This window comes from Spirochaeta dissipatitropha, assembly GCF_054657935.1.
The window spans coordinates 1-103,613 of sequence record NZ_BAAHXT010000013.1 but is presented as its reverse complement, the minus strand read 5'-3'; the positions used below and the strand labels follow the sequence as shown (position 1 = coordinate 103,613).

The window sequence follows — 103,613 nt, the reverse complement described above, 5'->3', positions numbered from 1 at the left end:
CGGAACAGGTGTCCGGTTTCCAGCGGAATCACTGTCCGGTTTCCAGCGGAATCACTGTCCGCTTTCCTCCGGAATGGGTGTCCGTTTTGGACCGGTGTACACAGATTGCGGTTTTTTGCGAAATACAGTGGTTATAGTCTTCTGTTTTTAGAAAATATATCTTTGCCAAGTATCATGGCATTGACTTTTGGCCCTGGTCTACTTTTACTCTGTCGAATTATAGTTGAAGACTATAAATCCTGGTATAAGTCCATAAAGATTCATGTTTTGCCGTTTGCAACTGTATTGAGTATATATACCATTCAAAACCTTCTGCAGATAGATTTCTTGAATCTTCGCATCAGAATTATAATGCCGTTCTTACATGTTCACCTTTTTATCTACATGGTAATGAGCATTATCTGCCTCCGTAAAGTACATTCTGGACTATCGTCGTACGCATCGTTATTTTCGCATGAAGTCTATTCTCACATACTTCTTGTATTAGGCAGTCTGGTTGTTTCTCTTGGTCTGTGGTATCTGACCCTCTATTTATTTGATTACACAGAGTTTTATGTTCGTCTTGAACATGTACGCTTCTTACTGGTAGTTACTTGAACATACCGGCGGAACTTCCAGCGTTCAAGTTGGAGAAAGGGTGACAGGCAAGGGGAGGGGGTGGTGATTGGATGATTACTGAGAAATTCGGATCAGAACGATCTATCCGTTTGAGCGCATGTGTAGAGAAACAGGACAAATCCGATCGCTTCTGGTTTTCTAATTGCCTTCTATTGACTAGGCTACAAAAACTTTTTCCAGTTCAGGACTTGTCTGTCTTAATTATCTATAGTATATAATATATTATTAATGAATAACTTATTGGAGGAATGGAATTGAAAAAATGTGAAAACCTAACTGTTTTGGGGCTTTTAATGATGGTCGGAGCGATGGCGTTCATCACCAGTTGTAGCTGGGAACCCCCACCAGGACCTACTGGTAATCCTGACCCGACTTTCACCGTGACAAACATGGCAGGCACTTGGAGTGTAGGCAGTGTCGAAACAATCAATAGTCACTACATGATCCTTAGGAGCGATGGGACCTTAACACAATACTATGTACTTGCAGGTGGCTCAGGTCATGATCCGGAGGAAGGAGCATGGACATTGTCTGGTACCACTTTAACTATTGAGGGTGATAATTTTGATGATCCAACAGAGACCTTTGATATTTCTTGGACAGGTTCAGAGGCGAGAATTAGAAGCCGAATTTACTACAGTGACGGTCACTGGTATTCACCTGACGCATCAGTCAACAATCTCTAAATACATCTCAGTCAATCATGATAGTCGGGAGTTCTACTCCTGACTATCTGCTTTTTTTACTGGGCATCCCCAAACCTCAATCCGAATCATGAAAACTTCCGTGAAATTGCCAAACTATATATCAGAATAACCGGGAACCAAAGCCCATCTCCCTGAATGCATGCATTTATATGCCATAGCAGAGTAAGGCGCAAATCTTGACACAAGGTTTTTTTTTTACATAATTGGCAATGTCAGGAGAAATTTAATGAAAATCGCAAGAGTACTGGTTTTATTAGTATCAATAGTATCATTGGCATTTACCAGTTGTGCAACCAGCACGCAGGTCCGGTTTGAAACCGATGTCCCGGGTGCACAGCTCTTTATTGATGGGCAGAATATCGGAACTACTCCTACATCAGTTAAAATGAGCAATGGTGTATGGGAAGAGCCAGCTGTTTTACTGCAGAAAGACGGCTATAAAGACCTTAGAACAGGGGTCATTAAGGAGATTAAGGTCCTTAATCTTGTCTCTGGAGTAGTATTATGGTGGCCAGCATACTTATGGGTATATGGCCCGAAAAGTGAACAATATTACATCATGATTCCTGAATCAAATAATTAACAATCCAGCGCAGTATTTCGTCAGGTTCCCGCTTCATGTTCCAGCAGATACGTCTCTGTCAGCCCCTTTCCTTTAATGTCGATTGATCCGCGTGGTGTATAGCAGAAATTGTTTTTGGTGTATTCATAAAATTCAGCAGAAACCTGTATGTGGTTGGGTATGCTGTGGGACTCCATACGGCTGGCAATGTTTACCGTATCGCCCCAGAGATCGTAGGCAAATTTCTGCTCGCAAATGACGCCTGCCACCAGGGGACCGCAGTGGATTCCCATTCGTAGGCCTAGATCCGGAGCCTCTGCAATAGGTCTGTTTTTCATATATGTCATCATTTCAAGGGCGCAGCTGGCAATGGAATCGTGATGTCCGGCGCTTGGTTCCGGTATGCCACCGGCTACCATGTAGGCATCGCCTATCATCTTGATTTTTTCGAGGCCATGCCGGTTTACTATGCGATCGAACTCAGAAAATATTATATCCAGAATTTCTACCAGGCGCTTATGGTGAATTCTCCCGGAGAGGACGGTGAATCCAACAAGGTCGATGAATAGTACGCTGGCATTATCTATTTGATCAGCAATAGTTTTTTCCTTGTTTTTAAGTCGCCGGGCTATCGATTCCGGCAGAATATTAAGCAGTAGATTTTCAGAACGCTGATATTCTGTATTCAGCAATGTTTCAGTTGATGTAACTACATTGTAGTGATAAGCCGTAATGCCGATCACAATCATGACGAATGCAGAAATAGAAGACCATCTGGCAATCATAATGAATTCAAGTGGCAGGTTGAGTAATCCATTGTTGGAATTAAAGAACCATTCCAGAGCGATCAGGGCTGCACCAGCCAGTACGACCATAATCATCAGTAGATGCTTTTGAGTTGGCGGAAAGATAATAAAAAAGCCGATAATGGCTGCTATCATGAATAAGTGGTTGGTTGTCTCCGGACCAAGCTGAATAGCAATGAAAGCAATCATGATTATAGTGGACAAGCTGTACACTAACCTTGCTGCTGTATACGCCCTGCGGTGATTACAGTACGGAACAAGCTGATTCAGAGCTGGCCATATAAAAAATGCAGCTAAAATCAGGCGTGTATCAGGAAGCAGATTGATAATAATCGGGAGTTGAAGCCATAACAGGCCGGTTACAATCAGAACCATTCCGTTTACAGCACGGATATGACGAACTTCACCGGATGTTAATCCATCGTGAACACCTTTATTTTGATACCATTTCCAGTAGGTAGGGAATTTTTTCATTATATAATCATAGAAAATGTTTTCCCCGGGCGCAAGTAAAAGCTTGCAGGGTATTCAGTAAAACGTGAAGTCAGTCAAGCAAAACACCGATCAGGAAATAGGTGAAACCTCTGATACCGAAACAATCCGTTTGACCCCTATTGGATGCACTTGGAGCATGATACGCTTTTTTATACGAAAAAGGAGGTGCTTATATGAAGCGCATTTTTATGTATCTGCTGGCAGCGAGTATTGTACTCGGCCTGACAGTTGGTATGGTTGCGTGTGCACAGGATGATGAGTCTGATGATGGTGTGGTTATCAGATTCTGGCATATGCATACAGAGCAGGCTGATCAGGATAACAGACAGGCTCTGGCCGATCAGTTCATGGCTGCCAACCCGGGTGTGTCCATCGAAATTACTGTACTGGAAAATGAAGCCTTTAAAAGTCGCTTGGCTACCTTGATGCAGGCTGGTGATCCGCCGGATCTATTCAGCAGTTGGGGCGGTGGTGTTATGGCTGAACATGCCCAGGCTGGTTTGATCCGTCCAATTACTGATGCTGTACATGGAACAGAGTGGGGTGACTGGTATCCGGAAGGTGTACTTGGTGTATATGCATACGATGGTGAACAGTATGGAATTCCATTCGATATGGGTGCTGTTACTTTCTGGTATAATACCGAAATTCTTGCTGAAGCCGGTTGGAATGAGTTCCCTGCAACCTGGAGCGAAATGCTGCAGATGGTCGCTGATGTACGTGCCGCTGGGTATGTGCCGATGGCACTGGCTGGTGGTGACAAATGGCCAGCTCACTTCTACTGGACTTATCTGGCTATGCGTATGGGTGGACAGGAAGCTATTGAAGCAGTACAGATGGGGACCGGCAGTTTTACTGATACACCGTTTGTTCGAGCTGGTGAATTACTGCTTGAGCTTCGGGATGCCGGTGCGTTCCAGAGTGGTTTTCTTGGTGCAACCCAGAGCGATCAGGCTGCGTTGGTCGGTAACGGCGAGGCTGCTATGGAGCTGATGGGGCAGTGGGCACCGTATGTCCAGGCTGATTCCTCACTTGACGGAGGTATTGGCAGTGCGCTTGCAGTTGCTCCTTTTCCATTGATTGAAGGTGCACCCGGACTTGGTACTGATGTACTGGGTGGTGGTAATGGCTATGAACTCGGTATCAATGCTCCGGATGAAACGATCGACTTCCTTAGATTTATGATCAATCTGGAGAATAATACCGCCAAGGCACGGATGGGAACAATAATCCCAACTGTTATCGGTGCTGAAGTAGGTATTGAAGACGCAATGATGCAGCAGGTTGCCCAGGTCGTCAGTGAAGCTGAGTACTATCAGTTGTATCTGGATCAGTTCTTTCCTCCTGCAGTCGGTGGTGTGATCAATGATGTTGTTCAGGAAATCCTGGCTGATCGATCTACCCCGCGGCAGGCAGCCGCACGAATCCAGGCTGCTTACCAGGAACATTCCAATTAGGTTTTTCGTTTTAAAAACGCGTCCGGGATAGCTTTCCCGGGCGCTTTTCATTTACAGGAGGTCCATAGTGACTGCGAAAATACTCACCCTGCGTAAGCAGACAGTAGGTACAGTGGTACTGTTACTCACACCGGCGCTTATACTGTATACGCTATTTGTTGTGTATCCGGTTTTCCAGGCAATTGTATTTAGCATGTACCGCTGGAACGGTCTTGGACCAATGGTTGACTTCCGTGGACTTGAGAATTTTTCTCGTCTATTAAGTGATAATATTTTCCAGACTGCTTTGAAGAACAGCTTTATAATCATGATTTTTTCACTGCTTGTTCAGCTTCCGTTTGCGATGCTGTTGGCACTGATTGTTCAAAAGAGTGATTTCCCTCTGGCAGTACTGTTTCGCACAATTTTCTTTCTTCCCTTTGTCATGTCGGAGATCGTCACTGGTGTATTGTGGCAATTCATTTACCATCCTCAGTATGGACTTGTAAATTACATTGTTCGTCTGGTAAGTCCTGGAGCCGAACGGGTTGCGCTTTTGGCAAACCCGGATACCGTGCTATGGGCAGTACTGATTGTTATTTTCTGGAAGTATTTCGGTCTCCATATGACGATTTATATAGCCGGTCTGCAGGGCATACCGAATGAATTATATGATGCTGCAAAAATAGATGGAGCCGGTGATCTGCAGGTTATTCGACATATAGTCCTGCCCCTTCTGAAGCCTACAATAATGGTGTCGGTATTCTTTTCGATTATTGGTTCATTACAGGTATTCGATATTATCTGGGCAATGGGTCGTGGAGGCCCGGTGAATGCGGCCGAAACAATGGTGACCTATATGTACAAGTTCGGGCTTGAGCGCTATGCAATCGGCTATGGTAGTGCGGTAGCTGTAACAATATTCGTGATTTGTCTTGCATTCAGTGTTGTGTATCAACGTGTTCTGTTACGTAATGCTAAATAGTGAGCAGTCGATAGAGGAGATCTATAATGGTTATTGAAAAACGACGAAAGTTAACCTTGTATGGGTATAAATACGGAGTTTGTATCACGGTCAGTTTATTGGTGCTCATTCCCTTGTATATTTCTGTGATGGGTGGATTCAAGGCAATGGGCGACCTCATGAATAACCCATTTGGAATTACGCTACCGTTGCTGATTCAGCAGTACACAGCATTGTTGACTGGAGAGGTTGGCTTCTTCTGGCGGGCATTAGGTAACTCACTGATAGTATCTTTTATAAGCGTTGGTGTTGGTATGATTATCTGCATAATGGCAGCATTCGCACTTGCCAGGATTAATTTCTACCTGAACGGAGTATTATTGAATTATTTCCTGCTTGGTTTGTTGTTTCCTATTGCCGTTGCAATGCTGCCATTGTTTCTGCAGGTGCGAAGTCTTGGCCTTATGGACAGTTATTTTGGTGTAGCCCTGCCGCAAGCTGCATTCCAGATGCCGATGCAGATGCTGTTGATGTACGGTTTTTTCAAAGCGATTCCACAGGATCTGGAGGATGCCTGTTCGATTGACGGTTATGGGCCAATCGGATTTATGATTCATATGGTTATGCCGTTGTCGACTCCGATCCTGGCAACCACTGGTGTTATTACCCTTGTAGCCAGTTGGAACAACTTTTTTCTGCCATTGTTGATCTTTAACGATCAACGCAAATATACACTCCCCTTGGGGGTAATGGATTTCATGGGCCAGCATATGTCCCGCTGGAATCTTGTGCTGGGCTACGTAACGCTGGCTCTTATACCGGCTGTTTTCTTTTTTTTACTGGCACAGAGGTACATTGTTGCTGGACTGACAGGTGGGGCGGTCAAGGGCTGAATTGCGGAATTAATCAAAAATATAAACCAGCGCTTTGTAACCAGGATCTCAAGGCACCTTGGCCATGAAATCCTGGAGGGCTTCGCTTGCAGGTGACTCCAAAATGGTTGGGGGGCCATGCTCTGCTATTTCCCCTTTATGCATAAATATAACATAGTCGGCAAAGTCATGCACGAAACTCATGACATGGGAGACCAGAACAAACTCCATTCCGAGTTCGCGCAGTTCCTTGATAGCGGCCAGAACCTCGTAGGTAAGCACAGGATCGAGTGATGATGTGGGTTCATCCAGAAAAATTACCTCGGGATCAATTGATAATGCCCGTGCAATAGATGCACGCTGAGCCTGTCCTCCCGAGATGTTACGGGGCAGTTTATGTGCCTGATCTTCCAGGTGCAGCAGCCTGAGATACTTGAGTGCACGATCGTGAGCGTCCTGCCTGGAATAACCACGGGTTTTTTCCAGCACTATCGTTATGTTACGCAAAACCGACAAATGGGGAAACAGGTTGTGATTCTGAAATACAAAACCAACTGAATTCCGGTATTCGGCTGCCGAAACATCATGCTCGTTGACTTTCACCGAACCGCTGGTGGCCTGTTCGAGACCCGATAAAATCCGTAGCAGGGTGGACTTGCCGCTGCCGGATACCCCGATAATCGCAATCGATTTATACTTCTGCAGTGTAAAGTTTAGATCGTGTAGTACCTGAATGTCATATTCATGGTTCAATCCGCTTAATTCGATTTTCATATGCCCCACCGCCGATCGATCCACTTGGTCATTTGCGAAAGTGGAATGGTGAGTGTCAGATACAGCAGCCACATCAGAATGAATCCTTCCACAAAACGAAAGTTGTTGTTGGTCATAAGTTGTATTTCGTAAAAAAGTTCACGGTATGAGAGTACGCTCAGCAGTGCGCTTCCTTTTATAATGAGTGAAAAATTGTTCATGAGGGGAGGCATGAGAATTCGTACTATCTGCGGAATAATAATATAGCGGTAGCGCTGGTACACCGTAAAGCCGAATAAATCCATTGCCATGTACTGTTCCCGATCGATGCTGGATATGGCAGACTTGTAGATGTTGGTCATGTAGGGCGATATGTATAGGGTCAAACCGATCAAACCTGCGATAGCCCGGTTTGTAGAGCCAAAGGCAGGTCCAATTACAAATGCCATGATCATGATCATAACCAGCAGGGGTGTGCCGTAGATAATTTCAGTAAACACATCGGTAAACGCTCTGAAGTAGCGGATAGGTGCGCGTGAGAGCAGGTACAGCAGAAATCCCAGGGACATACTGCCAAAGAGAACAACCAGCGAAACCCAGATGGTTCGCTGGAAGCCATTTAGTATGTCCTCTCGATATGGAAGCAGCGCGCTGACATTAAAGGCCTGTCGCTGCCGCATAACCACAAAAATACCGAATAGTACAAATGTAGCAATAGCAAGGGTATACGATCCTATATTGTCGCGGAAAAATCTCCTGACTGACATGACGACTTGCTCAGTTCTCTGAAATGAAGAACTCGAGACCGTAACGTCCTAGCCGCTCCCTTATTTCAGACTCCCATTTCTGTGATAGTTCATCATACAGTCCCCCCGGTTCCGACATGCCGGCGATGAACTTGTTAGCCTGCGCAAGCAGTTCAGGACTGTCCTTACGGAATCCCATTGCTATCGGGCTTGATAAAAAGGAGTCCCAGACCACAATAGTGTCATCGGGATTTGCCATATGTCCTCGGGTCACTGGAAAGGCACTCATCATCAGCACATCTGATGATCCCTGTACTACGTTCAATATCGCTGATTCAAGGGTGGTGGCAATTTCCACATCGAATCCCAGGGACTGCGGTATATTAGCGGAGACCTGTCCGGTAATTCCAGTAAAGCGTGTAGCTTCATTATCAGTCAGATCGGCAGTCGTAGAATCCTCGGTAATACCATTGGCCTCCGCAAAATCCCGGTTTACCAGACTGATTATCTTGAAATAAAGGTAGGTATCGGAAAAATTGACCGCCTCGGCGCGCTCTGGTGTGCGGCTCATGGAAGCTATAATGACATCAATATCTCCAGAGTTCAGGGCAGGTATGAGAGACGCAAAGTTGGTATCTACAATTTCCACTGGCTGACCCAGAAATTCACTGAAAGCGGTCGCAATGTCCACACTGATTCCTTCTGGATTTCCGTCCGAATCTCTGGTCTCGAAAGGCGGGTAGCGCAGATCCATTCCGACTCGTAAAGTATTTGATTCCTGTCTTCCTGCTGCCATCGCAAGCATTGGTACCAATAAAAGCAGAACTAAGCCTGTTACTATTCTTTTCACCCTGAACTCCTTGAAAATGGTGTTTTTATCTTATTTCTCAAGATCGTAAATAATGCAGATATGTTCAAGTAAAATCGAATAGTGATTGAGTTTCAGGCCAGAATCTCTTCATGAGGACTAATTATCATATTCTTTCCGAAGCGCTTAGCCCGGTACAGCCGCCGATCAGCCGCTGAAAGCAGATCTTTAATGCTTTCACCGTCATCCGGATACGCAGCTGCTCCTCCTGAAAGTGAAAGCTTCAAACCATGTGATGATAATAATTCCGGGTCTGCATAATCTTTGAAGATATTCTGCAGACGTTTTACAAGAGGAGGTATTTCTTTCGGACCTGTATGCGGTAGCAAACATACAAACTCGTCTCCGCCGTAGCGGGCAAAAAGATCTTCGGTCCTCAGCCGTTCCCGCAAGGTGTCCGCACCGAATTTCAGAACATCGTCACCTACAAGATGTCCGCAGCAATCATTCAACTGCTTGAAATTATCGAAATCAAGAATAAGGAGCGTCATGTGTTCCCCGTGACGAATTGTTTTTCTCAGTTCTGTCTCGGCCAGTTCGCAGAAGAATGGGTAGTTGTAACAGCCGATTTTAGGATCCAGTTTAGTTTTTCTTAGTAGTTGTTCGAAATATGTTGCCTCGACCACCTTGGGATTAACGATTGTATGCTCAATATTTACAAGATAATCAAGGCAGGCAACGCGGAATCCGATATCGCGCCCCACTTGTTGTGACAGTATGTATTTGTGCTGTATGATCTTTTCATACATTATCCGCGCATCATCTTCGTCAAGATCGAGATTGGTGACCAGGGAAAGTATAACCTTATAGTACCACCTGAATTCCCATGGTACGTTGCCATCAAGTTGTTCCAGCAAACCGGCATCCTGAATCAGAAGCCGATGTAACCCCTCCGGATCAGACACTTCGCGGACAAGCAAATGCTTTCCATTGTGCATGACTCCTCCATTGGAATAGTATAGTAATTTACTAATCTTTTTTATGCAAGAGGGTCCATGTAGGAGATTAGTTTGTGACATTTTAGTGGATTTTCTTATGAATAGCTGACCGCATGCCAGGCATACGGTCAGTGTTACTAATTGGAAATCAGGTTTTTGATACGCCGCTTGGCATGAGTTCTTCATAACTGGAAGCTGGAGCTCCCTGTTTCACGAGTTCGATAATCTGCCGGCCCAGTGGGTGAAGATCCGGAGTGTCAAACTTGGCAAGCTCCTGGAGAAAGAAATCATTCAGGATTTTTGCTCCCTTGTCGTATCCTTCAATTCCAACGTCCGGCTGCTCTTCAACCTGCAACAGCCCGTGTGGCATTTCCTGTCCATTCACCTTGAGTGATGGCAGGCTGTAACCCAGTAGCGGACATCGGCTGGTAATCAACTGCTCGGGTCTGAACTTTACACTTCCCCGGCGAGCTATGTATTCACGTCCTATCCATTCAGGCTTGAAACCCACATGGAAGGCACCGATGTACTGATTCGGTATGAGTACGTAGCGGGTCATGGGAGTGTTCAGCGCGAGATCAAGCAGAAGGTTAGCCTGGGTAATCATTTTCCCGGTAGCAAAAGGCCAGTAGGAACCAACCCCCTCTGAGGTCAAACCTTTGGTCGCAATAATACTTGGGTTTGCATGGCCACGGGGAGCAACCAGTCTCCAGAGCCAGGCCAGTGCCGGCGGGAGAATATGAAGCATTCCGATTATTCCATAATTAGGAGAGTCCTTGGTGGTAGGAGGAGTCCGAACACCGAATGAGCGTACATCTACCTCTACCTTTCCGGTGACTACATTCGGGATATGCTTTCTGGGCATAATTACCCGCGGGTTAGGGCAAGGTTTTCCCGGTTCATCCAATGTGTGTTCCCATAATAGTGCGGTAGCTCCTGGTTTTCCGTCTATGTTTATAAAAATCAACGGCTCGGGAGGATGCGTACACAGTCGTTCCAGACTCGGCTCAGTTCCGTATTCGGTATGATGATCGACTCTGAGAAACCATCCTTCTTCTGCATCCTGGACTACCAGTTTTCCGCTGGGAGAACTGGCCATATCAGCCAGGGCCATGTCGTCTGTTACCGGATGCAGTTCACAGGTATCCAGCATTTCAAGGTAAATATTTTCCTTGTGTATTGTATCTCTGGCCACCAGAATCCGCCCGTCGTCTTCCCGGTGAATAGCTTGAGTCAGCTCGCTTTTTCCTCCACCGCTGGCACCTTCGTGCAGGATTACAAACTCATTGTCGTAGGGTGTAATCAGTCGAACTGCAGAAGAATGCAGGGTAACCCAGTTTTCCTTTTCACCTTCATGAATCAGAATACTGTACACACCTTTTTTTGCTGATGGACCCGGATAGAGGTTAAAGCAGAACAGTTCATGTACCTTGGGTGTTCGGTTGTGAACTACTACCTGTTTACCCTCAAAGTGGGTATGACGGAACGGGGGTACGAGGAAAAGTGCTCCTACCGGTTCAAAATTATCCGGGAGCTCCGAGCGTGGGATGAATCCCTGAAGATCCGCCAGTCCGGTAACAAAAAAACCTGCGTTTGCCGGTGCTACCAAAACTGAAGGATAGTTGCCCTCAGCGTCTCCAGACATAAAGGGAAGAACAATCAACTCATCCTGACCGGCAAGCCATTCCAGCGCCTGGGTTCTGGTGTTATCAAATGTTTCACCGAAGCGATCGGTATATTTCGCCTTATCTGTCGGCTGCGAATCTGCAATTACCATTGCAGCGGGGTCACGCCGTCTCATGTATGCATCGGTGTAATTTACTGAAGCACCGTTTTTACATCTGTCCACGGTGGCTTCAACATAGAAACCTTTGCCGGGGACATCGTAGCCGACCTCAAAGGTATCTTTCTCACCTTTAAAGGTCAGATCCAGCATCTGCTCTCTGTCCTGCGGGATAATGATTGATTTCACTGACTCCAGTGTTTTCCGCACATCCTCGGCAAGAACGAATTTTGATAATAGCTTTTTGTCCAAAATAAACTCCTTTGCTAATGGCATTCCGGCAGCACTCAGACATATCGAGTAACTGAAATATAATGTACGCTGCATATTTATATAATCCGGAGATGCATAAGCCCGTCATTGTGTATATTTATACAGTTTTTGTCAATAAATATTTCTTTTTGATTTTGATTTTACGAGAGCATTGATATACTGTATCGTATTCATAGAAGTTCAAGGAGTCCGTTTATGGCACTGGCAACAATCGATTATTACTCAGATGCATTAAGACGTAAAGTCGACTTTCGGGTTATTGTGCCCGATCCAGGTGATCGCGGAGAGAATCCACATTATAATCGGGGTATGAAAACCTTGATCCTGCTGCACGGCTACACCGGAGCGGGTAGTGATTGGTTGCTTAACAGCACTATTGTAGACATTGCCGACCGCTGTAATCTATGTGTGCTTATACCTTCTGGTGAGAACAGCTTCTATCTGGATGGTAAAGCTACTGGTCGCAAGTACAGTACCTACATCGGTCAGGAGCTGCCGGAATTTGCAGCCGGAATGTTTCATCTATCACGGAAAAGAGAAGACATGTTCATCGCAGGATTCTCGATGGGTGGCTTTGGTGCCATACATGCCAGCCTGAGGTTCAATCAGACCTTTGGCAAGATTGCTGCTCTTTCTTCTGCTCTCATTGTCCACGAGGTTGCACAGATGAAACCGGGATCCGGTAACGATATTGCCAACTACGAGTACTACGAGCTTATGTTCGGTAAGCCGGCTGAACTGATCAGCAGTGAAAACAATCCCGAAGAGCTGATTCGTCGATTACAGACCGCTGGCGAAATGCTGCCTGAAATGTACCTTGCCTGCGGTACAGAGGATTTTCTGCTGCAGCAGAACCGTGCATTCGTTAATTTTCTCCAGGAGAAAAAGGTACCGCATGTTTACGAAGAGACTTCAGGAGATCATAATTTTGAGTTCTGGAATCCACAGCTGAGTATGGCAATTGAGTGGATGCTGGAACTGGAATAGCTATCTGTGCGGACAGCCTGGCCAGCAGCATGGCCGGCGCTTGCCTTCCTTGAGCTCTTCTGTCATACGCTCGATATGGCGGAGTCTGGTGTCTGCTTTTTTTACCGAAATGGTCCAGCAGATCCATTCGTTGCGTGCAAGCGGGGTTAGCTGGTTCCATTTTTCATGGAGCTCGGGGTCTGCAAGCAGAACGGCTATCAAATCATCCGGAACATCATGGACTACTCCCTGCGCAATATTATCTGTCTGCATGTCTGCAATCTCCTGTAGAAATCCTATCAGGATATTTAGTTCGAGCAAAGATATCAGGCTTGCATGAAGACTGTTATGGCCTTAAAATATTATCAAAATGCTAAGCAATAAGCACCTGACTGAGCCTTCTCAGGAAACAACAGAAATACTCTCACGGTTATACCGTCGGTCAGCCCGGAAGATTCTGGCTTCCCTGATACGCCTCCTGGGTGATTTTGATTTAGCAGAGGATGCTCTTCAGGAGGCATTTTTTACCGCGGCGCAGGTATGGCCTGAACGCGGTGTACCGGAAAATCCAGAAGCCTGGTTGGTTTCTACAGGCAGGTTCCGGGCAATTGATGTTATAAGACGTCGAAAACTATTCCGTGACAAGTTGCCGCTTCTGGCTGAGAATGTATCCGGATCCATGGATTTTCAGGACAAGGTCATAGAGATTGTCCCGGATGATCAATTGCGCCTGGTATTCACCTGCTGCCATCCTTTGCTGTCACGCAATGCCCGGGTTGCACTGACGCTGCGTGAAGTATGTGGCCTCAGCACAGATGAAATTGCAAGAGCATATCTAACCGAAACTTCAACAATAGCGCAGCGGATTGTACGGGCCAAAGCAAAGATACGTTCGGATTCAATTCCGTATGAAATTCCTTCCGCGCAGGAACTGCCCTTGCGCCTGGATGCAGTGCTTGAAGTCATTTATCTGATGTACAGTGAAGGCTATGCGGCCACTTCCGGTCCCAGCATGCTGCGCAGTGATCTATCCCGTGAGGCAATCAGACTTGCCGGGGAATTGTCTGAACTGCTGCCGGAACCTGAAGTGTTGGGGCTCTGCGGATTGATGCAGCTGCAGGAATCCCGCCGGAAGGCACGGATTGATGCTGACGGGAATATTGTGCTGTTGAATGATCAGGATCGTTCTCTCTGGGACCGCAGGGCAATTACTGCCGGGATTGATTGTATGAATCAGGCCTTCCGGTTCGGGCAGATTGGTCCATACACCATCCAGGCTGCAATTGCTGCAGTTCATGCCACGGCTGCCCGTGCCCAGGACACAAACTGGAAGCGGATACTTGATTTATATGATTTACTGCTTGATATGCAGCCATCGCCGATAGTGGAACTGAATAAAGCTGTTGCAGCAGCGATGTGCCACGGACCTGAAACTGGATTGTCATTAGTAGACAATCTGTTATCCCGCGGAGAGTTAACGAAATACCATCTGACCTATGCGGCCCGTGCTGATTTCTGTGCTCAGTCAGGTCGGTATACAGATGCGCTGGCAGACTACCAGCGGGCATTCGAACTGGCGCAGCAGGAACCCGAGCAGCGTTTTCTGCAGAATCGCATCCGGAAAATTATGAAATTACTTTGACCTCTGTCTAATTCCGGTAAGCCCGATCGACTACTTAATGACATGCAATTAGAGCAGGAGGATATTATGCAATGTATGATGTTTATGATTCCGTCGGTGTACCAGAACTCACCTGTAAATAAAGAGCCCTCTGCCGGCGCTGACTTTGCCCCAACAGCAGAGACCGTTGATGCAATGATGCGTTATAACGAGGAACTTGCTAAAGCAGGTGTACTGATCAGTCTGGATGGACTCACACCGCCGGTTAAAGGTGCCAGGGTGTCGTTTTCAGACGGCAGACCGCACATTACCCGTGGCCCATTTACAGAATCTACAGAGATTGTCGGTGGTTACTGGATACTGGAAGTCGAATCTATGGATGAAGCGCTGAGATGGGCAGGAAAATGTCCGGCAGGTGAAGGTGATGTCCTTGAGATCCGTCCGGTTTTCGAAACCGAGGATTTCCCGGAGGATGTCAGAGAGGCCGCAAAGAGTGACATCCTGAAATAAAAGTTTCAGGTTTGTCCGGAAAACGGGCCCGCGATTCCGGGCCCGTTTTCTGAAGCCGAATAGCTGAAATACTGCTTCTGATTCAGGACTTCTCGACCATCTGCAGTCCGGCAATATCTATTTTCTTCATCCTGAACATGGCTTCCAGTACACGTTTCTTTGCCTCCTCATTATCCGAGGCCAGTACGCGGTTCATTTCTGAATTCGGAAGAATCTGCCAGGAAACTCCGAAACGATCCTTGAGCCATCCACACTGTTCAGCCTCCGGCACCGCTGACAGTGCATTCCAGTAACGGTCGATCTCAGGCTGTGTTTCCGCATCCACAATCAGTGAGATTCCCTCGTTGAATGAAAAATCGTGGTTTAGTGCACTATCCATTGCGATACAGGCTTGCCCTTCCAGTTGAAATTCGCCATGCATTACCGTGCCCTCTGCATCCGGTTCCTGGCCGGCACCGTAGCGGGTTATTTCTCCGGCTGCGGAATTGGTAAACACAGAAGTGTAGAAGTCAATCGCTTCTTCAGCCTTGCCGCAGACTTCTCCTGTAAACAACAGGCATGGTGAGATTCGCTGCCCGGCTGCCGAGGGAGCTGTAATCAGCTGATACGACACCCCAAATCGATCCTGTATCCAGCCATAACGCTCGTTGAAGGGGTAGCTGTCCAGCGGCATCAACACAGAGCCGCCTGGTGACAGTTTCTTCCAGAGCCGGTTTACTTCGTCCGCATTCTCACAGCGGACAAAGAAAGATATAGAAGGGTTGGGAGTAAAATGTGATCCTCCGTTCAGGGCTGAGAAACTGAACCCGTCTATCGTATATTCTACCGTCATTATTGAGCCGGGATCCTGGCCGTGAAACTCCTGGCCAACCTCGGTAAAACGAGTAGTAGCCGAAATATGCGAATTCGGGAAAATCTCTGTGTAGAACTTAGCGGCATCTGCGGTGGTATCACCATCCATCCAGATGCATGCTCCTATTTTTGACATGCAAACCTCCTTTTGCTTGCGTTGAACTCCTGCTTGAACAGCATTGCTACCAGGTAGACGAATAAGGAAGCATGAAATCGACATCTCTTAATGAATTGCCTTGAAATTCTGGTTTTTCATTATTATTATTTTAGTCATCTTTTGCATTATGAGGAGTAAACATGAGAAGGATGAGTATTTTGCTGGTTATCGGGATACTTCTGGGATCAGGGTCTGTGGTCTTTGCCCAGACTGAAACTTCGGATGGTAATCCGATACCCGCGAATATGTGGTTTGGTGCATCTGGCGCTTTTTTTTCCGGTTTTGACACGGAACCGATTGGAATAACACAGCTACGGGATGATTATAATCATACATCCGGAGACAGCATTATTTTAGGATCCGGGGTCAGTGCTTCAGTAAACCCCGAAGATTCTATTAGCGCAGTAGCTTTTGAAGCTGGCTTGGGTTTGGGATGGTTTCCGGGCTTCACTGCGTTCCAGCTCGAAAATGGGGACTATGCCTCTGTTGGAACAATGTTTAATCTTTCGGGATTTTTTGGTGATGGCTTTGGCTTTTTGATGAGTGCTGCGCCGGAAGTAAATTATCAGAAAGGCAGATTGGCTATTCATGCAGGTGTTAACTGGGGAGTAACCCTCATGTTCAAGACTCTGGGAGACTTCAATCTTGAAGGCGCTGATTCTATTATTGTACGAGCCGATTCTCTGGATGGCTGTTCGGAAGCTGATTTTGAAGGTGATAACATTCGCTGCCGCAGGCATACCGATGACTCTACTGTACGTGTGACAGGAATGGCAACTGTAACATCTCCTTATCTGAATTTTATGTATATTACCAATGAGGAAGACAATAGCGGTTTCGGTCTGACAGTCGGTTACAACATTGCCAATAATTCCCCTGTTACCTACAGTCTGCGGGGATCAAAAGATACAGAAAATGAACTCAATGGGCCTGAGTTTGAAGATTTGAGTAATTCATTTGATTTCTCCGGCGTGTATGTTCGGCTCAGTTTTATCAGCCGCCCACTCAGGATTAACTGAGAGTGGTAAACCAGTCAGCTGCATCGATTTTCTCCAGTTGTGCAATAGTATGTCGGTAGCCGCGTTCTTCAATTTCAGGAGCTCGTGAAAAATCGAGTAGACCTATATCTGCAACAGGAGGAGTAAGGGCAATATCAGCCTCATTGAGTACCGTTGCCGCTGCCTGGTAGCTTCCGGAATTCAGGGCTGCAGTAAGTATTGCTCCGATTTTTGGGACCTGCGTAGTTTTTCGAAATCGCGCAGGAAGTAACGCTGACCAGGGCGATGGAAATTGAGAGGGAAGCGAGCTGAAGTTATGTGCCGGGTTTACATCGCAGGCAATGAGTTTGCTGCATACAGGCGGTAGAATGTCACCCGGGAGATTATTGCAGACGCTTCCATCTACGTGAATGTCACCGTCTATAACTATTGGTGTTACAATACCCGGAATGGCTGTTGTCGCCAGAATTGCCTTTGAAAGCCGGCCGCAGGAGTGAATAGCCGGTTTCTGCTTGCTTATATTTGTAGACACGCAGCTGAAAGGTATCCAGAGATCTTCAATATGCAAACCCCTGAATGTGCGGTGAGCGGTTAGTTCGGCCTTACGGCCACGCAGAAGACTGAATACCGGGAGCGTATACTCATTGAAAGGATTGATCTTCACAAACATCTCATGAATTTGGTTGATCATATCCTGGCAGCTTGCCCCTGCGCCGAACATAGCTCCTACAACGGCCCCCATGCTGGTTCCGGAAATACAGTCGACAGGTATAGCTGCTTCCTGTAATGCACGCAGTACACCTACATGGGCAACCCCACGCGCCCCACCTCCGCCAAGAGTTACACCTACCGCATGTCCGGTAAGCAGGCGGGCAACCCGAGCAATATCACCGGCATTATTGCTGCGGCAGTGAAAATGACGCTGAGCATTTCTCTGCTGTAGGGTGCTACGGGTATGACGCGGTGTGTCTGAATCTGTATTATGTATGAGTAAAAGGCTGCGCACCGGTGGTGCATCCATGCTGTTGTCGCTCAGAATATGCTGTTCCACTGGATTAAGGCCTTCCGCTCCTGCCTTCATGCACAGCAGTAATTCATCAGCTTGTGACAGACATCGATGCTCCCAGGGGCTTGGAAGGCGTGTGGAAGTTACAGGATCGCCTGCCAGAAGCACCAGATCGTATTGATCTTCCAATTCCTTCAGGTAGCCGTCTATAGCAGCAGAGTATGAATCTCCTGGGTGTGCATCTGCTGGAGCGCTGTTTCTGAACAAGCGGTTTATAGAATCCCGGCTGATTACACGAACCGAAACTGTTTTAGGCATGTTATCGGCAAGGCTTTTAGCTATAGCTTCCGGATGAATGATTTCACTCCCTGCAGCAATTAATGCAATCGTTGTGCCGTTCCTCTGGTTTGTTTTTTTCTGTTGGGTCTGTCGTGGCTGCAAACGGCTGACAACAAGTCTGGAAATTTCCATAAGTATTCCAGGATTACTTCTGCTGATTGCTTCAAATGCAGGTCGGGACAGAGAGGCTACTATGCTCGTACGTGCGGCACGGATTGATGCAGTACGTATATTATCATTGAGTAATGCCATTTCGCCAATGGTTTCTCCAGGCCGAATAAAAGCCACGGATATCTCTGTTCCTGATTGAGATTCGCGATACACCTCAAGAATACCGCTGATGCTGATGAATAAGCTGTGGGCTTCGTCTCCTTCCTGAAACAGAACTTCATCGCGCTGCAGGGTATGCAGTTCCAGTTGCTTATGGAGAATCTGAATTTGATCATTGGAAAGACCGGGAAAACAGCTGTGTATTGATGAACGCAAGCGATTGTGCAGGAGTCTTTTCTGCATGACCGCTTCCAGTTCCGCCTTCAGTAAGGGCTCTTTTTCCATCGCCTCTATGAGCTGTTTACGGGAGACAGATCCCAGAAGGGAAGGCTCAAGTGCACGCACCTCGGCGTTCCGGGTGCCGCCTAATAATACTGCAATCTCTCCGGCCGGATCACCAGGCTCAAGAATACCCAGGCGCATCCCTTCGCTGGTACAGGCTTCAAGCCTGCCGCTCATTACAATGTACAGTTCACTCGCTTCTGAACCTGCTGGAAACAAAACGTCGGAGGTATTCAACGACACATTCTGTGCTTCGGACAGCAGCTGAAGCTTATCCAGCAGGTTTTTAATAATCATTAGCTAAATGGTAATCTTTGCCATTGGCACCGTCAAGTATTACCAGTACGAAGTCGTTTCTGAAATGAATAAAAGCAACCTTCATCAGTACTTTATTAATACATAGACTTGATAGGAGTTGTTTGTATGAGAAAGGTAGTATTTGTCCTGGTAATTACGGCCGCTGTGTTTTCGTCATGCGGCAGTATGCAAAATTCACCTGTAGAATCCCAAACAGCAAACGAGGAGGCTTTTTTTATGGAAAGCACAAAAGAATCATATTCAGGATATCTGGAGGAAGACCTGAGTCTGGATATAGGTACTGGCGTTCTGAAAGGTACGCTGTTATTACCCGAAGGTACTGAACCTTTTCCTGCGGTTCTCATAATTGCCGGATCCGGACCTACTGACCGGGATGGAAATAGTCCTATGCTTCCCGGAAAAAACAACAGCCTGCGGATGCTTGCTGAATCTCTTGCCGATGCGGGCATCGCTTCGCTGCGCACCGATAAGCGGGGAATAGGTGAGAGCGCAGCTGCACTCAGGTCTGAAAGTGAGCTGGTTTTTTCTGATTATATAGATGACTACGTACAGTGGATCAACAAATTGCTGCAGGATTCCCGGATCGCCTCCGTAGGTATTATTGGCCACTCCGAGGGCTCGCTCATCGGTATGGCGGCCGCCTTGCACACTGAGACTGCTTTTATGATCAACCTGGCTGGTATCGGAGAACCTGCATATTATACCCTTGAGAGACAGTTGAAAGCTCAATCCCCCGAGGTAGCAGAAATAGCTATAAGTATAATGGATTCACTTCGTGCCGGAGAAATGGTCGAGGAAATACCAGCTGGCTTTGAGTCCTTGTTCAGGCCCTCCATTCAGCCTTATCTGATTTCCTGGTTTTCCTACGATCCGGTTCAACTGATTGGTGAATTGACCATTCCTCTTATGATAGTGCAGGGGAGTACCGATCTGCAGGTATCCATAGAAGATGCTGAAAAACTTCGTGAAGGAAATGCAGCAGCTGAGTTTACAGTTATAGAGGGCATGAATCATGTACTGAAAACTGCTCCCGCTGATCAGGGGGCTAATCTGGCAGCTTATTCCGATCCTGACCTGCCGCTGGCTGAGGGCTTGGTGTCAGCGATTACTGCATTTATACAGGGAGCGCAGTGACCCTAAAGAAGAAGTAGGATAGTTTTCCTGAGCAGTTCGATATTGAGCGGTTTAGCCAGGAAGTCGTCGATACCGGCTTTTCGGCAGATATCCTGGGTCTCCTCAGATATATCAGCAGTAAGTGCAATAATATGTGTCCGGGTTGAGGTATGTTGCTCGAGCTGCCGTATTTGCCTGCTTGCTTCTATCCCGTCCAGCACCGGCATGTGTATATCTATCAGAATCAGATCTGGAAGACTGGAACGGTACTGTTCGATAGCCTCATTTCCATCTGCTGCTGTAATTACTCTGGCTTTGGGGCTGACACCACCCAGAACGTTGATCAGGAGTTTCATATTGATTCTATCGTCCTCAGCAATGAGTATAGTCATATCCGGGTGTCCTTCTGCATTGGTCTTACCTGGCTTTGAATCGGTGTCTTTGCCAATGTCTGCAGAGTCGTGCTCAGCTGCCGCAGCCGGAGATTTTTCGGCCACAGATACAGGAATGTTGAATGAAAAGGTTGAGCCTTTCCCGATCTCGCTGGATACAGTAATGTGCCCTCCCATTTTTTCTACAATCGATTGAGCAATGGATAATCCAAGTCCTGATCCTCCGAATCTGCGCGTCGAGCTGTTCTCGGACTGTACGAAGGGATCAAATATATTGAGCCTGCTTTCTGGAGAAATTCCAATTCCTGTATCAGTAACCGAGAAGAATAGACGTGCTGTATTTCCTCTTTTGCTGTGCTTTTCTGAATATACCCGCAATGTTACTGCTCCTTGCTCGGTAAACTTCACTGCATTTATAACAAGGTTAATGAGCACTTGTTTCAGCTTTATATCATCAACATAAACATAAGGTGTTATATCCTCATTAATGTCCAGGGATAATATGATATTTTTCTTTTTTGCATTGTACATGGCGGTGTCAACGCAGGATTCCAGTAAGGATCGGAGATCTGTTATAACATTGCTGATCGCGATTTTGCCTGATTCAATAAGAGAAAAATCAAGTATATTACTGATCACGCCCGTCAAGGTTTCGGATGATACCTGTATATACTGGACAAACTCTTTCTGGTCCTGCATGAGAGGAGTATCAGACAGGAGATCAGCAAAACCAATAATTCCATTCAATGGGGTACGGATTTCATGGCTCATGGTAGCCAGAAATCTGTTTTTAGCCTGATTGGCCGAGTTGGCTTCTTCCTTGGCAATATACAGACGGTCAATAAGGTTTTTCATGAACCTGAAAACCGTAAAATACAATAGTATGACTATAGTGAGCGATGACAGACTGATATACAGGAATATTTTCGAGAGCATTGCCATACGGGCATCAGTGAGCACTTGCTGATCCATTTCCCCGCTGATGTAGTAGGGAATTGCTGACAGCTTTGAGTGGTACATGTACGAATCCGCAGAAAGCTGATCCGGATACGATAAAGAAAGTGCATTAAAACCTTCTGGTGGATCATCTATAATAACGTCAGCATTGAATGACGCTAAGTCATATCCAATAGTTGCACCTGATTCAACAATAGGACGTTGTATAACGATAATCAGACTGGAATCAATATAAAAGATGTGCTCGGATTTTCCGGGGTCTATGCCCTCAAGAAAATCCTGGGATCCATAGCTGGTAATGCTTGTCCCGTCGCTTAGTGTTCTCCGGGCTCCGATCAGATTGTTCGTGACTCGCGCTCCATCTGCATATCGCGGTTCGGTAAAATCAATGACACTTTGAAGGTTTCTTCTGCCTGTTGCATATTCGTTCAGATACCCTCTGATCGCTGATCTACTTGCCAGAGAATCAACTGCAAAAATGAACCGATCTATTACGAAGTCTGCCGCCACGGCCCGCAGTGCCAGATCAGAAGAACACTGCTGGTCAATTCTGTTGGTTTCTGCTCTGCTGAAGGGAATATAAAAAAGAAGTGTAATTATTGCGATTGTAGGAACAAGGACAAGCAGGATGCTGATGTGCAGGCGTTTTGACAGATCATCTGTGTAGTCAGGCATTACTTCATTGTATCGTATCAGCAGAGAGGCTGCCAGTGCCGGGTAGTGAATATAACCAATACCCGGCAAGACCGCCGTTATAGGTATGAAGGAATTGTCCCTATCATGCCGCCTTTCAGTTTGTCTTGATTGGTGAATTGCGGATCATCAGAAAGAGCGCGCCCAGCTGTGCTGTCAGAATTGCAAGACTGAATAATATCGCTGCAGTGAGTGACAGCCCTCTGTGAAGAGATAACTGCACCCCCGATATACTGATCACAGCGTTTTGATCCCAGATCAGATTCCCTGCACCCAGAACCAGAATGGTGGAACAAATACTTATGAATCCGCCTATGCCCTTATAGCGATAGAATGAAAATCCGATTATCCAGCCCATGAGAAACTGCAGGCTCAGCATCAAGGTTGAAATGCCCATTGTGACTGGATAACTGTGGCTTGTTCCAGCATACACACTTAATTCGCTGCCGGGCTGATAAGGGCTGACCATGCCAATCAGTGCAGCGATACCGTTCAGACCTGCTCCGATCAGCTGAATGGAAGCTGCTACAGCAATGCCGGCGGCCGCCATGCCAATGAAGAAACTTCGACGGGTTACACCCTGCCTGATGTAGTACTGGATTATGTACATTCCGCTGACGATTCCACAGATAAATATGAATATCCGGGCAGGATGTGTGATCATTGCCATTGCGCTTTGTTCAAGTTCACGCAGGGGTTCAATGAAGACGATAGCTACCAGAAATCCCACAAGTAATATGCCAAGTGCCCACATGGCCCAGGTCATGAGCTGCAGATAGATATCCTCGAATACTTTCCAGCTGTGATTAATGTTGATTGATTGCATGGTTATTTTCCTCCTTGCTAAGATGAATGAACAATTCCTGCAGTGAGACAGGTGAAAGTTCCAGTCCTTGTGTGACTGCTGCTTCCTGCTCCTTCTCTGTCAGCAATCCATAGAGCATTGCAGCGGCTGTACCTCCCAGCGTTTTTCTGGAGATCACCTGATGATTCTCACAGAAGCGGTCAACAGCTGCTATCTCACCAGTTACGGTGATACCTCTGGCTACCACATCATCGTATGGCTCATCGATCAGTAATGACCCCTTGTCCATAATCAGTACGTGGTCAAACAGGTAGTCCATTTCGGACACAAGATGTGTCGAAAGGACAAAGCAGCGGTCACCGGCAGCCCGGGACTCAATAACAGCCTCGTAGAATAACTCGCGGGAAGGTGCGTCCATTCCATGATGAACTTCATCAAAAAGAGTGAGCGGTGCGCGGGAAGCCAGGCCCTCAATGACATTTACCGCAGCCTGCATTCCAACAGAGAGTTGGTTCACCGCTTTGTCCGGGTCCAATCGGAACCTATTCATGAGCTCAAGAGCATATTCCATATCGAAGTCCGGGCGGTATCTGGCACTGTGCTGCAGATTTCGCAATACACTGTCATCCTCCTCGCTCATATCGCGGGAATAGACAAAATGTACGTCACCCATGCGGTCCGTGTTTTCAAAGAGACTCTCTCCTCGTATCTGAATGCTGCCGCTATCCGGTTTCCGATATGAAGCCAGCAATGAAAGCAGGCTCGTTTTTCCTGCGCCATTACGTCCGATCAGCCCGTAGGTGACCCCCGTGGAAAGAGTACAGCTTAATCCTTTGATGGCCTCCGTCTTTCCGTATCGCAGGCTTATATCCTGCACCACAGTATTATTCATGTTGATCCTCCTGAGCGCTCTGCGCAATTATTGTTGTGAGTTCATCCAGCTTTATACCTAGATGTCGGGCTTCCCGAAGAAGCGGCTGTACAAAGTCCCTGACAAGGAGACTGCGCCGCCGTTGGTGCAGTTTGTCACTGGCATCTTCAGCTACGAACATTCCTACACCGCGTTTCTTGAAGAGTATCTGTTCATCAACCAGCATGTTTATGCCCTTTAGAACTGTCAGATGATTCACCTGGTAGAATTTGACCATTTGGGTTGAAGAGGGAACCTGGTCTCCAGCTTTCAGACTCCCGCTTACGATCATGTCTTCAATTTTCTGTTTTATCTGCAGAAACAAGGGAATTTCATTATCAAGCGATTGCGCCATACGCACCTCCCTCTATGGTTATATGTTTAACTATATAACCATACATCAGATGAGTCAAGTTATTTCTGAAAAATTATAGAGTATTAATGCAGTAAAAAATTGAGCTTGGGAGAATCCCCTTTAAATGCTGGTTTATTCTCGATACTCTGATACGCAGGTGGAGGAAGTAAATGGAGTATTATCCGGTAGAAGGGGGCATAGATAAGCATCTGAAGGCAGCTATGGCATTCTGGGGTGAACTGCATCAACACCCTGAGCTGACCTGGCAGGAGCACGAAACTGCTGAGAGAATCCGGAACGCATTAACATTGCTGGAAATTCCCTGGGAGAAATGTACTAAAACCGGCACTATTGCCCGCCTTGAACCTCAGACTGCTTCATTATCTGAATCAAAGCATATTGCCTTCCGGGGTGACATAGATGCCCTGCCTATACAGGAGGAGTGCGAGACCCCCTGGTCTTCAGTAAACCCTGGCTGTATGCATGCCTGCGGACATGATGGGCACACTGCAGCCCTTATGCTGACAGCTTCGTGGTTGAAACAGCATGAGACACAATTATCAGCGCCGATCAGTCTGTTGTTCCAGCCAGCTGAGGAGGGGGGGCATGGAGCCCTGAGGATGATCGAAAATGGTGCTCTTGAGGGAGTAGACGAGATATACGGATGGCACAATTGGCCGGCTATCCCATTCGGGAGGGCAGTATGCCCGGACGGGTCCGTAATGTCGGCAAATGCAACCTTTATTATAGACATTAAGGGTATCGGGGGCCATTCCAGTCAACCTGAGGTATGTCGGGATCCCGTTCTGGCTGGATCTGCGATTGTAACTGCAGTTCAACAAATCGTTAGCCGACGCTTGCCGCCTCAGATACCTGCTGTTGTCAGCATTACTTCTTTTGATGCTCCCAGTGCTCCAACGGTTATCCGCGATAGTGTCCGGCTTGAGGGGAGTATAAGGATCGGTGACAGTGCTTTTCTGGGCCTGGTCACTGAGCTTATCAGTGAAATTTCCGGGCATACGGCTGCTGCCTACGGCACAACAGCAACGGTCCAGCATGTGCCCAGGTATGGAGCAACAGTAAATCATAAAGAGCAGGCTGCAAAGGCCAGAACAGCTTTGCAATGTATACTTGGAGACGAGTATCATCATTCCGGAATACTACTCCCACTCATGGCCAGTGAGGATTTCAGCTATTATCTGAATGAAATTCCGGGTGCATTCATGATTATTGGTAATGCAGATGCCGAGAAATACACTGCTCCATGCCATAGTCCCAGGTATGAATTCAACACTGGATTGATCGAAACAGCCGCACGGATTTTTGCCTCGATCGCCGGAGTGCCAATGCCGGATTCTTCATCCATATAGAGGAATGTCTCAAAAAATCATACAAATCTCGTTTTATTTCTTCACAGTCTTGAATTGAACACATTTTGGTACTAACTTGTCTATATGAAGACCTAAATGTATCCTTATTTCCAAAGAATACATTTATGTAGTTTCGGCAGAAAGGAAGTGTCATGAAGGTTTTCGAGGAATACGAATCACAAATCCGCGGTTATTGCAGGTCATACCCTACGGTATTCTCTACGGCGAGCAACGCACGGCAAACAGATGAACAGGGCAAGACCTATATCGATTTCTTCGCCGGTGCTGGAGTCCTGAACTTTGGTCACAACAATCCCCACATGAAGAAAGCAGTTATTGAGTATCTACAGAACGATGGCGTGCTTCATAGTCTGGATATGTACACCACTGCAAAACGAAGCTTTATCAAAAAATTTGCTGAAATCATTCTGAAGCCGCGCAACATGGATCACAAAATGCAGTTTATGGGACCGACCGGAACCAATGCTGTTGAGGCAGCCTTGAAACTGGCGCGGCGTGTTACCGGTCGAGGGACCATTGTCGCATTTACCGAAGGATTTCATGGTATGACCCTTGGCGCCCTGGCCTGTACTGCTAACAGCTATTTCAGGGATGCTGCCGGTGTACCTCTGGAACACGTTTTTCGAGCTCCGTTTAACCGCGGTATGGAATCATTAAAACAGCTCCGTGCTCAGTTTGAAGATCCATCCAGCGAACGGCCTAAGCCGGCGGCATTTATACTTGAAGCGATACAGGCTGAAGGTGGAGTACATATCGCAGAAGCTGAATGGCTGCAGGAGGTTCAGTCTCTGGCCCGTGATCTCGGTTCCTTGCTCATTATCGATGATATTCAAGCCGGCTGTGGACGTACAGGTAGCTATTTCAGCTTTGATGGTATAGGTCTGGATCCCGATATCATTACCCTTGCCAAAGGTCTTGGCGGTATTGGAACACCTATTGCCATGAATCTGGTAAAGCCTGAGTACGATGCTCACTGGAAGCCCGCCGAGCATACCGGAACCTTTCGCGGGCAGAACATATCGTTCATAGCCGGTGCTGAAGCACTTCGGTATTTCGAGAATGACGAGCTTATGGATTCGACCAGACGAAAAGGCGCAATCATGCGGCAGGCACTTGAAAAGATTGCCACCAGGTTTCCTGAGCGTAACCTTGAGGTCCGGGGAAAGGGAATGATGCAGGCTCTGGATCTTGGTGATGGTTCAACAGCCAAAGCAATTGCTTCTGCATGTTTCTCCGCAGGATTGCTGGTAGGACCATGCGGTAGCGGAGGAAAGGTAATCAAACTGATTCCTCCGCTCACAATTCCTGATGATGATTTGAAGGCAGGGCTGGATATTTTTACTCAGGCAGTTGTTGCCGGATTGGAGGCAGCATGAGACAGCGTGACGATATGACCTTTCCTTTTGAGGAATATGTACGAAGAATTACTGAATTGCGTCAGCAAATGCAGATTCGGCGTCTGGATGCCGTTATTATTTCCGATCCGGAAAATCTCATGTATTTAACTGATTATCAGACGACCGGTTATTCTTTTTTCCAGGCCTTGGTAGTTCCTCTGGAGAATGAGCCCTTTATGGTTACCCGTTATCTTGAAGAGTCCAATGTACATGCCCGTACCTGGGTCGAACTTACCCGTCCTTACCCCGACACAGGTGATGCCATACAGATGCTGGTAGAATCCTTACGTGAGTTTGGTCTCTCAAAAAAAGATATCGGCTATGAACGTAACAGCTATTTTTTTCCAGCGTATCATCAGGATGCTATACATACGACTTTCAGTGATGGACGTTTGCTGGATTGTTTCGGGATTGTTGAACATGGACGGGTATGTAAATCAGCTGCAGAAATCGAGATAATGAGGCGTGCGGCGGCTGCAACCGAGGCAGGAATGCTCGCCGGATATGATGCCGCTGAGGTCGGAGCCACCGAGAATGAAATTGGAGCAGCCATCTGTGCGGCTATGTTCAAGGCAGGTGGGGAACCCCCTTCGGTTCTGCCGTACGTTACATCCGGCCCACGTTCTATGATTGGCCACGCTACATGGGAAGGGCGCAGCATACTTGAAAACGAGCATGTGTTTCTCGAGGTAGGGGGCTGCTATCGGCGCTATCACACTGCGATGATGAGAACCGTTGTTTTCGGTGACCTCAGCGATAAGTTATATCACGCTCAGGAGCGAATGAAACTGGCCTTGCGGGAAGTCAAGAAAGCTATCCGTCCGGGAATCACCGTTTCTGATGTCGACAACCTGATTCGAGGAATTCTTAAAACGACAGATGAAAATGGAAAACTGGTAACCCGTTCCGGGTATTCGATCGGAATTGCATTTCCCCCCAGCTGGGACGAAGGCTATATTCTCAGTCTAATGCAGGGAGATTCCCGCATTCTGCTTCCTGGAATGACCTTTCATATTATACCATGGTTGTGGGCTGTCGGCGGTACGCAGACCGTTGGTATTTCTGACACGCTTATGGTAACCGAAGATGGCTGTGAATCATTTTTTACTCTGGATGAGGATTTTATAGTTAAAGCAAATAACGGTCCGGGAAAAAAGAAAAACAACAGTAAAAAAAACATGCAGGAAGATAGTTCCCCGGCAAAGCCAGGCAGAGTCAAAACAGTGGAAGTTGCCGAGCCTGCAACAGAACTGCAGAGTCAGGCAGGGAAGGGATAAACCATGCTGATTGCAATCAATCCTCATAACGGCGAAACCGTCAGGGAATTTGCCACACTCTCTACTGACGAAATAAATTCTCGAATCCAGTTGGCGCAGGCCGCATTTTCGCTCTGGAGCCGTACTGATTTTAGTACCAGAGCGGATGTACTCAAGCAGATCGCACAGAAGATGCGCGATGAGCGTGAAAGCCTCTCGCGCAATATGACAGAGGAAATGGGAAAACCAATCAAGGAAGCTCGTGCCGAGGTGGAAAAAGCTGCGTGGTGTGCGGAACACTATGGCAAACATGCAGCTGCCTACCTTGAACCGGATATTATTGAAAGTGACGCCCATATAAGTCGTGTGGAGTACCGCCCGCTGGGGCCCTTGTTGGGCATACTGCCGTGGAACGCTCCATTCTGGCTGGCATTCCGATTTCTGGCGCCAGCACTCATGGCAGGAAATACATGCATTCTTAAACATGACCCGCATGTTCCAGGTTGTGCTCATGCGATTTCTGAACTATTTGCAGAGGTCTCCTCCCTGGCTGGGATAGTGGTTAACCTGCCGATCGAAACAGAACAGACAGCAGCAGTTATACGTCACCCTGCAGTTCAGGCTGTTTCCTTTACTGGCTCCTCAGCAGCCGGCTCAAAGGTGGCAGCTGCCGCTGCAGCAGCAATTAAACCTGCGGTGCTTGAGCTTGGCGGCTCGGATCCAGCTATTGTTCTTGTCGATGCCGACCTGGAGACAGCAGTGGAAAAGATTGCACTCTCGCGGATCATCAATGCCGGACAATCCTGCATTGCAGCCAAGAGGATTATTGTCGAAGCACCTGTGTATGATGTCTTTCTTGAGCTCCTTGCAGCCAGGCTGGGCGCTCTGGTAGTGGGTGATCCGGGTGAAGAAACTACAGATGTTGGTCCTCTCGCACGAGCGGATCTCCGTGAAAATCTGCATCGTCAGGTCACCGAAACTGTTGAACAGGGCGCTGAGTGCACTCTTGGTGGATATATCCCGGAAGGACCAGGTTTTTACTATCCTGTGACCCTGCTTGCGCATGCAGATAACAGCATGACTGCCTGCAGAGAAGAGACCTTCGGTCCTGTAGCTGTTGTTATAAAAGCAGATAACCCTGAACACGCAATCAAAACAGCCAATGATACGGAGTACGGACTTGCTGCGAGTTTGTGGACTGAACGTGAGCGAGGAATTTCTCTGCTTCCAAGGCTGAATGCAGGACAGCTTGTTCTTAATGGAATTGTGAAGACCGATCCTCGTCTGCCAAGCGGTGGCATACGCGCTTCCGGATATGGAAGGGAGCTCGGCCCGCATGGAATCAAGGAATTTGTGAACGCCTGTCAGGTCTGGATTGGATAGCATTTTCCTGAGCCATTCGCTTTAGTGCTGGAATTTCAGTATGTTCTCAAGAGGAGAGTGTATGACAACTCAAAAAATCCTTGGGATCGTATTGCTTGTGATCGGAACTATTCTTTTGTATTTCGGTTATCAAGCATCACAGTCAGTCGGAGATCAGTTGCTGGAAGCCTTCACCGGGCGCTTTAGTGAAGCTACAATATGGTATCTGGTTGGCGGCGCAGCCTCACTAGTTGCCGGAGCATTTCTGACTTTTTTCAGAAAGTAGACCTATCATAAACACAGTACGGGAGCAGCTTACCTGTTTGGTGCTTGCTCTCGCAACTGCCGGCGGTTCGCCTGTGTCTGCAGGTCTTGCCGATACTCATCCGCAACATATACAAATTGAGTGCTCTTGAAATCGTGCTCAGGGATTCGAGGGCCGATCATATTCACACGGTACCCTATTGAGATACCGGTGCGAAATGGATCACTCAAGCCGATACCAGTAAAGTCCAGATGTTCGGTCAGGCGCAGATATACCGAGTGAACCCGGTAGTTATACGGCCTTGGATCAAGTCTGAAGTCACGGTCTTCCGGTCTGCTGTCGAAAAACACCTTTTCAATTTCCACGAAGGCACCCGGAAGAAAATCCACACCGCCTCCGAGAGCGCTGCTGCGGATTCGAAGAGTAATGTCGCCTCCAAGCGTAATCAGGTTTGGACCGATCAGATCCTGTAATGCTCCCGAAAAACGTAGTCCGGCACCCGCTGCGAACGAAGCTATCGGAGGACGCGTGAGTCGGCCGTCAACAAATGCCCACGCAGACGAGATCGTTACACTTGTATTGATTGTGTACCGTTCACGGAAGACCGCACGTAGACTTGGTCCAAATCCGTCGCTCCCGGTAACAATACCACCGTAAAGATCAAAGAGAGGAAACAGGAGATAAGTTTTTCGATTATCGCTGAAGTATGGGACAGCGATACTCTCTATGATGGATACATCCAGAGACGTCATTTTCACTGCACCGAATCCAAAGGGAACTGTAAAATTTGTGCCGTCAGGCAGGGGATCGGTGAAATCACTGTCGCGTGCAAGAATAACCGCATCGCGCTGTTTATTTGTATACTGAGCGTACAGGAGGTAGGGTGTGGTGTCATCACGAAGCCGGATTACCGGGCCATAGGGTTCAATATCTATGACAAGTTGACCGGATGCGGTTTCTGGAAATCCAGCATCATCGTAGCGTAAGAACTCAGCGGATGTATCTACTAGTGCTGTAGAGGAGAGATCGTCTTCACTTTCGAGTATCAGGCGGCTTAACTCGACCGCTGAAAGCGGTTCCGGGTATAGTTTTAATGGTGCTAAAAGTGCTGCTGCAAGTAAAAAAACTGATATATGCTGGTACTTCACGCTAATGGAACACCGCTGAAAGGGTTTGTTTACATAATTGATAAAATTTTTTTAATTATTCATCAAATATGTTATGCATGCCAGTCATTCTGGACTAGCTTGCAAGTTGCTGGATTATCCATGACAATCTATCCGGATGGGGATGAATATGAAAAAACGCTGTGAGTGGTGCGGGCTTGATCCACTTTATGTTGAATATCATGATACGGAGTGGGCTGTTCCGGTACATGATGACCGGCTTCTTTATGAATTTCTGATTCTTGAAGGAGCACAGGCTGGATTGAGCTGGCTGACAATTCTGAAAAAACGGGAAAATTACAGAAAGGCGTTTCATTATTTCGACTTTGAACGCATTGCAAGGTATACAGAAACTGATACGCAACGCCTGCTTGCAGACGCCGGTATTGTTCGTAATCGCCTGAAAATTGCCTCAGCAGTAAAGAATGCTGCTGCTGTTCTGGGTATTCTCGAGGAATATGATTCGCTTGATACATTCCTCTGGCGTTATGTTGATGGAGTTCCTGTACAGAACGCCTGGAATTCGATTGCAGAAGTACCAGTGAAAACTGAACTGTCTGATATGATGAGCAAGGATCTCAAGCAGCGAGGGTTTAACTTCATTGGATCAACGATCTGTTATGCATTCATGCAGGCTGTCGGTATGGTAAACGATCATACCACAGACTGCTTCCGCCGCAATGAGATAGCGGTACTGGCTTGAAATTGAAGAGAACCTCAGGAGGTTGAGTAATGGTATTAAGTCCAGAAGTTATCCAGATACATCATGATGCAGTGCGTTCAGCACTGGAGAACGCTGACTATATACAGGCTGCTGAACATGCACAGTATCTTTCAAGCGTACGTATTGCCGAAATTGCCAGGGAGGCTCCTCGTGAGGCAGTGTATCCATTATTAAGCAGCATAGATAAAAAACGAGCGGGCCGGGTACTTGGTAAACTACCCGGTAATTACAGTGCGGAACTGCTGGCTGAACTTTCACCTGAAATTGCAGCCGAACTTTTGTCTCAGGTACCACCTGATCATGCCGCTGATATTATCGGAATTATGTCCGGGGAATTACGCAACTCGATTGAGGTATTGCTGCCTGTAAAATTCCTGGAGATGGTACAGGCGCTTGGACAGCACAAGAGCGGAACGGCTGGGTCAGTAATGACTTCCCAGTTTCTGTCGATCCATCAAGGTCATACCGTCGGAAGCACTCTGGACGCACTTGGCGCAGCACCACCAGAGGTGGAACGGACGACATATATATATGTAACAAATACTTTCGGACAACCTGTTGGTGTTGTCTCGGTCCGGGATCTGCTTCGAAGTGACGTGCATGGTAGTCTGGATAAGATCCTGAACCCATCCGTAGTAGCTGTCAAGGTAGATGACTCGGCGTCTGATGCTGCCCGGCTTATCCGGAACCGGCGTTTCACAATGCTCCCGGTGCTGGATACAGAAGGCCGAATCACCGGAGTTATAACCTTTGATAAAGCCATGGATATTCTTAGTCAGGATGTGGCGGATCAATTCAGCGGGGTATCTGCCGGGAACACAGATGAATCCTTTTTTACTCCGGCCCGGAAGGCGATTCGGATGCGTCTTCCCTGGATGATCGGGAATGTTTTTCTGAATCTTGGTGCGGTTGCGGTAATCAGTGGATTTGAAGAAACCATTGCTTCTATAGCTATTCTGGCTGCTTTTTTACCAATGATCACTGACATGGGAGGCAATGTTGGTATACAGGCACTATCGGTCGCGGTTCGTTCTATTGCCCTTGGCGAAGTACGATTAAGGGACTTCACCAGAGCTCTCCGCAAGGAAGCGGCTATCGGACTGGTAAATGGACTGGCGCTCGGAGCATTATTTGCTGTTGTTGCATATGCACTGCAGCGAAGTCCTGCTATTGGTATAATTGCCGGTGCTGCGCTCTCTATAAATGTGCTGGTTGCCGGAGTGGTTGGTGGCACTATTCCTTTTTTCATCAAGCGGCTTGGTAAAGACCCCGCTATGATGACCGGACCAATACTCACCACTATAACGGATATTACAGGTGTTTCAATTTATCTTGGGCTGAGTACAATTTTCCTGTTGTGATTATAAGATTGGCAAAGTTAAAAGAAGGGGCATTATGAAAAAAAATTCAATACCGCTTATCGGCATGATGTTCTGTTCTGTTTGTGACTCGTTTCTATCCATGAAAAAGACGCGTCAGGAGAAGCAGATCGGGACGAAAAAAATCTACACTTCATCTAACAGGCTTCCAGTCGAACGCCAACGTTATGAATTAGTGTATACATGCAGAAATTGCGGTCATACAAAATCTGAAATCGTGTACCTGTGAATCGGCCCTGTCAAGTATGAAAAAGGTAACTGATTCAGCAGATGCAACAGACCTTTCCTACGCGGAAGCCCGCGCCATGATAATAGATAATGCTCCATTGGCTTATTTTGGTGCTGCGGCGAATGCAAAGGGATGGATTCCCCTGGTTCAAGGAAAATCGAAAACTAATGAGGAAATTGCAAAATTATGTGCAATTTCCTCCTCGCATAAGTAGCAACTTCTCAAGTTGTTTTATTTAAACAACTTGAGAAGTTATATTCTTGCGAATGCTCATGCAAAATGTAATTTTGCAAAAAGCTCTAATCAAAAATGTTTTAAGTCGGATTGACTCAGAAGGCCCCATGAAGTCCTCCGATTTTACAGACAAACCGCGGAGCGGGGAAGCAGGCTGGTGGAACTGGAAGCCGGCAAAAATAGCGCTGGAGCATCTGTTCCACCAGGGCCGTATCACTGTCGTGCACCGCCGTGGTTTCCAGAAGGTATATGATCTCTCGGAGCGTGTACTTCCGGGCATTGAAGACCTTCCGGATCTCTCCTCAGTAGACCTTGGCGGCTATCTTATCGATTCCACCCTGGATAATCTGATTATTGCCAGAGAGTCCGATATGCTCAGACAGCGTCCAGATGGGAAACCCGGCATCGGCACTGCACTTGAGGAGAAGGTATTCCGGGGTGAGATACAGAAAATCAGTATTGAGGGGAATACAGGTTGGTATGTACGCTCAAACATTCTCGATACACACAGTATTCCGGATTCGTTAAATTCCAGGGTGCTGATATTCAATCCATTTGATAACCTTGTTATCAATCGGAGTTGGCTGTCGGTCCTTTTGGGATTTGATTACACAATAGAATGCTATGTTCCTGCCGCCAGGCGCCAACGAGGATATTATGCCCTGCCGATTCTGTGGATTCCGGAAGCAGACAAGGGAATGCAGAATATTCGTTTCATGGGAACGGTAGACTGCAAGGCGCTCCGGAAGGAGAAAATTCTGGAGATCAGGAATATTAGCCGGTGCGAATCCTGGCCGTCTGCATTTCAGGAAACATTCAGCCGGCAGCTTGAGGTACTTGCCCATAATAACAAGTGTCTTCAGACACAGATTCAGGGAGAAGTATTCTGATCACTCAAGATGCTGTTCCGTTCCAATACCGAATCGTATTAGGGCCCGTTCAAACGGACTCAGTTGCAGGATCGTATCCCGAATCTGTACGGCCCTGTCTGGATCATCAGTGATCAATCCATCCACTCCAAGTACGATCAGAGAAGCCATGGCTGCTGGATCGTTAACTGTCCAGGCATATACCTCAATCCCGCGTGCCTGAGCACGACGCAGCAGCGACGCAGTTACCGCCTGCTGATGCACTGCGAGGAATTTGACCGGCAGACGTTGTAGATCCCCGACAGCCAGAGATGATACAAAACCCAAAGGGATATCCGGGGCTATTTGCCGCAGCTGATCGATGGCCCGGCGGCTCAGACTCATGAGCACAACCTGATCTTCCATGCCTCGCTCTCTGATTTTCTTGACTACAGCTTCAGCCAATTGTTCTTCATAGCCATAGTACTTCAGTTCAATCATGAAGCGGATACGGTCAGCTCCTCGGTCGAGAAACTCTCCTAATGATGCAAGGCGTCGTTCGGCAGGTGGGGAACCATCATCAGGAAACTTGATTATATTCTGCATTTCTTCCTTGCGGATATTGCGTACCTGCCGTGGGTCACGGGCAACACGCATAAGATCCGCGTCATGAACAATTGGCAGACTGCCATCGACAGTAATCTGTACATCAATTTCTGTGTAGTCAGCGCCTGCAGATATAGCCGACTCCAGGGCAGCAAGGGTATTCTCCGGTGAAGGAGGTGGGCCGGTCCGGTGAGCAGAGATAACACTTTCCCGAGCCTCAGGAACAATTTGAATTGCAAGGCTGCCTATGCTCAATGAAATTATCAACAGGATTGTTCCCAGTGGAAACAGTCGTCGTGGTGACAGCCAATAGTACAGCTTGCGCCGCTGCTTCGATGAAATAGAAGGCGAGGTGGGTCCGTGCACCGGTTTTTCTCTTTGTGACTTGCTGAAATTATTGCCATGTTGTCCACTGATGTAGGAATGGTAGAGTACAGCTGAAGTGCAGGAGTAGGCAGTAATAGAAATCAGGGTATCCAGAAAGAATATTCCAAGCGCAGCAAGACCGACGACTGCAATAACGGGACGCAACCAGGGCGAAAGTTGCAGTGTCAGAAGAACAGCCTGTCGTGCAGTAATGGCCGCAACTGTATCTACAATGATTCTAAGCAGAATAAAACCTGCCATGCTGAGGGCTATTTGAACTGCCGCAGAGTGTGTAGCTTTTACCTTGTGGTTCCAGCATGAACGCAGTGCGGGCCAGGCCCCTTGACTGCTGAAAAGAACTGCAGGAAATGCAAGCAGACTTTTTCCGAGCGGCAGCACTATCATGGAGACCCATACCAGGAACCAGATTCCGGCAGCTGTCAGTGCATGGATCCATTCGGACGGCTGCACACTCAGGTAGTAATTTATATCATAATCCCCTAGAAATACTGCGTATATGAATCCCAGACCCGCACACAGAACTGCAGTCATCAACATCAAGGCGAGCGCTGTCAGAAGTGATAAACGTCCCAGTGCCGGTGCACGTACAGCAGCGCGGACCACGGTCCGGAACAGAGACGGCCGGTGACCCTTGGCCTGGTCGTCAATAATTATTGCGATTCCTGAAAACCGCAGCGCTGCCAGGGCGGCCGCGATCGTCGTAGAAAGTATTGCCCAGGCAGCACCGAGCGGAGTAAGAATGAAAGAAAGGAGGTCTGTATTTGCTACAACCTGGTCACTTTGCCCTGCCAGTCCGACAGACAACAACAGTGAGCTCAGTGGGGTGAGCAGGAAAACCGATACTACGATAAACAGCAGATTCCAGGCTGTAATGATTTTTCGGGCAGTCCAGACATCGTACCATGAATTTCGTAAGTGGATCATGACGTCATTGTAGATTACAAAAACCTGGTCATCAAGGAGCTGCTGTTTTGAGCTCCATAATCATATAGGATTTTCCATCTTTCTCAAAAATCTGATTGGTCTCGGTAAATCCGAAGCGTTTGTAGAAGCTGGATTTCTCGGGTCGTGCATTGCACCACAGTTTTTTTACGCCGGTTTCCTGACACTCAGATATAATGTGTTGAAGCAGGCGGCTTCCATATCCTCGTTTCTGGAATTCAGCTATTGTAGCGAATTTCCTGAACTGTGCCGTGTCGCTATATACAAACAGGGAGACAATACAGACAAGCATTGATTCTTCAAACAAGCCATAATGTACTCCCGACTCATCCTCTGGCAGTCGAAGCTCATCAATTTGCTTGTGTGGCCACATGACATTCCTTCGGATTTCCAGGGTATCTTCGCTTGAAATATTTCTGATCGTTATTTCGCGTGTGGTGCTGCATGTTGTGTTAGGCATTTCGTATGAATTATAATCAGTTTCATTGATATTTAAAAGCAGGATGATGATTTTGGCTTTATATTCAGGAGCGATTTTTGTACCTTGGTAGGTAGAAGGTTAATAACCAGGAGGATATATGCTTATAGGAATGGCAGTGGGACCGGAGTTTGAGGATCTGGAATTCTGGGCAGTATACATGCGCATGAAGGAACTGGGCGCTGATATAAAAATCATCGGAATGAAATCCGGGGAAGTATACCGCTCAAAAAGCGGGGGATTGAGTGCAACTGCAGATATGACAGCTGACAGACTTACTGCAGGTGAGCTGAGTGCCTTGCTGATTCCCGGCGGCTGGGCCCCCGACAAGCTGCGGAGAGACCAGCCTCTGCTTGATCTGATTCGGGAAATGGATGAAGCTGGCAAAATCATCGGCTTTATCTGTCATGCTGGCTGGGTTGCTGCAAGCGCGGGTATAATGAAGGGCAGGAAGGCAACCGGGAGCCTGGGTATTAAGGATGATATGCTGAATGCTGGAGCAGAATGGCTGGACAAGCCTGCGTTTCGGGACGGCAATCTGATATGGGGGCGTGTAGTCGCAGATATTCCGGACTATAACAGGGAGTTGGCAGCAGCACTGAAGGTCTGAGCAGGACCTACAAAGAATCCAACTCTTCTATAGCTGTAGTAATGAGCTCGGCTGTCTGCTTCCACGTTTGTTCGAGACTCGAGATTATAGTTCTGAGTGCGGTTTCCTCAGTTTGCTGTACTTGACTGCAACTCTTGATTTCCAGGGCCAGCTCCTGTAGACGGTGATAGTTGAGGTTGTTTGCAACACCTTTTAGTTGTTCAGCGATACTGAAAATGTGCTGATTGTCATCGGCTCTGGCTGCCTCATTAAGTTCCTCAATCAGTTGTGGTATTTTTTGCAGTGAGAGGAGCAGAAGATTCCGGGCTATTTCTGTATCGTTATCGAACTGCTGCAGGAGTTCCTTTCTGTCGAAAAGCACAGTAGAATAAATTGCCTCAGAATCCTGAGCAGTAGCTGTCCGGGGTGATTCTGCACAAAATGAAAAATAGAACACACTGCCATTTCCGGGGCTGCTGTCAAGTTGAATTTTACCGCCCATTTTACAGACAATGACATCAGATATTATCAGTCCAAGCCCTGTTCCACCGAATTTTCGGGTTGTAGAGCTGTCAGCCTGTGAGAAAGCCTTGAATAGCCTTTTCTGATCAGTCTGGCTTATGCCGATTCCGGTATCCTTTACAGCAACGGAATACATTTCCGTCCCTGCATTATAGCTGATCTTGAGTTCCACTGTCCCTGAGTAGGTAAATTTGACTGCATTTCCAAGCAGATTAATTAGTACCTGCTGAAAGCGTACTGGATCTATGTATGCAGAGTGCGGCATTTCCGGATCGATATTGAACACAAGCTCTATACCTTTTTTTTGAGCTGAGTGGGATACGAGATCCATACTGTTCTGACAGATCGTGACTATGTCGCATTCTATTGGTGAGAGCTCCATCATACCCGCTTCAATCCTGGAAAAATCAAGAATATCGTTGATAACAGCCAGCAGGGCCTGGGATGAAATGTTGATATTGCGAACATACTGCTGCTGTGAGTCTGACAATTCCGTGTCTCCTAGTAGTTCGGAAAATCCAATAACACCGTTGAGAGGAGTTCTAATCTCGTGACTCATGTTAGCCAGGAATTCGCTTTTAGCTTTGTTAGCTTCGTTCGCCTGCTGCATTGCAGTATGCAATTGTTCCTCAGCCTGTTTCCGTTTGGTAATATCATTCCACATTGCCAGGATAACCTGCTCATTGTTGAGCATGACTGCGGCTATGGAAACATCAACCCAGAACGTATCTCCTGACTTACGGGTATGAAGCCACTCAAAGCGCTGAGGGCCTACTGTGAAGACTGCCTCAAGGGTATCCTCCTCTGCATCTGCAGAATGTCGGCCATCTGGCTGGTATTCCGGAGAAAAATCTACTGGACTGGATCCAATTATTTCTTCCCGACTGCAGCCAAGTATTCTCTCCGCCGCCAGATTGCACTCTACGAAGCAGTCATCTTTCAGAATAAAATATGGGGTGGGGGAGTTGGTGAAAAGCGAAAAATACCTGGTTTCGCTTTCTTTCAATTCCCGATCCTTCATGCTGAGACTGCCCTTCAATCCGGTAACGAGCTGTTCCAGTCTGTGAGCCATGCCGTTGAAAGTCTCTGTGAGCTGATTGAATTCTGTCACGACACTTCTTTGCGGTATGCGATGTGAGAAATCTCCTTCAGAAAAGTGAATTGTATGCTTACTGATCTCCTCTACAGGTTTTATGATTGATTGGGCGAATAGGATAAAGGATATGGCGATGATAACAATACTGCCCAGCAGAACCCAAAGCACCATCGATAATTCAGCTTGGGTTACACCGGCGAGATCCTTTTCGGCAAGTATTATCCCGATTTCCAGCTCCAGGTCATACGGTCCTCTGAAGCTGCTTGTGTGATAGAAGTACTGTTCGCCACCGCTCCTGAAGAAGCCTGTCCCTCCAGCGATTGCATCCTGTAATAGAGGATCCGGGAAATTCCACTTCTGGTGCCGATAATGTCGTGTGCCTTCTACATATCCCAGCGGGATATCGCTTGAGGTGGCAAGCAGAGAACCGTCTTTCTCGCTGATGTAGAAAAGACCATGATATTCAGTCTGACGTTCCTTCAAAAATTCCGAGAAATGGTGCAGAGAAAAATCAACAGTATATACACCGACCAGGTCTTCTTCTGCATTATATACTGGTGCGCTTACACCAATTCCCCAGGAATCGAAACTTGCATAGCGGTATACTGGATACCATGCAATGTCATTATTGTTGATTGCCCGCGTGTACCATGGGCGTGTTGTTGAGTCATAAACTGGACCATCTGGACCGTACTGCTGCACACGATTACCCAGTTCATTGATTGTATATGTGTTGAAGGTTGAATCTTCTTCCTGAAGAGCGCTGGCTACCTGGATATCATTGCTTTCGAGGCTGCGCAGAGCTCCAATATACTCGCCGTTTGCCCGTCCAAATGACACGAATGTCAGGAGTTCGACATGTTTTAGCTGAGTGGAGAAGTGACGTTCAAGGCGTTCTGTGTCGTCCGGATCAATGTTACCCGAGCGAAACAGATCCCTGTTGATCTCTGCGATGCTGCGTACTGTTAAAAAATAGCGCTGAACAGATTCTTCTACTCCCGCTGCAATCTCTTCTGAAATTCTTTCCTGGGCTATAGTAATGGTGCGCAGTGATGTGCGGTAACCAAGCACAATATACAGACTCGCTGATAGAAGCAGAACAGACAGAACCGGAACCAGCAGATACCATCGTAATGACACATGAGGTATAGGAGTTCGCAGCTTCGTGTGTTTGTTTTTCAGGAGATTACGGCCTCCATATTCCGGGCCTCGCGGGCATGTTTGGCAATCATGATTTTTTCCAGTCCGTTCATAAAGTCATCAATACAGTTGCATGCCAGAGAATAGTATACCGTAGTTCCCTCTTTGTGTGTCTGCAGAATGCCAGCCTGTTTGAGAAGGGCCAGGTGTCTGGAAATGGTGGATGTATCAGCTCCGATTTTTTCAGTCAGCTCGCAGACACAATGCCGACCTTCAAGCCGTATCAGATCAACAATGTATATTCGGCTCGGATGTGCCATTGCCTTCAGAACCACTGCTCTGGTTTCGGCTTTGATTCTGTCTGATTCATTCATTCTCATATTTTCATATATAGACAATTCTGTAGTGAAAGTCAATTGACAGTTTATGCGTATTTGGTTAAATTAGCAAATAATAAAGCGAAGGAGAATAAAATGAAAATTCAGATACTTGGATCGGGTTGTGCAAACTGTCAGAACCTTGAAAAGAATGCACGTGAGGCAGCCTCCAGACTTGGGATCGATGCTGCTTTCGAAAAAATCACCAGCATGGATGATATTGTTGAAATGGGTGTCCTGCGAACTCCCGGTCTGGCTGTAGACGGTGTGGTTCAGAGCACCGGAAAGGTCCGCACCGTAGATGAGATATGCACGATTCTCTCAGGTTTACAGGGCAAATGAGTACGTTTCTGAAGTTGATTTTGCAGGAGCGGAAAAACAGGCTGCTTCTGATTATGACAGGAATATTTCTGCTGGCTTTCTTCATGCCATGGGAATCTCCCCGGGTTGCAGCGGCCGTACAGGAATCCTTCAGTATGCTCGGGGAATATGCCCGGGAGCATGTACTGCTTTGCCTCGTTCCAGCATTCTTTATAGCCGGGGCAATCTCGATTTTCCTGAATCAGCAATCGGTAATCAAGTACCTCGGTCCTGATGCTCCCAAGCCTATAGCCTATGGCGTTGCCTCGGTTTCCGGTACTATTCTGGCTGTGTGCTCCTGCACCGTTTTACCCTTGTTCAAGGGAATCTACAAGAAAGGCGCTGGACTTGGTCCTGCAGTTAGCTTTCTGTATTCGGGGCCTGCGATCAATGTGCTGGCAATCATTCTGACTGCCAAGGTACTAGGTGTACAGCTTGGAATTGCCCGGGCGGTAGGGGCAATAGTGTTTGCCTTCGTAATTGGTATTCTTATGCAGCTGATTTTCCTCAGGGAGGACAGGGAAAGAACAACCAATGCAGCCATGTTTCAGTCAATGGATGAAGATGAAAGCCGGGGCCTGGGAAAAACCGTGTTCTACATGGGTTCTATGGTTGGAATACTCGTTTTCCTGAACTGGACTTCAGCCGGAGGCGAACTGGCATGGTGGGATGCACTGTACCGCTGGCGGTTTTTTATAAGCGGAATTTTTGCTGCCGGCTTGGCATACAGTCTGATCCGCTGGTTCAAGCGCAGTGAACTCAAAGACTGGGTCGGCGCAAGCCGTGATTTTGCCGTACAGATTCTGCCCTTGTTATTTGCCGGAGTTATGGTTGCTGGTTTTCTGCTCGGGAGACCGGGCCAAATGGCGCTTATTCCAGAGGAATGGATCGCTGGATTGCTCGGAACCAATTCTCTGCTCAGTAACCTGATTGCATCGGTCGCTGGTGCGCTCATGTATTTTGCTACACTTACAGAGGTCCCGATCATGCAGGGGCTGCTTGGCGCAGGTATGAATCAGGGACCTGCACTGGCCCTGCTGCTTGCAGGACCATCACTTTCCTTACCGTCACTCCTGGTGATTGGAGGTGAACTTGGAGTTAAAAAGACACTGGTCTATGTTGCACTGGTGGTTGTAATGTCTACAGCCGCCGGCATGCTGTACGGGAATTTTATAGTTTAACACATAATGTCATGTGGTCGACATATGTGCAGCAAAGGGATTTGGAAAGGCCGTTTCCCAGCGGTCTTTTCCGAGTTCGACCTCATTGTCTGTCAGAAGGCACTCGTTCAGGGAACGGATAATATTCTCTTCATCCATATCCACCCCGATAAAAACAATCTCCTGCCGTCGGTCTCCCCAGGGATCCTCGGAATACTCAAGAATCTGCCGAAGCTGCATTTCATCCTGTGGCCACTGTTTTCTCTCTACCGCGGCCCACCAGTATCCTGCCATATCGATTTTTTTACTTGATCCCGCCTGGGACATAAACAGAGCAAGATCGGCATAGGATGCAATCCAGAAAAAACCCTTGGCCCTGATAACACCGTTCTGCGTCTCTGCCAGCCAGCTATGGAATCGCTTGGGGTGGAACGGTCGGCGGTGACGGAAAATAAAACTGCGGATTCCGTATTCTTCAGTTTCAGGAACATGGACTGTATTCAGCTCTTCCTTCCAGGCATCTGACTCTTCCGAAGCTTCCAGGTTAAACAAGCCTGTATTCAGGACTGCAGTGTTGGGAACATCGGCGAAACTGCATTCCAGAACTCTTGCACCGGGATTCATTTTAGCGACCAGATCGGTGATCTTTCCGCGTTCAGTCCGGCTGACCAAATCAATTTTATTAACGATTATTACATCCGCGAATTCTATCTGATCCGCCAGTAGATGGGATATTTTCCGCTCGTCGTGTTCAGAAACAGCCTGCTGTCGGTCTTCAAGGAAATCTCTGGACCTGAAATCCGCCAGCAGGCGTGATGCATCAATTACGGTTACCATGGTATCGATATAAGCAAGCGTCCTCAGGCTCTGACCGTTCGAATCATCAAAGACAAAGGTCTGTGCAACTGGTAGAGGCTCTGATATGCCGGAAGATTCAATCAACAGGTAGTCATATTTGTTCTCCCGTGAAAGCCTGCTGACCTCTTCCAGAAGATCACCTCGCAAAGTACAGCAGATACAGCCGTTAGTCATCTGGACCAGACGTTCATCCGTGCGGCTGAGATTAGCCTCGCTTTTTTCGATCAAGGCAGCATCTATATTGATCTCGGACATATCGTTGACAATTACAGCAACACGCAGTCCTTCTCTGTTATTCAGGATCCGGTTAAGGAGGGTCGTTTTTCCTGACCCCAGATAGCCGGATAACACGGTTACGGGAAGTCTGTTCGATTTGTTGATAGTTTTCATAAGGTAATACTAAGTAATACCGTGATCAGGGTCAAGACTCTTGGGCCAACATTTCCTTTTGCAGCCAGCGTGCAGTCTCAAGCAGTGAAGGGCCGTCATGGATTATATTCTTCCCCTTGTCCACAGTGCTGTGAATAATTGCAGGGTTGAATTGTTCTTTCCATCCGCGACGGAGGGATTCTGCCTGGAAATCAACTTTGTGCTCCGGTTCATGAAATCCAAGGAAAATATCCGGACGCTTTTCGGTAGCTGCATCAAGATCAAGATGAGCGTAGCCCCACAATTTATCTGCAAATACAGGTTCTCCTCCGGCATACCAGAGGATGTCGTGTATATAACTGAGTCCCCCGATGCGTCTGCCATGCACACCAAACCAGGTTTCAGCATAAATCGAGGGATTTTTTCCTTTCCATGAAGCACGTAGTTTCAGGAGCTCCGTCTGCAACTCTACTGCAAGTTTTCTTCCGCTGATCAGACTACCGACAGCAGCGCTTATATGTAATATGTTTTCAAGGACGCCGTGAATACTGGAAGGAAGAGGAAGTACATAAACCGGAAGTCCCTGTCTGGCAAGCAGTTTTGCAAACCGAAGCTGAATCCCACTCGTCATCAGCACGAGATCAGGTTTGAGCTCATGAAGCAGTGCGAAATCAGCATTCAGATACCAGCCCGCCCTGGGAAGATGTTCACATGGACAGTATCTGGGGCAATACTCCGAGACTGCAATCAGTGTATCTTCTCTGCCGATCGCATAGAGAGCCTCTGTAAAGCCTGAACTCAAGCTGATTATTCTTTTTGCCGGTCCCTCTGTTTCTATAGTGATATCCAGCAGTTCGCAGGGAATTTTCATATAAGCATCCTCTGGACCGTGTCGACTGCTTCCTGGTAACTGAGGCACTGTTTGTCAGCGCTCAGCTCACGGAATTTTTTTTCTGATTCATGAGTGAAAAAAGCCCGGCTGCCGGCTGGTTCAGCGAGAATCAGCAAGTGCTGTGCGGAAGCAGCCAGTTCCAGATTGCGCTCGTTTCCCTTGCCGAAGGGGAATGCACAGAGAATGCAGATGTCGGCTTCCTTGACCAGCTGAACCGCCCGGTCGAGATTTTCCTTGTCGATTTCAGAAAAAGCCGGCACCTCGATATATGGAACGTCCAGGGCTTTCCAGAGCTTTGCATCACTGTCAAGTTCATGAGCAATACCACCGCTGATGGGTATGCCGAGTAGATGCAGGTGTCGAGTCAGATTGACAGCACTTGCGGCTCCGCCGATAATATGCACCCGTCCGTGGCTCTTGCGTTCTATTCTGCTTGCTGGTGTAACACTAATACTGCCGCTGCTTTCATTCCTGCCTATTTGTACTGGAGTATGATAATGCTGCTGCAGTATGTCTCCCTGGAGAACCTCATCTGGACTGCCTGCGACTATAATCCGTCCATCGGCCATAAGAATCAGCCTGTCACAATATTCCGCCGCGCAGTTCAGATTGTGCAATGCAGCCAGGACTGTTTTTCCCTCGGTGCAGAGTTCTCTCGCCATGCTCAGTAGCTGGGCTTCATGACCGAGGTCCAGATTAGCAGTCGGTTCATCCAGCAGCAGAATCGAACTATCCTGAAGGAGGCAGCGGGCAAAAAGTGCCAGCTGCTGTTCACCGCCTGAAAGCGTCATGAAATTCTGGTCAGCAAGTCTTGAAATTCCAATGTAGCTCATTGCCTCCAGTGCTGCACTCCGTTCTTTTTTTCCAGGAACCCTACCGAGTCCCAGAACCGGAAATGCTCCCATTTCGACAATTTCGACGGTACTGAATGGGAAAGAGAGGGGAGACTGCTGCCCCATATAGCTGAGTTCAGCCGCACGCTGCCTGTCCTTAAGACTGTGGAGATCCTGTCCATTGATTAGGATACTGCCACTAACAGGTTTCAGATATCCGAGTAGTAGCCGCATAAGGGTACTTTTACCTGCGCCATTTGGACCGATCAGCCCTACCAGTTCCCCCCCCTGGATTTTTAGATCTATGTTACTTACTATGTCAGTTGATCGGCCGTGATTTCTGACCGAATATGTAAGCCCTCGGGCTTCGAGAAGCGCGGGATGGCTCATAAAAGACCCTCCCGACGATGTCTCAACACAAGAAAAATAAAATATGGCCCACCGATCAGTGAGGTAATGATTCCTGTCTTGATTTCCGCAGGTGCGATTACTGTTCGAGCGAGGATGTCGCAGACCAACAGGAACACCGCCCCGGCCAGGGCAGAAAGCGGCAGCAGGCTTCGGTGGTTCGGGCCGGAAAGCAGGCGAACCGCATGCGGAACCATCAGTCCAACAAAGGCGATGGGGCCGGCGATAGCGACGGCCAGCGCTGTAAGGGTTGCTGCCAGAATCAGTAAAATCAGTTTCAGTTTTTCTACGGGCAAGCCAAGACTGTGGGCATGTTCCTCGCCCAGGCTGAGTAGATTCAGGGCCTGTGCCGAGAGTATCAAGGCAATCGTCAGAATCAGAATAAAGGGAAGTGGAGGAAGTACGCGCTGCCAGGATGAGCCTTCAAGCCCACCCATTGTCCAGAATATAAACTGGCTCAGTGCATATTCTTCAGCCATGACCAGCACAGCCGAAACCATCCCGCTCAGGAGACTGGATACCGCAAGCCCGGCCAGGACCAGATACAGTAAATGGGTTCCTCCCGGTCTGACAGAAATCAGATAAACAATCAGACTGGCCGATACAGCTCCGGCAAAGGCGGCTCCTGAAACGGCCAGGGGATGAAGTATAGATACTCCGCTGACAATAGCCAGAACAGCTCCAAGGCTGCTCCCGGCTGAAATGCCAAGGACATCAGGACTTGCCAGGGGGTTCCTGAACAAGCCCTGGACAGCTGCTCCGCTGACTGCCAACGCCATACCCGCCGCCATAGCTGATACAGCCCGAGGGAAACGGATATACCAGATTATACTATACACCTTTCTCATTTCCGGCAGCAGCTCAGCGTGAACAGCACCGGGCCGGAAGAGTGTCTGCAGACTGGTGCTCAGGGGGAGGGACACAGCCCCCAGAACAAGTGCTGCAAAAAAACTGATCGGCAGGGCTGCGGCAAGACAGACAGTCAGCAAGCGGCGGTTCATATCAGTAACCTAAAACAATTGAGGGTATGCAATTCTGGTAGCTTCTTCTGCAGCGTCAACTAGATACTGGCTGTAGGTTCCTTTCAGGCGCTCGGGAAAGATATACAGCCGGTTCTGCTGAACCGCCTGCATCCCTGCCAGAGCCGGATCATTTTTGACCTGGGCAGCAAAGGCATCAGCTCCGTTTTCCTCACCCCAGATATAGCCCGGCAGGAACAGTATATCGGGATCCAGGCTTATCAGAATTTCTTTTGATAGCGGCACCTGGCCAAAATCTCCGGCTTCCAGATCTGCAACTGCATTTCTGATTCCCGCGAGATTAAGAACGAGATCCCAGGTGGTATCTGCGCCGTTTGCAGTTCCCCAGTTATTGTAGTCAAGGGCCTGCACACGCGCATCTTCATCAATCTGTGCAATACGTTCTTCAAGCAGCTGTATCCTGTTCTTCATGTCGTCGACAATTGATGCTGCAGCGTCCGGTTCACCGGTTAGTTCACCGAGTGTCAGAATGGAGGATTTCAGTTCCTCAAGGCTCTGTGGTGTAGCAATCTGGAATACCGGGATTCCGGCCTGTCTCAGCTGCGCGATTTTATCTGTTTCGCTCCAGTCAGCCGCTATAACCAGATCAGGATAGATACTGATTATCTGCTCCACGTTGAACTCGATAACGGGAGATATGCCGGCAGCGATGTCTGCAACATTGGAATAAATCGGATTGACAGCCAGGCTGCTGACTGCCGGGAAGCGATCCAGCGGCAACATTTCCAGCAGAACTTCATCACTGAACAGGCTCAGCGAGATGATACTGCCTGGAGCATTTTGCAGTTCTACTGAATTGCCCAGACTGTCCTGAAATATGATTGGGTACGCATCACTGGTGGTGGATGCACTAACGACTTCGCTGCTTCCTCCGGCAAAAATAAAACCGGTGGCAAACAGAAAAACAATAATGGTGAGCAAGCCTTTCTTGAGGCTGCCAGGATATGAGATCTTCATGAGGTGCTCCTGTAATGTACTCGCGTACAGGGTTATTTTGTGCCTGATTCCCGTCTCCTGGCTTTCGGTTCAAGCCGGCAGGTAGCCTTCCCAGTGTCCCCAGTGGCAAATTTTACCTGGCCGTAGCCGAATACAGTGGCGCGTCCGCAGCGGAATTTCACCGCTTTCCGTAGAAGCAGGCAATCTAATTCTGACAGATTGTCTCATACAATGCAAGCAGGGAATTCCCCCGAAGACAGCGCTCCGGGGAGTGCTCCCGAATCAGTTTTTACTCAGATCCTCATGGATTGCAGCCGCTGCCTTGCGTCCCTGACCCATGGCCAGAATAACCGTTGCTGCACCCAGCACAATATCACCCCCTGCATAGACCCCTGGAACAGAGCTGCGGCAGTCGTTGTCCACGATTATATTCCCGTACTTGTTCGTTTCAAGTCCGGGCGTGCTTGAGACCAGCAAAGGATTAGAGTCATTTCCGATTGAGACAATGACTGTATCTACATCAAGTAGATGTTCGCTGTCAGGAATCGGTACTGGTCGCCGTCTTCCTGAATCATCCTCTTCGCCCAATTCATATCTGAGTAGTTCGATCCCATTCACATGGCTATGTTCATCCCCGAGGATACGCTTTGGATTGTTCAGAAAATGGAAAATTACACCCTCTTCCTCTGCATGATCTACTTCTTCAGCTCGTGCCGGCATTTCTGTTCGGGTGCGCCGATATATGACATGAACCTCTTCTGCTCCGAGTCTGACGGCAGTGCGGGCAGCATCCATCGCGACGTTTCCTCCACCAAGGACGGCTACTTTTTTTGCATCGCGGATTGGGGTGTCGGCATTTTCGCGGTCATAGGCTTTCATGAGGTTGCTTCGGGTGAGAAACTCGTTGGCAGCAAAGACCCCGACAAGATTTTCACCTTCGATATTCATGAAGCGGGGCAAGCCGGCGCCGCTCCCTATAAACAGGGCATCGTATCCATCCTCATTCAGAAGATCCATAAGCTTTCGGGTTCGGCCTACCAGGAAATTGCAGCGAATCTCAACGCCCATTTTTCTGAGAGTATCAATTTCTGTTTCTACAATATCCTTGGGCAGTCTGAACTCCGGAATGCCGTACATCATGACTCCGCCCGGTTTGTGGAAGGCCTCGAATACGGTTACCTCGTGCCCGGCTCGCCGGAGATCTGCAGCAGCAGTTATAGATGCTGGTCCGCTGCCGATTACACCTACGCGTTTACCGCTCGACTCTGCTATTTCAAAAGTCGAATCCTCGTTTTGAGATTTCTGTTTATCTGCATGCCAGTCAGCCACGAAACGTTCAAGGCGACCGATAGAAACGGACTGGAACTGATCCTTCAATGATTTACCGACAGTACATGGCTCCTGACACTGGTTTTCCTGGGGACAGACACGGCCGCATACGGCTGGCAGCAGACTGTTTCGGCTTATAATGCGGTATGCTGCTTCATAATCACGCTCGGTAATTTTCTGGATGAATCCTGGTATATCGATAGCAACCGGACATCCAGCAATACAAGGCGCGTTTTTGCACTGGAGGCATCGTTCTGCCTCAACCAATGCCTGTTCTTCGAAATAACCAAGTGCTACCTCACTCATGGTCTGTCGGCGTGTGACCGGATCCTGGGCCGGCATATCCTGCTGTGGAATGGCCAGCCGGTCCCTGGTTCTGAAGCGATCCTGTTTTTTTTCTTCTATCTTCCCAAGCTCGATCCGGGCGGCTTCATGGAGCTCGTTCAGGCCTGGGTGTCCTGTATTTTCTGTATGTGTTTCTGTATTCATTACTGATTCCTTATTACAGTCCGATGCGGCAGTTATGTGCTGCATCCTCTTCCTGTTTCCGGTACGAACCGAGACGGGCAAGCATGTTCTGAAAGTCAACCTGATGACCATCGAACTCCGGGCCGTCCACACAGGTGAATTTGGTTTCTCCACCAACTGTTACCCGACAACCGCCGCACATGCCCGTGCCGTCAACCATAATAGTATTCAGTGAAACCATAGTTGGAACCTTGAATGGCTCGGTGCATGCTGCACAGAACTTCATCATGATCGGCGGGCCGATTGCGAAGACCTTATCTGGCGGAGTTTCTGATTGACAGAGTTCCTTGAGTGGTTCAGTGACCAGGGCTTTCCTGCCATAGCTACCGTCATCGGTACAGATGATCAGTTCATCAGCAATTGCCTGCATCTCTTTTTCCATTATTACCAGATCTTGTGATCTGGCTCCAATAATAATTGTGAGCCTGTTACCTGCTTTCTTCAGAGCCTGGGCGATCGGGTGCATTGGCGCAACACCAATACCTCCACCCACACAGACTACATGGCCTTCATTTGCAATATGAGTCGGGTTGCCCAAAGGTCCGAGAATGTTGGTAATGCGGTGCCCTTTCTGCATCTTCGACATCTGGATCGTGGTCTTTCCGACTGCCTGGAAGATAAGGGTAATAGACCCTTTCTCTGCGTCTGCATCCGCGATTGTCAGTGGAATTCTTTCCCCGAAATCGGTGTCCGGCTGCACGATGACAAATTGACCTGCTGACCGTTCTTTTGCAATCAGCGGTGCTTCAATCTCCATTCGAAACACACGTTCGGCCAGCTGCTCTTTGTGTAGTATTTGATACATTTCCTAACCTCTGGCCTTAGCATATAAGGAACTGAGGGTTTCTGTACACCGTTATAGAAGATTTTGTCGGTTGATGACCGATTTTTATGGGTGTGTGTTTGCTGAGATTGGTAGTTCTGTCCGGTTAGTGGTAACAGTCTGTCTTATGCCTGAAGAATTTCCAGCAGTTCCTTGTCGCTTTTCGCTTTGAGAATCCTCTTCCGAAGCTTGGCATCCTTCAACAGTTGGCTCATCTCAGCCAGAAAACGAACATGCGGTCCGGTTGAGCCTTTTGGAGATAGTGTCATAATAAATATCTGGGCAGGTTTGCGGTCCAGACATTCGAAATCAATTTTTTTCCTGCTGACTCCAACACAGGCAACAAGTTCTTCCACACTATCAGATTTTGCATGTGGAATAGCGATGCCATGCTCCATGCCGGTGGACATCGCACTCTCGTGTTCGAGAAGATCATTTAGAGCCAATTGCCTGTCGGATACCTTACCGGTCTTACAGAGGAGATCAAGCAGCGAGGAGATAATTTCATGCTTATTACTGCCAGAAAGGGAAGTGGTAACAGTATCAAGCGTCAGGGTTTCTTTGTACATATAAGTAAAATAGGCTATAGTTCGACAGGGGTCAATACTGCTGTAAATACTTGACAGTATTAGTCTTTTATTTAGATTATGGACGGGGAGTAGCTCATGGGAAAGCAGAAAAAGCATGCAAACAGAATACGGCAGCTACTTCATGTTGTCATAGTCGCGGCTGTTTTTACAGTTATATGGTGTATATGGAGTGAATCATTTGCCTTGTCTGTGATCGCCCAGGGATTATTCTGTTCTCTGGCAGCCTTGTTTATTGTAAATCGCTTCCTGCTTCGCGGACAGTATCAATTCAGGTACTCCGTTAAACCGGCGGTGTTAATTAAATATGTACTTGTATTGATTGTCCAGATTTTCAAATCCGGTTTTGATGCAGTCTATATTACTCTTACAGATCGCATTAATGTCGGTGTAGTGGACCTTCCGACCATGATTGATGATCCCCTGGTCGGCACGCTGATTGCGAATGCTATTACCCTTACTCCTGGTACGGCGACAATAGATTATGATACCAAACGCTTCAAGGTGATCTGGATCAACTGTACTACAACAGATCCAATCATCGCAGGAGAAATTATCAAGGCTGATTTTGAGCGTGTATTTCTGGGAAACATTTAAGGATGAATTATGAACCTGTATGAACTCGGCAATTTTCAGGCCATTGCATTAGGAGTGCTTGGTATTGCAATCATTGGAAGTTTGATTCGTGTGGTTATCGGGCCTACTGTCTGGGACCGGATCCTGGCAATAGGACTAACAGCAAGCAAGATCACTCTCGCAGTGGTTCTGCTTGCAGTAAGTATTCCTGAAAGCTATCTCCTTGACCTCGCCCTGCTTTTTTCTGTGCTCGGTTTTCTGGTAACAATTCTGCTATCACGTTTTGTCGAGCGGAAAGGAATAATTTAGGATATGCATATTGCTGCTCAAATTATAACCATCATCGGCCAGGCAATTGTATTTATGGGAATACTGGTTATCTGTTTCGGAGTATACACCATTCTACGTCTGGATGGTTTCTATACCCGCGCTGTTATTACCTCAAAGGTTGAGGTAATGGGTTTTGTAATGGTCATGATTGGTGCGCTTCTCATCAGCGGGTTTTCTATTATGTCATTGAAACTGCTGGTAATACTGCTTTTTGAAATGATTACTACCGCAACAGCATCGCATGCAATTACCCGGTCAGCCTGGGTTAGCGGGTATCGCATACGGACAGTAACCAGCCCGAATACAGGATCAGGGGACCAGGGAGGGGATGATGCTTGAAACCGGCACCTTACTACTTATGTGCCTTTTTGCAATACTCGCTGTTCATACCCGATTGTTGCGGATTGCTGTAATTCACCTCGCAGTATTTTCATTGCTTTCAGCATTTCTGTACCTGCAATATGCAGCACCTGAGCTGGCAATCGCCGAAGCTGCAATCGGCAGCGGTCTGGTAACGCTGTTGTACCTGGCCGCCTTGAAGAGAAACCGTGTCTGCACCATAGCAGTGCTATCCCTCGGGTATCATTACCGATTGACCGATGCGTATGTCCGGTATATCAAACGCAGCCGTGCCATGAGGAAAATCCGACATTTTTTTCTGCTTCGTGAGTTCGAACCGCATGTAGTTTTCTCGGATCAAAGTCTTGAAGCAGCTGTGCGTAATCCCTTGTTTGATCTCATATTCATAGAGGAAAAGGAAGGATTTGCTGCGTATGGATCAGCTGACAGCTATGTCCTTGAAGAGCTTGAATTGATGTTCCGCATGCATGGTACAGAACAGGAAATACGATTCGTGCGACATTCCTCGGAGGGAGATCTATGAGCAAAGTATGGTCAGCCTTGCTGGTGGCCGCAGTATGTATCAGCGTCATTGCAATCAGCAAGGAATATAACGAAACACATGAACCTCTGATTTTTCAGTATGTAATCCATAACTACGAAGAGGATACCGCAGCACGTAATGCCGTATCTTCTATTCTGCTAAATTATCGTATGTATGACACCATGTTTGAAACGCTTATACTGCTCACGGCAATTATTGGTATGCAGCGCTTCCTGCCTGCAAAACATGAACTCAAGGATGATACCGGAGGCAAGTTGTGACAGATACCTTGCATGATGCTAAAGATCTGGGAGATCAGTCACTGATTATTCAGGTAATCATTGAATTCCTGTATCCCTTTATGGTAATGCTCGGCTTCTTTATTGTTCTCAATGGCCGTTACACCCCGGGCGGTGGATTTCAGGGCGGAACCATTCTTGCATCCCTGTTTATTGCCCGCTACCTGGTTTTTCCGGTTGATGATATCGATACCGAGCGAATGCATATTTCGCAGAGGATCTTCCTGGCATGCATTCTTACAGTGCCGACAGTAGTGTTATTCACTGGTCTTGTGCATCGTTATCCGCAGTTCAGGGGGGAATATCTGGTGCTTATGGATATTCTCATCGGCTTTCAGGTCGGTTTTGACCTGGGTATGGCCTTGATGCATTTTGCATTTTTTGAGGGAGTTGGAAAAACATGGCGTTTATAAGTTCTTTAGGACCTGAGGATCTGGCAATAGGTTTGTTTTTTATAGGGCTGTTCAGTGCAATGACGCAGCGGAATATAATCAAGACCATTATTGCAGTCGGGATCATGGATGCTGCTGCCATTGTATTTATTATGATGGCAAATCATCAGCCGGGGGCCCGTCCTCCGATTTCCGGTACACCAGTCGAACAAATGGCAGATCCCGTACCTCAGGCTTTAATGATTACTGCAATTGTTATCGGGGTATCTGTTGTGGCGATGTGCCTTGCTATGTATATGAGAGTAGCCTATCGTTATGGAACCGCTGACTGGAATATACTTACAAGGCGGCTCGAGCAATGACAAATCTCCCGCTGCCACCTCTCCACATAGTTGTGCTTCTTCCTGCGCTGACCGGTGCAATAACGTATTTTCTCCCGAAGCGTTTGTATCAGATAGTCATGTTTATTGCCGCCTGTGCGGTAAGCTTTTTTGCTCTGCAGATATTTATCCATGTTCGCTGGACAGGTGAGATCATCCAGTATGTTGCCGGCTGGCCAGAAGGCATTGCCATTAAGCTGAGGGCAGACATGCTTTCTGCACCACTGGTTCTGCTTTCGGCTATTTTCTTTGCTGCTGTGTACCTATTCAGTACCCGGGCAACGTATATGGAACGGACCTTTGTATTCCTTTTTTTACTGCTTGAGTCAGCAATACTCGGTGTGTTTTTAGGCGGAGATCTCTTTAATGTATATGTACTGATTGAACTGGGAATGATCATTATTGCTATTCTGATCATGTACAAGCAGGCAAATCAATCAGTGTATGATGCAATGCTGTATCTGATGATGAACTTCATCGCTATGGCTTTCATGCTTCTGGGGATTGCCTTCCTGTACCGGATAACCGGAGTACTGGATCTTGCCTTGATACAGGAGCGTCTGGCAGCTCTTGAACATCCACGTTCTGCGCTTACTGCCTATGCAATGATCATGACAGCAGTCGCTATGAAGGCAGCTCTCCTTCCGCTGTTCGGCTGGCTCCCACGGGCCCATGGTGCCCCAAGTGCACCAGCAGTGGTATCTGCGGTTCTTTCGGGAATTCAGGTCAAGGTTGGAGTGTATCTGCTGATACGATTCGAAATCATGTTCAGTCCCCTGATTGATGCGCAGCCATTTTTCCTTATTGTTGGTTTTCTGACTTCGATCGCCGGGTTTCTGCTGGCTATTGCCCAGAAAGATATCAAATTGATTCTTGCCTATCATACAATCAGCCAGGTAGGGCTTATTGTCGTCGGTTTGAATCTGGGGAACAGTACCGCCTTCTGGGGGGGGATGTATCACATTATAAATCATGCTCTGTTCAAAGGACTGCTCTTCCTTTCAGCTGGGGTAATTATTGAACGGTACGGGACGCGGTACTATAACGAAATACGAGGTGTGCTCAGGCGAATGCCGGTCATTGGAATTGCCACTCTGGCGGGTGTGTTTGGAATTGCGGGTGCGCCTTTATTCAACGGCAGTGTTTCGAAGTATTTCATTCAGCAAGCCCTGCAGGGAAATCCCGCAGAATTGGGTTTGTATCTCATAAACTTTGGTACGACGCTTTCATTTGTCAAGTATTCGACCATACTCTTCGGGCGTCCCACTGGAGATGTGCCTATTGCCGGTGAACAGACATCAGCTAAGCGCAGGCTGGAACGCGATCCTTACATAACCGCAATTTCGCTTTTGTTCGGCTTGGCTATACTTGCAGGAGGAGTTTTCGGCGGACCTGCTGTACTATTATTTTTCGGTCAGGAAATATCTGCCAGCGGAGCTCTATCATTTCAGAAAAACACGGCCTTTACTCTTACCCTGCTGCTTTCAATCCTGACATATCGTTACATAGTCTGCCGGATTGACCCCGTACTGGCCGCAGTTCGGCGCTTCAAGTTCACATTTAACCAGGTGACTGTTTTTCTGACATTGTTCTTTGCTGCCCTCCTTGTCTATGGCTATATTGCTATGGTAGCATAGTGGAATGAAGAAAATAATAACCGTTTTTATTGCTCTGACTGTGGTACTGTCTATGACAGCCTGCAGTCAGGCCACTGCAGAGTCTGAATATCAGGCTGTAATCGAAGATATGGCCGGGAGCTATTCTGCTCTTGCGGCCGACCTGACTGATCTCGATAACGCCGATGAGGTCATTTCTGTACTGGATTCCTATTCAGGCGACTTTCCTGCCTTCAACAGCCGTTTTATGGCACTCGATGAAAAGTATCCGGATACCGATCTGGAACTGTTGTTCGAGAATGAAGGATTCGCAGCAGCCGTCAGCAGCTTTGAAACTGCAAACACCGAAATTGGCCATGCTATTATGGGACTCGAACAACGCTTCGGTGAGAATGAAGCAGTGCAGATGGCTGTATTCAACTACATTATGTCCATGTCCATGACAGAAGAGGATCTTGCAGCAGAAGAAGCTGGTGCAGCTGACGCTGAATAATCGAACTCATTTCTTTGCAAATTAAAAGGCCGCCGGGAAAACCGGACGGCCTTTTTTATTTGCTGACATTTTGTGTTCTTAAGATCTCAGGAAAATGCCCCGGATAAATATTCCTGGGTTTTTTCCTCAGCAGGACTGTTGAATAATTCCTTGGTTGTTGTGAACTCTACCAATTCTCCTACAAAAAAGAAGGCGGTGTAATCTGCTACCCGCTGAGCCTGCTGCATGTTGTGGGTCACGATAACAATGCTCACCTGATCCTTCAGACTCTGAATCAGTTCTTCGATCTTCAATGTTGAAGCCGGGTCGAGCGAGCTGGTAGGCTCATCCATCAGGATGACCTCAGGTTGTACTGCGAGTGCGCGGGCTATTGAAAGTCGCTGCTGCTGACCACCGGAGAGACTGCCTCCCGGACTCTTGAGCCTGTCTTTCACTTCATTCCAGAGAGCCGCATCTTTCAGTGCTTTCTCTACTATTTCATCGAGCTTAGGCCCCTTTTTCATACCAACCAGACTGAGGCCAGCAGCCACATTGTCATAGATTGATTTAGTCGGGAATGGAGTCGGTTTCTGAAAAACCATGCCGATTTTTCTGCGGACAACTACCGGATCTACACTGGGGGCATAGATCTCGTTTTCATCGAGAAATGCCTGGCCGGTTACTTCAGCTTCGGCTGAGAGATCATGCATACGATTGAGCGCACGTAGGTAGGTTGTTTTTCCACACCCCGAAGGCCCGATCAGCGCGGTTACCTGATTGTTGTACATATTCATGGATACTTCACGTACCCCGAAGGTTGTTTTATTGTAGATTACCGATAGTTTTTCGGTATACATCCGGATTTCCTTGTTCTCGCTCATGTCCGGTCTCCTTTCAGTTTATCTTCCATACGCTGCACCACAATCCGTCCGATAATGAAGGTGCTCATAACAAATACAAGTAGAATTATTGCTCCGCCCCATCCCATGGAATGCCATTCCTTGTAGGGACTTATCGCCAGGCTGTAGAGCCGTTGGGGGAGGGTATCCATCGGTCTGGTTACATCGAAGCTGAGGTAATTATTACCGAAGGACGTCAGCATCAGTGGTGCGGCCTCACCGGCTGCCCGTGCAAAGGCGATCAGGACACCGGTTACAATACCCGGCCGTGCTGCCGGGAGTACCAGGGACATGGTGACTTTCCAGCGCGGCAGTCCCAGGCTCAGGCCGACCTCACGGAGACTCCAGGGGGTGATCCGTAAAACACTCTCTGTAGATCGGGCGATGATAGGCACCATGACGAATGCCAGGGCAACAGAGCCGGCAAGTGCTGAGAATCCTCCGGTATTCTTGACAACCAATGCAAAGGCAAGCAGTCCCATGAGTACAGCAGGCATGCCGTTCAGGGTGCTTGTCATGAGACGGGTTATCGGAGACAGGGGGTGTTCCGGGTACTCGCTCATCATAATGCCGGTGGCAATTCCGAATGGTATTGCCATTACCAGAGCAATCAAGTCGATTACTATTGTTCCTACAATCGAATGCACCAGACCTGTGGGCCGTCCCATCATGGCCCTGCTTGGGCTGCCGAGCTCCTGTGTGAAAAAGTCGACATTCAGTGCGGATATTCCGTTTACAATGACATAGGTAATAATAATAATCAGTGGAATAACAACCAGCAGTGTAAGCAGGATAATCATACCCTCAACTGCTTTGTCCCTCATATAGCGTGCTTTCAGGGTCATATCGCCTTCCTTTCAATACTGAGCTTGTTCTGGATTATTGATGCCAGAAGGTTTATTCCAATGGTAAGAATGAACAGGTAGAAGCCGACTGCCATAATGCTTGTGTAGTGAAGGGTTTCAACCGCTTCACGGAACTCGTTTATTATAAGCGATGGCATAGTGGCTGCTGGACCAAATAATGTAAACGGTACCCGGTTGGAGTTACCGATCAACATAGCAACAGCCATGGTTTCTCCCAGCCCTCGAGCAAGACTCAGCAGAATACCTGCCAGAATACCTGAGCGAGCGTATGGCAGAACCGACATGCGGATCACTTCCCATCGCGTTGCCCCGAGTGCCCAGGCTGCTTCCCGCTGTTCTCTGGGTACAAGCCGGATCGCATCGCGTGACAGTGCAACCGTATAGGGTACAATCATAAGGGCCAGAATTACACTGGCAGTAACCAGATTATAGTTGGATGGTGCACCCAGATACGGCAGCATCCACTCTGCATTGTCAGCAGCCCACATATAAATTGGCAAGTAGACCCGCGCCCGCATCATAGGTGCGAAATTAAATATTGCCCAGAGACCGATTACTACAGATGGAATTGCAGCAAGCAGATCAACCGTATAGTTAATGAAGCGTGCAAGCCAGCGTGGTGCATATTCAGCGGTGAAAATAGCCACAGCGATTGCAGGCAGAAGCGCCATTGCAAGGGCAGTGAAACTGGTAATCAGTGTGCCTAGAATAAAGACTGCAGCACCATGTACAGCATGTACTGGATCCCAGGTTGTTTCGGTAAGAAAACTCAGATATCCGAACGCCCGGAAGCTTGGGGCTGCCTCAAGCCATAGAGTAATGCCCATAGCTGCTGCAAGCAGGATAATTCCTGAACTCAAGCTGACAATAATCCACTTGAAAACCCTGTCGCCTGGTTGGCGATATCTGGCAGGGGTAAGATCTGACATAATTAACTCCTCTTACGTAGGCGTAACTTAAAAAGTATTTGTTAGGATTCGGTTAGAGAACGGTTAGATTCATGCGAAAAAAAGAGACCCGCGTAATACGGGTCTCCGGTTTTGTGGCCGCCCGGTATGGGCTTTTAATAAATCAGATCAGAAGCCGTTTGTTCTTACCTGATCAATTACCTGCTGTCCAACAGGCTGTCCTTCATATTTCAAAGAACTTACCATTCGGACTGCAATTTCCTGAGCATCCTGTGGCAGGCGTGCAAAGCTCAGGCTTTCGTTAATGTTCTGCCCTTCGGTAACAATCCAGTAGAGGAACTTGGTTACCTGCCGTGCATCTTCGATATTAGTAATCGCGGCATTCTGGTCGAGGTTCTCATGTACAAGTGCCCATGCAAATCCAGCGATTGGATATCCCTGAGGTGCGTCAGTGTCAGTAAGTGACACACGTCCATCCAATGGAATGTCTACTGCAGCTGAAAGACTTGTTGCTTCAAGGGATGGTACAATTGTGTTGCCTGACTTATTTATTACACTGCCGTAGGCGATGTCGTTCAACACTGCGTATACAAGACTGTTGTATCCGAGAGCACCGGGAGTGTTCTGTACAATTCCTGCAACACCTTCGTTCCCGTTTCCTCCGCTACCAACAGGCCAGTTGACGGAGCTGCCGAATCCAACCTGATTCGCCCAGGTGCTGTTGACCTTGGTGAGATAGTCAGTGAAAACAGCGGTGGTACCAGATCCATCTGAGCGGTGTGCAATCTGTATCGGCAGATTCGGAAGATTAACCCCCGGGTTCAGAGCTGCGATCTTCGGATCATTCCAACGCGTAATCTCGCCAAGGAAAGCTCCTGCAATCGTTTCTGCGCTGAATACTAGTCCCTTCTCAATACCAGGAAGATTATATGTTGGAACAACATCACCCAGGGTAATAGGCATATTGAATGCCAGGCCGCCAGTGAGGTTCTTGATGTCTTCCATTTGCTCATCTGTAAGTGAGCGCTCTGAAGCACCAAACATAATAGTCTGTTCAAGAAACTGACGGATTCCACCACCGGATCCGATAGACTGATAGTTCACAGTCACCTGTCCGTTGGTTACATCACGGTAGTCATCCGCCCAGGCTGTAATAAGTGGTGCAGGAAAAGTCGCTCCTGCTCCAAGCAGTTCAAAGCGCTGTGCCCGTGCAGTTGTTTGTGTTCCAGGTGTTCCTGAATCCTGCTGTCCGCCGGCAAATACGGGAAGTGTCATGGCCGCAGCCAGTACCAGAATGGTGATCACTCGAAATAGTTTCATAGTGTTCTCCTTGTTTGTTTTGATGTATGCAAATTACGTGTTAATTGTTAGCGGAATGATTAGGTTCTGTTAGATTTGTGTTTAATGCAGATTCTGTATTGCATCCTGTTCTTGATATCGATAGGCTCCGTGCCATGTTTCGTAGAACACTTCACAAGGTCGTCAGAGGCAGAACTCATCATCCTGTTCTTCAGTTTCTCCGGTCAATTGCCGCCAGCGCTGCTGCGAGTGCAACTGATTTTATTGTTCTCGTTATACTCGTTGAGGCGGTAGGTATGCCGGAGCTATGTGCCGGGTCACTGAGCATGATCTGTGGACTGGCCTGTGTCTATGTAATCGGCAGATACTGGGTTTTTCCTGCAGTGCCACGTGGCTATCGTAGAATAGAATTTGTGGTTTTTCTGTTGATTTCAGTCATTGGTCTATGGCTGCACCTGGCTGTAATGGCGGTGCTGCTGGAAATGAATACTGTTAATTATATAGCTGCGAAAGCCGCAGCCATGATTTCTGTTTTTTCATGGAACTTCATCGCTCGAAGGAACCTGAGCAGCTTGATACTCCGACGGCATCATAGAAACATCGTCAAAACTAAAGTACAGCAGAACCGCGTGGAGCAGCAGGAAATAATCTGATCAACCTGCCATCCCAAGGTTCTGCAGAGTATGCTGAAAACCATGCTGAATGTTCAGGACAAAGCGTTGTATGCTGTTTTTTCCGGCATATTCCCGGATAAAAGAATCAATCATATCTACTGCTTTGTCCCGGTCATTACAGAATCTGAATCTTGTACCGGAATTGCCATTGAACTCCTCTTCGGCACTGTACAGAGGAAACTTATCAACATTCCGGATGAAAGCTCCTAAGGATGAAGCAAGATTAGAGAATCGTCCTTTCATTCCCCAACCGGATTCTACCAGCATTCGGGCATTCAGGCGTTGTTCAAATTGACCTCTTTGAGGAATTGCAAATACAGGTTTACCAAGAGTAACTGCTTCACTCAAGGTCTGGTGACCAGCGCTGGTAATAACTGCTTTACAGCGTGCGAGAGAAGCCGCAAAGTCCTTGTCGGGATCGGGGAAGAGTTCATAGTTCCGGACACCCAGAGCTGCGAGCTCTGAAACTACCTTTCTCCTGTAGCTCGGCTTCAGGTATACAACATAGAAATCTTCGCGAGCTCTTTGCTGCTCAAAAAACTGATCACGCAGAATCGGCCCGACGTCACCATTATAGAAGGAAACGAACATGTAGCGGTCAGCCCTGCCCATCATTAATCTGGCAATTATCCGGGCTGTGACAGCGTCCGGCGAGAGGCTGGGGTACTGAATTACTACCCCTGGATGATTTACCTGTAGTACCGGCAGATCCAGTGCCCTGGCTGCAGCTGGAAGGTATGGCTCGTAATCACTTACTACGGCCTGAACCTGCAGCGCCTGCAGTTTCCTTCGGATCCAGCGTACATCACTGCGGAAGTTCAGTCCTTTTGACAGGTTTTCTCTCGCTGTACGGACATAGCTGATTCTATCCTCGTTTTTCGCAAGATGAAAGTGAGGGATTGTAATAATCTCGACATCAGGAAGGTTTCTTCGTATGTATGCCTGAACACTAAGGGGGGCGAAGAAAAGCATATCATGCTTGTTTTTCAGACCCTGAGCGAAACTTACCATTCGTGAAACATGACCGAAACCTTCTCCGGCACAAGAAAATGCTGTTTTCATGAGCTGATAGTATTCCTGTTCCTGTCTGCAGAAAAGTACTTTTACAGACTTCTCATCAAACTCACTGCATTCTAACGCTTTCCTAACACAAGCCTGGTATTGTAGGACAATCCAGGAGTTGCCATGAAGCTTTCTGTCAAAATAATTATATCAAGTGTCTCGATAATTCTATTAATATGGGCCGTTATATTTGCTGTAACCGGTAACAGAGGTCCAGGGAAAATCGAAATTGCTGGCTCGACTTCTGCAGCACCTATGCTGGAAATCCTTGCGGCCCGGTATATGCAACCCTATCCTGGCATAGAAATCCGGGTTAATGGAACAGGATCTTCCGATGGTATACAGGCCGCAAGTACCGGTAGTTCGGATATAGGAATGAGCAGCCGTGGTCTTGAAGAAACTGAAAGGGATCCGGATGTTCTGGAAGTGCTTGCGGCACTGGACGCTATTGCAATAGTGGTTCATCCTGATAATCCAGTGCGTGATCTTGGTATAGATCAGATCAAGGCCGTGTTCACCGGTCAGGTTAATGACTGGGCAGAGATTGGCGGGGCACCAGGTAAAATAGTTGTCGTCAGCCGGGAACCCGGCAGTGGTACGAGGGGAGCGTTCGAAAACATTATTTCCTATAGCGGAGCACTCAAAGCCGGCTCGTATGAACTTGATGGAAGTGCTGCTGTTCAGGCTGCAGTGGCCAGGAATCTGGCTGCAATCAGTTATGTCTCAACGGCCTTCCTGAACAGGAATGTGCGTGCTGTTTCAGTGGATTCTGTCTATCCTTCATCGATCAATGTAGCGGAGGGCTCCTATCCGGTTGTCAGACCATTCTACCTGCTGTACCTGCGGGAACTCAAGGAACGGAATCCAGGTGCAGCTTTGTTTCTTGATTGGGTGCTTTCTGCTGAGGGACAAAGTCTTATTGCCAGGCGCTGGACGGCGGTTCGCTGATGATCAACCTATATGATTCAATCCGGGAGAAAAATAATAATCTGTTCTTCAGGACATCTGGTCTGCTTGCTATGCTTAGTGGAGCATTTCTTGCAGCCGTCATAGCTTTACTGATTATACAGGCGGCTTCGGCATTTATACCCTGGCCCGGAGATACCCCCGCCGCTTTGATCAGGGGATTTCTGTTCGGAAGAATCTGGCAACCTGCACCGCACGGGCTTTACGGAGTACTTCCACTGCTGGCAGTCACTGTGCTGACTGCATTCACTGCAGGAGCAGCAGCTCTTCTTTTGGTACTGCCAGCATCATTGTTTGTCAGTGAATATCTTTCTCCCCGCAGCAGGCGAAGGTTACAGACCCTTGTGGAACGCGCTGAATATATACCCGCGGTAATCTATGGGGTATTCGGGTTGCGGCTTGTTGTCCCGTTTCTTGAACGATATGCCGGCTTCGCGGAGGGTAGGTCTCTGGCAGCAGGAATAATCGTTATGCTGTGCATGACCCTCCCAGCCAGTATGGCTGGAAGTATCAGGGCTTTTCAGAATGTCCCGGCTGGGTACCGCAGTGCTGCTGCTGTTTTAGGAGCTGGACCATTTCAGACTGCTTATCAGGTAGTGCTGCCTGCAGCAAGAAGAAGAATATGTGCGGTATTTTTGCGGACCGCTGTTCGGGCAGCAGGTGAGGCGGCTGCATTTACGATGGTAGCGGGAAATTCCCCGCAGATACCTCAATCCATTTCAGCTTCAGTACGTAGTCTTACCGGTACAATTCTTCTTGAGATGGGGCATGCCCGCGGTACACACAGTCAGTTGCTGTTTGCTGCAGGAATACTGTTGTTCCTGCTTGTACTGTTTATGCAGGCGATCTCTATCCATCTTGAAAAAAATTCACTCATGAACAGCCCGCATTATCACTTGAACTCCCCGGCAGGGGATCAAATCCGAACATTTATGCGTGAAGGGCATTGGCGTGGAAACTGGCTGTTTTTTGCTTCCATGGCAGTGTCTGCTCTGGTCTCACTGGTCCTGATCTGCGGAATACCCTTATATATTTTTATAAGCTCCATCCTCAGGCTTCACCTTTTGCCAGCCGATCTGCTATCTGTGATTATTCCGGTGCTGTCCACCAGTGCACTGGTTCTGCTGTATACGCTCATATTTTCATTGCTGCCAGCGCTATCAGCAGCTGTATATCTGACAGAATACAGGAAGGAGTCGCGGATTCAGCAGGCAATTTTTCTGCTGTTGGACACCATGAAAGCAGTGCCACCGATTGTATATGGATTGCTCGGATTCCTCCTGTTTACCCGTTTTTTTTCCTGGGGACAATCCATACTTTCTGCTTCTGCCACTTTATCACTCATGCTGTTCCCTCAGCTGCTGTCATCCTTTCTCATTGATTTTCAGAATCTACCCGCTGGCCGGAAATCCTCAGCGCTTGCACTCTCTGCTTCCGGCACCCAGGTTTTTTTCAGGCTTACCTTGCCCGGGGCGTTTTCTTCACTTGGGGTATCGGTTTCCCGTGCGCTGGCCAGGGCAATAGGAGAGGCTGCACCGCTGATGCTGACATTGGGTGTTGCTGGAAATATGCCCCTCTCAATTATGGATTCAGGAAGAAGTATGAGTGTACATATTTATTATGCCGCCCAGGAGGCATCATCGGATCCAGAAATTGCAGCAATGTACTTCTCTGCTACATTGCTTCTCGCTCTGGTTTCAGCACTGGTCCTTTTTTCTCCAGACAGGAATTCGCGCAATAATTTCGGAGGTATGATGAAATGACACAACAACAAACCAGTAAACATCTTGATATCCAGAAACTGAACGTATATTTTGGAGATCTTCATGCCCTGCGGGACATAGATATGCAGCTTTCCGGCAACGGCATTACTGCCTGCATTGGTCCCACCCGCTGTGGTAAATCTGTACTTCTGCGGGTTCTGAACCGCATGACTGAGGAGCCGGCGCATATTAAAGGCAGCGTTACTTTGTGTGATCGGGGCACCCAAAGGGATATTCACAGTGATATTCATGTGTTCGAGCTGCGGAGGAGAATCGCCTTGATCTATTCAAGACCGAGTATATTCCCGGCAACAATATGGCAGAATACTGCCTTTGGACCACGGGTGAATGGACTGACTGCCCGGGCTGATCTGGATGCCATTGTTGAAACCTCACTGAAAACTGCCGGCCTCTGGGAGGAGCTGAAGGACAGACTACATAAACCTGCTCTCAGATTGTCAGAAAGTCAGCAACAACGACTGTGTATAGCCAGGGCACTGGCTTTGAAACCGGATTTCCTGCTGCTTGATGAACCCACCAGTTCGCTGGATCCTATAGCAACGGGAAGAATTGAGGAGCTCTTGGAATCACTCAAGGAATCGATCGGAATTGTACTGGTCACCCACGCTGTTCAGCAGGCCTCACGGGTCAGTGATCGCACGGCCTTTTTTATGGCTGGGGAACTAATTGAATATGCTGCTACTGAAAAGTTGTACCTGAATCCATCAGATCGGAGAACAGCAGATTACATAAGCGGGAGGTTTTCATGACATCCTTGTTTCACATCTCACATATTGAAGAAGATCTAAAAGGATTTCAGAGTGATTTCACCCGGATCAATAGCAGTCTTGCAATGCGGAGGGAGAATATTACCGATGCAATGGTGTCACAGATTGTAGAAGCCTACCGGTTTCTTAATAATCTGCTGCGTCAGAACATGGATCTCTTTACGCCAGCCGGGTTACATGCTCTGCTGGAAATGAATCACATTGTACTCTGTGGAGTGGACCCGATAGCAAGGACGCAGTACTATCAGCATTTACAGGAAACCAGAAACAGCTTTCTGCAGCGCATCAAGCCGATCAAGGAATGGGTTCTGAAAAAACGTGACAATGGAAATCCTCATAAGATAGCCTCTGGATTTTACACCAGAATGCTCAGTCAACCTCAGCTGTTTCTTGAAGGTAATCATCGAACCGGCAATATACTTCTTAACTACCTGCTGGTTAGTAGCAACGCACTTCCATTTGTTGTGTCTGTTGATACTGCCAGACTATATCTTGACCTGTCAGGTGACATCAAATTTACCAATAAGGAGAATTCACTCGACTCAACAGTTAAAATGCCGGGACACAACAAACGATTCAGGCTTTTTTTGCAGGAACACGGGAGTTCACGCTATATTACTGACAGGGATCAAGTATGATGTTTTTTCTGTATATTCTTGGAACCGCATCACTAAGCGCTACAGGTCTGAATCTGCTTTCCGGCAGTCTTCTGCGGCGTTATAGTGACAATATCTGCAGATGGTTCTCCGGCAATCCTCACGAATCACTTGCTGCAGGCATAGTAAGTGGCACCAGTAGTGCAGCTCTGCGTTTGTTGATGGCTGAGACTGCAAGCGGGAAACTTAAGCCTCTGAAAGGCCTCCAGGCTGTGGCGGCAGTTCATGTTGCTGGAGCCATGCTCTACATCATTGCAGCTGCCCTGTTTTACCTGCCTGCTTTGTCCGGACTGCTGTTGTTTGCATTTATTCCCTTTCTGGCTGCACCTGGCACATCGGTCAAGAAGGCCGATCTGCTTACAGGACTTGCCCTGCTTATTCTCTCGGTGCAGCTTTATCCGTTTGTGTTTACTATTCCTCTGATTAATGAAGGAGTGCTACAGACAATCAGAATGATTTCCGGCCATCATGCAGGACTGGTACTTGCATTTCTTTTCGGTCTGTTCATTACCGTGATGTTAAGATCCTCTCTTGGTCTTATAATTATGCTCATGGCGCTTGCACGATACGAAATACTGCCCCTGGCAATTACTGCAGCAGCTGCTGCAGGAAGCGGTGTGGGCCTTTCCTTGAGTCTGTTGATACTTTCTGTTCGATTAAGCACTGATTCCACCAGACTTTCCGTTTTCTATCTTCTTCTGCAGCTCTGTTCTTCTCTGCTTCTTCTGATTTTTTACCCGGTACTGCGGGTAAACTTCGAGATTTTTCTGACACTCAGAAGCTTTGTTCCGGTTTCCGCTCCTGTACTACTTGCTCTTATGCTCACCGTGGTATACATCCTTCCGGTATTGATTCTGCTTCCATTCTACAGCTGGATTCTTTCAGTAATTTCGCTGATCGTCAGAAATAATACTCTCTCTGACAGTGATCTTAATTTACCGCGCATACTTCCCGAAGCGATTGATGCCAATCTTGCTCAGACACGCAGCGGTCTGGCCGAGATGGCAGCTGGAGTGCACTCCATGTTGATGAAGGTAATGAATAATGCATCCCAGCTTAATTCCGGAGATGATGAGTTTCATTTAAGTATCGAAGAGCAGCGTACTCATATGACCGAGTTAAGAAACCGGCTGTCTCAAGCCCTTGCCACCTGTGTTCAACAGGCCTGTAGTCCTGATCAAGCCTGGAGGATACAGCAGCAGCAGCGAATTGCACATGAACTCAAAGGGATTGCCGATGACTGTTACCGTATAGTCCTGGTATTGGCGAAAAGCAGGAAGAAAAACTACCGCTTTCATTCTGATAGTGAAAGTGAATTATTCGGCTTTGCGGCACAAGTGCTGGACTTTTTGCAGTACAATAGTGATTATCTGCATGGCAGAATTTCTGTATTTGATACAGCAATCGCTGCCGAAATGGAAGCTGGAATCGACAAAGGGCGTGATTCTCTGAAAAAGAGAGCCAGAAAATATCTGGAGAAGGATAGTGATGCTCAGGTAAAAGGTGAGCTTGCATTCATTGAAGTCGTTGCTCATCTTGAACATATAGGAGACAGCTGTATGCATATTTCCAGGCGGGTCAGTACACTTAATAAAGCTGGGGTAGTCCGCTCATGATTAGTTTCCCTCGCGGCTGTCATAGGCATCGGCATCGGCATCGCCACCGCCAACGTAGTGCAGCACTGCTAATCCTGTTTTGTCTGCAGACTCTCATTATGTTGATTTCCTGTAGACCAGGTGCTCAATTCCACTCGATCACACCGGATCCACGTATACCGGGTTTTGATGTCGGTTCCTACCCTGAACTGAGAGGTGAACTTCACATTGTCGGTTCTGATACCTTTCACAGCAGTGTAGTGATATTGCTGGACTTATTCCGCTCGTATTTCCCTGATATCAGTTTTCATGTTGATAGCAGAGGGTCCGATAGTGCAGTTCCGGCTCTGGTGGAAGGAGTTTCAATTATCTCCAGCATCAGCCGAAGTCTGCTTCCTTCAGAGGAGCAACTTCTCATTTCCCGTTTTGGTAATTCTCCTCTGATTCTGGATGCAGCGGGCGATGCTATCGCCGTATATGTTCATCCCGATAATCCAATAGAATCTCTGTCTCTGTTCGAACTGAAGAGGATTTTCAGCGCTGACAGTGATGTTTCAACCTGGGGGGATCTTGGCGTCAGAGGCAGGCTTTCATCTGAATCGATTACCCGGTACGGTAGACGCTCAAACTCCGGTACCTATGGCGTTTTTCGGGAACGTATTCTAAATGGAGCTGATTTTATCGGAAATTATCAGGCATTGGCCGGTTCTTCATTGTTGGTCCGTAGAATTTCAGATGAGCCCTGGGCAATCGGCTACAGCGGTATTGGTTATGCATCGCAATCGGTTAAGGTTCTCCCCCTGAAGGATGAAGCTGGCCGCTTGCGCTATCCATTCGGCGATGATGTTATGAATGCTTCTTATCCGCTTCAGAGAAGCTTGAGCTTTGTCCTCGGAGCGCCGCTCCAGCAGAATTTACCAGATCAGCTTGTGACACTGGCATTTCTGGATTTCGTGCTGAGCCAGGAAGGCCAGTCACTCATAGCTGCAGATGGCTTTCTTCCACTGTCCTACGAAGTGCTTATGTCGCAGAGAGAGTCTTTGGGTTTTTAGGGATAAAAATGCTGAATTCTGATCCTTTTCCCAGAGTGCTTTTTACCGCCGTGCGTCCATCGTGGGCAAGGGCGATATGCCTGACAATAGCAAGTCCCAGTCCCGTGCCGCCTTGCTCCCGGCTTCGGGCACGGTCCACTCTGTAGAACCGTTCGAATAGCCGCGGCAGATCCTGCTGAGGTATGCCCGCGCCGGTATCCGCAACCCTGAACCAGACACCTTCTGAATCTGTATCGGCTTGTTGCTCATCCGGGTCGGAAGAATATGCGTGGATCTCTACCCTGGATTTCGGAGGACTGTACTTGATTGCATTCTGTACCAGATTGAAGAGTGCTTGCTCAATCAGATTTGAGTTGGCTTCTACAGTATCCGGTTCCGAGTGAGAAAGACTGATTTGAATGTCCTTGACTGCTGCATCATGTTCGCAGAGGTGAACTACATTTTTCAGTAATTCCTTTACCTGCATGCAGCTTCGAGGCAGCTCACGTCCATATTCCTCGATTCTGGAAAGGCTCAGAAGATCTTCGATTATAGCCTGAAGACGGAAAGATTGATTCTGGATGATTGTAAGAAAACGTCTCATCTGCTCTTCCGGAAGATCCTTGTCATCAAGAATAGTTTCAATGAATCCACTGATTGTAGTAATCGGGGTTTTCAGTTCATGGGAGACGTTCGATACAAAATCCCTTCGAATTGTTTCCAGCCTTCTTATATCGCTTATATCATGCATGACCAGAAGGATTCTTGATTTACTGCCGCTGGAGTAGCGCGCAGCATGAATCTGGAGTATTCTACCTTCAGCTGCTGAAATGTCCTGCCCGAATACCCGTATCTCGCGCTGTATGACTTCTGTGGAGTTTGTAGCTTCTTCAACAAGGGCAGCCACAGCAGTGTTTCGTACAACCTGAAGCAGCGCTTTCCCCGTATCACCTTCTGGATCAGCAGAAAAGAATCCAGCAGCTACATGATTCATCCGACGCACATTCCCGCTGGTATCCAGAACAATAATGCCTTCAATCATGCTGCTGAACAATGCCTCAAGTTCCTGTCGCTGTTGAGTAATAGTGGCAATACGTGATTTCAGTTGTCCTGCCATCTGGTTCATGGTTATTGCAACCTCGGCAACTACAGGATGGGTATCCGGACTGGTGCGGTAATCCAGATTTCCTTCTGCAAAATGTTCTGCGGCTGTTGCAAGGGCATGAAGAGGCTGCTGTAATGCTTTTCCTGCTGTCAGCATTCCAATTCCAATTATCGCAACAATAATCAGACCTAAAACAGCAAGAACCGTTAGTTGTGATGGATAGTCCGGTGAAGGTGCACTCGTATGCAGGGTTACATACCCACTGCTGTATGAACTTTCGGCGGAGTAGGCAAGTATGCCGATATTGTAGGGAAATATCAGCAGCTCGCTTCCTTCCAGATCACTGACGCTTACGCGATGACGGTATGATGCATGCCTGTCCCAGCTGGCTATGAGATCCCGGACTATGAGGAGTGCTGTTGATCGTTCTTCCTCCGGGATTCTTTCCAGAATTGAAGCTATCAGTTCAGCATTTTCCTGCAGTGATATTCTGTGTGCCCTGAGGTACTGACGCTCATATATGGTGTTTGACCAGATCCCGGCAAATATTACCAGAATCATTGTTGTGGCACCGATCAGAATAAAAATTCTGCTGATAGGATTCGCGGATTTCAGCATGCCCTTACCGAACATCCGCCAGCCGATATCCTACACCGCGCACTGTCTGAATAAGGTCGCCCTTGCTGCCAAGTTTTCTTCTGAGCCCTAGAATTTGAACATCTACGCTACGTTCTGTGACAGGATAGTTATCACCTTTGACGGCATCAATAATTTTTGTTCTGCTGAACACCCAGCCGGGATTTTTCAGGAGCACTTCAAGGATTCCAAACTCGGTAGCACTCAATTCAACTGCTTGAGCATCCACAAGTACTTCATATCTGGTGCAGTCCATTTTTATGCCATGAGCTTGGTAGATCTCGGCAGCGCTGCTGGAGCTGTCGCCTCTGCGTCGTAGCAAGGCCTTGATGCGGGCATTCAGCACACGAGGGCTGAAGGGTTTTGTAACATAATCATCAGCGCCCACACTTAATCCAGTTACTATGTCTGGATCTTCAGTTTTCGCAGTGAGCATAAGGACCATCGGGGTATCCTCAGCCTCGGCTGCCTTGATCCTGGCACAAACCTGCAGGCCATCTATGCCTGGCAGCATAAGATCCAGGACAACAAGATCAAAGCGCCGGGACGAAGATAGCCTGAGAGCCTCTTCTCCGCTGCTGGCAGATTCCACCAGCCATCCTTCCTTCTCGAGATTGTATCGCAATAGTTCCAGTATGTCGGTCTCATCATCAACAATGAGTATTCGGGCTTTTTCCATACGAAATCCTTTATTATACAAGCCTATTCATTAAGTTCGACATGTATACCTCGACGGGCATAGACGACACATTCGCACATATTTGTCACATGATCACCTATCCGCTCAAGATACCTTGCCAGCATCAACAGACTGCTTCCGTCCTGGATATTAGCACTGTGCTGCTGCATATAGCTGATTACTTCTCTTGAAGCAGCTGTGTGCAGACTGTCAATCACATCGTCTCTACGGGAAATTCGGGAAGCCAGCTCATCATTAGCATCCATAAATGCAGTTAATATATCATGAAGCATGCCTGTTCCGGTCTCGTTCATCTCCTGTAGTATCGGTAAAACGCGTTCTACACCCTGTTTCGATACTCTATTGACCGTTCCTGCTATGTGGCGTGCATGATCACCAATGCGTTCTATTTCTCCCACCAGTTTAATACAGGCAATGAGGTTTCTCAAATCATCGGCGACTGGCTGCTCGATTGCCATGATTCTGGTTACATAATCCTCTATTTGGCTCTGCATGTCATCTATAAGCTTGTCTTCCTGTCTGACCGTTTCAGCCAGAGATTCGTCACCTGCTGACAAAGCAGCAAGAGACTTGTGCAACGCTTCCTCAGCCAGGGTTCCCATGTGCAGAATAGAGGTGTGTACCTTGTTCATTTCGGTGGTTAGTTTGCTTCGCATCGGCATCTCCAGCTCCTCGAACCTAACATACTTACATTATGTTAGCTTTCGATTAGGATGCCGGTTTTTTTGCGTTCAGTCAGATATCCTGGTCGATTATCAAAAATTCTCCTGACATGCCTGCATGCAGTGAGCAGATATAGAAAAGCTGATCCGGGGCATCATCTGGAACTGTAAAGATTACCAATCCTCGGGGATCACCGCTTATTCCATCCTCTTCTCCCAACGCGTTGCGGGTGCCTGCAGAGTCATCAAATTTTATGAAAAACGGGTGTGCAGAGCCGGTTGTGTTATCAAACAAATATGTTTCACCCCGTTGCAGTGTAATTGCTGGATTCTGTTCGGTCGGATCAATGTCCGGGCCTTCAAACAGATAAGCAGAGAACCCGGCAGCAGTAACGGTAAATTCGATCCCTGTCTCGACCGCAGTTTCCGGTACAACTTCCTGAGTTTCTTCAGCAGCAGATGCACTTGCTCTGTTGCAGGCTACAAGTACAAGCAGTACCAATACCGCTGTCAGAAGCCGGAGAATATATGTGAAGGTGTGTTTTTTTGTATTCATGACTAAAATTATAACATATCTATCAGCAACATTCATTCTTTTCTGACGATTTTTTATACTAGTTTCCAGGGGAACGGTGCTGATCGATGTGGTTTTCGAAACGGGAACGTAATTCATCTGGCTGTTGCAACCCTGATTGTACATCAACAAGGTTTCCGACTGGATCAAAGTACAGCAGAGTAACCCGACGGTGTTGCGTAAAACGAGCAGCGAAGTTTAAACCTTCTTCCTTATCTACATCAGCAATCAGAACAAGCAGATCACTATCGTCGAAGTCATTTTCGATTCGGCTGATATTACTGCGTAATTCGGTACAGACAGGGCAGGTAGTGTCATGGACCTGGACTACTGCCGGAATCCCCTGACCAACACGAGTAAGATCATAGTGCCGTCTGGAGTTCCTGTTTGAAGCCAGCGCGATTGCAGATGCTGCGCTTATCATGCCTACAGCCACAATTATTGCAATGACAGCCTTTTTACGCTTTTGCCGGCGGGCATTTAAAGTCTGTCTTTCTTTTTTTCTTAGTGCTGCCTGTGCCTCAACTCTGGATCGTGACATATTATCTCCTGCTTATACATTAGTATAACAGTCAGATTTAAAATCGACAAGTTCTGTAGTTTCTTGCCGGTATGCCGAATGTGGACCTTGTCATACATCTCAGGATTTTTCTGGTATTTTGTTGTTAAATATAAGAAAATTAGTCATGAATATAGTATATTATACAACAAAGCATATTCAAAGGGGTTGTGTCATGGGTCAAAGGATTCCGGTTTCCCGATGTGGTTTGGCAGTTACTGCTGTGCTGCTTCTTGTGTTTTCAGGCTGTTCATTTGGTTTTCTTTCAGATAAATCTGAAGGGCAGTCATTTGTTGTAAATATAGCGTATCCCTTGAACTGGCAGGAATATACCTCAACGTCAGACAGCAGCGAGGCTCGCTTTCTGACGCGAAGCAGTAATCGACTCCTTATAACGTTGCTTCTTGATGGTGTAGTACATACTTCGCGAAACATCAACCTGCAGTTTGATGACAGCATGAATGCTATGACAGGGAGAGCTGAGTTCAAGGATCTGCCTTTTGCCAGCTATGAGGTGCGGGCTGAAGCCTTCAGTGAGGATAATGTTCTTCAGGCACAGGCTGTCGGCAGTGTTATTATTGCCAACAGAATACCTGTTGATTTGAGTCTCGTACTGATGCCACATGAAAGTCTGGTTGTCGATATTCCACCTGGTTTTCATTATTCCGCAGCTGCATTTCTTGAAGATTATATACAGACGTCGGTTGATATGCCGCAATTAGCAGCAGGCGCAGTCCGCCACTTCAGATTCTCTGTATCTGCCTCCGATGTAGATCTAATCGGTGAGAATGCTGTTTTCGTTTTTGCAGGTGACTGGGGTGAGGGCAGCACTCCTCTGATGTACTCGTTACGTGGTTCAGAAGGTGGTATTCTTCCTGCAAGTGTAAACACAGTAGAAGATCCAGATGATGATCTTGGAATTACTTTCATAACTCCCGGAAGTCCTCTTTCTCCTGGAATTTACTATATATCTCTGTTCAACAATACCAATGCGGTATTGCCTTATCTGACTGCAACGGGATATAGCGGTATTGTAGATTCTGATAACGGGATGGATCTCCCATTTCAGCATTTCAATGGTCTTTCATCTGCTATAGATGGCGATAACATCATATTTTCAGCTGACTATAGTGGACCTGTAACAGACAACCTGGAATACTATATAGCCTATGTGTCGGACTCAGATAAAGGATTGCATGGACCCTTTAGTGATCTTCCCGTCTCTCTTGCAAAATCTGATTTTACTGAATATGGTGAAATTGACTGGAAAATAGTCGCAGTGCTCGGTGGTCTTGTATCCGGAGTCATGCATGATTCTCCAAGACAATCATATACACTTCCGGCGCCACCTCCAGATACATTCATGGTCATCCTGGATCCCCAGGACGGCACAGTAGAGCCCGGAACTATAACAGTCACCTATGGTCAGACCTACGGTGATTTACCGGAACCTGAGCGGGAAGGTTATACATTCACTGGCTGGAACACCGAATCGGACGGCAGCGGCACAACAGTAACTGCAGCAACGGAAGTGACGATTGCTGCAGAACATACCCTGTACGCCCAGTGGTCAGCCGATACAAATCAGGTCATATTCAACGCTAATGGCGGAGATGGTACGATGCCCGATCAGACCATCGTAACCGGTGATGCCCAGAACCTCAATACCAATTTATTCACCCGCAGCGGTTACAGTTTCACCGGATGGAACACTGAAGCGGATGGAAGCGGCCAGCCATATGCAGATGAAGAGGCATTTACCATGGGTCCCTCGAGTGTCACCCTGTACGCCCAGTGGGAAGCAGAAGAGTACTCAGTATTCCTGGATGCCCAGGGCGGCACAGAGCCCGGAACTATAACAGTCACCTACGGTCAGACCTACGGAGATTTACCGGAACCTGACCGGCAAGGCTATACATTTGCCGGCTGGAACACCGCACCGGACGGCAGCGGCACAACAGTGACTGCAGCAACGGAAGTGACCATAGCCTCTAATCACAACCTGTACGCTCAGTGGGAAGGGTCGGAGTTGTTGGTTACCATTGACCTGATAAACCCTGAAGAAGCAGACATTACTTTCAGTGATGCTTCGGAAACCTTAAGCGCAAGCGGCACGGGCTATCCTTCGACCATGTTAATTACTGTAAATTCATCAGATACCATTGACAGCTATAGCTGGCTGCTTAACGGAGAATCAGGCAATCCTGCATTAACGGTTTCTCCGGGAGGTGCCGGTGACCATGTAGTTGAAATCGATGCAGCAGAGGGTCTGTACTTGGGTGTGCATAATCTGTCACTGATCGTCGTAATAAATGGAAGCACATTTTCGGCTCAGTTTGATTTTTCGGTAGTTCAGTAAAAGACATTACTGACACTCCCTCCGGCAGCATGATGTGCCGGAGGGAGTGGTTTTTCATGCCTTCATGAATTGACTTTTCCCTTACTGCTCTTTACTATCCAATTCATGACAGCACAGGAACTTCGTAAAAAATATATAGCCTTTTTTGTTGAACATGGCCACTCCGAAATAGCCGGTAAATCACTGGTTCCGGAGAACGACCCTACCGTTCTATTTACCACAGCAGGTATGCATCCGCTCGTGCCTTATATTCTCGGCGAGGAGCATCCAGGGGGTACCCGCCTGGTTAATTATCAGAAATGTATCCGTACCGGTGATATCGAGGATGTAGGAGATTCAAGCCATCTTACGTTTTTTGAAATGCTCGGTAACTGGTCACTCGGTGATTATTTCAAGGAAGAATCAATCCGGATGAGTTTTGAGTTTCTCACCAGTCCAGACTGGCTGAATATTCCTATCGAGCGTCTTGCGGTAACTGTGTTCAGCGGCGATGATGAGGTTCCGCGCGATAATGAGAGTGCAGCTATCTGGCAGGAACTAGGTATTCCTGAGGACCGTATATTTTTTCTTGGTCGAAAGGATAACTGGTGGGGACCTGCAGGACAGACTGGACCCTGTGGCCCAGATACAGAGATTTTTTATGATACAGGGATTCCCGGCAGCCCGGACAGCAAACCAGGTGTGTCCGATGGGAAATGGCTCGAAATCTGGAATAATGTCTTCATGCAGTACAACAAGCAGGCTGACGGCAGCTATGTTCCCATGGAAAGAAAATGTGTAGATACCGGAATGGGGGTGGAGCGTACAGGGACTGTCCTGCAGGGAAAGGCCTCTGTTTATGAAACGGAACTCTTCATTCCAATTATTGACTGTCTCCAGGAAATTTCCGGTAAAAAATATGGGGCTGATGAAGAACTTGATAATTCCATACGGATTATATCGGATCATATTAAAACATCAGTGTTTTTGATTGGTGATGAGGCAGGGCTGGTGCCCTCAAACCTTGGCCAGGGCTATGTCCTGCGCCGACTCATTCGTCGTGCACTCAGACATGGGCGCAAGCTTGGTATAGAAGATGCGTTTCTGGAGAAACCAGCACAGGTCGTAATAAAGATGTATGCTGAAACTTATCCCGGGCTCAAGCAGAAGCAGGAAACTATCATGCAGGAGCTGGGCAAGGAAGAGGAGAAATTCATGCGTACCCTACGCAATGGTGAACGGGAGTTCCAGAAGATGCTTCCGAATCTTCAGCGTAATCCACGGCGTGAAATCCCCGGACGTCTGGCATTCAAACTGTATGATACCTATGGTTTTCCGATTGAACTAACAGAAGAACTGGCAAGTGAACATCAGATGACAGTAGATCGTGAGGGCTTCGATGAAGCATTCCGAAAACATCAGGAAACATCGAAGATGGATGACAATCAAACCTTCAAGGGTGGTCTTGCAGATCATTCTGAAATGACAACCCGGCTCCATACTGCAACCCATCTGCTCCACCAGGCACTCCGCGATGTCCTTGGTGATCATGTTCATCAGAAGGGTTCGAATATTACCCAGGAGCGTCTCCGTTTTGACTTTGATCATCCGGAAAAGATGAGTCCCGAAGAGATCCAGGAAGTTGAGCGGATAGTTAATGAGAAGATCCACGCTGCACTACCTGTAGAGATGAGTACCATGACTCTTCAGGAAGCCCGTGATGCAGGATCAATAGCTATTTTCAGCGACCGCTACGAGGAAGTTGTCAAGGTTTACCGTATTGGTGACTACAGCATGGAAGTCTGCGGTGGACCGCATGTTGCTAATACAAGTGAACTCGTGAGCTTCAAGATTAAAAAAGAACAATCTTCTTCTGCCGGTGTTCGGCGGATCAAGGCTGTGCTTGAAAATAACTGATCAGACGAGAAACCAATCTATAGGGCAGTGTGTCATTCACTGCCCATTTTAAAACTGACTATCCAGAAGCTGTTTAAGATACTTGTGCCGGACCGGCTTTGGAATAAATCCGTTCATCCCTGCTTCGACAGACATTCGCTGTTCCTTGCTGCTTACACCCGCTGTGAGAGCTGCAATGAAGGTAGTCTTTACCGGGTTTGACTCTGATTCAGCCAGCCTGATTGCCCGTGTAGCTTCCAGCCCATCCATAATCGGCATATGAATATCCATCAGGATACAATCAGGTTGATGCTCAAGGTATAAATCGACAGCTTCCTTTCCATTTCTGGCTTGTAGTATCTGACAGTCTGGATACAGTTTAAGCAGCAATGAACAGATCATTTCCAGATTAAGTTCAACGTCCTCAGCTACCAGTATCATTGAATTACCCGCTTGTTTTCCGCTCGCTAATGTGTTCTGAATCTTTTTTGCCGGGGATATATTCGTAGAATAAGCCGTATGAATAGATAGTGTAAAACTGGATCCCTTTCCGGGATGGCTGCTCAGAAGCAGTGTCCCTTTGAGTCTTCTTGCAAGTCTTTTCGAGATAGTTAAGCCAAGACCTGTACCACCATATTTTCTTGTAGTTGATCCATCACCCTGAATGAACGGTGAGAAAACCTTCTTCCTGGTAGCTGTATCCATACCGATTCCAGTGTCAGTGACAGTAAAACGGAATTTCCCTGTAGGGTTTGGACCCATAGTATGCGGAACAAAATCCGCTTCAAGGATAACAGAACCCTTGTCAGTAAATTTTACTGCATTGCTGAGAAGGTTGACGAGTATCTGTTTGAGTCGAACTGGGTCCGTCCAGATATCAGTCGGCAGATTACTACTGAAATCTGTTGAAAGATTGAGGCCTTTTTTTCCTGCTGATGGTGCTACAATATCTACTGCAGAATTCAGAATTTCATAGATATTACAGAACTCATAAGCAAGTTCTATTTTCCCTGCTTCAATTCGGGAGAAATCGAGTATATTGGATATGAGTTCCATCAACATCTCTGCAGAGGCTGCCGTATTTCTTGTGTATTGTTCCTGCTCAGCGGTCTGGCTGGTATTCAGCAGCAATTCAGTATAGCCGATTATTCCGTTCAGCGGTGTCCTGATTTCATGACTCATGTTGGCCAGAAACTCACTTTTTGCCCGGCTTGCACTTTCTGCTGCATCTTTCAGTCGAAGCAGTTCACGATCCGCTTCGGTCTTTTCCAGTACATCTGCGATTGTATGCGTAAATATTTCAAGCAGGGATATGTCATATTCAGCCCACTTGCGACTGTTCCTGCAGCAGTCCATGCCAAAAAAACCGATTTTCTCATCCTTAGTGGTAACCGGTAAGGCAAGCAGGGATTGAATGTTCTGTCGCTGCAGCTCATTACGTACGAGAACTGCATTTTCAGGTAATCGGGATGTTTCTGGTATGTGAACGATATCTCCGTTAAGTATAGCCGTTGTAACATATGACTGATGGTAGACAGAAACATTCTGCATGCTTTGTATTTCTGAGCTTATACCTGAAGCACACCATTCATGAGTGTTTGACATTCTGCTCTTATCTTCATTGAACAGGAACAAGTAGCTGCGGTCTACCTGGAACAGCTGTCCTATCCGTTTCAGCATATGATACAGTCTGCTATCAATATTCCCGCTACCTGCACTCAAAAACTCCTTGGATATGTCGGAAAGGGTTCTGTGAAAATTGTTCTGGAATTCTATTCTTTTTGCAGCTTTTTTCTGCTCACTGATATCACGTGATATACCTAGTATACCAGTGATTTTACCATCATCATCATAGATGCCGCTGATCACAGCTTCTGTCCAGACAGTTGCCCCATTCTTGCAGGGTTGTTCCAGTTCCATGCGTGCATTCGGAAGATGAATGCCTGTACGTATAGCTGACTGAATTCTTTTCAATCCCTCATAGTAATAATGCCGTGATCCCGGGCAGAGAGTTTCCTCAGTGCTTTGCTGCATGACCTCTTCAGGAGTATACCCTCTGAGCTGTTCAACTGCGGGACTGATATATGTGAACTTACCCTCCAGATTCAGTGACCAGATAACATCTCTTGAATTCCTGGCCAACAACCTGTAGCGCTTTTCGCTTTCATGAAATGATTTCTCTGATTGAATAACAGCTTTCTCTTTTATTTCAAGCTGATATCTGATCCTCATTCTACACAGCAGAAATCCTGCAATAAAAGCAGGAACTGAAATCAAGGAGAAAATACCGAAGGTGTTGAAATCAAGAATACTCTCCATTGATATAGAATATATTCTTCCATCAAGTTTTATAAGAGGTTAATGGCTGTAGATGGTACTATATTGAAGATGATTATTTGTGTGTCAGCTCCGCAAGGGCTTCGGTGATAGCTGGATGCCTCAGTCCCTGCTTGAGAAAACTTTCGAGCGTCTGTCTGGCAGCGAGCTCATTTCTGGTCTGCAGATAAGCCTCGCTCAGTGCAAGGTACAGGCGGTAATTATGAGGATCGCGTTTTACAAGGCTGTCCAGTGATTCAATCGCATCCTGACTATTACCTCGTTTCAGATTCAGTTGAGCCAGTCCAAGCGCAGCGTAGACATCAAATTCTATATCCAGAGCCGCCCGATAGTAGCGTTCTGCTTCCTCATCCCGATCCAGCTTCCGGTACGCATCTCCTGCTCTGGCAAGTATTATCTTGTTATCCGGCTCTTTTTTAAGTAGAAGCTGCCATATTTCCAGGCATTGCTCGGGTTGATTCAATCCCCTGAAACAGTCTGCAAGTCCAAACAATGCGTAGAAGTTCCGGTTGTCTTTCTGTCTTGCCCGTTCGAAATAGGGCAGTGCTTCCTGAAACATACGGAGCTTCCTGTAGCTATTTCCTATTGATGTCAGAATCCGGATATCAGCTCTGGGTTCAGTAATATCCAGAACCTTCAACCAGTGCTGCAAGGCTTTATCATACTCCTTGAAATCATAGTGAAGATGTCCCATTCCAATAAGGGCATAGAGATTTTTCGGTTCTGAACTCAGTGCAATCTCGTAAATTTCTTTGGCTCGATGGTAGTTATGGGCTTTCCGATGCGCATCAGCGGCTCTTGTGAGGACACTTAGATTTCTGTGGTCATGTTCAAGATACCTGTCCCAGATACGGGCCGATTCATGATAATGCTGAAGAGCAGAAAGACTGTCAGCAAGTCCGAACAAGGCATAATTGTTATCCGGGTAATATTTCAGACAGGTTTCGTACGAACTGACTGCATCCCTGAATTTCCGGTCTTTTCTGAAAGAGTCCCCGAGTCCTACCAGAGCATAGTTGTTTGTACTATCCAGATCGAGAATTTTCCTGAAGTATGTCTGGGATTCGGGAATAAAACCCTGTTTTAACAGCTGGTAACCTTTCTGGGATAATTCTGTAATCATCCGTTCATTGTCTTCACCGTCCGGGTGAGTATTTTTATCTATGTTATCCTGGTTCAAACTAACTATCCTCTGTTAACCATTGTCGTATAACCATTGCCATTTTCTCAAGCTCAGGTCCATAATTTCTTTTGTCGCCTGCTATCCAGTACATTCGGAAGGCATCCAGCGGGCGTCCGTTTTCAGCATAGTGGTGCCCTATGCGTGTTAATCCATCACCATAGGAAACCGTAATAAATACCCGCTTGGCCTGTTCAACCCGACCATTGTTAAATAATTCATTCCCCTTGCGAATCAGAGCTGCTCTTGTAGCAGCGTCGATATGAGCAGGTGAATCACCACCGGTTTTAATGAACCCACTGCTTCTGAGATGTTCATGTTTTTTGAAATCCGGTTTATTCATATTTTAGGCTTCGGTGTATTCAGAACGTGCCTTTAGTAGACAACTGTTCTTTGCTGTTCAGTTCTGTTGCCGCGATACTCATTGCTATTCCCAATGACTTGAAAAGCGATTCAATAATATGGTGACTGTTTTCCCCATAGCGGACGTTGAGATGGATATTGCAGCGCGCGTTTGCTGCCAGGGCATAGAAGAACTCCCGGAACAGGCATGTATCGAGTTGACCAATATGGCTCTGTGGCCACACAGCATTAAATACCAGGTACGGGCGATTGCAGAGGTCAACAGTAGCTTCTCCGAGGGCATCGTCCATTGACAGTATGCAGTGTCCATAACGCTGAACTATGCCGATTTTTGCCTGCAGATCCTGTATTGCCTGCCCAAGGACAATTCCAAGATCTTCCACCAGATGATGCGGATCAACATGTATGTCTCCAGAGGCAGAAATCTTCAGATTCCAGTCACCATGAAAGGCAAATGCATGCAGCATATGATCCATAAAAGGGATTCCAGTCTCGATGCTGATCACAGGTTGTACTCCGTCAGCTTTCCGTGATCCCTGGCTTAGCTCAAGGTGAATACTGGTTTCTTTTGTCTCTCTGTCGATAGCCGCCTTTACACTCATGACTGTTCTCCTGTTCGAATACTTTGAATCAAGCTTTCAATTTCACGGTAATGTACCTTGTAGTAACTTGGATTAGCTACCAGATGAACCCTTATTGGTGCCAGCTCCTGCACTACCTTAAGATTGTTAGCTTTCAGTGTGCTTCCTGTTTCAACAAGATCAACAATGTATGGGGCCAAACCAAGTATTGGTGCCAGTTCAACAGAGCCGTTCAGTCGGATAATTTTTATCTCCTGGCCTTTCTCCGAAAAATACTGCCTGACAAACTCGACATATGAGGTTGCTATACAGATTGGCTCACCCTGTGGTTCAGGGGTATCTTCATGTGCCGCAAGGCACATTTTGGTAGCCCCAAAGGAGAATGTATGTAATTTAATTAGTTTATGACCGGATTCGATAATGACATCATCACCGCAAACTCCGATGCCTGCAATTCCGTGGTGAACATAGGTTGTTAAATCACTGTTTTTGACCAGCATGACCTTTATTTTGTTCTGCGAGTCCTGTGCAAGCAGTTTCCGTTTGTCAAAGTTGATTTCAATTCCAGATAAGCTGAGGTGCTCCTGTACCTGTTCTGTCAGCCGGCCTTTGGGCAGCGCCAGACTGATTGGCTGAGGCTGGATTGCTGCAGTAGTATTTGCCAGTGGTTCAATTACCGACTGGAGAATTGAAAAACCGACCGAGGGAGCAGCACAGCCGAATTCCTGCAGCAGGCTGTCGTACCTTCCCCCGGATACGACTGCTCTGGAAGCCCCGGCACAATAAATCTGAAAAGCCATTCCGCTGTAGTATTCACGAGCTCCGACTTCGGAGAAATCAATTCTGACCTGGATTCCTGGTTCTTTACTTCTGACTGCTCGGGCAAGTTTCTGAATTTCATGTATCTCTTCTCCGACTGCCTCTGGCCAGTCGGAATCTGTCAGTTCACTGCCGTCTGCCTCATGAATCAATGTAAAAAGTCTGATTATAGTGGCTGGTTCCATGACCGTACTGCTTTCAGCAGCATGTTCAAGCTCACTGATTTTCCTGAAACGGATAATATCGGCAATTGCGCTGATTGTATGCTTGTCTGCATTCGGCCAGATCAGCTGAAGCAGTCTCCGCGATCCAATATGCAGGGCGGCGGCTGGCAGTGCTAATTCCCGGATTACCTGAGCCGCCAGAAGCAGTATTTCCAGATCCCCTTCAGAACCAGGGACTCCAATAAGTTCTGCACCAGCCTGAAAGGTTTCTCCATGGTGAATTTCGTCATCGGATTGATAGCGGACGATACTATCAGCATAACTGATGCGCATAGGAAGCTCTTCAGGACTCAAGTGCCGGCCGAGTTGGTTAGCCAGAAACAGAGTTACATCGGACCTGAGCAGCATGACGTTTCCATTTCGGTCAATCAGTCGGTAGCTGTCAGACAGAAGCTGTGGAGACATATGAGCCTGGTAGGTATCAAAATTATCCAGCAGCGGGGTCTCCACCGGACGATAGTTCTGATCCAGAAACAGATCTTCAATATTTCTTCGAATTTGTCTGTGCCGCTGCACCTGCTCCAAACGCATTCCTTCTGTAATGAATGTCTTCTGTACCACGGTAGCTCCTTGCAGTCTCGGATTATAGCAGAACTGAAAAGGAATGAAAATGTAGTCTTGATTATTTCTTGTTTCTCAAGGTTATACCCACATGAATGCTGATAATTGCGATCCCTTGGTAATGCTGTTTTGTTCCGGTTCAGTCACTGACTTCATACATGCCAAGCATGGAGCGCCCGTACTCTCTTAAGTCATAGCGTACAAGTTTCTTCCCCACGTATCCTTCTGCCTCGTGGCCGGCAGGGATAATGGTCTCAGTTAAACGATCTTCACGCGGGTAGTGGATGAGGATACGGCTGGTATGTTTCATAAGCCGTGAGTTAAGAAGCCTTTCAAGCAGTTGCTGTTTGAATGGATAATCGAAGGGAGGATCGAGATACAGAAGGTCATAGCTTTCCTTCCATGACTTTATAAAACGTTCAACCGGCATAAAACTTATACGGATCTCTTCTTCGCACATTGCGATATTCTGCAGCATGACTTTCTTTTTCCCGACATCTTTTTCTACCAGTCGTATGGGGTCTGCACCTCTAGATGCGGCCTCTATCCCCATTACCCCGGAGCCTGAAAACAAATCGAGAAAGCTGCGTCCTTCAATCGGGCCGAGACAGCTGAATAATGACTCGCGCATTCTGTCCATGGCCGGCCGGATAACACCTGGGGGGCAGTTAACCCGACGTCCGCGGTATGTGCCTGCGGTTATTCGCATATAGTCTCTCCTTCATGCTCAATTGCTTGTATGTCCATGCAGTGCAGACTTTTCCGGATTGCATCGTGTTCCTGGCGCTGCAGCCCGGGATCGCTTTCCAGCGCTTCGAAGGCTGATTTCCGTGCCAGATTCATAAGTTCCATATCTGCAGGAAGCCTGGCTATTCTCAAACGCAGGAAACCAGCCTGCCGTGTTCCGGCAAGATCACCAGGGCCTCGAATGTTCAGGTCTTCTTCTGCAATCCTGAAGCCGTCAGTGTGCTCTTTGAGGACCATAATCCGTTGTTTGGCATCGTCGGTCAAGGGTTCAGCATAGACAAGAAAACAATAGGCCTGATCCTTACCGCGGCCGACCCGACCCCTTAGCTGGTGAAGCGCTGCCAGTCCGAATCTTTCGGCGTGCTCTATCACCATGCAGCTTGCATTGGGCACATCAACCCCAACCTCAATTACCGATGTCGCTGCGAGAATCTTTATTTCACCGCTGGCAAAATCCTTCATTATCTGTTCTTTTTGCTCCTGTGGAGTCTCTGAATGGATGAGTCCAAGTCTGAACTCCGGGAATATCTGTGCAGAAAGACGTTCTGCCATGGACTCGGCATCCCGGACAGAAATCTTCGAGCTCTCCCTGATCAATGGGTACACAAAGTATGCCTGCTTTCCTGCCTGCAGTTCTGAACGAACCCATTCATACACTTTGTTTTCATTTCCCATGCGCGCCAGGTGAGTCTTTACTGGCAGTCGTCCCGGTGGCATTTCCCTGATTGCAGAAACCTGCAGATCTCCGAATACGGTAAGAGCCAGGGTACGGGGAATCGGTGTTGCCGTCATAAACAGAACATCCGGAGAGCAACCTGCAGATGATTCTGCCTTGCGAATAATCTGCATTCTCTGCTCGACACCGAAGCGGTGCTGTTCGTCAACAATTACGTATTGCAGATTTCTGTAATGAACATCTTTGCTGAAGGCTGCGTGGGTCGCAGAGATAAACCCGGCTTCACCGTTTGCAATGTGCTCAAGGAGTGTCTTTCTTGCTGATCCATGCAGGGATCCAGTGAGCAATGCTGTACGGATTCCAAGGGGTTCAAGTTGGGCAGCTGCAGTTCTTGCATGCTGTTGTGCCAGCAAGGCCGTGGGGACAAGCAGAACAACCTGACCGCCTGCTTCTAAAACCGGGAGGGCACTGCTGAGTGCCGCCAGGGTCTTACCCGAGCCTACATCACCATGCAGTAGTCTTCTCATGGGAACCGTACTATTCAGGTCATCTGTAATTTCAAGGATCACTTTCTTCTGATCCCCGGTCAGCGGGAAGGGTAGACGCTTCTCAAGCTCCTGGAGCATACCAGGTGGCCGCTCAGGTTTGGGTCTGCGGTCCTGTCGTCGTTCTATCACCGAGCGCGCGATTCCTGCCTGTAAAAAAAACAATTCTTCGAAAGCCAGTGACTCTCTGGCTATTTCGGCATTCGCCAGGCTTGTCGGCTGGTGGAGCTGAAACAATGCCTCTCTGGTGGGCAGCAGGTTCAGTTTCTTGTCTGAAAGGGAGGGGAGGCTGCTCTCCAGGTTCCTTGCGTATTTTTCCAGTGCCTGATTCAGAATCCTGCGAAGTTTTCCCTGCTGAAGATTTCCGGATAGAGGGTAGATTCCCTGTATCTTTCCGAAGTGCAGGGGATCATCGCTGTACATCTCGCTGTCGAAGGCTGAGCATTGAAATTCACCATATCGGACAGAAAAGCTGCCGCAGATAAAATAGTGTTGACCCAGAAGCAGCTTTCCAGCCAGAAAATTACGGCCAAAACAGACCAACGTTCCGATACCATGCTCATCCCGAATATGAATCTTGAGAGTCATTTTCCCCTGAAAAGAGAAGTAATCATGTGCGGTAACCTCTGCTACCGTGTTGACCCAGGTAGGATCCTGACCCTTTGGAAGCAGAGGGCAGATGTTTTTTCGGTCTTCATAGCCTCTTGGTGCCAGAAGCAGCAGGTCTCCTATACTTCCGACACCAAGCTGCTGCAGATCCGCTGCCGCGGCCGGCCCGACTCCGTTGAGTTTGCTTGCACTGGCGGCGAGTTCATACAGCAGCATATTTCAGATCACGTGTGTCCCGGTCAGAAGGGCATAAGCAGGAACAGACCTGCGATGATTGGACCCAGGAACTGACTCAGTAGAAATATGCCTGCGAGCCCAGCCGTCAGTATGCCAACCGAGCTGGTATACTGCATAGTACGACCGGAGAAGAATCTGGCAGCCATGCGAAACACAATCGGCTGGAAAATTGCATCCAGCGTTATCATGAGTCTGCTTCCATTTCCAACATTAAAGCTTAGGCCGATAAGCCTGATAATTGCCATTACCATGAATATAAGCGCAAAAAAACCGAGAGCACTGAATATGTGGAGTGTAAACAGTCCCAGTAGCAGTCCAACAGTAACCTGACCTGTTCTGCTCAGCTGACCAAGTACATTGCTGACAATTGAGAGTACAATAATTCCCATTATCGGGGAAAAATCGAAGAAACCCATTCTCAGAAATTGCAGTTTTCTGAAGAGATTCAGATATGGGTCTGTAATGGAAGCAAGGACTTCCGCTGGCTTGCCCATGCTTTCAATGCCGCCGAACCAGCTAAGCATGATTCGCAGAAAAATCAGCATCATGTAGAGAGTTACTATACTGTTCAGTATATTAAAGAAATTGCTCATTCCGTCTCCTTTTCTGCAGATTCTACCGGTGTGGCTCCCGGCGGGTGCAGTTCCCGCCAGACCCTGGAAACAATTGTAATCTTTTCTAGTGATTTCATTGCTTCCGGCCGGGATGATGCCCTGAATTCACCAGATGATTGAATAATTACATCCGGTTTTCCCTCACGCGGGACATGGATATAAACCGGACACGCACCGGCATGTTCTGCACTCGAAAGTGCAGCCCTGAAATCATACAGTGCTTTTTCCTGAACACCTTTTTGTAACTGTATATGTACTACCCCAAGGTCACGTTCGTCCAGTCCTTCTGGCAGACGAATCTCTTTAACAATAATCTGCGGTTTCTCTCGCCGGGTATCGATTGTGCCGATTATACCAACTATGCTGTCCTGTTGAACCATGTCGCGGTACTGTTCAAGGGATTCGGCAAACATTACAAAATCAACAGCGCCGTTATAATCTTCAAGGATGCCGATCGCCATCTGTGTCCCTTTGCGGGTAAAAATGACTCGATAGGAAGTTACCAGTCCGAGCAGACTTACTTCTTTTTCCGAGGGCATACTCTGAAGATGAGCGAGATTACAGTTCGAGCTCCGCAGCCATGTTTCATAGTAGTCATCCAATGGGTGACCGGAAAAATAGAAGCCAAGCAGCTCCTTTTCCTGCTGCAGGATTTCTTTGAGTTCCCATTCGTGAATACCGGAAAAATCGAGTTCCGGAAATTCTTCGTCCTCTGAATCAGCAAACAGACTGACCTGTCCAGACTCCCGGTTTTTGCGTTTCTGGGCCGCTATATCCATCAACTGTCCCAGCATTTCATGTAATGGCCTCCGGCCCAGGCCGAAACAGTCGAAAACTCCGGTGACAATCAGCACTTCAATGGATTTACGGTTAACTGCGCGAAGATCAACTCGTTCCAGAAAATCGTTTATTGAACTGAATTCACCGTTTTTATCCCGCTCTTCGAGAATTGCATCCACGGCTGAGCTGCCGATGCTTTTTATTCCGATCAGACCATAAATAATTTTCCCGTCAACAACAGCGAATTTTTTCTCTGATTTATTAAGATCCGGAGGCAGGATCTTCAGGCCCATATCCCGGGCTTCTGACATATAGAGGACAAGATTTTTTGGAGTATTGATTTCGTTGGTAAGGTTGGCAGCCATGAACTCTGCCGGAAAGTTGGCTTTCAGATATGCGGTTTTATAAGCCAGTACAGAATAAGCTGCAGCATGACTTTTGTTGAATCCGTACCCAGCAAAAGGTTTCAGAAGTTCGAAAATATTCTTTGCTGTCTCTTCGGCAATCCCTTTTTTGCTGGCTCCCTGGAGGTATTCAACCTCCATTTTAGCCATCTCACCTTCTTTTTTCTTACCCATCGCCCGTCTGAGGATGTCAGCCTGTCCAAGACTGAAACCACCGATAATCTGGACGATCTCCATGACCTGTTCCTGATAAACGATAACTCCATAGGTTTCTTCCAGTACTTTTTCCAGGCTTGGGTGCGGGTACTTGATTGTGGAGGGGTGCCATTTTGATTCGATGAACTGGGGAATGTTGTCCATTGGTCCCGGGCGATACAGAGCGTTCAAGGCTATCAGATCTTCTATTCTGGTTGGTTTGGCTTTTTTCAGAATATCCTGCATACCTGAGCTCTCAAACTGGAATACACAGACTGATTTACCCTCACCTAACAGTTTGAACGTAAGAGGATCCTCTTCACTTACAGATTCAATATCAAACTCGATTCCCCGGCGCCGAATGAGTTTTTCGGTATTTCGTATGAGTGTCAGTGTTTTCAGACCGAGAAAGTCCATCTTTACCAGGCCGCAGGGCTCGAGAAGATCCATGGTGAACTGGGTTGAAATTGCGGCGGTCTTGGGGTCTCGGTAGAGGGGGACATAGCGGGTAAGCTCTTCCTTTCCGATAACTACACCGGCCGCGTGTGTACTTGCATGACGGTGCAGCCCTTCCAGTCGCAGTCCTATATCAATGAGCTTGGTATGTATTCCACCGCGCTTATGGAGTTCGTCGAGTTTTGGTTCTGCTTCCAGTGCCTTGGGCAGAGTCATTTTCAGATCATCAGGAATAAGCTTTGCAATAATATCAGCTTCGGAGTACTGAAGATCAAGCACCCGTGCAACATCACGGATAACTGCCTTGGCTTTAAGCGTACCGAACGTAATAATCTGCCCAACCCTGTCGTAGCCGTATTTCCTGGTTACATAGTTTATTACCTCCTGCCGGCGTTCGAAGCAGAAGTCGATATCAAAGTCAGGCATAGAGATTCTGTCCGGATTCAGAAAGCGCTCGAACAGCAGATTGTACTTCAGTGGATCAATATCTGTAATAGCAAGTGCATAGGCTGCAATAGAGCCAGCACCAGAGCCTCGGCCTGGTCCGACCGGAATGTCGTTGTCATGAGCATAGCGGATAAAATCCCATACAATAAGAAAATACCCCGTGAATCCCATTTCAATAATGATTTTCAGTTCAAAATCTGCCCGATCGCGGATTTCCTGGTTCAGCTCACCATAGCGTGATTTGAGTCCTTCATATGTCAGGTGTCGCAGGTATTCATCGGGATTCGAAAAGCCTTCAGGAATATGATATTCCGGAAGCAAGGGGCCCGGTTGCGGTATGTCCACATCGCATAGCTCCGCCACTTTCAGTGTGTTTTCCATGGCTTCGCTGTCACCCGGGAAAAGCAGCAAAAGCTCCTCCGCAGTCTTGAAGTAATACTGGTCCCCAAAGAATTTATGGCGATTGGTTTCATCTACTTTTCTCTGGGAACCAATACACAGCAAAGCATCGTGTGCTTCGGAATCAGATCGCTCAAGATAATGCACATCATTGGTAATAATTAGCGGTACATTGTGTTTCGGAGCCAGCTCTCTCAGGGTTTGATTGACAATTTTTTCATCTGCAATTCCGTGATCCTGAAGACAGAGGAATACATGCTCGTCTCCGAATACCCGTTTGTACCATTCAATCCTTGCCTCGGCATCTTCCCGGCGATTTTTCAGGATCAGTCCGGGAACTTCTCCTGATAGCGGCCCGCTCAGACAGATAAGCCCTTCACTGAATTTTTTCAGTGTTTCGTCATCTACCCTGGGTTTGTAGTAAAAGCCTTCGGTGTACCCGGTTGTGGATATTTTCAGCAGATTCTGATAGCCATGAAGGTCACGGGCCAGTAGAACAAGGCGCGACAGACGATTTCCATCTTCGAAGTTTTCCTTGGTCAGTCTGCCGTTCGGAGCCATGTAAACCTCGGTGCCAACCAGCGGTTTTATTCCGGCTTTCCTGCAAGCATTAAAAAAATGAATAGTCCCGAACATGTTTCCCAGATCGGTCAGCGCCAGCGCCGGCATGTTCAGTTCTTTGGCCCGGGCAACCATTTCATCAATTTTGGTGGTTGCATGAAGAAGGCTGTAGTCAGAGTGTGTGTGCAGATGTACAAAGTTCGGCATGAGGCTTCAAACTATAGGATCAAATGCCTCTGATGACAAGAGCAGAAGCGCTATTTTCCGAGGTTGTACAGAAAACGCAGGAAACTTCTTTTTCCGCGTTCAACCTGAATACGGCTCAGATTATAGACATGCAGTGTTTTTTCCCAGCGTTCCTGGAATGACTGTAGCTCCTTATCGGTTAAAGGTACTTTTTCACCGGCAATATCGGTTTCCAGTTCCCTATTCCGGATAATAGTCTGATTGGCATCGGCAGTAACAAACTGGATTGATTCAATGGAGCTTTTATCAACAGTGGCTGTGCCGCAGATCCCGAGGGGATGACTGCTTCTGTCATATGGTCCACCAAAGAGTTCATAGACAGAGTGAGTCAGTGGAAGATCCGGAATCCGTATACGTGTAATCAACTCTCCATCCTGTATGGCCTTTCCACTGCCGTAGAGTCGGGCCGCAGGGATTTTTCTGCTTCCTCCTGCTCGTCGAAGTTCTACCGATGCATCCAGACAGCTGAGTACGATACCTATGCCCAGACTGCTTTCGGGAACCATGCAGGTGCCTCCGATTGTAGCAAGTTGGCGTAATCCTGGACTGCTGATTGCCTTCAGACAATCATACAGAGGATGTGGAAGGATATTTACTCCGAGCTGCAGAATACGCTGTAGTACAACGGTTGCACCAAGCTCAAGATAACGCTCGGTTCTGCTTATCCGCCGAAGTTCCTCAATTCGGTCCAGACTCATGATTTGAGGTCTGGGAAAGCGCTCACTCATATTGTAGGTCTTGCCGCTGAAGCTGTAGGTGCCTCCACCTAATATAATTGTGTCAGGCTCGCGCTTGAGAATCTGCAGTGCTTCATTGAGGCTTAGTGGTCTGGCCGGGGCGTGGATTATGTTATTCATGTTGAATTCTCATTCTTCTGAAATTATGTGCCTGCTGCACGGCAGTAAGTATTCTGGAGGTAACTCCGCCTCGGCAGGCAATCTCACCGAGCAGTTCGCGTACTTCATGTTCCTCGATCTTCCGGTTTTCAGTAATCAGCCAGTATGTCATCAGAATAAGGGTAGGAAGAACGAGTGGATTGATTATAATATTGGAGCGTTCGAAGCTCTGAAGAATTTCCCGGTGTTCATCTGAGTTGATAATTCCTTCGTATGTAAGTATATCACAACCCTCTGCTCTGAAAGAAGGAAGCATAACAGATGGCAGAGGCAGACCGTCGATCAGAATCATCGACAGACCGCTGTTCTGCTGGATTGAGCCCCTCCGGATAGAAGTTATACCACACTCGTCCCGCAATGTAGTCATAAGATCCTGATGCGGGTAGGCTTCGACCTGGATCGGAGCGCCGTTGAGCAGAAAGGATAGTATCATGATAATCCTCCCTCTGTTCCGGCATCGTCTATAATCGGCATCATTTCGAAATCTTCTTCTTCACTGCTTTCCTGTTCCTGAAGATATCTGTAGAAATTTTCGGCTGTAACCGGTATCTGATCAAGATACAATCCAGATGCCTGACTTATTGCCTGAATTCCAGCCGCGGGAATTGTCATACCCGGAAGTTCTCCAATACCAAGTGACGGTGCATTGCGGTCCGGTTGAATGAGCTGAATTTGCGGATCAGGGAAATCACCGAATCTTGGAATGCGATACCCAAGAATTCTGTTTGGCTGTAGCCTTCCATGTTCAAGTTCAAGAACCTCGCTGTGGAGAAATCCCATTGCGCTGTAAACACCTTGTTCCAGTCTCTGTAAGGCCGCTGATTGCTGTAGAATTCTTCCTCCGTCAATGGCAAGCCAAATTCCCCGAAAGTTGAGTTTCATGGTTCCCGGATCAATTTCGGTTTCAACTACGGCTGCGGCACTTGCATAGACAGGATAGGCATCCGGAATGTCACGTGCATCTTTTTTATTGCTTCTGGGCAGCCTGAAGCTCCGGTGGACTTCTATGGGTAGAGGGTCACGGAATCTACGCTTGTTTATTGCCTGTGCGCAGTTTTCAAGCACCTTGCTGCAGATAGTAATGCTGCGGCTCAGGGTTTCCGGGCCGCAATCCGGACAGGTCACAGTATTTGGAGCTTCAATCCGAATTTCAGATATCTTCAGTCCCAGTACCTCGGAGACAATTTTTTTCCAGGCTTGTTCCGCCCCAGCGCTTCCCGGATACATGGAGCAGAGAATTGTTGCTGATCCGTCACCGTCCAGTCGCAGTCCGACCGCACTGCTCTGCATTCTTTCCTTTTCACCGAGATAGAGAGGAGGGTGAAAGGCTATTGCAAGACCTATTCCACGCTGCGCATCAGTCTGAATGCTGCCTTCGCCTCTTCGTTTTTTCTGCAGTTCATAAGCTGCATGCTTTCTTGAGTAGTCGCTGGCGCGGATGACGGCCTGAAGAACGTGGCCTGGATCTGCATCGCTTCGAATCCGTACACCACTTACTAGTCTGTCGCCAGGCATAGCGAGGGTGTCGCTTCTCAGCTGTCCTGGATCTGCAGGCAGAAGCTCGGCGCATCTGTTGTAATGGGTCTCAAGTGCAAAACTGCCAATCGAGTCTCCCCATCCATCAAAAAAACCGAGGGGAGGACTGTTGGTGCGTAGTATCCTGGCTTTTATTTCAAGTGAACTCAGACGGTATCTACCACTTAACTGATATACACAGCGCTCCAGAAAATCCTCAGCTCCAACTGGGTAGCTGCCCATGTCGATATCAAGTTCGACCCTTCTGCTGCGTTTCTCACTATTTTCATCACTGACTGCCGTGGTGATCCGGATTCTTGAGGCCGCTCTTTTTGGAGAATACAGAGCGTCTTCCTCATGGCTGTGGAGAATTCTGACAGCTTTTCCTGATATACGGGCAGCAACAGCTGCCTGGGCAGCAAGAATTGCGGGATACCATAGCTTTCCGTCCAGGTCGTCTCCAGGATAACAGCCGAAGACATGAATAGACCGCTTGCTCATTCCTGTGGCAGCGGCGACTATGTCACGAATCAGATATATGTGTGTTCCTGGCGAGTAGATTTTCAGATTACCACCGTCAGGTTCAGCAAGTGCGCCCATAGGTTCAAGATAATGATGATCCTGAATTCCGTTCCGGTATGTACCTTCAATAGTTCTGTTGCATTCAGCAAAATCTTTCTCTGGATCTCCGTATGTGTAACTTCGTTCGAGAAAGATACAATCATCAGGAAGATTCTCGCGATCAAGGCTTGCTTCGAGTTCTTCAAAAGTTATCTGTATCTGCTCTCCAATTGCGCGGAGGCGTTCCTGATCAGGTCCGATCAACAATGCTACCGGTTCACCGAAATACATGCAGTTTTCTTCGACAAACAACGGTATGCTGCAGCCAAGAATTTCAGCTCTGTTGCGCACGCCTAGATCCGAAGCGCTTATGAGGTAGAAATCCTGAGGAAGATCAGGACAGCGGATATTCAGAAGGCGAGCGTGGATCTTATGACTTCGGATTATCAATCCATGCAGCATTTCTTCCCGGCTGAGATTGGATATACATGTCAGGTCTGTTTTACTGCTGGGAGCTCCCAAACATTCCTCCTCCGATTCGGCGTACTGTTAGTATTATACGCTGCAGTTGAGAATCTGCAAGGTCAGGGTAGACCGGAAGGCTGATACAGCGGTGAAACCAGTTCATAGCTGCTGGAAAATCCTGTTCCCTGTAGCCGAGAAGATCCCGGTAGTATGTCATGGTGTGCAGCGGTATAAAATGTACCGATACCCCAATGCCCTCTGCCTGCAATTTCTGTATGAATTCATCACGTCTCACTTCAGCATCCGATGCGGTCAGACGGATTTGGTACAGATGCCAGGAGTGGGCTGTCTGCTCACCACTGAGCGGCACCGGCGGTAATGCAAGCCAGCTGCAATCCGCGAAGGCATGTGAATATGCAGCGGCAATTCTGGCCCGTTCGGCTTGCATGCTGTGCACTTTTTTCAGCTGAATTCTGCCAACTGCTGCCAGCATATCCGGGAGATTGTATTTGTAACCGGCGGCTGTAATATCGTAACGCCAGGAAGCAGTGCTGTCTGTATAGCGCTTCCAGACATCCCGGTCGATTCCATGCATACGAAGCAGCTTCATTCTCTCGGCCAGGCGTTTATCTCTACATACGATCATACCGCCTTCACCGGTGGTCATTGTTTTGTTGGCATAAAATGAATAGACGCCGACATCCCCGTCAGTCCCGCTGTATCTACCCGCTTCACAGGCAGGCAGACTATGAGCCGCATCTTCGATTATGCTGCAATTGTGGTGTTTTGCAATACGTTTCAGAGCTGTCATGTCACAGCCCAGACCGCCCATATGCACTGGAATCAAAGCCTTTGCCCGGGTTTCTACAATGGCTTTTTCCGCAGCTTCTGGACAGATATTGGCAGTCTCCGGGTCGATGTCTGCAAAAACCGGTCGCGCTCCGAGGCTGCAGATTACCTCTGCAGTTGCAGCGAATGTAAGCGTGCTGGTTACTACAGCATCCCCCGGTCCTATTCCGCAGGCTTCAAGCGCCAGATGCAGGCCGGCAGTAGCTGAAGAGACTGCAATTGCATAGGGGACACCAACAAGTTCAGCGAATTCCTGTTCGAATAATGCACACTCACTGCCAGTAGTCAGCCATCCTGAGCGCATTATACGTAGTACGGCTTCTTCTTCCTCGGTGCCGAGACAGGGTTTTCCGAAGGGAATTTGCTCAATATCTTGGTTCATTCGGAACTTCCTCGAGGCTCGAATAATATGAACGTAATTTATCCCGAAGCAGCTTGCGATCACGATACATATCCGGTTTCTTGTCGTTAAGAAAACAGATGGACTCAAGCTCATGCAGTAGTGATTCGACGTCAGTCGGGTCGGGTTCGTTCCTGCATATCTGCAGTATGTGAGGTGAATCCGTAGCTTGCGGTATCTCCTCGTTGTCCCAAAGTGATTCCACCAGTTTTTCACCCGGTCTGAGTCCGATTATCTCAATTTTTATATCACGTTCAGGCTCATACCCATAGAAACGGATAAGTTGTTCTGCCATATCGCGAATCCTGACCTGTTCTCCCATATCCAGTACATACAGATTTCCACCTGCTCCGACACCTCCGGCCTTGAGTACCAGAGAGACAGCCTCGGGAATAGTCATGAAAAAACGTGTTGTATCCGGATGGGTCAGCGTCAGGGGGCCTCCGCTTTCAATCTGTCTCCTGAAGAGCGGGAGTATGCTGCCCCGGGAACCAAGTACATTACCGAATCTTACTGCCAGATGACGTTGGCTGCTGTCATTCAGTACAAGACGCTCGGCAATCTGTTTGCTCACCCCATATACACTGTTAGGGGCGACAACCTTGTCGGTGGAAACCAGGATTATCCGGCAGTCCCCATGTTCCCTTGCTGCATCAAGCAGATTCCTTGTGCCATACACATTGTTACGGATCACCGCCACCGGGTTCTCCTCCATAAGCGGGACATGCTTGTATGCGGCACAGTGAAAGATGACATCTGCACGAAGTCGCTGCATAATAAAACGCACGTAATCGGCATCCTGTAGTTCCCCGATAACCGGTACAATGGTTGCCTTTTCTCCAACACCTTCTTTTTGCAGCATCCGCAGCTCATGGTCGATTTCATAGATACTGTTTTCACCATGTCCGAGCAGATACATGCGCTCACAGCCTCCGCTCAGGAGTTGGCGTGCTATTTCGCTCCCGATGCTCCCGCCTGCACCGGTGATCAGGACGCGCTTGCCACGAAGATATGCCAGAGATTCCTTAAGATTAATAGTAACCGGTGTTCGGGACAGAACATCCAGGGGATCTATCTGCCGGGTCTGGATCAGATGTGCTTCGCCCTGAATAATCTGTGAAATTCCCGGCAGAATCCTGATTCTGGAAAACCCAGCTGCTTCCAGCAGACCGTAGAGTTTCCTTAAACGCTCTCGAGGAGCGCTTGGCATCGCAATCAAGGCTTCGTCGCCAGGTGTATGTTCAAGAAGGGGCAGCAAATCCTCAATGGGTCCAAGCACAGGGGCTCCATCGATCTTGCTGCCGATTTTTCTGCTGTCGTCATCCAGGAATGCTACGACTTCTCCAAAAATGCCCTTGCGACGGATTTCGTTGGCAATAGAGATGCCTGCAATACCAGCTCCAAGAATATATATGCGTTGCGATCGCGGTCCCTTCATGCTGGCTCCTTGTCCGGGCCGGCAACCGGCTCGACTATTTCAATGCCCAGATTCAGAGTAAATGGTTTATTGCTCATTGTTAAGCGTATACTCACCCGTTCCCGGCGCTTGTCTATGCGCAAAATAGTACCTTCCATTCCCTTTAGCGGTCCATCTACCACCTGAATCGGTTGATCAGGAATAAGTCTGACTTTTGATCTGGGGATATTATGCCCGCAGCGCAGCAGTTTGCGGAATGCTTCCTCTTCCTCCATCTGCAGTGGAGTAATATCCTGATTCGATTGCAGAAAACGCAGGGCCCCTGGAACAGGTCTTGTAAGGGCCGGTAGCTCCTCGGGGTCGCAGTCAGCCTCAAGGAAGATATACCCCGGATACAAGGGCTTTTGGATCATGTGGTATTTCCCCCGGGACTTTATTTTCAGACTTCTTTCCAGCGAATGCACCATCACTTTGTCGGTAAATCTGGGATTCCGGGAAACCTGCTCTTGCAGATGATGCACTGTTGCCAGTTCCTGGCCGGTCTGTACTTGAAGGATATACACTTTCATAATTTCTGAGGCAAAGAGTAGCATGTTCATAAGCTGCTATCAATAACCTGAACATGTCTAACTTTGTTCCAGACTTTCCCGCAACTCAGTAAAACTGATGTCCAGCTTTTCCATTTCCTTCAATAGCAGGGGAATCTGCTCCTGGAAAAACTGCGCTTTTCTGCGTTGGCGTATTCTGCCGCAGGCACCTTCTGCAACAAAGTATCCCAGACCACGTTCCTTTCTCAGCACCATCCGTTCTTCCAGCAGGGTATAGGATTTCACAACCGTGTTTACATTGACCTCCAGTTCCGAAGCAGCTTCGCGCACCGAGGCAACACGCATGTTCTCTGCGGGCTGTCCATCCAGTATGGCAAGCTCCAGACTGTCTGCTATCTGTTCGTAAATGGTTTCCGGTTTCCTGAATGTGCTCACTGGAATACCCTCTGCAGCTTTCTGTCACCTATGTGGCTCACTGCGAGATACAGTACTAATGAGACGGTAGCTCCCAGCAGCAGCAACGGTTTGTTCGCCTCAATCAGGATATGGTGATTTTCCAGAATAATTATTGCAGGAGCAATAGAAATAAATCCACTAATCTCGAATGAGCTGCTGAAGGTTCGAGCCGCCCGGAAAAACCTTAGTCTGTCCAGAATCAAAGCAACAGCAATACAAAGGATATTTAGTAAAGAAATCCAGATAATTCCGGCCGGAAAGAGCTGAAATGCAGTGAGTGTACTGTTTCCTGTTAATGCAGACCATCTGTCATGCATTCCAAAAAAATGCCAACCAAACGCATTCTCTAAAGAGATGAATATCAGGAGCACAGTAGTTGTACTCACCGAAATAAACGGAATGAGGAGTACAGGGTTCAGGCTCAGGCTGATAGCGCGATTTACACTCATGTCAAGACCACGGAGAGGTAGCCCTGCCGGGAGGTTTTTCTGTCTAAGAGGAAGCATCATTCCTGAAAATACCATTACTATCAACACTATGTTCAGACCGAGTATTTCTGCTGTTAAAGTCTCCTCCCGAAACGACAGAAACAGCCATACCAATACAGCAAATACAAGTGCTGAAATACTGAACAAACGAGTCTTGATGTATTGTTGCCAGGATTGACTATTTACAGCCATCAGGCCGGTGTCATCAACATTGAAGCTATTCAGCAACAGCCATCGGATCAGCCTACTATTTCCTGCTCTGCTCTTAAGTATTCTGTTCAGTATCGGGGTTCCTCCTGTATTGCTTCGATATTGTGTTCTGCGCTGATTGTTTCTATTGCTGTCAATGCATCCCTCAATCTGCAAATCGCTGTTGCTGCTGTTCAGCCAAAGAATACTGATTGCGTAAGGAAGAATGCTCAACAGGGCTAAGGTAGATGCCGATGTCAGAGCAGGAAAGGGCAGTGAAATCAGAAAAAGGAATGTCAGTGGTCCAATTCCGTTCTGGTTCCGCACACTGATGTTTTCACCGAATATTTTAACGCCTGAATGTGACCAGGAGCCGCTCCAGCCAAGTACTCCGATAACCATGCTCATTCCTGCGGAAAATGGCATCATTCTGAGTGCAGTTGTCAGGAATGCCGGATATACAACTATCAATGTCAGTAAGGCTGCAGCACACATTGTCAGAAAGGGCAGTAAAGTGCTGCGGAGAATAAGATAGTAGGTTTTTTCTGATCGGGAAAAAGGAAGCAGCAGATAGTTCGTCAAGCTGCCATTTGCCAGCATTCTTGATCGCGTGCTGTCGGTTGACCACCAGATAAAAAATGCGAACAGCGGGGTGATGCCAGCGCCTCTCATAATCAGTTTAATGGTGAGATCCGAAACACCTGTCGTGATAGCTCCAGACCCATCGGTGATTACATCGTATATTTCCATTGCATATTCAGCAAATAACCCGTTCAGGAGTCCTGTAACGATACCGATGAGAAGCGGTGTCCACAGCCTCCAGTAGAAGCGACCTCTACCTGTCAGCTCAATGGTGTTCAGGAAATTCTGCAATCGATTATTCCGCATTGACAGTTTCCTCCGCGGTAGTGGGCCCTGTTAAGGCGTGGAACAGCAGTTCCAGCGGAATTGTCTGGCTTCGAGTCGGGTTCTCTTTGCATATTCCCTTCCAGCCCTCTGCAGTTCTTCGTTTATACAGACACCTGGCAGGAAGCAGATCTTCGTTGCTGACTTCAACCATCCGGTATTCATTGAATATGTCTTCGGTTCTACCACTGCATATAATTGATCCCTTATTGTTCATTACCAGCAGACTGTCTACAAGATTTTCGATTTCGCGGACATGATGAGTAGAAAGGAGAATAATTCGTTCTGCTGATCCCTCTTCAGCCAGAACCTGGCGGAGTGTTTCCTGGGCTGGAATATCCAGTCCCTGTGAAGGCTCGTCCAGAAACACCAGTGGTGTGCGGCAGGCCATTGCAAAGCATAGCCAAGCCTTTCGCAGATCTCCGCCGCTCAATTCGCCGAAATCACTGTTGGGATCAACGTGGAAGCGCTGAAAAAGAGTGTCCAGTGAGTCATTTGAAAAATTCGGGTACAACCCTCCACAAATGTTGGCATAGGTCTGAACCTTCATATTCGGAACCGGTAACTCCTGTGGCACATAGGCCAGATTTGCATAGAAATGAGCTTGACGTTGAGCCGGGTTAAACCCATTGACGTTCAGTTCGCCTTGTCGTGACAAGAGCAGTCCCGAAAGAACCTTCAACAAGGTTGTTTTACCTGCTCCGTTTCTTCCCAACAGCCCGCAGATGCTCCCGTTCTCAATGGTGAAGCTGCATCCATCCAGGGCTGTTTTTTTTCTATAGGAAAAATTGATATTACTGCATTGAATCACTGTACTGTCTCCGTATTTGTGTTGTTGTGTAATATTATGATATGACACTATGATTCTTGTCAATACTTAAATGAGTGGTTAGATAACACCACAAAAGCTATTCGGTAACTCTCTTCCCTGATGAAGCTTAGGGCTGAGAAAACGTAAATAATTACTTGAGACTCTTGAATTGTTTTTAATTAGTTGCAGGGAAAGAATGTAAAAGCGAGCTTTGTGGAGTTTTCTAACTACTGAGAAAAAGCTCTATAAATAGAAAAAGACCGGAGCGGATATTTCGCTGCCGGTCTTGTAGTCAGATAAAAAATTTGCAGGTTCGTCAGAACCAGAATCTGAATCCTATAGCACTATGTAAGCCGAATTTGAGGTTGACCGGGGAAACGTCGACCCCAAGAGTTGGCGCTATTTCGATAAATAGTTCAAGAATATCTATAGGAAAAACATTCAGTCCAAGCGGCATTCGTCCGCCAACATCAAAATTATTTGATCCAACCACGGTGTATACACCGAGGCCGGCATAATAGTTAATGAAATTGATGAGTCTGTTATTAGCTAACCACCAGTCCGCGGTAAGAGCTAATACTCCATTGTGAGCTCCTACTCCTAGTAGAAAAGGTGCTTGATCAAACTTTAGACTCAGCATGGTGCTGGTTCCTGGATTTCCTCCTACTCGTCCGATACCACCGAACGATGCACCTATACCAATACTGTAGACAGTTGATGAGAGGCCAAGGAACACAAGGGCTATTATAACTACTCTCAAGGTTTTTTTCATACAAACTCCTTTTAGGTTTATTGTTAAAGTTAGTATACTGATTTTGCGCGTGAATGGCAGTAAAACGTATTTATTTCGTCTTGTGTGTCCGCCATTTCATCAGTTATACTTTTCGATATGGATAAAATAGTATTAACAGCATCAGACCTGGATGGATATTTAACAGAAGCAGATAAGAAGGCAGTCTCCGATATGGATGCCCTCTACTCAAAAGCGCTTGATCAATCGCGCATACTGGCCAGCAGTCAGTCTGAGCCCAGGCTGGCAGAGGCAAAAGAAGCTCTCATCGCTTTATATAATCAGATGGGCCGGAAAATGCAGGAAGTTACACAAAATGAGGATAACATTCAGGTGTACTCTTTCCAGACCCCACGTTCAGCTCATGGAGAAGCAAGCCGGCTAATTGCAAAACTGCGGGATGTGCGCACTCAGCAATCTGAGTTTACCTATTATATCCAGCGAGCCTATGAGCTGTTGTTCAATCTTGCGTTCGGAGATCCAGAAGGACATCGTAAAAATCATCTCATAGTAAAAACTCCGGTCACTCTTCCGGTGCAGAACTTTGCAGTCCACAAGATTCCGGATGTTGACCAGCAGATCGAGAACAGTGTTATGTGTGTTATGCTCCGTGGGGCTCTTCTTCCATCAATGATTATGTCCAAAGAGATTCAGGAATACTCTTCAACTGGATATGTCACTCCTTTCGCTTTATTCAAAATCAAACGTGATGACAGTAAGAAAGAATCAAACATGGAGTATATACTCGATCTTCAGCGTTCGTACTACTCACTCGAAGAGCTTGAAGGGAAGGATCTTATATTTGCGGATCCCATGAACGCTACGGGCGGTAGCCTGGTTACTATAATCAACTACATCAGGGACCAGGGTATCAAGCCGAAAAGTGTACAGTTTTTCAATGTGATTTCATCGTTAAAAGGGACTTTGCAGGTAATCCGTGGAATCGAAGGTGCACAGGTATTTACTCTCTGGATGGATCCGGTTCTCAATGAGTTGGCATATATTCTGCCCGGACTCGGAGATGCTGGTGATCGCCTGAATGGCTGTGATCATGAGGATTATCCACGAAATATGATTCAGCTGCTCGCCGATTACGGCGCCCCGATGGCAAGTCTTTACAGAAGCCAGCTCGCAAAAATCGAGCAAACGGTGCTGCGTGTTGAATAGATCAAGTCGTCTTATTCTGCTTTTTTTATCTCTTTCGCTGTTAGTCTTGTCCTGTGCGACTGATTCTACAGAACTTGCAAGAGACTACTATAATCTTGGGGTTGGGTATCTCGATCAGGGCAATTATGATCAGGCACGGGATTACCTGCGGCGATCCCTGGATCTTGACCCGGGGCAGACCCGTGCTTCATATAATCTCAGTCGGGTATATATTCTGCTTGATAATCCAGATGCAGCAATTCTGCTTCTGGAAGATCTGCTTGAGGAAGATTCAGGCAATATCATGGTGCGTGAGACGCTCGCATATGCTCACGGAGTGAATGAAGACTGGGATGAAGCTGTGCGGGTTATGAGTGGTATTACCCAGGAGCATACTGTTTCTGTCCGGGGGTGGGTGAATTATGCTGTCGCCCTCTATGAATTACAGAGGTATAGCTCTGCCTACAATGCTGCAGAAAAGGCGCTTGCACTTGATCCACAGCATAAACGGGCAAAAACAATTAAACTGGTTGCAGCAGCGTATATCCCGAATCGTCTGGAAGAGTACAGTGAAGAATTGCAGAAATTTGTTGAGCAGCAGCCGGATAATATTCAGCAAGCCAGAGTTATTGGCGCGGCCCTTGAGCATGCCGGTCGGTACGATTCGGTTCTGGTTTTCTACGATACAGCAGCAAGGGCATTCCCTGCAAATGGTGAAATGAGATTTGCCCACGCCAGGGTGCTTATTGAGGCTGTGGATGATCAGGAGCGAGGTGTTGAAATGCTCTCCCAGGCAATTTCCCGGGGCTTCGAAGATCAGGAGAAAATAAATGCGCTGGTGAAGCAGATTACAATTGAGCTTCCCGAAACACTGCGAACGCTTCAGGAAGCTCTGGATGGAAATCAGGAATCATCTGATTGATGAATCTAAAGACAGCTTATAATCCGTCAATAAGTTCAAGCAGGTTCTGAAATACCTTTTGTGGTGCTGGACTTGCATCCAGATTCTGAAGTGATTTTTTCTCTCGATAGTAATCGATGAGGGGCTGGGTTTTTTTTCTGTATACTTCCAGCCGGTGGAGAATTGCTTCTTTCTGATCATCCTCACGGGTTACCAGGTCTTCACCGGTTTCATCATCTTTTCCCTCAACCTTGGGAGGGTCAAATTCTATATGATAAATCCGGCCGGAGCCTGGAGCGACTCGTCTTCCGGATAATCGACGCACGACCTCTTCATCATTTATGGTGAAGTTGATTACTGCGTCCAGATCTGCAAATCCGGACAAGGCATCTGCCTGGGCAATTGTTCTGGGAAACCCGTCAAGTATGTACCCGTTCTTTGTATCCGGCTCCTGCAGCCGTTCCTCGACCAATGCTATGGTCAGTTCATCTGGAACAAGGTCTCCTGCAGCAAGAATCCCTTTTACCTTTTTACCTAACTCGGTTTCATTTCTGATAGCTGCACGGAATATATCTCCCGTCGATATATGAACGATTTTCAGCTCCTGTGCAAGCTTTCCTGCCATTGTGCCTTTACCTGCACCTGGAGGTCCGAGAAACATTAATCTCATCTATTGGCTCCTTGAATCATTTTTAAGAGGTCTACGTCAGTTTACATTCGGGAATGAGCACGGTCAACATGCATCTATTGTATCGGGAAAATTAAAATGCTTTGCAAGATGGTATTGCTGTCAGTATACTATACAAAGAGAGGAGCAATAATGGATTTTTTAACGAAAATGAAAGAGTCAATTTCCGTCGGTATGGATGGATCAAGAAAGTTTCTGGAGAGAGCGCGTCACAAAATGCAGGATGTGGGTGAATCGAGCGTACTAAAGCTGGAGATTCATCAGCTCGAAAATCAGTTAAAGCAGGAATATACCAGTTTCGGTACACAGGTGTATGGAATGCTTTCTGATGGTGAAAAAAACTCGATTTCACTTAAAACTCCCGAGCTGAAAGAGAACTATGGCGAAATAGAGCGTGTTATCGATTTAATCGCTGAAAAGAAAAAGTTGCTTAAAGTGCAGGAAGAGATTGAACAATCCGGACAGACAGATGTGGATGTACAGGATGGTGAATCAGTGCAGGAGAAAGAAGACTGAAAACATGATATTTTTTTTAAGGTTTGCTTGACCAAAACAGCGCTGTCCGGTATATTCACCCTCACGCGCCGAGAGGCGCCACCCGCACTTCGGCTGACCGCTGAAAGCTTAATCAAATAGTTTTATGTAGAAGCATAAACCTCGAGCATGCAGCCAAACTATGTTTTGCGTGCATTGCATGCGCAAGAGTATGATTCAGCAGCTTGCAAACAAGCTGCTGATATCCAGATACTGCGCTGCGAAATTGCTTGAATATGCAATTTCACTGCTTGACTTTAATGCGTGAGAC

Annotated in this window: 99 protein-coding genes and 1 riboswitch; of the genes, 43 read left to right on the top strand and 56 right to left on the bottom strand. The window is 47.5% G+C overall.

All coding sequences use genetic code 11. The annotated features are described in order from the left end of the window. Positions 1-866: 866 nt before the first annotated feature. Positions 867-1,304, top strand: coding sequence for a hypothetical protein (locus ACYQ2L_RS14360; RefSeq protein WP_460057099.1), 438 nt, complete (start codon positions 867-869; stop codon positions 1,302-1,304). A 247-nt stretch (positions 1,305-1,551) separates the two neighbouring features. After that, a complete protein-coding gene (locus ACYQ2L_RS14355) occupies positions 1,552-1,908 on the top strand; it encodes a PEGA domain-containing protein (RefSeq protein ID WP_460057097.1) in 357 nt (118 codons plus the stop codon). Positions 1,909-1,928: 20 nt separating this feature from the next. Here ACYQ2L_RS14355 and ACYQ2L_RS14350 read toward each other — a convergent pair whose 3' ends face one another. After that, on the bottom strand, positions 1,929-3,167 hold the full coding sequence (locus tag ACYQ2L_RS14350) for an adenylate/guanylate cyclase domain-containing protein (protein ID WP_460057096.1): 1,239 nt from the start codon (positions 3,165-3,167) through the stop codon (positions 1,929-1,931). Between the two features lie 194 nt (positions 3,168-3,361). Here ACYQ2L_RS14350 and ACYQ2L_RS14345 point away from each other — a divergent pair, with 194 nt between their 5' ends. From ACYQ2L_RS14345 to ACYQ2L_RS14335, 3 genes are all read left to right on the top strand, one after another. Continuing rightward, positions 3,362-4,645 (top strand): extracellular solute-binding protein, encoded by a 1,284-nt coding sequence (locus ACYQ2L_RS14345; protein ID WP_460057094.1) that lies wholly within the window; start codon positions 3,362-3,364, stop codon positions 4,643-4,645. A 67-nt stretch (positions 4,646-4,712) separates the two neighbouring features. Further along, on the top strand, positions 4,713-5,609 hold the full coding sequence (locus ACYQ2L_RS14340) for a carbohydrate ABC transporter permease (RefSeq protein ID WP_460057091.1): 897 nt from the start codon (positions 4,713-4,715) through the stop codon (positions 5,607-5,609). A gap of 26 nt (positions 5,610-5,635) precedes the next feature. Further along, positions 5,636-6,481 carry a carbohydrate ABC transporter permease gene (locus ACYQ2L_RS14335; protein ID WP_460057088.1) on the top strand — a complete coding sequence of 282 codons (846 nt, stop codon included), beginning with the start codon at positions 5,636-5,638 and terminating at the stop codon, positions 6,479-6,481. A 48-nt stretch (positions 6,482-6,529) separates the two neighbouring features. Here the strand turns inward: ACYQ2L_RS14335 and ACYQ2L_RS14330 are convergent, their stop codons facing one another. The 5 genes from ACYQ2L_RS14330 to ACYQ2L_RS14310 all read right to left on the bottom strand — a co-directional run bounded on the left by ACYQ2L_RS14330 (position 6,530) and on the right by ACYQ2L_RS14310 (position 11,800). After that, the gene (locus ACYQ2L_RS14330; RefSeq protein WP_460057085.1) at positions 6,530-7,234 is read right to left on the bottom strand and encodes an amino acid ABC transporter ATP-binding protein; all 705 of its coding nucleotides are present in this window, start codon (positions 7,232-7,234) and stop codon (positions 6,530-6,532) included. Continuing rightward, the gene (locus ACYQ2L_RS14325) at positions 7,231-7,980 is read right to left on the bottom strand and encodes an amino acid ABC transporter permease (protein ID WP_460057082.1); all 750 of its coding nucleotides are present in this window, start codon (positions 7,978-7,980) and stop codon (positions 7,231-7,233) included. Before ACYQ2L_RS14325 ends, ACYQ2L_RS14330 begins: the two co-directional genes overlap by 4 nt. A 10-nt stretch (positions 7,981-7,990) precedes the next feature. Continuing rightward, the gene (locus ACYQ2L_RS14320) at positions 7,991-8,809 is read right to left on the bottom strand and encodes a transporter substrate-binding domain-containing protein (RefSeq protein WP_460057079.1); all 819 of its coding nucleotides are present in this window, start codon (positions 8,807-8,809) and stop codon (positions 7,991-7,993) included. 92 nt (positions 8,810-8,901) lie between these two features. Continuing rightward, positions 8,902-9,765 carry a GGDEF domain-containing protein gene (locus ACYQ2L_RS14315; protein ID WP_460057077.1) on the bottom strand — a complete coding sequence of 288 codons (864 nt, stop codon included), beginning with the start codon at positions 9,763-9,765 and terminating at the stop codon, positions 8,902-8,904. A gap of 148 nt (positions 9,766-9,913) precedes the next feature. After that, positions 9,914-11,800, bottom strand: a complete 1,887-nt coding sequence (locus tag ACYQ2L_RS14310; RefSeq protein WP_460057075.1) for a DUF4914 family protein — start codon at positions 11,798-11,800, stop codon at positions 9,914-9,916. A 216-nt stretch (positions 11,801-12,016) separates the two neighbouring features. Here ACYQ2L_RS14310 and ACYQ2L_RS14305 point away from each other — a divergent pair, with 216 nt between their 5' ends. Next, positions 12,017-12,808, top strand: coding sequence for an alpha/beta hydrolase (locus ACYQ2L_RS14305; RefSeq protein ID WP_460057072.1), 792 nt, complete (start codon positions 12,017-12,019; stop codon positions 12,806-12,808). Here the strand turns inward: ACYQ2L_RS14305 and ACYQ2L_RS14300 are convergent, their stop codons facing one another. After that, complete coding sequence (locus ACYQ2L_RS14300; protein ID WP_460057069.1) at positions 12,809-13,060, bottom strand: YdeI/OmpD-associated family protein; 252 nt, start codon at positions 13,058-13,060, stop codon at positions 12,809-12,811. Between the two features lie 97 nt (positions 13,061-13,157). On the opposite strand from ACYQ2L_RS14300, the gene ACYQ2L_RS14295 reads away from it, so the two are divergent. After that, entirely contained in the window at positions 13,158-14,429 is a 1,272-nt protein-coding gene (locus tag ACYQ2L_RS14295) for an RNA polymerase sigma factor (RefSeq protein WP_460057066.1), read from the top strand. A 75-nt stretch (positions 14,430-14,504) separates the two neighbouring features. Continuing rightward, the gene (locus ACYQ2L_RS14290; protein ID WP_460057063.1) at positions 14,505-14,918 is read left to right on the top strand and encodes a YciI family protein; all 414 of its coding nucleotides are present in this window, start codon (positions 14,505-14,507) and stop codon (positions 14,916-14,918) included. A gap of 82 nt (positions 14,919-15,000) precedes the next feature. On the opposite strand, the gene ACYQ2L_RS14285 is transcribed toward ACYQ2L_RS14290, so the two are convergent. Continuing rightward, complete coding sequence (locus ACYQ2L_RS14285; RefSeq protein WP_460057061.1) at positions 15,001-15,906, bottom strand: VOC family protein; 906 nt, start codon at positions 15,904-15,906, stop codon at positions 15,001-15,003. A gap of 161 nt (positions 15,907-16,067) precedes the next feature. On the opposite strand from ACYQ2L_RS14285, the gene ACYQ2L_RS14280 reads away from it, so the two are divergent. Further along, on the top strand, positions 16,068-16,946 hold the full coding sequence (locus tag ACYQ2L_RS14280) for a hypothetical protein (protein WP_460057058.1): 879 nt from the start codon (positions 16,068-16,070) through the stop codon (positions 16,944-16,946). Here ACYQ2L_RS14280 and ACYQ2L_RS14275 read toward each other — a convergent pair. After that, positions 16,939-19,119: a cyclic nucleotide-binding domain-containing protein gene (locus ACYQ2L_RS14275; RefSeq protein ID WP_460057056.1), complete on the bottom strand. Its 2,181-nt coding sequence runs from the start codon at positions 19,117-19,119 to the stop codon at positions 16,939-16,941. The genes ACYQ2L_RS14280 and ACYQ2L_RS14275 overlap by 8 nt on opposite strands. 126 nt (positions 19,120-19,245) lie before the next feature. Between ACYQ2L_RS14275 and ACYQ2L_RS14270 the strand changes: the two genes are divergently transcribed. Then, a complete protein-coding gene (locus tag ACYQ2L_RS14270) occupies positions 19,246-20,274 on the top strand; it encodes an alpha/beta hydrolase family protein (RefSeq protein ID WP_460057054.1) in 1,029 nt (342 codons plus the stop codon). Between the two features lie 2 nt (positions 20,275-20,276). Here ACYQ2L_RS14270 and ACYQ2L_RS14265 read toward each other — a convergent pair whose 3' ends face one another. The 4 genes from ACYQ2L_RS14265 to ACYQ2L_RS14250 form a co-directional block, all read right to left on the bottom strand. Beyond that, positions 20,277-22,277: a hybrid sensor histidine kinase/response regulator gene (locus ACYQ2L_RS14265; protein ID WP_460057052.1), complete on the bottom strand. Its 2,001-nt coding sequence runs from the start codon at positions 22,275-22,277 to the stop codon at positions 20,277-20,279. 115 nt (positions 22,278-22,392) lie between these two features. Next, positions 22,393-23,121 carry a hypothetical protein gene (locus ACYQ2L_RS14260; protein WP_460057050.1) on the bottom strand — a complete coding sequence of 243 codons (729 nt, stop codon included), beginning with the start codon at positions 23,119-23,121 and terminating at the stop codon, positions 22,393-22,395. Beyond that, positions 23,102-23,992, bottom strand: a complete 891-nt coding sequence (locus ACYQ2L_RS14255) for an ATP-binding cassette domain-containing protein (protein ID WP_460057048.1) — start codon at positions 23,990-23,992, stop codon at positions 23,102-23,104. The genes ACYQ2L_RS14260 and ACYQ2L_RS14255 overlap by 20 nt, the downstream gene beginning before the upstream one ends. Beyond that, positions 23,985-24,365: a GntR family transcriptional regulator gene (locus tag ACYQ2L_RS14250; protein ID WP_460057045.1), complete on the bottom strand. Its 381-nt coding sequence runs from the start codon at positions 24,363-24,365 to the stop codon at positions 23,985-23,987. The genes ACYQ2L_RS14255 and ACYQ2L_RS14250 overlap by 8 nt, the downstream gene beginning before the upstream one ends. A gap of 170 nt (positions 24,366-24,535) precedes the next feature. Between ACYQ2L_RS14250 and doeB2 the strand changes: the two genes are divergently transcribed. The 5 genes from doeB2 to ACYQ2L_RS14225 all read left to right on the top strand — a co-directional run bounded on the left by doeB2 (position 24,536) and on the right by ACYQ2L_RS14225 (position 30,057). Continuing rightward, positions 24,536-25,735, top strand: a complete 1,200-nt coding sequence (doeB2, locus tag ACYQ2L_RS14245) for a N(2)-acetyl-L-2,4-diaminobutanoate deacetylase DoeB2 (RefSeq protein WP_460057043.1) — start codon at positions 24,536-24,538, stop codon at positions 25,733-25,735. Positions 25,736-25,887: 152 nt separating this feature from the next. Next, complete coding sequence (locus ACYQ2L_RS14240; RefSeq protein WP_460057040.1) at positions 25,888-27,132, top strand: aspartate aminotransferase family protein; 1,245 nt, start codon at positions 25,888-25,890, stop codon at positions 27,130-27,132. Then, complete coding sequence (gene doeA / locus ACYQ2L_RS14235) at positions 27,129-28,430, top strand: ectoine hydrolase (protein WP_460057037.1); 1,302 nt, start codon at positions 27,129-27,131, stop codon at positions 28,428-28,430. The genes ACYQ2L_RS14240 and doeA overlap by 4 nt, the downstream gene beginning before the upstream one ends. 3 nt (positions 28,431-28,433) lie before the next feature. Beyond that, on the top strand, positions 28,434-29,792 hold the full coding sequence (locus ACYQ2L_RS14230; protein WP_460057035.1) for an NAD-dependent succinate-semialdehyde dehydrogenase: 1,359 nt from the start codon (positions 28,434-28,436) through the stop codon (positions 29,790-29,792). Between the two features lie 61 nt (positions 29,793-29,853). After that, entirely contained in the window at positions 29,854-30,057 is a 204-nt protein-coding gene (locus ACYQ2L_RS14225; protein WP_460057033.1) for a DUF3185 family protein, read from the top strand. 29 nt (positions 30,058-30,086) lie between these two features. Here the strand turns inward: ACYQ2L_RS14225 and ACYQ2L_RS14220 are convergent, their stop codons facing one another. After that, a complete protein-coding gene (locus ACYQ2L_RS14220) occupies positions 30,087-31,184 on the bottom strand; it encodes a hypothetical protein (protein ID WP_460057031.1) in 1,098 nt (365 codons plus the stop codon). 148 nt (positions 31,185-31,332) lie between these two features. Here ACYQ2L_RS14220 and ACYQ2L_RS14215 point away from each other — a divergent pair, with 148 nt between their 5' ends. The 4 genes from ACYQ2L_RS14215 to ACYQ2L_RS14200 all read left to right on the top strand — a co-directional run bounded on the left by ACYQ2L_RS14215 (position 31,333) and on the right by ACYQ2L_RS14200 (position 34,658). Next, positions 31,333-31,905: a DNA-3-methyladenine glycosylase I gene (locus tag ACYQ2L_RS14215; protein WP_460057029.1), complete on the top strand. Its 573-nt coding sequence runs from the start codon at positions 31,333-31,335 to the stop codon at positions 31,903-31,905. A gap of 29 nt (positions 31,906-31,934) precedes the next feature. Further along, positions 31,935-33,287 carry a magnesium transporter gene (gene mgtE / locus ACYQ2L_RS14210; RefSeq protein WP_460057026.1) on the top strand — a complete coding sequence of 451 codons (1,353 nt, stop codon included), beginning with the start codon at positions 31,935-31,937 and terminating at the stop codon, positions 33,285-33,287. 263 nt (positions 33,288-33,550) lie between these two features. Continuing rightward, positions 33,551-33,748, top strand: coding sequence for a hypothetical protein (locus ACYQ2L_RS14205; protein WP_460057024.1), 198 nt, complete (start codon positions 33,551-33,553; stop codon positions 33,746-33,748). 52 nt (positions 33,749-33,800) lie between these two features. Continuing rightward, entirely contained in the window at positions 33,801-34,658 is an 858-nt protein-coding gene (locus tag ACYQ2L_RS14200; protein WP_460057022.1) for a DNA glycosylase AlkZ-like family protein, read from the top strand. Here the strand turns inward: ACYQ2L_RS14200 and ACYQ2L_RS14195 are convergent, their stop codons facing one another. Both ACYQ2L_RS14195 and ACYQ2L_RS14190 read right to left on the bottom strand, forming a co-directional pair. Then, positions 34,659-36,533 (bottom strand): glycerophosphodiester phosphodiesterase family protein, encoded by a 1,875-nt coding sequence (locus ACYQ2L_RS14195; protein WP_460057020.1) that lies wholly within the window; start codon positions 36,531-36,533, stop codon positions 34,659-34,661. 31 nt (positions 36,534-36,564) lie between these two features. Continuing rightward, positions 36,565-37,011, bottom strand: coding sequence for a GNAT family N-acetyltransferase (locus tag ACYQ2L_RS14190; protein ID WP_460057018.1), 447 nt, complete (start codon positions 37,009-37,011; stop codon positions 36,565-36,567). Between the two features lie 118 nt (positions 37,012-37,129). Between ACYQ2L_RS14190 and ACYQ2L_RS14185 the strand changes: the two genes are divergently transcribed. Continuing rightward, complete coding sequence (locus ACYQ2L_RS14185; protein WP_460057016.1) at positions 37,130-37,639, top strand: type 1 glutamine amidotransferase domain-containing protein; 510 nt, start codon at positions 37,130-37,132, stop codon at positions 37,637-37,639. A gap of 7 nt (positions 37,640-37,646) precedes the next feature. On the opposite strand, the gene ACYQ2L_RS14180 is transcribed toward ACYQ2L_RS14185, so the two are convergent. Together ACYQ2L_RS14180 and ACYQ2L_RS14175 are read right to left on the bottom strand one after the other, a co-directional pair. Further along, complete coding sequence (locus ACYQ2L_RS14180) at positions 37,647-40,376, bottom strand: ATP-binding protein (RefSeq protein ID WP_460057014.1); 2,730 nt, start codon at positions 40,374-40,376, stop codon at positions 37,647-37,649. 38 nt (positions 40,377-40,414) lie between these two features. Further along, the gene (locus tag ACYQ2L_RS14175) at positions 40,415-40,756 is read right to left on the bottom strand and encodes an ArsR/SmtB family transcription factor (protein WP_460057012.1); all 342 of its coding nucleotides are present in this window, start codon (positions 40,754-40,756) and stop codon (positions 40,415-40,417) included. A gap of 93 nt (positions 40,757-40,849) precedes the next feature. Here ACYQ2L_RS14175 and ACYQ2L_RS14170 point away from each other — a divergent pair, with 93 nt between their 5' ends. Together ACYQ2L_RS14170 and ACYQ2L_RS14165 are read left to right on the top strand one after the other, a co-directional pair. Beyond that, positions 40,850-41,095: an MTH895/ArsE family thioredoxin-like protein gene (locus ACYQ2L_RS14170; RefSeq protein ID WP_460057009.1), complete on the top strand. Its 246-nt coding sequence runs from the start codon at positions 40,850-40,852 to the stop codon at positions 41,093-41,095. Then, on the top strand, positions 41,092-42,294 hold the full coding sequence (locus ACYQ2L_RS14165) for a permease (RefSeq protein ID WP_460057007.1): 1,203 nt from the start codon (positions 41,092-41,094) through the stop codon (positions 42,292-42,294). Before ACYQ2L_RS14170 ends, ACYQ2L_RS14165 begins: the two co-directional genes overlap by 4 nt. Before the next feature lie 9 nt (positions 42,295-42,303). Here ACYQ2L_RS14165 and ACYQ2L_RS14160 read toward each other — a convergent pair whose 3' ends face one another. From ACYQ2L_RS14160 to ACYQ2L_RS14125, 8 genes are all read right to left on the bottom strand, one after another. Next, positions 42,304-43,521, bottom strand: coding sequence for a GTP-binding protein (locus tag ACYQ2L_RS14160; protein ID WP_460057005.1), 1,218 nt, complete (start codon positions 43,519-43,521; stop codon positions 42,304-42,306). A 31-nt stretch (positions 43,522-43,552) separates the two neighbouring features. Beyond that, positions 43,553-44,371, bottom strand: coding sequence for a helical backbone metal receptor (locus ACYQ2L_RS14155; RefSeq protein ID WP_460057003.1), 819 nt, complete (start codon positions 44,369-44,371; stop codon positions 43,553-43,555). Beyond that, positions 44,368-45,615: an ABC transporter ATP-binding protein gene (locus ACYQ2L_RS14150; RefSeq protein ID WP_460057001.1), complete on the bottom strand. Its 1,248-nt coding sequence runs from the start codon at positions 45,613-45,615 to the stop codon at positions 44,368-44,370. The genes ACYQ2L_RS14155 and ACYQ2L_RS14150 overlap by 4 nt, the downstream gene beginning before the upstream one ends. Next, positions 45,612-46,634 carry a FecCD family ABC transporter permease gene (locus tag ACYQ2L_RS14145; RefSeq protein ID WP_460056999.1) on the bottom strand — a complete coding sequence of 341 codons (1,023 nt, stop codon included), beginning with the start codon at positions 46,632-46,634 and terminating at the stop codon, positions 45,612-45,614. The genes ACYQ2L_RS14150 and ACYQ2L_RS14145 overlap by 4 nt, the downstream gene beginning before the upstream one ends. Positions 46,635-46,643: 9 nt before the next feature. Then, positions 46,644-47,630, bottom strand: coding sequence for an ABC transporter substrate-binding protein (locus ACYQ2L_RS14140; RefSeq protein ID WP_460056997.1), 987 nt, complete (start codon positions 47,628-47,630; stop codon positions 46,644-46,646). Positions 47,631-47,682: 52 nt separating this feature from the next. Next, positions 47,683-47,799: riboswitch (cobalamin riboswitch) on the bottom strand. Positions 47,800-47,891: 92 nt separating this feature from the next. Continuing rightward, positions 47,892-49,427, bottom strand: coding sequence for an NADPH-dependent glutamate synthase (gene gltA / locus ACYQ2L_RS14135; protein WP_460056995.1), 1,536 nt, complete (start codon positions 49,425-49,427; stop codon positions 47,892-47,894). A 13-nt stretch (positions 49,428-49,440) separates the two neighbouring features. Next, positions 49,441-50,271: a sulfide/dihydroorotate dehydrogenase-like FAD/NAD-binding protein gene (locus ACYQ2L_RS14130; protein WP_460056993.1), complete on the bottom strand. Its 831-nt coding sequence runs from the start codon at positions 50,269-50,271 to the stop codon at positions 49,441-49,443. A gap of 143 nt (positions 50,272-50,414) precedes the next feature. After that, entirely contained in the window at positions 50,415-50,858 is a 444-nt protein-coding gene (locus ACYQ2L_RS14125) for a PTS sugar transporter subunit IIA (protein ID WP_460056991.1), read from the bottom strand. A gap of 96 nt (positions 50,859-50,954) precedes the next feature. On the opposite strand from ACYQ2L_RS14125, the gene ACYQ2L_RS14120 reads away from it, so the two are divergent. Genes ACYQ2L_RS14120 through ACYQ2L_RS14080 form a run of 9 tightly spaced genes read left to right on the top strand, consistent with a single transcriptional unit; the run spans position 50,955 to position 55,845 of the window. Next, positions 50,955-51,473 carry a Na+/H+ antiporter subunit E gene (locus tag ACYQ2L_RS14120; RefSeq protein WP_460056988.1) on the top strand — a complete coding sequence of 173 codons (519 nt, stop codon included), beginning with the start codon at positions 50,955-50,957 and terminating at the stop codon, positions 51,471-51,473. Between the two features lie 9 nt (positions 51,474-51,482). Continuing rightward, positions 51,483-51,761 (top strand): MrpF/PhaF family protein, encoded by a 279-nt coding sequence (locus ACYQ2L_RS14115; RefSeq protein WP_460056986.1) that lies wholly within the window; start codon positions 51,483-51,485, stop codon positions 51,759-51,761. 3 nt (positions 51,762-51,764) lie between these two features. Further along, the gene (locus ACYQ2L_RS14110) at positions 51,765-52,121 is read left to right on the top strand and encodes a cation:proton antiporter (protein ID WP_460056984.1); all 357 of its coding nucleotides are present in this window, start codon (positions 51,765-51,767) and stop codon (positions 52,119-52,121) included. After that, complete coding sequence (locus tag ACYQ2L_RS14105; protein ID WP_460056982.1) at positions 52,111-52,665, top strand: Na(+)/H(+) antiporter subunit B; 555 nt, start codon at positions 52,111-52,113, stop codon at positions 52,663-52,665. The genes ACYQ2L_RS14110 and ACYQ2L_RS14105 overlap by 11 nt, the downstream gene beginning before the upstream one ends. Next, positions 52,662-52,946 carry a Na(+)/H(+) antiporter subunit B gene (locus ACYQ2L_RS14100; RefSeq protein WP_460056979.1) on the top strand — a complete coding sequence of 95 codons (285 nt, stop codon included), beginning with the start codon at positions 52,662-52,664 and terminating at the stop codon, positions 52,944-52,946. The genes ACYQ2L_RS14105 and ACYQ2L_RS14100 overlap by 4 nt, the downstream gene beginning before the upstream one ends. Then, a complete protein-coding gene (locus tag ACYQ2L_RS14095) occupies positions 52,943-53,377 on the top strand; it encodes an MnhB domain-containing protein (protein ID WP_460056977.1) in 435 nt (144 codons plus the stop codon). Before ACYQ2L_RS14100 ends, ACYQ2L_RS14095 begins: the two co-directional genes overlap by 4 nt. Continuing rightward, complete coding sequence (locus tag ACYQ2L_RS14090) at positions 53,365-53,718, top strand: sodium:proton antiporter (RefSeq protein WP_460056975.1); 354 nt, start codon at positions 53,365-53,367, stop codon at positions 53,716-53,718. Before ACYQ2L_RS14095 ends, ACYQ2L_RS14090 begins: the two co-directional genes overlap by 13 nt. After that, the gene (locus tag ACYQ2L_RS14085; protein ID WP_460056973.1) at positions 53,715-55,373 is read left to right on the top strand and encodes a complex I subunit 5 family protein; all 1,659 of its coding nucleotides are present in this window, start codon (positions 53,715-53,717) and stop codon (positions 55,371-55,373) included. The genes ACYQ2L_RS14090 and ACYQ2L_RS14085 overlap by 4 nt, the downstream gene beginning before the upstream one ends. Before the next feature lie 4 nt (positions 55,374-55,377). Then, the gene (locus ACYQ2L_RS14080) at positions 55,378-55,845 is read left to right on the top strand and encodes a hypothetical protein (protein ID WP_460056972.1); all 468 of its coding nucleotides are present in this window, start codon (positions 55,378-55,380) and stop codon (positions 55,843-55,845) included. An 86-nt stretch (positions 55,846-55,931) separates the two neighbouring features. Here the strand turns inward: ACYQ2L_RS14080 and pstB are convergent, their stop codons facing one another. The 4 genes from pstB to pstS form a co-directional block, all read right to left on the bottom strand. Beyond that, positions 55,932-56,705 carry a phosphate ABC transporter ATP-binding protein PstB gene (gene pstB / locus ACYQ2L_RS14075; protein WP_460056969.1) on the bottom strand — a complete coding sequence of 258 codons (774 nt, stop codon included), beginning with the start codon at positions 56,703-56,705 and terminating at the stop codon, positions 55,932-55,934. Then, complete coding sequence (gene pstA / locus ACYQ2L_RS14070; RefSeq protein WP_460056967.1) at positions 56,702-57,568, bottom strand: phosphate ABC transporter permease PstA; 867 nt, start codon at positions 57,566-57,568, stop codon at positions 56,702-56,704. The genes pstB and pstA overlap by 4 nt, the downstream gene beginning before the upstream one ends. Next, complete coding sequence (gene pstC, locus ACYQ2L_RS14065; protein ID WP_460056965.1) at positions 57,565-58,518, bottom strand: phosphate ABC transporter permease subunit PstC; 954 nt, start codon at positions 58,516-58,518, stop codon at positions 57,565-57,567. Before pstC ends, pstA begins: the two co-directional genes overlap by 4 nt. Positions 58,519-58,665: 147 nt before the next feature. Further along, a complete protein-coding gene (gene pstS, locus ACYQ2L_RS14060; RefSeq protein ID WP_460056962.1) occupies positions 58,666-59,817 on the bottom strand; it encodes a phosphate ABC transporter substrate-binding protein PstS in 1,152 nt (383 codons plus the stop codon). A gap of 134 nt (positions 59,818-59,951) precedes the next feature. Here pstS and ACYQ2L_RS14055 point away from each other — a divergent pair, with 134 nt between their 5' ends. Beyond that, positions 59,952-60,449, top strand: coding sequence for a GtrA family protein (locus tag ACYQ2L_RS14055; RefSeq protein ID WP_460056960.1), 498 nt, complete (start codon positions 59,952-59,954; stop codon positions 60,447-60,449). Here ACYQ2L_RS14055 and ACYQ2L_RS14050 read toward each other — a convergent pair whose 3' ends face one another. Then, positions 60,450-61,532, bottom strand: coding sequence for a glycosyltransferase family protein (locus tag ACYQ2L_RS14050; RefSeq protein WP_460056958.1), 1,083 nt, complete (start codon positions 61,530-61,532; stop codon positions 60,450-60,452). Between the two features lie 123 nt (positions 61,533-61,655). Between ACYQ2L_RS14050 and ACYQ2L_RS14045 the strand changes: the two genes are divergently transcribed. From ACYQ2L_RS14045 to ACYQ2L_RS14020, 6 genes are all read left to right on the top strand, one after another. Then, positions 61,656-62,480 (top strand): phosphate ABC transporter substrate-binding protein, encoded by an 825-nt coding sequence (locus ACYQ2L_RS14045; protein WP_460056956.1) that lies wholly within the window; start codon positions 61,656-61,658, stop codon positions 62,478-62,480. After that, positions 62,480-64,261: an ABC transporter permease subunit gene (locus ACYQ2L_RS14040; protein ID WP_460056953.1), complete on the top strand. Its 1,782-nt coding sequence runs from the start codon at positions 62,480-62,482 to the stop codon at positions 64,259-64,261. The genes ACYQ2L_RS14045 and ACYQ2L_RS14040 overlap by 1 nt, the downstream gene beginning before the upstream one ends. Next, a complete protein-coding gene (locus ACYQ2L_RS14035; protein ID WP_460056952.1) occupies positions 64,258-65,031 on the top strand; it encodes a phosphate ABC transporter ATP-binding protein in 774 nt (257 codons plus the stop codon). Before ACYQ2L_RS14040 ends, ACYQ2L_RS14035 begins: the two co-directional genes overlap by 4 nt. Beyond that, a complete protein-coding gene (locus ACYQ2L_RS14030) occupies positions 65,028-65,687 on the top strand; it encodes a hypothetical protein (RefSeq protein WP_460056949.1) in 660 nt (219 codons plus the stop codon). Before ACYQ2L_RS14035 ends, ACYQ2L_RS14030 begins: the two co-directional genes overlap by 4 nt. After that, complete coding sequence (locus tag ACYQ2L_RS14025) at positions 65,684-67,321, top strand: Na/Pi cotransporter family protein (RefSeq protein ID WP_460056947.1); 1,638 nt, start codon at positions 65,684-65,686, stop codon at positions 67,319-67,321. Before ACYQ2L_RS14030 ends, ACYQ2L_RS14025 begins: the two co-directional genes overlap by 4 nt. A gap of 98 nt (positions 67,322-67,419) precedes the next feature. Further along, positions 67,420-68,352: a PstS family phosphate ABC transporter substrate-binding protein gene (locus ACYQ2L_RS14020; RefSeq protein WP_460056944.1), complete on the top strand. Its 933-nt coding sequence runs from the start codon at positions 67,420-67,422 to the stop codon at positions 68,350-68,352. Here ACYQ2L_RS14020 and ACYQ2L_RS14015 read toward each other — a convergent pair. The 5 genes from ACYQ2L_RS14015 to ACYQ2L_RS13995 form a co-directional block, all read right to left on the bottom strand. Continuing rightward, positions 68,321-70,054 (bottom strand): HAMP domain-containing sensor histidine kinase, encoded by a 1,734-nt coding sequence (locus ACYQ2L_RS14015; RefSeq protein ID WP_460056942.1) that lies wholly within the window; start codon positions 70,052-70,054, stop codon positions 68,321-68,323. The genes ACYQ2L_RS14020 and ACYQ2L_RS14015 overlap by 32 nt on opposite strands. A gap of 4 nt (positions 70,055-70,058) precedes the next feature. Then, on the bottom strand, positions 70,059-70,751 hold the full coding sequence (locus tag ACYQ2L_RS14010) for a response regulator transcription factor (RefSeq protein ID WP_460056940.1): 693 nt from the start codon (positions 70,749-70,751) through the stop codon (positions 70,059-70,061). Between the two features lie 23 nt (positions 70,752-70,774). Continuing rightward, positions 70,775-71,428 carry a phosphate signaling complex protein PhoU gene (gene phoU, locus ACYQ2L_RS14005; RefSeq protein ID WP_460056938.1) on the bottom strand — a complete coding sequence of 218 codons (654 nt, stop codon included), beginning with the start codon at positions 71,426-71,428 and terminating at the stop codon, positions 70,775-70,777. A 79-nt stretch (positions 71,429-71,507) separates the two neighbouring features. Next, positions 71,508-71,990 carry a hypothetical protein gene (locus ACYQ2L_RS14000; RefSeq protein ID WP_460056935.1) on the bottom strand — a complete coding sequence of 161 codons (483 nt, stop codon included), beginning with the start codon at positions 71,988-71,990 and terminating at the stop codon, positions 71,508-71,510. Positions 71,991-72,048: 58 nt separating this feature from the next. After that, positions 72,049-72,549 (bottom strand): thioredoxin family protein, encoded by a 501-nt coding sequence (locus ACYQ2L_RS13995; protein ID WP_460056933.1) that lies wholly within the window; start codon positions 72,547-72,549, stop codon positions 72,049-72,051. Between the two features lie 193 nt (positions 72,550-72,742). Here ACYQ2L_RS13995 and ACYQ2L_RS13990 point away from each other — a divergent pair, with 193 nt between their 5' ends. Together ACYQ2L_RS13990 and ACYQ2L_RS13985 are read left to right on the top strand one after the other, a co-directional pair. After that, positions 72,743-74,926: an InlB B-repeat-containing protein gene (locus ACYQ2L_RS13990; protein WP_460056931.1), complete on the top strand. Its 2,184-nt coding sequence runs from the start codon at positions 72,743-72,745 to the stop codon at positions 74,924-74,926. A 105-nt stretch (positions 74,927-75,031) separates the two neighbouring features. Further along, on the top strand, positions 75,032-76,822 hold the full coding sequence (locus ACYQ2L_RS13985; RefSeq protein WP_460056929.1) for an alanine--tRNA ligase: 1,791 nt from the start codon (positions 75,032-75,034) through the stop codon (positions 76,820-76,822). Between the two features lie 48 nt (positions 76,823-76,870). On the opposite strand, the gene ACYQ2L_RS13980 is transcribed toward ACYQ2L_RS13985, so the two are convergent. From ACYQ2L_RS13980 to ACYQ2L_RS13890, 19 genes are all read right to left on the bottom strand, one after another. Next, a complete protein-coding gene (locus ACYQ2L_RS13980) occupies positions 76,871-79,120 on the bottom strand; it encodes an ATP-binding protein (RefSeq protein ID WP_460056926.1) in 2,250 nt (749 codons plus the stop codon). A 73-nt stretch (positions 79,121-79,193) separates the two neighbouring features. After that, a complete protein-coding gene (locus tag ACYQ2L_RS13975) occupies positions 79,194-80,318 on the bottom strand; it encodes a tetratricopeptide repeat protein (protein WP_460056924.1) in 1,125 nt (374 codons plus the stop codon). Position 80,319: 1 nt separating this feature from the next. Beyond that, positions 80,320-80,661 (bottom strand): hypothetical protein, encoded by a 342-nt coding sequence (locus ACYQ2L_RS13970; RefSeq protein ID WP_460056922.1) that lies wholly within the window; start codon positions 80,659-80,661, stop codon positions 80,320-80,322. Between the two features lie 19 nt (positions 80,662-80,680). After that, the gene (gene hisB / locus ACYQ2L_RS13965) at positions 80,681-81,283 is read right to left on the bottom strand and encodes an imidazoleglycerol-phosphate dehydratase HisB (RefSeq protein WP_460056920.1); all 603 of its coding nucleotides are present in this window, start codon (positions 81,281-81,283) and stop codon (positions 80,681-80,683) included. Beyond that, positions 81,280-82,866 carry an ATP phosphoribosyltransferase gene (gene hisG, locus ACYQ2L_RS13960; protein WP_460056917.1) on the bottom strand — a complete coding sequence of 529 codons (1,587 nt, stop codon included), beginning with the start codon at positions 82,864-82,866 and terminating at the stop codon, positions 81,280-81,282. The genes hisB and hisG overlap by 4 nt, the downstream gene beginning before the upstream one ends. A 139-nt stretch (positions 82,867-83,005) precedes the next feature. After that, the gene (locus tag ACYQ2L_RS13955) at positions 83,006-83,575 is read right to left on the bottom strand and encodes an RsmD family RNA methyltransferase (RefSeq protein WP_460056915.1); all 570 of its coding nucleotides are present in this window, start codon (positions 83,573-83,575) and stop codon (positions 83,006-83,008) included. Next, complete coding sequence (recG, locus tag ACYQ2L_RS13950) at positions 83,566-85,659, bottom strand: ATP-dependent DNA helicase RecG (RefSeq protein ID WP_460056912.1); 2,094 nt, start codon at positions 85,657-85,659, stop codon at positions 83,566-83,568. The genes ACYQ2L_RS13955 and recG overlap by 10 nt, the downstream gene beginning before the upstream one ends. A gap of 23 nt (positions 85,660-85,682) precedes the next feature. Then, a complete protein-coding gene (locus ACYQ2L_RS13945) occupies positions 85,683-86,273 on the bottom strand; it encodes a YggT family protein (protein WP_460056910.1) in 591 nt (196 codons plus the stop codon). Continuing rightward, positions 86,270-89,743, bottom strand: a complete 3,474-nt coding sequence (gene dnaE, locus ACYQ2L_RS13940; RefSeq protein ID WP_460056907.1) for a DNA polymerase III subunit alpha — start codon at positions 89,741-89,743, stop codon at positions 86,270-86,272. The genes ACYQ2L_RS13945 and dnaE overlap by 4 nt, the downstream gene beginning before the upstream one ends. A gap of 50 nt (positions 89,744-89,793) precedes the next feature. After that, entirely contained in the window at positions 89,794-90,639 is an 846-nt protein-coding gene (locus ACYQ2L_RS13935) for an FAD binding domain-containing protein (protein WP_460056905.1), read from the bottom strand. Then, positions 90,632-91,111: a (2Fe-2S)-binding protein gene (locus ACYQ2L_RS13930; protein WP_460056902.1), complete on the bottom strand. Its 480-nt coding sequence runs from the start codon at positions 91,109-91,111 to the stop codon at positions 90,632-90,634. The genes ACYQ2L_RS13935 and ACYQ2L_RS13930 overlap by 8 nt, the downstream gene beginning before the upstream one ends. After that, a complete protein-coding gene (locus tag ACYQ2L_RS13925) occupies positions 91,108-93,276 on the bottom strand; it encodes a xanthine dehydrogenase family protein molybdopterin-binding subunit (RefSeq protein WP_460056900.1) in 2,169 nt (722 codons plus the stop codon). Before ACYQ2L_RS13925 ends, ACYQ2L_RS13930 begins: the two co-directional genes overlap by 4 nt. Further along, positions 93,257-94,450, bottom strand: a complete 1,194-nt coding sequence (locus ACYQ2L_RS13920) for a DegT/DnrJ/EryC1/StrS family aminotransferase (protein WP_460056898.1) — start codon at positions 94,448-94,450, stop codon at positions 93,257-93,259. The genes ACYQ2L_RS13925 and ACYQ2L_RS13920 overlap by 20 nt, the downstream gene beginning before the upstream one ends. Next, the gene (locus ACYQ2L_RS13915; RefSeq protein WP_460056895.1) at positions 94,434-95,906 is read right to left on the bottom strand and encodes a polysaccharide biosynthesis protein; all 1,473 of its coding nucleotides are present in this window, start codon (positions 95,904-95,906) and stop codon (positions 94,434-94,436) included. The genes ACYQ2L_RS13920 and ACYQ2L_RS13915 overlap by 17 nt, the downstream gene beginning before the upstream one ends. After that, entirely contained in the window at positions 95,903-96,454 is a 552-nt protein-coding gene (locus ACYQ2L_RS13910; RefSeq protein ID WP_460056893.1) for a transcription termination/antitermination NusG family protein, read from the bottom strand. The genes ACYQ2L_RS13915 and ACYQ2L_RS13910 overlap by 4 nt, the downstream gene beginning before the upstream one ends. Positions 96,455-96,511: 57 nt before the next feature. Beyond that, positions 96,512-96,868, bottom strand: coding sequence for a GntR family transcriptional regulator (locus ACYQ2L_RS13905; protein ID WP_460056891.1), 357 nt, complete (start codon positions 96,866-96,868; stop codon positions 96,512-96,514). Continuing rightward, positions 96,865-98,454 carry a hypothetical protein gene (locus tag ACYQ2L_RS13900; RefSeq protein WP_460056889.1) on the bottom strand — a complete coding sequence of 530 codons (1,590 nt, stop codon included), beginning with the start codon at positions 98,452-98,454 and terminating at the stop codon, positions 96,865-96,867. The genes ACYQ2L_RS13905 and ACYQ2L_RS13900 overlap by 4 nt, the downstream gene beginning before the upstream one ends. Then, a complete protein-coding gene (locus ACYQ2L_RS13895; RefSeq protein WP_460056887.1) occupies positions 98,444-99,283 on the bottom strand; it encodes an ATP-binding cassette domain-containing protein in 840 nt (279 codons plus the stop codon). Before ACYQ2L_RS13895 ends, ACYQ2L_RS13900 begins: the two co-directional genes overlap by 11 nt. Before the next feature lie 316 nt (positions 99,284-99,599). Continuing rightward, positions 99,600-100,055 (bottom strand): hypothetical protein, encoded by a 456-nt coding sequence (locus ACYQ2L_RS13890; protein WP_460056884.1) that lies wholly within the window; start codon positions 100,053-100,055, stop codon positions 99,600-99,602. 117 nt (positions 100,056-100,172) lie between these two features. Here ACYQ2L_RS13890 and ACYQ2L_RS13885 point away from each other — a divergent pair, with 117 nt between their 5' ends. After that, positions 100,173-101,240, top strand: coding sequence for a uracil phosphoribosyltransferase (locus tag ACYQ2L_RS13885; RefSeq protein WP_460056881.1), 1,068 nt, complete (start codon positions 100,173-100,175; stop codon positions 101,238-101,240). Then, positions 101,233-102,141 (top strand): tetratricopeptide repeat protein, encoded by a 909-nt coding sequence (locus ACYQ2L_RS13880; protein ID WP_460056879.1) that lies wholly within the window; start codon positions 101,233-101,235, stop codon positions 102,139-102,141. The genes ACYQ2L_RS13885 and ACYQ2L_RS13880 overlap by 8 nt, the downstream gene beginning before the upstream one ends. A 16-nt stretch (positions 102,142-102,157) precedes the next feature. On the opposite strand, the gene ACYQ2L_RS13875 is transcribed toward ACYQ2L_RS13880, so the two are convergent. Further along, positions 102,158-102,790: an adenylate kinase gene (locus tag ACYQ2L_RS13875; protein ID WP_460056877.1), complete on the bottom strand. Its 633-nt coding sequence runs from the start codon at positions 102,788-102,790 to the stop codon at positions 102,158-102,160. A gap of 150 nt (positions 102,791-102,940) precedes the next feature. On the opposite strand from ACYQ2L_RS13875, the gene ACYQ2L_RS13870 reads away from it, so the two are divergent. After that, the gene (locus ACYQ2L_RS13870; RefSeq protein WP_460056875.1) at positions 102,941-103,324 is read left to right on the top strand and encodes a hypothetical protein; all 384 of its coding nucleotides are present in this window, start codon (positions 102,941-102,943) and stop codon (positions 103,322-103,324) included. Positions 103,325-103,613: the final 289 nt, after the last annotated feature.

What these genes read in the sequence shown, in the direction of transcription:
- ACYQ2L_RS14360 (WP_460057099.1), top strand. Translation starts at nt 867, where the DNA reads ATGGAATTGAAAAAATGTGAAAACCTAACTGTTTTGGGGCTTTTAATG.
- ACYQ2L_RS14355 (WP_460057097.1), top strand. Translation starts at nt 1,552, where the DNA reads ATGAAAATCGCAAGAGTACTGGTTTTATTAGTATCAATAGTATCATTG.
- ACYQ2L_RS14350 (WP_460057096.1), bottom strand. Translation starts at nt 3,167, where the DNA reads ATGAAAAAATTCCCTACCTACTGGAAATGGTATCAAAATAAAGGTGTT.
- ACYQ2L_RS14345 (WP_460057094.1), top strand. Translation starts at nt 3,362, where the DNA reads ATGAAGCGCATTTTTATGTATCTGCTGGCAGCGAGTATTGTACTCGGC.
- ACYQ2L_RS14335 (WP_460057088.1), top strand. Translation starts at nt 5,636, where the DNA reads ATGGTTATTGAAAAACGACGAAAGTTAACCTTGTATGGGTATAAATAC.
- ACYQ2L_RS14330 (WP_460057085.1), bottom strand. Translation starts at nt 7,234, where the DNA reads ATGAAAATCGAATTAAGCGGATTGAACCATGAATATGACATTCAGGTA.
- ACYQ2L_RS14325 (WP_460057082.1), bottom strand. Translation starts at nt 7,980, where the DNA reads ATGTCAGTCAGGAGATTTTTCCGCGACAATATAGGATCGTATACCCTT.
- ACYQ2L_RS14315 (WP_460057077.1), bottom strand. Translation starts at nt 9,765, where the DNA reads ATGCACAATGGAAAGCATTTGCTTGTCCGCGAAGTGTCTGATCCGGAG.
- ACYQ2L_RS14305 (WP_460057072.1), top strand. Translation starts at nt 12,017, where the DNA reads ATGGCACTGGCAACAATCGATTATTACTCAGATGCATTAAGACGTAAA.
- ACYQ2L_RS14300 (WP_460057069.1), bottom strand. Translation starts at nt 13,060, where the DNA reads ATGCAGACAGATAATATTGCGCAGGGAGTAGTCCATGATGTTCCGGAT.
- ACYQ2L_RS14295 (WP_460057066.1), top strand. Translation starts at nt 13,158, where the DNA reads ATGCTAAGCAATAAGCACCTGACTGAGCCTTCTCAGGAAACAACAGAA.
- ACYQ2L_RS14290 (WP_460057063.1), top strand. Translation starts at nt 14,505, where the DNA reads ATGATGTTTATGATTCCGTCGGTGTACCAGAACTCACCTGTAAATAAA.
- ACYQ2L_RS14285 (WP_460057061.1), bottom strand. Translation starts at nt 15,906, where the DNA reads ATGTCAAAAATAGGAGCATGCATCTGGATGGATGGTGATACCACCGCA.
- ACYQ2L_RS14280 (WP_460057058.1), top strand. Translation starts at nt 16,068, where the DNA reads ATGAGAAGGATGAGTATTTTGCTGGTTATCGGGATACTTCTGGGATCA.
- ACYQ2L_RS14275 (WP_460057056.1), bottom strand. Translation starts at nt 19,119, where the DNA reads ATGATTATTAAAAACCTGCTGGATAAGCTTCAGCTGCTGTCCGAAGCA.
- ACYQ2L_RS14270 (WP_460057054.1), top strand. Translation starts at nt 19,246, where the DNA reads ATGAGAAAGGTAGTATTTGTCCTGGTAATTACGGCCGCTGTGTTTTCG.
- ACYQ2L_RS14265 (WP_460057052.1), bottom strand. Translation starts at nt 22,277, where the DNA reads ATGCCTGACTACACAGATGATCTGTCAAAACGCCTGCACATCAGCATC.
- ACYQ2L_RS14260 (WP_460057050.1), bottom strand. Translation starts at nt 23,121, where the DNA reads ATGCAATCAATCAACATTAATCACAGCTGGAAAGTATTCGAGGATATC.
- ACYQ2L_RS14255 (WP_460057048.1), bottom strand. Translation starts at nt 23,992, where the DNA reads ATGAATAATACTGTGGTGCAGGATATAAGCCTGCGATACGGAAAGACG.
- ACYQ2L_RS14250 (WP_460057045.1), bottom strand. Translation starts at nt 24,365, where the DNA reads ATGGCGCAATCGCTTGATAATGAAATTCCCTTGTTTCTGCAGATAAAA.
- doeB2 (WP_460057043.1), top strand. Translation starts at nt 24,536, where the DNA reads ATGGAGTATTATCCGGTAGAAGGGGGCATAGATAAGCATCTGAAGGCA.
- ACYQ2L_RS14240 (WP_460057040.1), top strand. Translation starts at nt 25,888, where the DNA reads ATGAAGGTTTTCGAGGAATACGAATCACAAATCCGCGGTTATTGCAGG.
- doeA (WP_460057037.1), top strand. Translation starts at nt 27,129, where the DNA reads ATGAGACAGCGTGACGATATGACCTTTCCTTTTGAGGAATATGTACGA.
- ACYQ2L_RS14230 (WP_460057035.1), top strand. Translation starts at nt 28,434, where the DNA reads ATGCTGATTGCAATCAATCCTCATAACGGCGAAACCGTCAGGGAATTT.
- ACYQ2L_RS14225 (WP_460057033.1), top strand. Translation starts at nt 29,854, where the DNA reads ATGACAACTCAAAAAATCCTTGGGATCGTATTGCTTGTGATCGGAACT.
- ACYQ2L_RS14215 (WP_460057029.1), top strand. Translation starts at nt 31,333, where the DNA reads ATGAAAAAACGCTGTGAGTGGTGCGGGCTTGATCCACTTTATGTTGAA.
- mgtE (WP_460057026.1), top strand. Translation starts at nt 31,935, where the DNA reads ATGGTATTAAGTCCAGAAGTTATCCAGATACATCATGATGCAGTGCGT.
- ACYQ2L_RS14205 (WP_460057024.1), top strand. Translation starts at nt 33,551, where the DNA reads ATGAAAAAGGTAACTGATTCAGCAGATGCAACAGACCTTTCCTACGCG.
- ACYQ2L_RS14200 (WP_460057022.1), top strand. Translation starts at nt 33,801, where the DNA reads ATGCTCATGCAAAATGTAATTTTGCAAAAAGCTCTAATCAAAAATGTT.
- ACYQ2L_RS14195 (WP_460057020.1), bottom strand. Translation starts at nt 36,533, where the DNA reads ATGATCCACTTACGAAATTCATGGTACGATGTCTGGACTGCCCGAAAA.
- ACYQ2L_RS14190 (WP_460057018.1), bottom strand. Translation starts at nt 37,011, where the DNA reads ATGCCTAACACAACATGCAGCACCACACGCGAAATAACGATCAGAAAT.
- ACYQ2L_RS14185 (WP_460057016.1), top strand. Translation starts at nt 37,130, where the DNA reads ATGCTTATAGGAATGGCAGTGGGACCGGAGTTTGAGGATCTGGAATTC.
- ACYQ2L_RS14175 (WP_460057012.1), bottom strand. Translation starts at nt 40,756, where the DNA reads ATGAGAATGAATGAATCAGACAGAATCAAAGCCGAAACCAGAGCAGTG.
- ACYQ2L_RS14170 (WP_460057009.1), top strand. Translation starts at nt 40,850, where the DNA reads ATGAAAATTCAGATACTTGGATCGGGTTGTGCAAACTGTCAGAACCTT.
- ACYQ2L_RS14165 (WP_460057007.1), top strand. Translation starts at nt 41,092, where the DNA reads ATGAGTACGTTTCTGAAGTTGATTTTGCAGGAGCGGAAAAACAGGCTG.
- ACYQ2L_RS14160 (WP_460057005.1), bottom strand. Translation starts at nt 43,521, where the DNA reads ATGAAAACTATCAACAAATCGAACAGACTTCCCGTAACCGTGTTATCC.
- ACYQ2L_RS14155 (WP_460057003.1), bottom strand. Translation starts at nt 44,371, where the DNA reads ATGAAAATTCCCTGCGAACTGCTGGATATCACTATAGAAACAGAGGGA.
- ACYQ2L_RS14150 (WP_460057001.1), bottom strand. Translation starts at nt 45,615, where the DNA reads ATGAGCCATCCCGCGCTTCTCGAAGCCCGAGGGCTTACATATTCGGTC.
- ACYQ2L_RS14145 (WP_460056999.1), bottom strand. Translation starts at nt 46,634, where the DNA reads ATGAACCGCCGCTTGCTGACTGTCTGTCTTGCCGCAGCCCTGCCGATC.
- ACYQ2L_RS14140 (WP_460056997.1), bottom strand. Translation starts at nt 47,630, where the DNA reads ATGAAGATCTCATATCCTGGCAGCCTCAAGAAAGGCTTGCTCACCATT.
- gltA (WP_460056995.1), bottom strand. Translation starts at nt 49,427, where the DNA reads ATGAATACAGAAACACATACAGAAAATACAGGACACCCAGGCCTGAAC.
- ACYQ2L_RS14130 (WP_460056993.1), bottom strand. Translation starts at nt 50,271, where the DNA reads ATGTATCAAATACTACACAAAGAGCAGCTGGCCGAACGTGTGTTTCGA.
- ACYQ2L_RS14125 (WP_460056991.1), bottom strand. Translation starts at nt 50,858, where the DNA reads ATGTACAAAGAAACCCTGACGCTTGATACTGTTACCACTTCCCTTTCT.
- ACYQ2L_RS14120 (WP_460056988.1), top strand. Translation starts at nt 50,955, where the DNA reads ATGGGAAAGCAGAAAAAGCATGCAAACAGAATACGGCAGCTACTTCAT.
- ACYQ2L_RS14115 (WP_460056986.1), top strand. Translation starts at nt 51,483, where the DNA reads ATGAACCTGTATGAACTCGGCAATTTTCAGGCCATTGCATTAGGAGTG.
- ACYQ2L_RS14110 (WP_460056984.1), top strand. Translation starts at nt 51,765, where the DNA reads ATGCATATTGCTGCTCAAATTATAACCATCATCGGCCAGGCAATTGTA.
- ACYQ2L_RS14105 (WP_460056982.1), top strand. Translation starts at nt 52,111, where the DNA reads ATGATGCTTGAAACCGGCACCTTACTACTTATGTGCCTTTTTGCAATA.
- ACYQ2L_RS14100 (WP_460056979.1), top strand. Translation starts at nt 52,662, where the DNA reads ATGAGCAAAGTATGGTCAGCCTTGCTGGTGGCCGCAGTATGTATCAGC.
- ACYQ2L_RS14090 (WP_460056975.1), top strand. Translation starts at nt 53,365, where the DNA reads ATGGCGTTTATAAGTTCTTTAGGACCTGAGGATCTGGCAATAGGTTTG.
- ACYQ2L_RS14085 (WP_460056973.1), top strand. Translation starts at nt 53,715, where the DNA reads ATGACAAATCTCCCGCTGCCACCTCTCCACATAGTTGTGCTTCTTCCT.
- ACYQ2L_RS14080 (WP_460056972.1), top strand. Translation starts at nt 55,378, where the DNA reads ATGAAGAAAATAATAACCGTTTTTATTGCTCTGACTGTGGTACTGTCT.
- pstB (WP_460056969.1), bottom strand. Translation starts at nt 56,705, where the DNA reads ATGAGCGAGAACAAGGAAATCCGGATGTATACCGAAAAACTATCGGTA.
- pstA (WP_460056967.1), bottom strand. Translation starts at nt 57,568, where the DNA reads ATGACCCTGAAAGCACGCTATATGAGGGACAAAGCAGTTGAGGGTATG.
- pstC (WP_460056965.1), bottom strand. Translation starts at nt 58,518, where the DNA reads ATGTCAGATCTTACCCCTGCCAGATATCGCCAACCAGGCGACAGGGTT.
- pstS (WP_460056962.1), bottom strand. Translation starts at nt 59,817, where the DNA reads ATGAAACTATTTCGAGTGATCACCATTCTGGTACTGGCTGCGGCCATG.
- ACYQ2L_RS14055 (WP_460056960.1), top strand. Translation starts at nt 59,952, where the DNA reads ATGTTTCGTAGAACACTTCACAAGGTCGTCAGAGGCAGAACTCATCAT.
- ACYQ2L_RS14050 (WP_460056958.1), bottom strand. Translation starts at nt 61,532, where the DNA reads ATGAAAACAGCATTTTCTTGTGCCGGAGAAGGTTTCGGTCATGTTTCA.
- ACYQ2L_RS14045 (WP_460056956.1), top strand. Translation starts at nt 61,656, where the DNA reads ATGAAGCTTTCTGTCAAAATAATTATATCAAGTGTCTCGATAATTCTA.
- ACYQ2L_RS14040 (WP_460056953.1), top strand. Translation starts at nt 62,480, where the DNA reads ATGATCAACCTATATGATTCAATCCGGGAGAAAAATAATAATCTGTTC.
- ACYQ2L_RS14035 (WP_460056952.1), top strand. Translation starts at nt 64,258, where the DNA reads ATGACACAACAACAAACCAGTAAACATCTTGATATCCAGAAACTGAAC.
- ACYQ2L_RS14030 (WP_460056949.1), top strand. Translation starts at nt 65,028, where the DNA reads ATGACATCCTTGTTTCACATCTCACATATTGAAGAAGATCTAAAAGGA.
- ACYQ2L_RS14025 (WP_460056947.1), top strand. Translation starts at nt 65,684, where the DNA reads ATGATGTTTTTTCTGTATATTCTTGGAACCGCATCACTAAGCGCTACA.
- ACYQ2L_RS14020 (WP_460056944.1), top strand. Translation starts at nt 67,420, where the DNA reads ATGTTGATTTCCTGTAGACCAGGTGCTCAATTCCACTCGATCACACCG.
- ACYQ2L_RS14015 (WP_460056942.1), bottom strand. Translation starts at nt 70,054, where the DNA reads ATGCTGAAATCCGCGAATCCTATCAGCAGAATTTTTATTCTGATCGGT.
- ACYQ2L_RS14010 (WP_460056940.1), bottom strand. Translation starts at nt 70,751, where the DNA reads ATGGAAAAAGCCCGAATACTCATTGTTGATGATGAGACCGACATACTG.
- phoU (WP_460056938.1), bottom strand. Translation starts at nt 71,428, where the DNA reads ATGCGAAGCAAACTAACCACCGAAATGAACAAGGTACACACCTCTATT.
- ACYQ2L_RS14000 (WP_460056935.1), bottom strand. Translation starts at nt 71,990, where the DNA reads ATGAATACAAAAAAACACACCTTCACATATATTCTCCGGCTTCTGACA.
- ACYQ2L_RS13995 (WP_460056933.1), bottom strand. Translation starts at nt 72,549, where the DNA reads ATGTCACGATCCAGAGTTGAGGCACAGGCAGCACTAAGAAAAAAAGAA.
- ACYQ2L_RS13990 (WP_460056931.1), top strand. Translation starts at nt 72,743, where the DNA reads ATGGGTCAAAGGATTCCGGTTTCCCGATGTGGTTTGGCAGTTACTGCT.
- ACYQ2L_RS13985 (WP_460056929.1), top strand. Translation starts at nt 75,032, where the DNA reads ATGACAGCACAGGAACTTCGTAAAAAATATATAGCCTTTTTTGTTGAA.
- ACYQ2L_RS13980 (WP_460056926.1), bottom strand. Translation starts at nt 79,120, where the DNA reads ATGGAGAGTATTCTTGATTTCAACACCTTCGGTATTTTCTCCTTGATT.
- ACYQ2L_RS13970 (WP_460056922.1), bottom strand. Translation starts at nt 80,661, where the DNA reads ATGAATAAACCGGATTTCAAAAAACATGAACATCTCAGAAGCAGTGGG.
- hisB (WP_460056920.1), bottom strand. Translation starts at nt 81,283, where the DNA reads ATGAGTGTAAAGGCGGCTATCGACAGAGAGACAAAAGAAACCAGTATT.
- ACYQ2L_RS13955 (WP_460056915.1), bottom strand. Translation starts at nt 83,575, where the DNA reads ATGCGAATAACCGCAGGCACATACCGCGGACGTCGGGTTAACTGCCCC.
- recG (WP_460056912.1), bottom strand. Translation starts at nt 85,659, where the DNA reads ATGCTGCTGTATGAACTCGCCGCCAGTGCAAGCAAACTCAACGGAGTC.
- ACYQ2L_RS13945 (WP_460056910.1), bottom strand. Translation starts at nt 86,273, where the DNA reads ATGAGCAATTTCTTTAATATACTGAACAGTATAGTAACTCTCTACATG.
- dnaE (WP_460056907.1), bottom strand. Translation starts at nt 89,743, where the DNA reads ATGCCGAACTTTGTACATCTGCACACACACTCTGACTACAGCCTTCTT.
- ACYQ2L_RS13935 (WP_460056905.1), bottom strand. Translation starts at nt 90,639, where the DNA reads ATGAATAACATAATCCACGCCCCGGCCAGACCACTAAGCCTCAATGAA.
- ACYQ2L_RS13930 (WP_460056902.1), bottom strand. Translation starts at nt 91,111, where the DNA reads ATGATACTATCCTTTCTGCTCAACGGCGCTCCGATCCAGGTCGAAGCC.
- ACYQ2L_RS13920 (WP_460056898.1), bottom strand. Translation starts at nt 94,450, where the DNA reads ATGAACCAAGATATTGAGCAAATTCCCTTCGGAAAACCCTGTCTCGGC.
- ACYQ2L_RS13915 (WP_460056895.1), bottom strand. Translation starts at nt 95,906, where the DNA reads ATGAAGGGACCGCGATCGCAACGCATATATATTCTTGGAGCTGGTATT.
- ACYQ2L_RS13910 (WP_460056893.1), bottom strand. Translation starts at nt 96,454, where the DNA reads ATGAAAGTGTATATCCTTCAAGTACAGACCGGCCAGGAACTGGCAACA.
- ACYQ2L_RS13900 (WP_460056889.1), bottom strand. Translation starts at nt 98,454, where the DNA reads ATGCGGAATAATCGATTGCAGAATTTCCTGAACACCATTGAGCTGACA.
- ACYQ2L_RS13890 (WP_460056884.1), bottom strand. Translation starts at nt 100,055, where the DNA reads ATGAAAAAAACCTTGAGAGTAGTTATAATAGCCCTTGTGTTCCTTGGC.
- ACYQ2L_RS13885 (WP_460056881.1), top strand. Translation starts at nt 100,173, where the DNA reads ATGGATAAAATAGTATTAACAGCATCAGACCTGGATGGATATTTAACA.
- ACYQ2L_RS13875 (WP_460056877.1), bottom strand. Translation starts at nt 102,790, where the DNA reads ATGAGATTAATGTTTCTCGGACCTCCAGGTGCAGGTAAAGGCACAATG.
- ACYQ2L_RS13870 (WP_460056875.1), top strand. Translation starts at nt 102,941, where the DNA reads ATGGATTTTTTAACGAAAATGAAAGAGTCAATTTCCGTCGGTATGGAT.